Origin of the sequence: Halomonas sp. Mc5H-6, from assembly GCF_024124705.1 — a bacterium.
In the GTDB taxonomy this organism is placed as follows: domain Bacteria; phylum Pseudomonadota; class Gammaproteobacteria; order Pseudomonadales; family Halomonadaceae; genus Vreelandella; species Vreelandella subterranea.
On the sequence record NZ_JAMXSI010000008.1, the window covers coordinates 114,184 to 206,536 of the forward strand.

The window sequence follows — 92,353 nt, forward strand, 5'->3', positions numbered from 1 at the left end:
GGCACGGCCCTGGCCGCCCGACAATGGCCACTGCCCGAGGCAACAACGCCTGCTCAATGGATGCACCGCGCCACCCTGGCGTTGGATGCCTACCACGACAGCCACCGCGCCGATCACCTGGCCATCGCCCAGGCAGCGCTCACCAAGCTGGCGTCAGACCCGACGCTCACCGACCAGGCGCGCTTCGACGTCGAAACCATGCGGTGTGCGTTGGAAACCACTGACCAGCCCAACCTTGCCTACGGACAGGCGGCGTTGGCCTTTGCCCATCGCCTGGCGTATCAAACCGCGCTACGCTAGACGTTGACGGCTTTAACGGCACCTTCAGGACGGTATTGATGAACTTTCCCTTGCACCCGGGCGCAGAAGGATTGCGCACGAAGCTTTTCCACATCATTTTCGAGTCGAACACGCCAGGGGCCAAAGCCTTCGACATCGGCTTGATTTTGGCGATTTTGCTCAGCGTCGGCGTGATTTTGCTGAACAGCGTCGAAGCTTATGCTGCCCGTTACGGCACGCTTTTTTATGTCCTGGAGTGGATATTTACCCTGCTGTTCAGCATCGAGCTGCTGCTGCGCATATATTGTCTCGAGCGGCCCACCCTATACTTGAAAAGTTTTTACGGTATCGTCGACCTGATTGCCATTCTGCCGACCTGGCTGGTCCTGCTCATTCCCGGCGCCCATGGCCTGGTGATTGTCAGAATTCTGCGGGTGTTGCGGATCTTCCGTATTCTTCGGCTGATGGAGTTTGTCGGTGAAGCACGGCTGTTAATTGACGCCTTGAAGCGCAGCCTGCGCCAGATCCTGCTGTTCTTCTTCAGCATTTTCATGGTGGTCACGCTGTTTGCGGCGCTCATGTATGTGATTGAATCGCCAGAAGCCGGCTTCACCAGTATTCCCATGTCGATCTACTGGGCGATCGTCAGCATGACCACGGTGGGCTACGGCGATATTGTCCCGGCCACCCCGCTCGGCAAATCCATCACCGTGGTGTTGATGCTGCTCGGTTACTCGATCATCGCCGTGCCTACCGGGGTGTTCTCCGCCCAGGTCATCCGTTCTATCCGCGAGGATCGCTACTCCGAAGAAGCCTGCCCAGGCTGCGGCCACGAGCGCCACGAAAAACGCGCTTATTACTGCCTGCGCTGCGGCACCTGGCTGGATGAAGACACTGAAGACCCGCGCAAGAAAGAGGAAGAAAAGAAAGAGGAAAAGAAGAAAGATGACAAAGGCGACGATACAGACAAAAACGCGCCCCAGGATAGTGATACCTGAGGCGCGCCGTTAGACGCTGAGGGCGTTAAGCATTCAAGCGCTTAACACCAGCCACTTAAATGTTAAACGGCGCGGTATCCCCGCGTCCTTCACGGACGATCTTGGGCGGCAGTTCGCGCAGGTCGATGACGCTGGTGGGGTCCAGGTGACAGGCGCCGCCGTCGATGATCAGATCCAGGTGTGCACCAAAGCGCTCGCGGATGTCCTCGGCGTCGCTCATCGGCAGGTCCTCGCCGACGGGAATCAGGGTAACGCTCATCAGCGGTTCGCCCAGCGCCTCCAGAAGCGCGTGGGTGATGCGGTGGTCCGGCACGCGAACACCGATAGAACGGCGTTTGGGGTGCAGCAGCAGGCGCGGCACTTCAGTGCTGGCGTCTAGAATGAAGGTGTAGGGGCCAGGCGTGTGCGCCTTGAGTAGCCGGAACACGTCATTATCGACCTTGGCGTAGGTGCCGATCTGCGACAGGTCCGAACACACCAGGGTGAAGTTGTGCTTGTCGTCCAGCGAGCGCAGCCATTTGATTTTCTCGATGGCTTTTTTCTCGCCCAGGTGGCAACCCAGCGCATAGCCGGAATCGGTGGGGTACGCCACCACGCCGCCCTTGCGGATAATCTCGATGGCTTGGTCGATCAGGCGTTTTTGCGGATTCTCGGGATGAATCTGAAAGTATTGGCTCATGGCGTACTCCTGCCTGTGGGTATTAGTGATCCTACCGCCTACCTTAGCTTACGCAGCGGCCAGAGGCCCAGCCGGTGCGTCCAGCAGGTGGCGTAAACGCGGATGCTGCCAGATAGGGGGCGCCGCGGTGCGCGGTATCAAACTCATGCTGCCGGGGGCGGCGTGGCTGCCGGGAAAGTGGAAATCGCTGCCCATCGAGGCGTATAACTCGCGTTCCACCAGCTGGCGTGCCAGGTCGCGGGTGCTGTCTGGGTTTTGCTGGCCGCTGACCAATTCCACCGCCTGGCCGCCGGCGGCCTGAAAGGTATCCATCAACAGGCCACGCTTGCGCCTGGTCAGGCCGTGTCGCAGCGGATGGGCCAGTACCGCCACGCCACCCGACGCCACCACCCAGCCCACCGCCTCGCTGATTTCCGGCCAGTGGGCCTTTACATCGCCTTTCTTGCCACTGCCCAAAAAGCGTTTAAAGGCGTTGGCCCAATCGGCCACCATGCCATCTGCCACCAGCGCACGGGCAAAATCGGGGCGCCCCAGCGGCCGGTCGCTCCCCGCCTGCTTGCGGGCCTTGGCCAGGGCGTCGATCAGACCGGCTTTTTCAAGCCGCTCGGCAATCACGTCAGCGCGCTTGATACGGGCCTCGCGCTGGTGGATCAGCCCTTCGACTAGCGGGCCCTGGAGGCCGCCCGGCATCAGCGCCACCATGTGAATATTGATACCCTGCCAGCGAGTGGATAACTCACAGCCGGGCAGCAGGCAAATGCCCGCGGATTCAGCCGCCTGGCCCGCCTCCGCTACGCCATCCATGGTATCGTGATCGGTCAATGCCATGTGCGTCAGCCCGCGTTCGGCGCACAGCGTGACGAGTTGCGTCGGCGTCAGGGCACCGTCGGATGCCGTCGAATGCATATGCAAATCAACGGGGTAACGCTGGTCGGTCTCGAACGTAGCAGGAAGTCGGGGCATAGGCATGACGCCGTGTGGCGAGTTTGTCAGAATAAGGTTTAGGTTGAGGCGATATGGTGCTCGCTTATACCGGTCCGGTCAATTGAAGGCGTCCTTGGCCGCCTTTTTGTTCCTTTTTCATTCAAGGAGTTATGCACATGCTATATGCCATCATCAGTGAAGATACGGCTAACAGTCTGGAACGCCGCCTGGCCGCCCGGCCCGACCACCTCGCACGCCTGGAAGCCCTGCGCGACGAAGGGCGCCTGGTACTTGCTGGCCCCCACCCGGCCATTGATGCCAACGACCCTGGCGAAGCGGGCTTCAGTGGCAGCCTGGTCATTGCCGAGTTCGACAGCCTGGAAGACGCCAAAAGCTGGGCCGATGCCGACCCCTACGTCATTGCCGGTGTTTATTCCCAGGTGACCGTCAAACCGTTCAAGAAAGTTTTGCCTTGACCCTGGCGAGTGAATATGGAGGGTCCGTCAGCTTTTTCACAGAGGCTGTGGAAAACTCTGTGAAAACACGGCGGACGCATTTCCCTAAGCCAGGAATAACGCCCCTATTCACAAATTGGTCATTTTTTAACCATCTTTCTGCAACACGGATGACTGCGTGACCCAACGCCCTTACCCTTTGCCGCCTCTGGCGGCGCTGACGTCGCCGTCGCTCACCTGGGACGACGCGGCGCCCCACTCGGACGCCTTCGACGACGTTTATTTTTCCCGCGAGAACGGCCGCGCCGAGACCGAGCACGTGTTTATCAACGCCAATCACCTGCCCACCCGTTTTGCCGAGTGGCGGCAAAGGCGTGCCTTCGTGATCGGCGAGACAGGCTTCGGCACCGGGCTGAATATGCTGTGTGCCTGGGCCTGCTTTGACGCGCACGCACCGGCCCATGCTCGACTCCATCTGTTATCCACAGAGAAGTTTCCCCTGGATCGGGCCTCGCTTATCCGCGCGTTGAGTGCCTGGCCGTCGCTTGCCACTTATGCACAAGTGCTTTGCGACCAGTGGCCCGAGGCGGTCAGCGGCATCCACCGTTTGCACCTGAGCGAACGCGTGACGCTGGATCTGCATTTTGGCGACACCACCGAGCGCCTGTCGCAGTTGGATGGCCAGGTCGACGCCTGGTTTCTGGATGGCTTTGCGCCCTCCAAGAACCCAGAGATGTGGCAACCTGAGCTGTTTGAGGCCATGGCGGCGCGCTCGCGCCCCGGCGCGACATTCGCCACCTTCACCTGCGCCGGTATCGTCAAGCGCGGGCTGAAAGCCGCCGGGTTTGGGTGGCAAAAAGTGCCGGGCTTTGGACGCAAGCGGGAAATGCTGGCGGGCATGATTGACGTGCCCCCAAGCGACACGCGCCGCGGCGCCACGCCATGGTTTACGCCGCCTGCAAACCTTGATAACCGACATGTGGCGGTGATTGGCGCGGGCATCGCCGGGGCCAGCGTCGCCGCCGCCCTCGCCAGGCGCGGGATCAAGGTCAGCGTGGTAGAGCGTGAGGCACCCGGCGCGGGCGGCTCGGGCAATCGCCAGGGGGCGCTGTACGTCAAACTGGCCGCCGAGACAAACCATCAAAGCCGGTTCTATTTGGCCGGGTTGATGTATTCCCAGCGCTGGCTTGGCCAGTTAGCCACGGACACGCCCGTCTGGCAGCCAAGCGGCGTGGTACAGCTGGCGTTAAGCGATAAGGAAGCCCGCCGCCAGCAGCGCTTCATGGCGTACCATGCGCTGCCTGAAGCGGTGGTGTCGGCTCATACGGAAGGGTTAAGCGAGCTTGCCGGGGTACCGATCAGTGCCCGGCAGGCGCTGTTTTATCCCCAGGCAGGCTGGGTACACCCCAAGGCGCTGTGCGAGCAACTGCTCGCTCATCCGCTTATCTGCGTTATTCAGGGGGATGTGACACAGCTGCAGCGGGACGGGCAGCATTGGCAGCTCGACCTGGCCAACGGCGATACCGTGAGCGCCGACCAGGTCGTGATCGCCAACGCCCAACTGGCCAACCACTTTGCGCAAACCGCACAACTGCCGCTCCAGCAGGTGCGCGGCCAGGTCAGCGAAGTGACGCTGCCTGAAAACGTGCTAGCGCCTCAGCGCGTGGTTTGCGCTGGCGGCTATGTGTCGCCCCCTGTGGATGGCGTGCTGACCTTTGGCGCCAGCTTTGTGCCCAATAACGCCACCCGCCACGTCACCCTTGACGACCACCAGCGCAATATTGACGAACTGCGCGAGGCATTGCCCGACTGGGTGGCGGCCCTTGAAAACGCAGGGGTTGAGCTCAGCCCTGAATCACTCGAGGGCCGGGCCGCCGTACGCGCGGCAAGCCCGGACAAAAGCCCCTACGCAGGGCCGGTACCGGTGGCTGAAGCCTGGCAGGCGGCGTATCAAGCATTAGGCAAGGACGCCTCTAAAGTGCCTGATACACAGGGGGAGCATTACCCGGGGCTGTGGATATCCACCGCCCACGGTTCCCGCGGGCTTGCCAGCGCGCCGCTGTGCGCCGAGGTGATTGCCTCACGTATCAGCGACGACCCCCAGCCACTGGAGTTGCCGCTGGCCGACCACCTTCACCCAGGGCGGCGGCTTATCAGCGCGATTATTCGGGGAACGACGACCTAGGAGCCTGTCCGGCTTGACCGATCGTCGCGAGAAGCACGGATTTTGAGCTAAATTTATCGATCGATTGAGGCGAATAGCGCGCTATTTAACGAAATCGATCGAATAAAGTTGGCCAAAATACCGGGATTCGCAGTAGATCAGTGTTAAGTCGGACAGGCTCCTAAATGTCGCCTTCCTCCTCGTCGTCGGCTATATCGCGGCCAAAGGAACGCCACTGGGCCAGGGTCATCACCTCGGTCATCTCAAGCTCGAGGTCGTGGGCAATGATCAGCTCATTGCGCTCAAGCTGCTTTTTAAGCTGCGCGACCCAGCCATGCATGCCCTCGCCGGTGGTATCGGTCGTGTCGTAGCCCTGGCGGGTCACAAACGCCTCAAGCAGGGCATCCAGGGTCTCCTGCGGCAGCATTCTGGCGGGTACTTCAATAAATCGGCTCATTAGTGCTGCTCCCACTCTGCCAAACGGTCTATAAAGGTCGCTTCATCGATGACGTCGACACCCATCTGCTCGGCCTTGGTGAGCTTACTGCCCGCGGCTTCACCCGCCACCAGGCAGGCGGTTTTCTTGGAGATGCTGCCTGACACCTTGGCGCCCAGCGCCTGCAGGCGCGCCTTGCCTTCATCCCGGGTCATCGACTCAAGGGTACCGGTCAGCACCCAGGTCTGGCCATCAAGGGGCGTGGGGCCTTGGGTAACCTCTGCCTCTTGCCAGGTTATCCCGGCATCTATCAGCGCCTGCAGTGTTTCCAGGTTATGCGGCTGGCGGAAGAAGGTGTACAGGTGAGCCGCGACCACCGGCCCCACATCGTTCACCGCTTCCAGCCCTGCCTGGTCGGCGTCCTGCAATGCCTGGAGGGTGCCGAAGTGATTCGCCAGGTTGGACGCCGTGGCTTCCCCAACTTCGCGTATCCCCAATGCGTAGATGAACCGCGCCAGCGTTGTCGATTTGGCGCTATCCAGGGCGTTGACCAGATTGCGGGATGACTTTTCCCCCATGCGCGGCAGGCTTTGCAGCTGCTCTACGGTCAAATGAAACAAATCTGCCGGGGTTTTCACCCAGTCCAGGTCAACGAGCTGCTCGATCAGCTTTTCGCCCAGACCGTCGATATCCAGTGCCTTGCGGCTGGCGAAATGCTTCAGCGCTTCTTTGCGCTGGGCGGCGCAGTATAGCCCCCCGGAACAGCGGGCCACCGCTTCGTCGTCCAGGCGTTCGATCTGCGAGCCACACACGGGGCAATGATCGGGAAACGTAATGGGCCGGGCATCCGCGGGACGTTTGTCGGTATCCACCCGGACCACCTGGGGAATCACATCACCGGCGCGACGAATGGCGACGGTATCGCCAATCATGACGCCCAAACGGGTAATTTCATCGGCATTGTGCAGTGTGGCGTTCGCTACCGTCACGCCTGCTACCGTTACTGGTTCCAGCCTTGCCACCGGGGTAATGGCGCCGGTACGCCCCACCTGAAACTCCACCTCATTGAGCGTGGTGACTTCTTCCTGGGCGGGGAACTTGAAGGCCACGGCCCAGCGCGGCGCCCGGGCGACAAAGCCCAGCTCCCGCTGATGACGCAGATCGTTCACCTTGATGACCACGCCATCGATATCGTAGCCCAACTGGTCGCGCTTCTCGCCGAGCTGTTCACAGTAATCGGCAACGGCTTTGGGGCCCTTCATGGTGGTTAGCTCGGCGCTGGTACGAAAGCCGAGTGTTGTTAACCGTGCCATCAAGGCGCTGTGGGTCGTATCGCCCAGGTCGGGCTCAAGACGAGCCGCCTGGTAGGCGTGAAACTCCAGCGGCCGTTTAGCGGTGATGCGCGGGTCCAGTTGACGCAGGCTGCCCGCCGCTGCGTTACGCGGGTTGGCAAATACCTTGCTGCCTTCTTCCCGGGCACGTTCGTTGAGCGCTTCAAAGCCCGCATGGCGCATGATCACCTCACCGCGCACTTCCAGCAGCTCGGGGGCGTTTTCCCCCATCAGCTTCAAGGGCACCGAACCCAGCGTGCGCAGGTTGGAGGTAATACCTTCGCCGGTACGGCCATCGCCACGCGTCGCCCCGCTTACCAGCACACCCTGCTCGTAAACCAACGACACCGCGGCGCCGTCAAGCTTGGGCTCGCAGCTAAACTCGATGTCATCTGCCTCGTTCTCCAGGCGTTCGGCAACGCGCTCGGCAAACGCATGGATATCCTCACGGCTAAAGGCGTTATCCAACGACAGCATGGGGATGGCGTGGGCCACTTCGGGGAAGCCATCGGCAGGCGCTGCGCCCACCCGCTGGGTCGGGGAGTCCGGCGTGACGAGCGCTGGGTTTTCGTCCTCGAGGGTTTTTAAACGCTGAAATTTACGGTCGTAGTCCGCGTCGGATAGCGTGGGCTCATCCAGCACATAGTAGCGGTAGTTGGCATCGTCCAGCTCGGCGCGAAGCTGGCTGACTTCTTGCCGCACATCGGGGGCAGGCTGACTCATTGAAGCGGGTTCTCATCGACAGGCTAATAACGAAAGTACAAGTTAACGGTATTATAAATAAAAACACCCGCCCTCTGCAGGAGGACGGGTGCTGGATGACAAGCGCCTTGTCAGTGGGCCTGCATATGGCGGTGCAGGCGATGGCGGCGTTCAAACTCGTGCACGCGTTGGCGCGCAAACTCGATGGTTTGGGCCGTCATCACGCTATGGTTCTCGTCTTTCAGCTCGCCACCCATATGCCGCACAACCACCATGGCGGTTTCGACCATGGCCTCGAAGGCTGCCGAGCTGTCGTGGGCGCCGGGTAGCGGCATGAGCAGGGTAATGCCGGGCGTCACGAACTCGTCCATCTCTTCAATGGGGAAGGTGCCGGGCTTGACGACATTGACCATGGAGAATTGCAGTTCGCTGTCGACGCTTTCGGTTTCGAAGCGGTGGAAAACCCCCATGGCACTGCTATAACGCAGGCCGCAGGCCATCATCAGTTCCAGTAACTTGCCACCGTCAAAGCCTTCCGGATCGCGTGACAGCACGCTGATGACGATCATTTCTTCTGCATTGGTCAACGTTTCCTTGGCGTGTTCACCGCAGACATCGTGACGCAATGCTTTTTCCAGTGCAGGGTGAGTACGTACGACCCCTTCCTCAGGCTCGTGCCGGGTCGCTTGTGGCGCCACCGAGTCATAGGTTTCTTCATCGGCGGCATACTGGGCCATGTCAGACGCCTGGGCGAGACGTTCTTCCTCGGCGGCCTGGGCAGCCAGCTCGCGTTCTTTCGCCTGTTCCTGAGCAATGCGGGCTTTCTCTGCCTCGGCGGCCTCCTCGGCTGCCCGGCGCTGCTCGGCTTCAAGCGCCTTGCGTTCTTCTTTCTGTTTGGCCAATGCTTCAGCGCGACGTGCCTTCTCGGCCTTTTTCTTCGCCCGCGCTTTGCGATGGTCGATCATTTTCTGTTTCAGTGAACGACCGATTTCCTCGAAGTCGACCAGACGATAGGTATCTTCTTCGTCTTCATCGGGGTACTCACCGGCAATATCGTTGCGCAGATGACGACGTTTCGGCGACCCATCGGAGGCGGCATGTTTGGCGAACGCTGCATCTTCCGGCTCGGCCCTCAATACCGGCCTGTCGTCATGGGCAGCTTGCGGAGCCGCCTGACGTTCAGCCTCGTTTTCGTCAATGGCACTTAAACGAGGCTCGCGGCTGGCGGTAACGGCATCATCAGACGCAGGGCTGACGTCGTCCGAGGAGGACTGTGCCGACTCGCGACGGCTGGTTTCCGGCTCTGGCGTTGACTCCGGCATTTTCACCTCGGGGCGCTGGGCACGCGTCGTTGGTGCCTCGGCTGTGCGCGTGGTGACGGGCTGCTCATCCTGTCTCTTTGCAACCCTTGGGCTCTCTTCAACCCTTGGGCGCTCTTCAACCCTTGAAGAGGCGGGAGAACCTGCCTTGGAGGTACTGCGCTTAAACTGTGAAAGTATTTTCGAGGGACCCGGGTGTTCTTGGCGTTCCAACTTCGGCTTTTGATTGAGACCGCTATAATCAGCAGGCTTAACGACACGTGCTCCCCCGTTGGGGAGTTCCCAGTTGACTTCGGCTTCTTTAGCCTCATCGTCAAACTCGGTGGATCGACTTGACGGTGTTTCGCCGACAGACTGGTCAAGGCGAGGAACACGGCGCTGGCGCTGGAGTCGTCTCACCCCATCGATGACGATAAGGGAAACCAGCGCCAGCCCTAAAATGATTAGCCACTCTCTTAATTCCATGTTGAACATTCCATGGGTCATTTTGACGGTTGCTAAGGCGCGATGCCTGAAAATTAGATCACTACTGTTAAACCTATACTTACCCTAAGCATAGCGCGATTACTACGAAAAGGGCCACTTTTTGCTAATTTTCACGTTATCGCACAGTTTTTAACGTTATCTAAGGCAAAAATTCGACTATACCGTCGGCGATAAGTGCCCCAATGCCTGCCTATTAATTAACTACCTTACGCGATAGCAACATCCTTTTCGATTGAAACCGGTGTTTGCAATGCAAGCTCGGCCCCTTTAAACATCGCCCCGCCGAGTACCGGAAACCGGATGTGCTTACCGCATTTTTTAACACTACTGAAGGCCAAAAACACTCATCGCCATATAATATAGATAAGTTTAGCGCCTTGAGTCACCTTTTTTAACGCTGGGGTGTGGATCACTAACCGTTAGGGTAGTTAATAACGTTAACACTTGCGAGCATTAATCCACCATCGCTGTCGCTTCTTCAATACCTACCGAGACCATCCGCGAGACCCCCGGCTCCTGCATGGTGACCCCCATTAATCGCTCGGCGGCCTCCATGGCAATTTTGTTATGGGTGATGTAGATGAACTGAACGTTTTCCGACATCTCTTTTACCAACTTGGCATAGCGACCAACGTTAGCATCATCCAAGGGAGCATCGACTTCATCCAGCATACAAAAAGGCGCGGGGTTTAACTGGAATATAGCGAATACCAGCGAGAGTGCCGTCAGTGCTTTTTCCCCCCCGGATAAGAGATGAATCGTGCTGTTCTTTTTACCCGGTGGACGCGCCATGATCGCCACACCGGTTTCCAATAAGTCGTCACCGGTGAGCGTTAACCAGGCAGTGCCGCCGCCAAACACTCTTGGAAACAAGGTTTGCAATCCGGTATTGACCCGATCAAACGTATCTCTAAAACGAACGCGGGTTTCTTGATCAATACGTTTAATGGCGCGTTCCAGGGTTTCCAGCGCTTCGCTGAGTTCGGCGTGCTGGGCTTCCAGATAGTCACGCCGTTCGGCCTGTTGATCGTATTCTTCAATGGCCGCCAAGTTGATGGCCCCCAGGCGACGAATTTTGTCGGTGGTGCTTTCCAGACGTTCCTGCCAGGCGGTTTCAGTGGCGTCGTCGGCAAGCTGTTCTGTCAACGCATCGACATCGTGCCCCAGCTCAGTCAACTGCTCATCCTGGGTGGCGGCTTTCAGCGCCAGCGCCTGAACGTCCATTCGGCGCTGCTGCAACTGCTCGCGGCTTTGCTCCAGGTTACGCTCATGCTGCTGACGGGTCAGTTCGTCGTTACGCAACTGCTCCGCCAGCGTCTGGGTTTGCTGGCGGGTGTCGTTTAAACGCTGCTCCTGCTGTTCGCGCTGGTGGAGCAGCTCTTCAAGCTCCTCGGCGGCAAGTTCGTCAGGCTCCAGCAGGGTCTCCCGCGAAGCTTCCAGCTCTTCAATACGCAGCGTCAGGCGCTCTTCGCTTTCCCGGCTACGCGACTGCTGGGAACGCAGGCTATTAAGCTCGGTGTTGAGACGTTCCCGCTCAAGCGCCAGCGCCTGCTGGCGGGCTTTCAGTGGTGCATGTTGCTGATTCAGCCGTTCACGCTGTTCGCGCTGTTGATCCCGCTGCTCGGCGCTTTCGTCGCGGGCCTGGGCCGCCATTTCCAGTTGTTCCATGGCCTCATGCCAGCGGGCACGCTGCTCATCGAGAGTAAGCGCTAACTCGGCTTCATCTTCCTGCAGTTGACTCAGTTCTTCGTCAAGCTCAGTGGCGCGGCTTTCCAGGTGCTCCAGACGCTGAGAAAGACGCTGTTCGGTGACCGCCAACTGCTGGAGCGTGGCGGCGTGGGCACGCTCTTCCTCCGCCTGTTGGTCGCGGGTGTGTTCCAGCGTCTCGATGGTTTCACTGGCTGCCTCGCACTGGGCTTCAGCAAGCGCCAGCGCCTCTTCGTCCTGCTCCCGGCGGGCCGCCAGCTCATCATAGCGGCGGCGGGTGACCAATAGCGCGTCCACGCCGTCACCGTTGGCCTGCTGGTGAAGCCAGCCACGCCCGCGCCACACACCCTCGCGGGTGACCACGCTTTCACCCGGGGCAAGCGTGGCCAATAGCGCGTCCGCCTCGGCGCTGCTCTCGGCATAGTGAATACTTGCCAACCACTCACCCAGCGCGCCCGCCCCACTCACCAGGGCGTCCAGGCGTTGTCCGCCGTGCAAGGCAGGCGGCGCCCGGTCAATCAAGCACCAGTCGGTGGCCAGCGCGTCGGGCAGGGCCTGCAACTGATCAACGGCGACCAGGCGGGCATTGAGCCAGGGTGCCAGCAGCCAGGAGATCACCCGCTCCCAGCCGGGTTCGACGCTGATGGCCTCACCCAGCCGCGGCGCCTCGGCAAGGCCTTGGGCGGCTAACGCCTCGGTGAGGTGCGGGTCGTGGTCGGCAAGCGCCGCATCAATCAGCGCCTGCAGCGAGGCAAGTTCGCCCTGCCGTTGGCTCAACTCGGCGCGCTGTTGGTCGCGGGCCTGGGTCGCCTGCTGGTAAGCCGCCTTGGCTTCGCTGTAGCGCTGCTGCCATTGATCGCGCTCGGCCTGGAAGGCCTCTGCGCGCTGCTCGGCCTCTTCCTTGCGGGCCTGGCATTCAGCGTGCTCGCTGCGTAATTCGGTGACATCGGCAAGTTCGCCCCGCTGCTGACGGCGGCGCTGGCGTTCGGCCTGCAGGCGGGCAATTCGCTGTTCGAGGTCACGCAACTGATCCTGACGGCGCTCGGCCTCGCGGCTGGCATCCCGCCAGTGGCTTTCGGCATCCGCCCACTGCTGTTCGGCGGCCTCCAGAGAGGGGCTGGCATCGGCCAGGGCCTGTTCCAGCGTTTCCAGCTGTTCGTCGAGTGCTTCGTGCTCGGGCAGCAATTCGTCCAACCGTGCTTCAATAGCGGCCAGACGTTCCTGGTCGCCTTCGCTGACCTGGCGCTGCTCGTCGAGGTCTCGCCGCGCCGTCTCGATGTCGCTTGCCAGTTGCGCTTCCCGGCTGCGCCGGTGGGCCTGGTCCTGCTCCAGACGGGCGATGCGGGTGGTGGTCTCAAAGAATTGCTGCTGGTGGCGTTCGAGGACTTCGGCCAGCTCATCGTGTTGCTCACGGGCCTGCTCCAGGCGGGTTTCGCACTGGCGAACGCCGAATACGTCTTTCTCGACGGCGATTTCCAAGTCGCGCACGCGGCTTTCCTGCTGGGCCTGTTCCGCCCGCAGGGCACGCCCGCGCAGCACGGCAAGTTCGCCTTTTAGCTGGAATTCCTGCTGCTTCAATGCCTGGTAACGCTTGGCGGCCTCGGCCTGACGCTTGAGGCGTTCAAGCTGCTTATCCAGCTCTTCGCGGATGTCGTCCAGGCGCTCCAGGTTTTCCTGGGTACGCCGCATGCGGTTTTCGGTTTCCCGGCGGCGCTCTTTGTATTTGGAGATCCCCGCCGCCTCTTCCAGCGTGGCACGCAGATCGTCCGGGCGGGCTTCGATCAGCCGCGATATCATCCCCTGGCCAATAATGGCGTAGGAACGCGGGCCCAGCCCGGTCCCCATGAACAGGTCGGCGATATCCCGGCGGCGGCATTTCTGGCCATTGAAAAAGTAGTTCGACTGGCCGTCGCGGGTGACCAGCCGCTTCACGGCGATTTCGGCGTACTGGGCGTAGACCCCGCCCATGGCGCCATCCCGGTTATCGAACTTCAGTTCGATGGAGGCCTGGCCCACCGGTTTGCGGCCCGTCGAGCCGTTGAAGATGACGTCAGACATGGACTCACCGCGCAACGTCTTGGCGGAAGACTCGCCCATCACCCAGCGCACGGCGTCGATAATATTCGATTTACCGCAACCGTTGGGCCCGACGACAGCCGTCATATTACCGTCGAAAGGCACCGTGACCGGGTCGACAAAGGATTTGAAACCGACGAGACGTATTGACGTTAAACGCATGGAGACTTCACGTTGAGATTATTCAAAGACACGATCAATAGTTACCCTGGTAGCCTCTCGTGCGTTAATCGGGCCAACGTCGACCCGCTCGACAGAACCCCATAGATCCCCCGCCTGAGGGCTGGCCTGGCCACTTGGTGAAACACGTACCATCAGGCGAACCTCGCGCGCTTTCGATATCTGCGCATCGGCCGTCATGGCCGCGCGGTCATCCAGCACGACGGTCATTGGCAGTTCTGAGACCAGGCCCTGAACCACCGCCAGCGGTGGCTGTTCGCCATCCACATCGCGGGCAACGATAAAGACTTTATCATCACCGTCAACCTGACTTGCCAGATCGGGATCAAGCGACACCCTGACCCGCACCCCCGGGCCTTCTGCCTGCGTGACTTGACGGCCTTCTTGTTCACCAAGGCGCGATTGCGCCACCTGAATGCCCTCGCGCAGCGACGCGGCGATATCCGGATTCTCAACATTGGCCACGGCGCGCCGCCAGCGGTCGATCGCCTGCGCGTAGTCGCCAGTATCGAAGGCGTGGATGCCAAGTATACCCAAGGCAGTGGGCTGGCGGGGGTCTTCCGCCAGCACTTCGTCCACCAGCCCCTGTACCTCGTCGGTGAGCTCACGCCCGGCCATGAAAAAGCGCAGCTGCGCGAGCTGGGCCAACAGCGATGGCTGGCGCCCTTCGAGGGCGATCAAGCGCTCAAGCGCCGTCACGGCGTTATCCGCTTGGCCGGTTTCCCGGTAAAGCGGAAACAGCGTGCTCCACAGGTTGGGGTTGGACGGCTGCTGTGACGTCTGGGCCTCAAGCCGCTCGATATACATCGCCCGTGAGCCCTCCGGGTGTTCGCGAACCTCCTGGCCAATGGCCCACAGCACAAGATCGTCCGCCGCGCCCTGCTGCTGGTACCACGCCAGGCTGCCCGCTCCCAGCGCGAGCATCACCAGCGGCACGACCCAACGTCCCGATGCGTAAGGCTTGAGCGGCCGACGCTGCAGGGTGGCGGTATCGTCCAGCAGACTGCGCTCCAGTTCAAGACGTTCTTCAGCCAATTGCGCGGCGTCAACTTTGCCGTCGGCGTGGGCGTTCTCAAGCGCCGCCAGACGCCGCCGGAAGATGGCGACATTCTGCTCGGCGGCGGCGTCATGCTGCTCGAAGGCCAGCTGCTTATCGCGCCAGCGGCGGGCCGTGCGCAACGGCAGCACCAGCAGCCAGAGCGCAGGCAGCAATACGCAGGCAAGGGCGATCCAAAGCAGGGTCACGACGACTCCTTACGCTCAATCAGGGCATCCAGTCGCGCCTGCTCGTCAGGGGTCAGCGCCTTCGCCGAGGCGTGACGACGGGCCCTGACGATCAAGGCGACGACGACACCCACCAGCACCAAGAGCCCGACCGGCAAGCCCCAGAGCAGATAGGTACGCTGCTCCAGGCGCGGGTTATAGAGGATGTAGTCGCCAAACCGCTGCACCATGTGATGGATGATTTCCGTGTCCGACTTACCCTCGTCAAGCAACTGATACACGCGTTCCCGCATGTCCGCGGAAATGGGCGCATTGGAGTCATCGATCGCCTGGTTTTCACACAGCGGGCAGCGCATGGAGGCCGTCAGGTCGCGATAGCGCTGCTCCTTCACCGGGTCGTCAAAGTCGCGCAGTTCGATACCGGCCGACCACGCCGACAGTGCGCATAGCATCAGCACCACCAGGCCTAATCCGCGAATTAGCGCCATTTCTCCACCTCCGGCAGCAGACGGTTGCGAACATCCTCGGGGGATACATAGCCTTTATGGTGATAGCGAATGATGCCTTGCGCATCGACCACAAAGGTTTCCGGCGCGCCAATGACGCCAAGCTCAAAGCCCAGGTCACCTTCAGGATCAAAAATATTGGCCGCAAAGGGGTCGCCGAACTCATCCAGAAACGCCAGACCATTCTCACGGGTATCCCGGTAGTTGACCCCCACCAGACGGATGCCACGGTCCGCCAGGTCAAGCAGCTGGGGCATTTCCTGGCGACAGGCGGCGCACCACTCGCCCCACACATTGACCAGTGTCAGCTGGCCTTCGAGCAACGATTGGTCGACCCGCTGATGTTCGTCTGCAAGCGTCGTTGCCTCAAAGGCAGGAAAGTCGCGGGCCATCAGCGCCGAGTCACGATCGGCGGGGTCCTGGGACAGGCGCTCGAAGAAAAACAGCGCCAGCCCTAGAAACGCAACGGGTAACAGAAACAAGAGCCAACGTCGTTTCATGCCTGCCCCTCCTGGGCCAATCGTGCCGGGCGCGTCTTACGGTAGCGCTTGTCGAACACCGCCAGCACACCGCCCAGCGCCATCAGCAGACCGCCGAGCCACAGCCAGCGTACAAAGGGTTTGTACTGGATACGCATCGCCCAGCTGCCATCGTCCAGCTCTTCGCCCATGGCCACGTAAAGATCACGAAAGAGGCCCGGGCTAAGCGCCACCTGGGTCATGGGCATGCCCGTCGCCAGGTACAGCCGCTTTTCTGGCTGCATCTCGAAACGACGGCGGCTGTCACCCCGCTGTACCTCAATGACGGCGGTATCGGCCAGGAAGTTGGCACCGCGCCGGTCGAAAAGCTCGGTCATGGTAAAGTGATAGCCTGCCACCTGGACGCGGGTATCCGGCGACATGCGCACGTTGCGCTCCACCGCATATTGGCTGACCACCGTGGCGCCGACAATGGTCACCGCCACCCCCAGATGGCCCAGCACCATCCCCCAATAAGCCAGCGACAGGCTGCGCAGCCCTTTCCATATCGAGTGCCGATGCCGCACTTTGTCGAACAGGTCACGGCTCAATGACAGCCCTATCCACAGCGCCGTCGACAACCCCAAGATCACCCAGAGGTTCCATTCGCCGCGATACACCAGCGGCACCAGTGCCCCCAGCCCCAGCGCTGCCAAGCCCGCCAGCCACAGCTTGCGCGCCAGTTTGCCAGGCGACGTCGACTTCCACTGCGCCATCGGCCCCAGCCCCATGAACAGGCAGGCAATCACCGTCAGCGGTACGAACAGCGCATTGAAATAAGGCGGCCCCACGCTGATCTTGCCCAGCCCCAGTGAATCCAGAATCAACGGATACAGCGTGCCCAGCAGCACCGTCATCGTCGCGGTCACCAGCAGGCCATTATTGATCAGCAGCAGGGCATCCCGGGACAGCCAGTTAAACCCCACGGCATGGCTGACACGTGGCGCGCGCAGGGCAAACACGACCAGAGAAAGCGTGACGGTAATGGCCAGCAGCACCAGGATGAACAGCCCCCGCGAGGGGTCGTTGGCAAAGGCGTGCACCGAGGTCAGCACGCCGGAGCGGACCAGGAAGGTGCCCATCAGCGAAAGCGAAAAGGTGGCAATCGCCAGCAGTACCGTCCAACTCTTGAAGGAGCCGCGTTTTTCGGTGACCGCCAGCGAGTGAATCAGGGCCGTGCCGGTGAGCCATGGCAGCAGCGAGGCGTTTTCCACCGGGTCCCAGAACCACCAGCCGCCCCAGCCCAGCTCGTAGTAGGCCCACCAGCTGCCCAGCGCAATCCCGACCGTCAGAAACGCCCAGGCGGCGTTGGTCCAGGGTCTTGCCCAGCGGGTCCAGGCGGCATCCAGCCGCCCTCCCAGCAAGGCGGCGATGGCAAAGGCAAACACCACCGAAAACCCGACATAGCCCATATACAGCATGGGCGGATGAATGATCAGACCGATATCCTGCAACAGGGGGTTAAGGTCCGCGCCATCGGCGGGGATATCCGGCAGATGCCGCTCGAAGGGGTTCGAGGTCAATAGGATAAACAACAGAAAGCCGGCGCTGATCAGCCCCAGGATACCGAGCACACGGGCGAGCATGTCCCGGGGCAAACGCCGCGACCACCAGCCGGCAACGCATCCCCAGCCCGCCAGCATCAGGCTCCACAGCAACACCGAGCCTTCATGGTTGCCCCATACGGCGCTGAGCTTGTAATACCAGGGCAACAGCGAATTGGAGTTGTTGGCGACATTCACCACGCTGAAGTCGTCCATGGCGTAACTGGCCGTCAAGCAGGCGTAGGCCAGCAGCACAAACAGAAACTGGCCGGTGGCCATGGGCCGCCCGTAGGCCATCCACAGAGGGCGTCGCGTTGCGGCTCCGGCCAATGGCATCACTGATTGCACCACCGCCATCAGTAGCGCAATGATCAGGGCGAAATGACCTATTTCGGGCAATATCCGGGTCAGCATGGGGACTCCGGCTGAGCACGATAATCGACGGTGAGGTGGCGGCGCATCACGTATCGTCCTTGCGCTGCTGGCCTACCTCGGCGGCCTTGGCCTGAAAATCGGCGGGCGAGTAACCGGCCTCTTCCAGGGCTTGTGCCACCTCGGGGGGCATATAGTTCTCGTCGTGCCGGGCTAAAACCTCATCGGCACGAAAACGGCCATTGTCCTGCAGCTCGCCCACCACGACCACGCCCTGCCCTTCGCGAAACAGGTCGGGCAGGATGCCCTGGTAGTCAACCTGCAGATCGCCTACGTAGTCGGTAACGGTAAATTCAATATTCAAGCTATCGGCATCGCGGGATACCGAGCCGACTTTCACCATGCCCCCCGCGCGGATGGAACGCGACATGGGGGCTTCGCCCTGGGCGATCTGCACGGGGCTAAAAAACAGATTGATGTTGGCCCGCAGCGCATACAGCGTCAGGCCAACGGCCACGGCGGCCAGGCTGACCAGCGTGACGATCACATACAGCTTGCGCTTACGCTTTGGGGTCATCGCAATGCCCTCTTTGCTGCGGGGCTGCGGCCCGTCGGCGCGCCACCCGCTTGAGGTGTTTGAACAATAGTCGACGCTCAAGCCGGGCATGCAGTGTCAGGCCCAGCATAAATACGGCCGTGACTCCCCAGGCAGACCACACGTAGACACCATGCTCGCCCATGGACACCCATTCAGCCAACGAGGCCACCATCAGTTAACCTCCTCAAGCAACGCTTTTACCCACCGCGTGTTGGCCTCTCGACGGAGTATTTCGCTGCGCGTACGGGTCAGCGTAAGGGCGATAAAGAAGCCGTAAAAGCCTACCACCATAATCAGCAACGGCAGCCACATTTCCACCGGCATCGCGGGTCGGGAGGTCAGCGTAAATGAGGCGGGCTGGTGCAAGGTGTACCACCAGTCCACCGAGTACTTGATGATGGGAATGTTGATCACGCCGACCATGGCCAGCACCGATGCCGCCCGCGCACCGCTATCCCGGCGGCTAAAGGCGCCGCGCAGCGCTATCACGCCCAGATATAAGAACAGCAGAATGAGCATGGACGTCAACCGGGCGTCCCATATCCACCATGTGCCCCAGGTCGGCACGCCCCACACCGCGCCGGAAAACAGCGCGACAAAGGTCATGGCCGCGCCCAGCGGGGCCATGGCCGCGGCCGCCATATCGGCAAGCTTGATTTTCCAGACCATGAAAACAAGCCCGGAAACCGCCATGGCGACAAACACCGACTGGGCCAAAAAGGCGGCGGGCACATGCACATAAATGATACGGAAGCTGTTGCCCTGCTGGTAGTCGGCGGGGGCGAAGACAAGCCCCCATACGCTGCCGACCAGCAGCAAAACGGCAGCCACGCCCCAGCACCAGGACTGCAGCACTGCGCTCCGGTAATAAAACCACTTTGGCGACCCCAGCTTATGTATCAAGCCCCACATACAGTGCTCATCCCTACCCGTTAATACTGATACGCAGCGACGCGGCAATGGCCCAGGGAGCAAATATCAGCGCCGCGGCCAGCAATGCGCCAAGCATCGCCAGATGAGGCAGTACGGCATCGCCCTGGATAGCCGCCTGAACCGCCCCGGTACCAAAAATCAGCACCGGAATATACAGCGGCAAAACCAGTAGCGAGAGTAGCACGCCACCCCGGGGCAAACCGACGGTTAATGCCGCACCAATACCGCCGATGAGGCTCAAGCTGGCACTCCCCAGCGCTAACGATGCCATCAACACCCCAATACTGTGGACAGGCAGCGCCAGCATGATACCCAGCAGGGGTGACATGAGCGCCAGCGGCAAGCCGGTAACCAGCCAATGGGCGGCCACCTTGGCGATGCTCAATGCCGCAAGCGGCTGAGGGGAAAGCATCATCTGCTCCAGGCTGCCGTCATCGAAATCACTGCGAAAAAGGCCATCCAGCGACAACAGCGTGGCGAGCAGCGCCGTGACCCATAACAGCCCCGGCGCCATGACGGCCAGCAGCTCGGCCTCGGGTGAAATACCGATGGGAAATAAACTAACCGCCAGGGCATAGAAGACCAGCGGGTTCAGCACTTCACCGCGCCGACGGCGCACGCGATTAAGGTCACGTACCAGGGTTGCGCCAAAGGCGACGCCGAGGCGCCTGGAGGTCGGTTCGGCCAGTACCGCAACGCGCTGTGTGGTTTCTGAAGGCGGCAACTCTGGCTCCTTTAGCCCAACGCAACATGACGCAGCGGATGGTCAATAGCGAGTACATGGTGGGTCGTCATCACCACGGCCCCTCCGGCCCGGGCATGGGCAAGCAACTGCGCCTCCAGCGCCTCGACGCCCGCCTGATCGATGGCCGTAAAAGGCTCATCCAGTATCCAGAGAACACGCGGCGTGAGACTCAGCCTTGCCAGTGCCACGCGGCGTTGCTGACCCGCTGATAAATGCCCCACCGGGACATCTTCAAAGCCTGCAAGGCCCATGACCGCAAGGGCGGCTTCGCGCTGCGTCGCGTCGCTGCATTCATCGTGCAATGCCTGGTACCAGGCCAGGTTTTCCAGCGGCGTCAGGCCCGCACTCACGCCTGGGGAATGCCCCAGGTAGAGCATGTTGGCGGCCAAGTGTTCGCGACTCTGTCCCAGCGGCTTGCCCTGCCAGTGGAGTGCCCCGCAAAACTCGTTGAATTGCCCGGCCAGCACTTTTAGCAGCGTGGTTTTGCCACTGCCGTTGGGACCGGCCACGTGCCATATATCACCGCGATTGACGTCGATATCCAGCCCCTCGAAGAGCCAGCGGCCATCGCGCTCACACCCCAGTTGACGGCCTTGCAAACTCAGCGACACATGCCACCCCACGCAATGAAATACTGGCTTGAACTCTACACTCAAAGCCATTTCCCCGCTAGTCGCGCCAGCCTGCGACCCTCGCTCAGGTCGGGTTGCCAAACCACTGGATAATTATTCCTGGCACTGTATGCAAAAACAGGTTTATACTGGATAAACACTGTATGAAAGAACATGTAAAAACCTAAAAAACGTATCGTGTCTACCGATAGATCTTGCCTAGGGACCGGGCGCTGATTTGGAGAAAGCCGATGAACATGTCGATGAACGCCGCATTACCGACGACTCGCCCAACGCCACGCCCCTATGCAATCCCGTCGGCAGCAGCGCGAATGACTCGCCGTAACACCTATACGCTGAAAGTGCGCGGCAACCGGATGGCCGATTGCAACCTGTTCGATGGCGACGTCATCGTGATTCGGCGCTATCAGGACGATAGTCAGGGCGAAACGGTTATCGCCGAAATCAATCAGCAAACCCTGGCCCTCAAGCAGCTATCCATCAGCCGGGCGGGCGTACGCCTGTGGCTGGATGATGCCCGGCACCCCGAAGTGTTTTTGCATAATCGCGACATTCAGGTACTTGGCATGTTCATGGGAATTGAGCATCATCCCGTGACACACTAAATTGCCGGGACATTCATGCGTTATCGCGTACCCCAACTGCCCCCAGGCACTTGGCATATTGACGAGGTCGAGGTCGAGAAGAGCCGTTTCATTGCCTGGATAGCCCACACTCCGGAGGTTGACGCCGCGGAGGCACTGACAAAGGCCGCCAGGCAGGCACACCCCAATGCGAGCCACCACTGCCTGGCCTACATTGCCGGCGCCCCGGGCGAGCAGCTGCGCATTGGCTTTTCCGATGACGGCGAGCCCGGCGGCACTGCCGGCCGCCCCATGTTTCAGGCGCTTCAAGGTAGTCAGTTAGGCGAGGTCGGCTGCATGGTGATCCGCTACTTTGGCGGCACCAAACTGGGCACCGGCGGGCTGGCCCGGGCCTATGCCCAAGCGGTGAACAAGGCACTCGATACCCTGGAAACCCGGGAAGTTATCCAACGCGTTCACTACAGGGTATGCTTTTCCTTCGCCGACGAATCCATTGCCCGCGGATGGTGCGAGGAGCAGGCCATTCCCGTGGTCAACGCCGAGTATGACGGAAAGGGGGTCACGCTCACCATCGGCTGGCCGAGTGACTGGGCACTCGACTTGACACCGCTGGAAAGCCGCCTGAAGCAGTCCATTCCCGCGCAGGCCATTAACACCTAGGCAAAAAAAACGGCCGCCCGTTGAAGGTGCGACCGTTTTGCTGAGCGTCAGGTGTTTTTTTACCCTAAGCACTGATTAACCTAAGTACTGATTAACCTAAGTACTTGATCATTACCCCTGCGGCCACCGCCGAGCCGATCACCCCGGCCACGTTGGGCCCCATGGCGTGCATCAGCAGGAAGTTATGCGGGTTGGACTCCAGCCCCACCTTGTTGGCCACGCGTGCCGCCATGGGCACCGCCGAAACGCCTGCCGCGCCAATCAAGGGGTTGATCGGCATTTTGCTCACCAGGTTCATGAGTTTGGCCATCAGCACGCCTGCCGTGGTGCCGATCCCGAAGGCGATGATCCCCAGCGCCATGATGCCCAGCGTTTCCACGGCCAGGAAGCTGTCAGCCATGAGCTTTGAGCCCACCGCCAGCCCGAGCATGATTGTCACGATATTGATCAGGGAGTTTTGCGCCGTGTCGCTTAACCGCTCGACCACGCCGCATTCGCGCATCAGGTTGCCAAAACAGAACATACCCAACAGCGGCGACGCATCGGGTAGAAACAGCGCCACCAGGATCAACAGCAGCAACGGGAACACGATTTTCTCGAGCTTCGACACCGGGCGCAGCTGCGTCATGGTGATCTCGCGCTCTTTCTTTGAGGTCAGAAGGCGCATGATCGGCGGCTGGATCAACGGCACCAGCGCCATATAGGCGTAAGCGGCCACGGCAATGGCACCCAGTAGTTCAGGGGCCAGCATGCTCGAGACATAGATCGACGTCGGGCCATCCGCCCCGCCGATTATGCCGATGGCGGCCGCCTGATTGAGCGAGAAATCCATCCAGCCCATCGACGACAGCAGCACGGCACCGAAGAGCGTGGCGAAGATGCCGAACTGTGCGGCGGCGCCGAGAAACAGCGTTCTCGGATTGGCCAGCAGCGGCCCAAAGTCGGTCATGGCGCCAACGCCCATGAAGATAATCAGCGGTGCAATGCCCGAGGTAATCGCCACGGTGTAAAACATGTACAGCAAGCCATCGCCATAGCCCGCCCCCTTGGCCACGGCTTTTGCGGTAGCAAGCTGCTCGGCCGATGCGCCATTGGCCATCATCTGTTGAAGGCTCGTGCGCCAACTCTCGATATTCGCCTGACTGTCCAGGCTGCCACCCAGCGCCGAGGCGATCTGTTCCAGCAGCACGGGCCGCCCCACGTCAATCGCCTGATCCAGCGCGGACAGCGCCAAACCGGCTTCGGGGATATTGGCGAGAATGCCACCAAAGCCAATCGGCACCAGCAACAGTGGCTCAAACTTCTTGTAGATGGCGAGATAAAGCAGCAGTAGGCCCACCATCACCATCACGGCTTGGCCCAACTCCAGATTATAAAGCCCGGAGCCTTGCCATAGGGTCAGTAATTTATCCATGTGGAGGGTCCTTAAAGTTCGATCAGCGTATCGCCAACGACAACGCTGTCGCCTTCACTGACGCTAACAGCCGAAACGGTCCCGGCACTGCTGGCACGCACTTCGGTTTCCATTTTCATCGCTTCAAGAATAATCACCACGTCACCCGCTTCGACGGTATCGCCCGGGCGCACATTGACCTTGAAGATGTTGCCAGCGAGCGGCGCGGTGATGGCCTCGCCGCTGGGGGCCGGTGCTTCTTCCTTCGGAGCGGCACCGCCCGCGGGCTGCTCTTTCACATCGCTGATGTCGCCGCCTTCAGCGACTTCCACGACAAACGCCTTGCCGTTGAGTTTGACAGTGTAGGTTTCCGGACCGGCACTGACGGCAGGCGCTTGGCTTTCTGCCTTGGCAGGCTCGCTGGCCGTTTCCGCCTCGGCGGCCTGGGGCTCGGGCTCAAAGGCGTCGGGATTGTCGCGGTTCTTGAGGAATTTGAGACCAATCTGCGGAAACAGCGCGTAGGTCAGCACATCGTCGACCTGCTGCTCGCCCTCGGCCAGGCGAATGCCGTCGGCCTGGGCGTGATCTTTCAGTTCGCTTGCGAGCTTGTCCATTTCCGGCGAGAGATTGTCCGCCGGGCGGCAGGTGATGGGTTCGCCACCTTCCAGCACGCGCTGTTGCAGTTCACTGTTGAAGGGCGCAGGCGCGGCGCCGTATTCGCCCTTGAGCAGTGCCTGGACTTCCTTGGAAATGGACTGATAGCGCTCGCCCATCATGACGTTCATCACTGCCTGGGTGCCGACAATCTGCGAGGTCGGCGTGACCAGCGGAATAAAGCCCAGGTCTTCACGTACGCGGGGGATTTCGGTGAGCACATCGTCGAGCTTGTCGCCCGCGCCCTGCTCTTTGAGCTGGCCTTCCATGTTGGTCAGCATGCCGCCGGGCACCTGGGCGATCAGAATCCGCGAGTCGATGCCGCGCAGCGAGCCTTCAAAGGCAGCGTACTTCTTGCGCACGCCGCGGAAGTAGCTGGCGATATCTTCCAGCAGTTCAAGGTCGAGCCCGGTATCGCGGTCGGTATCCTTGAGCATCGCCACCACCGATTCAGTGGGACTGTGGCCGTAAGTCATCGACATCGACGAAATGGCGGTATCGACGTTATCAATACCTGCTTCGACCGCCTTGAGAATGGTCGAGGTGGAAAGCCCCGTGGTGGCGTGGCAGTGCAGGTGCACGGGGATCGACAGCTCTTTCTTGAGGCGCGAGACCAGCTCAAACGCGGTGTAAGGCGTGAGTAGACCCGCCATATCCTTGATAGCCAACGAATCCGCGCCCATGGCCGCGATGGTCTTGGCGAGGTCAACCCAGCTATCCAGGGTATGGACCGGACTAACCGTGTAAGAAATAGTCCCCTGCGCATGACCGCCCACCTGGCGAACCGCCTTGATGGCGCGTTCCAGATTGCGCGGGTCGTTCATCGCATCAAAGACGCGAAATACATCGACGCCGTTGGTTTTGGCACGCTCGACGAATTTATCCACCACATCGTCGGCGTAATGACGATAGCCCAGCAGGTTCTGGCCGCGCAGCAGCATGGCCTGGGGTGTGTTGGGCATGGCGTCCTTGAGGGCCCGAATGCGTTCCCAGGGATCCTCGCCCAGATAGCGAATGCAGGCGTCGAACGTCGCGCCGCCCCAGGTTTCCAGGGACCAGTAGCCGACTTTATCCAGCTTTTCGGCAATCGGCAGCATGTCAGCCAGACGCAGACGGGTAGCAAACAGCGACTGATGGGCGTCGCGCAGTACGACATCGGTAATGCCCAGTGGTTTTTTTGTTTCGTTCATGGCTTGGCTCGTAGTCAAGGAATGTTTATTTGTAGTAAAAATAACAAAAAATCATGCGGATTGCCTGGAGCGCCCCGACAAAAGATGAAAGTTAACGACGTCTTTTCGAGCGATAACGGTGCACTGCAGCACTAATCACGGCTAGCGTCTCATCGTCCTGTCCTTTCCCCCGGGAGGCAGGCTTGGCCCCACCACTGGGCGCAACCGGCGCGGGCGCAGGCTGAAAACGCCGAATAATGCCTGACATCAAGGTCAGCAAAAAAACTAAAACCGCAAGAAAAACAAACACAAACCCCATGCCTAACGCCATAAGCCCGAGGCCTTCCTGTAATAGTTCCGGGTCCTGCATAAGGCTTCTCCTTTCTGGTAACGGATAAGACCATCAACGCGACCGCCCATTGACGCTTGGCGCAATGCTGGGAATACACTAACCTGCCACACCCCCTGAAGAATGCAATGGCGCGATGGTGTAAGTCATGGTTGTTAATTTACTACATAAAGGCGAAATCGGACTAGCCCCTATGGAGGGGGTGATCGATGCGGTCACGCGCGAGCTGCTGACGGTCAGGCCTGGGTTTGACTGGACAGTGACGGAATTTGTGCGTGTCGTCGATGCCCGCCTACCGCCTCGGGTGTTTTATAAACACTGTCCTGAACTCGCCCGCGACCAGGTTGCCACGCCCAGCGGCATTCCTGTTCACCTGCAACTCCTGGGCGCCGATCCGGTGGCTCTCGCCGCCAATGCCCGCCAGGCCTTGTCACTCGGGGCGCGCAGCATTGACCTTAATTTCGGCTGCCCGGCCAAGCTCGTCAACCGTCACGACGGCGGCGCGTCCCTACTACGCCAGCCCGAGCGCGTTTACCAGGCCGTGAAAGCGGTTGCTTGTGCCCTGGACGGCGAAATTCCCGTAACGGCCAAAATCCGCCTGGGGTTCTCTGACCGCCGCCTGGCCATTGCCTGCGCCCAGGCCACTGAAGCCGGCGGCGCCGCCCGGCTCGTGGTTCACGGGCGCACCCGCGACGAAGGCTATCGGCCACCCGCCCACTGGGAATGGATCGCCAGGATTCGCCACCGCGTTTCACTGCCGGTGGTGGCCAATGGCGATATCTGGTCCCTGGAAGACTACTGGAAAGCGCGCACGCTATCCGGATGCCGCGATGTCATGCTGGGACGCAGCGCCCTGGCCGACCCCTGGCTGGCGCCCAGGATACGACACTGGCAACGCACCGGCGAACGCCTGCCCGACACCACCTGGTCAATGCGCGCCAGCGTTCTCAAGCAATACGCGCATCGTCAGCGTCAACAGCTGCCGAAGAAAGTGGTGGTATCGCTCGTCAAACAGTGGCTTGCGCAGATGCGGCAGGGCAATGCGGAGGCCAACCTTCACTTTCAGCGCGTCAAGCGGATTACCGACCTGGACACCCTGCTGGAAAGCCTGGTTGTGCCAGCCCGCATGGCCGAGACGGCATAAAAAAAGCGCCCCTACCGTTAAGTGGGGCGCTAAACGAGCACGAGACTCAAGCATGAGTCGCTTGAGCCTGACTAGAAAGCAGAAAACCCGCCCTTGAAAAGGACGGGTTTGGAATCTGGCGCGCCCGGGAGGATTCGAACCTCCGACCCTCTGATTCGTAGTCAGATACTCTATCCAGCTGAGCTACGGGCGCGTGGATGTTATTCCACGTTATCTATCTAAAAACACGGGTAAAACAACATCTGAAAAAGGTGGCGCGCCCGGGAGGATTCGAACCTCCGACCCTCTGATTCGTAGTCAGATACTCTATCCAGCTGAGCTACGGGCGCTTACCTTGATGTGCGGCTGGCGGAGAGAGAGGGATTCGAACCCTCGATAGGGCTATAAACCCTATACTCCCTTAGCAGGGGAGCGCCTTCAGCCACTCGGCCACCTCTCCTTAACGGCACGGCGCGAATATTACCGATTTGGCAGAAAGTTGTCCAGCCCTGCTCGGATTTTTTTCGCGCCGACCTTACCTTACGCGTATGACACGGCACTATCGCACCGCCAAACAGCGTTCACTCGGCTTCACTTTCACCGCTGCGTTCGCGCTGAATACGCTGGTATATCTCTTCACGATGAACCGCCACGTCTTTTGGCGCATTGACGCCGATACGAACCTGGTTACCCTTCACACCTAGTACGGTGACGGTGATTTCATCCCCGATCATCAGGGTTTCGCCGACACGGCGGGTTAGGATGAGCATGGCTGATCTCCTTCTCAGACGTTTAATACAACGGGATGTGTCCGCCGGCGGCGGTACCATGCCATTATGCGGCATGGTACCCCCTGCCACCAAAGGCACAGGCTCCATGACACCTTAACCTCCCGTTGAAAGAAAGCTCACCACCACACGGCAGCAAGTACCCTTCAGCGTAGAAGGTATAAGGCGTTAATGTTATTCAGATTCGATATCTGACTTATCCAGGCCGAATGCCTTGTGCAATGCATTCACGGCCAGCTCCATATGTTTCTCGTCAATCACCACCGAAATTTTAATCTCGGAGGTGGACACCATACGAATATTAACGTTTTCGTCAGCCAGCACGCGGAACATTTTCGATGCCACGCCCGCGTGAGAGCGCATACCGACACCTACCAGGGACACTTTGGCGATATTATCGTCGCCACGCAACTCACCGCCGCCCAGGCCTGGAATCACGGTTTCCTCAAGCAGCTTTTTGGTGGCCTTGTAATCACCTTTGGCCACGGTAAACGTGAAGTCGGTGTAATCGCCTGCCGGGGCCACGTTCTGAACGATCATGTCGACTTCGATATTGGCGTCGGCAATCGGCCCCAGAATACGCGAGGCAACACCCGGCACATCAGGCGTGTTGAGCAGGGTTAGCTTGGCTTCGTTTTTGGTAAAGGCAATACCGGAGATCAGCGGTTCTTCCATGGAGTCCTCGTCTTTGTCTGCTTCTGCAACAATCAGGGTACCGGGGCCGTCTTCAAAGCTCGACAGCACCCGCAGGGGAACGTTGTATTTACCGGCAAACTCGACCGCGCGAATTTGCAGTACTTTCGAGCCCAGACTTGCCAGCTCGAGCATTTCTTCAACGGTAATGTTTTCCAGCCGTTGCGCCTTGGAGCAGACACGGGGGTCGGTCGTGTAAACGCCATCAACGTCGGTATAGATCTGGCATTCATCGGCGCCCAGTGCGGCCGCCAGCGCCACGCCGGTGGTATCTGAACCGCCACGCCCCAGGGTGGTGATATTGCCTTCTTCATCGACACCCTGGAAACCCGCCACCACGACAACCTGACCGGCGTCCAGGTCGGCTTTCAGGTCTTCGGTTTCGATACGCTGGATGCGCGCCTTGGTGTAGGCACTGTCGGTGTGGATACCCACCTGGGCACCGGTATGCGACGTTGCCGCCACACCTGCCTGCTGGAGCGCCATCGCCAGCAGAGAGATCGTCACCTGCTCGCCGGTGGACAGCAGCATGTCCATCTCGCGCGGGGCGGGGTCGTCGTTTAACGCGTGCGCCATATCGGTCAGGCGATTGGTCTCGCCGCTCATCGCGGAGACCACCACGACCACCTGGTGGCCCTGGTCGCGAAAGCCTTTGACCTTTTCCGCCACGGCCTTGATACGGTCGACAGAGCCCACCGAGGTGCCGCCGAACTTCTGAACGTATAGTGCCATATGCCGTTTTCCTGTTATTTGGAAATGTATGAAGCAAAAAAGCCGGTAGCAAATAATGCCACCGGCTTCTCTGTTTAGCTAAGCGTGTTTTCCAACCATGCCGGTACGCTGTTCAACGCAGCGGGAAGCGCGTCGGGCTGACTCCCCCCTGCCTGGGCCATATCAGGGCGGCCACCTCCTTTGCCGCCTACCTGAGAGGCCACATGGTTGACCAGTTCACCCGCTTTGACACGGTCGGTGAGGTCTTTGGTGACGCCGGCAATCAGGCTGACCTTGCCAGCGTCAGTGTCGGTCACGCCAAGAATGATCACACCCGAACCCAGCTTGTTCTTGAGCTGGTCGAGAACACCGCGCAGCTCTTTACCCGATACGCCCTCGAGCTGGGTCGCCAGCAATTTGACGCCATTAACGTCCTGCGCCTGGCTGAGCATGTCACTTCCGGCGGCGCTGGCGAGCTTGGCCTTGAGCTGCTCAAGCTCTTTTTCCAGACTGCGATTGCGCTCGACCAACCCTTCGACACGTGCCTCAACCTGCTCGGGCTTGGTCTTCAACCGCTCGGCCAGCCGCTGGACGCGGGCTTCCTGTTCGCGGAAATACGCCAGGGCATTTTCGCCGGTAATCGCTTCGATGCGGCGCACCCCTGAGGCAATGCCTGCTTCGCTGACCAGGTGGCAACAACCGATGTCGCCGCTGCGCGCCACGTGGGTACCGCCGCACAGCTCAATCGAGAAGTCATCGGCGCCGATGGTCAGCACGCGGACGCTATCGGCGTACTTGGCTTCAAACAGCGCCGCTGCGCCCTTGGCCTTGGCCTGATCCAGGCTCATTTGCTCGATTTTGGTCGGCGCGTTGGCCAGGATCTGTTCGTTGACCAGCCGCTCCACCTCGGCCAGTTGCTCGGCGGTCATGGGCTCGAAGTGACTGAAGTCGAAACGCAGGCGCTCGGCATTGACCAGCGAGCCTTTCTGCTGAACGTGGTCACCCAACACCATGCGTAGCGCTTTATGCAGCAGGTGGGTCGCCGAGTGGTTGCGAACGGTGGCCGAGCGCAGGCTGGCATCCACCTCGCCGCGCACCTTGGCCCCGACATTCATCATGCCCTCGACCATGATCCCCTGGTGAAGGTGGTGGCCGCTTTGCTTCTGGGTGTCGGTGACCTGGAAACGCCCACCGTCCACATACAGGTAACCGGTATCGCCGACCTGACCGCCCGATTCACCGTAAAAGGGGGTCCGATCAAGTACGACAACGCCCTTCTGCCCCGCTTCCAGTGCCGCCAGTTCGTTGCCTTCGGTATCCACCAGGGCGGTCACGCTGGATTGGTCTTCCAGTCGGTCGTAGCCGGTAAAGGTGGTTTCGCCGTCCAGCTCGATGGAAGCGCTGTAATCGGCGCCAAACTGGCTGGCCGCTCGGGCACGCTCGCGCTGGGCTTCCAGTTCCCGCTGAAAGCCCTCTTCATCCAGCGTCACTTCGCGCTCGCGGCACACATCGGCGGTCAAGTCGTAGGGGAATCCGTAGGTGTCATAGAGCTTGAACACCGTCTCCCCCGGCAATACGTCGCCCTGCAGGTCATCGAGTGCCGCGCTTAACAGCCCCATGCCGTGATCCAGCGTACGGGCAAACTGCTCTTCTTCCTTGAGCAGGACACGGGTGATCTGGTCGCGAGCGTCCCGCAGCTCGGGGTAGGCATCGCCCATTTCCACATCGAGTGCGTCAACCAGCTTGTGGAAGAACGGCTCTGTGGCGCCCAGTTTGTGGCCATGGCGAATCGCTCGACGAATGATCCGGCGCAGTACATAACCACGCCCCTCATTGGACGGCAGCACGTCATCGGCAATCAAGAACGCACAGGAACGGATGTGGTCGGCAATCACCCGCAAGGAAGGCGCGGTGGTATCCGCGTAACCAGTAGCGCTGGCGGCAGCCTGCAGCAGGTTCTGGAACAGGTCGATTTCATAGTTGGAGTGCACGCTCTGCATGACGGCCGCGACACGCTCCAAGCCCATGCCGGTATCGATGGACGGCTTGGGCAGCGGGTTGAGCGTCCCTTCGGCGTCGCGATCGAACTGCATGAACACCAGGTTCCAGATTTCGATGTAGCGGTCGCCGTCTTCTTCCGGGCTTCCCGGCGGGCCACCCCAAACCTCGGGACCGTGGTCAAAGAAGATTTCGGAACTGGGGCCACAGGGGCCGGTATCGCCCATCTGCCAGAAGTTATCTTCGTCGAGTTTGGAAAACCGTTCAGGATCGATGCCGATCTCGTCTTTCCAGATACGCTCGGCTTCGTCGTCGCTGATGTGTACCGTTACCCACAGCTTGTCCTTGGGCAAGCCCAAGGTCTCGGTAAGAAAAGTCCAGGCGAAGCGAATGGCATCACGCTTGAAGTAGTCACCAAAGCTGAAGTTGCCCAGCATTTCAAAGAAGGTGTGGTGGCGCGCGGTATAGCCGACGTTATCCAGGTCGTTGTGCTTGCCACCCGCGCGAACACAGCGCTGTGCCGAGGTGGCGCGCACGTAGGGGCGCGGGTCGCGGCCCAGGAAAACATCCTTGAAAGGCACCATGCCCGCATTGGTAAACAATAGCGTCGGGTCATTGCCCGGTACTAGCGAACTCGTGGGCACGATGGTATGCCCGTGTTCTTCGAAAAAGGATAGAAAGGCCTGTCTGATCTCTGCGCTCTTCATAGGGTATCCGTAACAATAAAGCGTGATGCCCCAGGGCGCTGTCGCCGCTACCCGCTGGGGTCGCAAAGACGCCATTATAGCGCAGTTGTCAAACGACTAAAGCCGCAGTTAGTGGCAGAGCGGTCAGAAAGAAGGGTTAATCGCCCAAAAAAGCAGGCTATAGGCAATCCAGCGCGTAGCGAATCTGGTCAAAATCAAACCCCCGCATCGCCAGAAAGCGCTCGCGTTTAGCGCGTTCTTTAGGAGTATCACCGGGCGATGAAAAGCGCCGCGCCAGGGTATCACGGGCCAGCTCGAACCAGTCGACGGCCTCGCGTTCCTCGACAATCGCAAACGCTGCCGTGGCGACTTCCTGGTCGATACCGCGCTGGCGCAACTCGCCTTTGATGCGAATGACGCCCTGCCCTCGATTCACCCGTGACCGAATAAAACTTTCGGCAAACCGCTCATCCGACTGCAGGCCCTGCTCGACCAGGGCGTCCAGGCAGGTGTCGATATCCTCAGCAGCAAACGCCTTCTGTTCCAGCTTGCGCGCCAGCTCGGTGCGCGAGTATTCGCGCCTCGCGAGCAATTGGATAGCCACCTCGCGCGGGGTGGCTTCGTGGGAGGATGACAACATGCTGACGCTCGCGGCTTAAAGCAGGTCGTCTTCGGCGTTGGCGTCAGCCGCTTCTTCCTTCTTGGCAGCCTCTTCTTTCTTCGGCTCGGGCTGGGCAAGCAGCTGGGCGCGAATCTGGCTTTCGATCTCTTCCATGACGTCAGGATGCTCTTCCAGGTACTGGGCCGCATTGGCCTTGCCCTGACCGATCTTTTTACCCTTGTAGCTGTACCAGGCACCGGCCTTGTCCACCAGGTTCTGCTGCACACCCAGGTCGACCACTTCACCGGCGTGGTAGATGCCTTTGCCGTAGAGAATCTGGAATTCGGCCTGACGGAACGGCGGCGCCACCTTGTTCTTGACCACTTTCACGCGGGTTTCGTTACCGGTGACCTCGTCGCCGACTTTCACCGACCCCGTACGCCGGATGTCCAGCCGCACGCTTGAGTAAAACTTCAGCGCGTTACCGCCGGTGGTCGTTTCGGGGCTCCCGAACATCACGCCAATCTTCATGCGGATCTGGTTGATGAACACCACCAGGCAGTTGGCATTCTTGATATTGCCGCTGATCTTGCGCAACGCTTGCGACATCAAACGTGCCTGCAGGCCAACGTGGGCATCGCCCATTTCGCCTTCGATTTCAGCACGCGGGGTCAACGCCGCCACCGAATCGATGATAATCACATCGACACCGCCGGAACGCACCAGCATATCGGTGATCTCCAGCGCCTGTTCGCCGGTATCCGGCTGAGACACCAGCAGGTCGTCCAGATTGACCCCCAGTTTTTCTGCATAGCTGGGGTCCAGCGCATGCTCGGCATCCACGAACGCGCAGACTTTGCCCTGCTTCTGGGCTTGCGCGATCACCGACAGCGTGAGGGTCGTCTTACCCGAGGACTCCGGGCCGAAAATTTCAGCCACCCGGCCATACGGCAGGCCACCGATACCAAGGGCGATATCCAGACCCAGCGAGCCGGTGGACACCGACGGCATGACAACGCGGGGAGCGTCGCCCAGGCGCATGACCGTGCCTTTGCCAAACTGGCGATCAATCTGGCTGAGCGCAGCGTTGAGCGCCTTGGTGCGATTATCATCCTGAGCCATTCAGTCAATCCTCATCATAAGCTGTATAATTAGCCAGTAGTATGCCAAAGATTAGCCGCTAAACAAATCCTCAGCTAGTGTTTCGGGCGATTATTTCTCGCTGCCGTCGCCCACTTTTTCCGCCAGGCGCACTATCAGGCCTGCCAGCGCCTGGCGCACGGCCTGCTCACGAACGGCCTGACGGTCGCCAGGGAAAACAAACCGCTCGGCTTGCTGTTGGTTCGCATCGCCCCACGCCAGCCAGACGGTCCCCACAGGCTTGGTTTCGCTACCGCCGTCGGGGCCTGCAACACCGCTGACGGCCACCGCAAGTCCGGCACCGCTTTCCCGGCAGGCCCCTGCCACCATGGCCTTGACCACGGCATCGCTGACCGCACCATGGGCGTTCAGCGTGGCTTCCGGCACGCCCAGAAGCCGCGTCTTGGCCGTATTGGCGTAGGTGACGTAGCCGGTGGTGAAATACGCTGAACTACCCGCCACCGAGGTGATCGCACTGGCAATGCCGCCGCCGGTGCACGACTCGGCCGCGGTCACTTCCAGTTGCGCCTGCTGGCAAAGGCGCCCCAGGCGCTGGGCCAGCAGGGATAAGTCCAGATTCATCAAGCTTGAGACACTGGGTGACATCGTCGCTCCTTCATGTGCGTCGTCAATTCAGCGTAGAATACTGTGTTTCAGTTGCTCAAAGAACAGGCAGCAAGTTCCACGCGCTTGCGCCCCGCTTAATTAGGACGCCCATGTCACAGCCCAGCCCCGCGCACACGCCAATGATCGCGCAATACCTGAAGATCAAACGCGAACACCCCGAGGTACTGCTGTTTTACCGGATGGGGGACTTTTACGAGCTGTTTTTCGACGATGCCAAGCGCGCCGCTGCACTGCTGGATATCACCCTGACCCAGCGCGGCCAGTCGGGCGGCAAGCCCATCCCCATGGCGGGCGTTCCCTATCATAGCGCCGAGGGCTACCTGGCACGCCTGGTAGCCGCCGGTGAATCCGTCGCTATCTGCGAACAGATTGGCGACCCGGCAACAAGCAAAGGTCCCGTTGATCGCCAGGTCGTGCGTATTGTCACGCCCGGCACCCTGCACGACGAAGCCTTGCTGGATGCCCGGCGCGACAACGTTCTGGTGGCCGTTGCGCCCGGTAACGAGCAGTGGGGGCTGGCCTGGCTTGAGCTTTCCAGCGGCCGCTTTAGCGTGCTGGAAGTCGACAGTGAGGCCGAGATGCTGGCCGAGCTGACGCGGCTATCTCCGGCTGAGCTGCTGGTCCCCGAGAGCCTTACCCTGCCCGACGCATGGTCGCAGACCCGGGCCCTGCGCCGCCAGGGTGAATGGCTGTTTGATTTGCAGAGCGCAACCCGCAGCCTGTGCGACCAGTTCGAGGTACAGGACTTACGCGGCTTTGGCTGCGCCCACTTGACCACCGCGCTGGTCGCCGCCGGCGTGCTGATCGACTACGCGCGGGATACCCAGCGCTCACGCCTGCCCCACGTGACGGCCATCAGCGTCGAGAACCGCGACGACGCGGTGGTGATCGATGCCGCCAGCCGCCGTAATCTGGAAATCGATATCAACCTGGGGGGCGGGACTGACAACACCCTGGCCAGCGTTCTGGATACCTGCACCACGGCAATGGGCTCGCGCCTGCTGAAGCGCTGGCTGAATCGGCCGCTGCGCCAACGCGACGTCATTCAGGGTCGCCAGGCAGGCGTTGCGCTATTAAGCCTGGACGCTAATTACCTGGCCATCCGCGATACCCTGAACGACGTGGGTGACGTCGAACGCATTCTTGCCCGGGTGGCACTGTATAGCGCCCGTCCGCGCGACCTGGCACGCCTGCGTGATGCCCTGGCCACCCTGCCCACGCTGGAGCAGCAGTTGGGCGAGGTCGAAAACGGCAGCCTGCTGGATAGCCTGCGCCCGCATATTCGCCCCTACCCGGAGATCACCGACACGCTCCAGCGGGCGCTGGTCGACAATCCGCCGGTGGTGATCCGCGACGGCGGTGTCATCGCCCAGGGGTACGACGCGGAGCTTGACGAACACCGTGGCCTGGCCGAAAACGCCGGTGACTACCTGGTGCAGCTTGAAACCCGCGAGCGCGAACGCACCGGCCTTGCCAACCTGAAGGTCGGCTATAACCGCGTGCACGGTTACTTTATCGAACTGCCCCGAGCCCAGGCCCAGCAGGCCCCGGCCGACTATATTCGCCGCCAGACGCTGAAAAACGCCGAGCGGTTTATCATCCCCGAGCTTAAAGAGTTCGAAGACAAGGCCCTCTCGGCGAAATCCCGCGCGCTAAGCCGGGAAAAGTGGCTCTACGACCAGTTGCTCAACGCGCTCAACGAGGCGCTCAACGCGCTGCAGCGGACCTCCCAGGCGCTGGCCGAGCTTGACGTGCTGTGCGCCTTTGCCGAACGCGCCGAGGCACTCAACTGGGTACGCCCGACCCTGGTGGAGGCCACCGGTCTGACCATCCACGCCGGTCGCCACCCGGTGGTCGAGCAGGTGAGTGATCATCCCTTTGTCCCCAACGATGTCACCCTCACCCCCGAGCAGCACATGCTGATTATCACCGGCCCCAACATGGGCGGTAAATCCACCTACATGCGCCAGACGGCGCTGATTGCGCTGCTGGCCCACAGCGGCAGCTTTGTCCCGGCGGACGCCGCCGAAATAGGCCCTATCGATCGTATCTTTACCCGCATCGGCTCGTCGGATGACCTGGCGGGCGGACGCTCGACCTTCATGGTCGAAATGACCGAGACCGCCAATATCCTGCACAATGCCACCGAGCACAGCCTGGTACTGATGGACGAGATCGGCCGCGGCACCAGTACCTTTGACGGCCTGTCACTGGCGTGGGCAAGTGCAGAGCACCTGGCCAGTGCCCGCGCCTTGACCCTGTTCGCGACCCATTACTTTGAAATGACCGGGCTACCCGACCAGGCCGACGGCGTGGCCAATATTCACTTAACGGCTACCGAGCATGGCGACAACATCGTCTTCATGCACCGCATCGAGTCAGGCCCCGCCAGCCAGAGTTACGGCTTGCAGGTCGCCCAGCTGGCTGGGGTGCCCAGCCAGGTCATTCAACGGGCGCGTGAAAAGCTGGTGACCCTTGAGCAGCGCGACGTTGAGGAACAACGCCAAATGCCGCTGTCTCAAACAACTGCACCTCAGCAGAATGATTTGTTTGCCAGCGCACCTCATCCGGTGGTGGAGGCGCTGGAAAACGCGGATGTGGATGGCCTATCGCCACGTGAGGCACTGTCGCTGTTATATCAATGGCGCGAGCTGCTTTAAATTCGCGTAACAGAACAACGCCACGGCGCTTGCCGCCGCGTTTGGGCACCTCTAGAATGTCGCCCATACTTTTTAGCTTATAAAAAACGGCTGATTTATAACCATTCACGATTGACCACGACCAAGGGCGTCCCCTTGGTCCCGCAAGAGGGATAGCAAGATGACGTTTGTCGTTACCGAGAACTGCATCCAATGTAAATACACCGACTGTGTCGAAGTCTGCCCGGTCGACTGTTTTTACGAAGGCCCCAACTTTCTGGTGATCCACCCGGACGAATGTATCGATTGCGCGCTGTGCGAGCCGGAATGCCCCGCCGAGGCGATATTTTCGGAGGATGAACTGCCAGAGGGACAGGAGCAGTTTATTGAGATCAACGCGGAGCTGTCGGAAGTGTGGCCCAACATTGCCGAGAAGAAAGACCCGCTGCCCGATGCTGAAGAGTGGGATGGAAAAAGCGGCAAGCTGGAGAAGCTGGAACGCTGAAGCCATTCACGTCACCATTAACAGCGATCCTATTAAAACCAGCCAATACGCTGGTTTTTTTCTATCTACTGATTTTTAGGTCTATTGGCCTTTTGAATCATGTTGGCCTTTTATCTTAATCATGTGCCATGCATGCAAAAAAAGGCGGCCCGTAGGCCGCCCGCTCCAAGCACTTCCTCTTGACCACTCCCTGTGTCAACTTCCTTTGGTGCTGTCCTTGCCAGGGCTTACATCTCTGTTTCACCCGGCGCACCAACCTGCATCCCGTTGCATCCTGCGTGGGCGACATCCTTGCCCCCCTTGTCCTTGATGGGCATTGTGGCAGAACCACCTGACACCACAAGGTGGTCCTAAAAAGCAAAGGGCGAACCACGACGGCCCGCCCTTTTTTAAAAACCTTTTAAAAACAGAAACCTAAATTTTAATTAGTGCATAATTTCCGTTTTTCTTACGCCTTCCGAGCGATTTTCGACGGCATTTGTAAGAGATCTCTTACAAAATCTTGAGACATCTCTTACAAAGCCGCTGCCATTTCTAGCCTTATTGGCCTTTAATGGCCTTGATTCCGGGGTAGCTGACGTCGCCCAGTTCATCCTCGATGACCAGCAGGCGGTTGTACTTGGCAACACGGTCACTGCGGCAAAGCGAGCCGGTTTTAATCTGCCCGGCACAGGTGCCCACGGCCAAATCGGCGATGGTGGTATCTTCGGTCTCACCCGAGCGGTGGGAAATCACGGCGGTAAAGCCCGCGTCCTGGGCCATCTTGATGGCATCCAGCGTTTCCGACAGCGAACCGATCTGGTTGAACTTGATCAGGATGGAGTTGCCGATCTGCTCGTCGATACCGCGCTTGAGAATCTTGGTGTTGGTCACGAACAAATCATCGCCAACCAGCTGGACCTTATCGCCCAGTTTATCGGTCAACGCTTTCCAGCCGTCCCAGTCAGATTCATCCATGCCGTCTTCGATGGACACGATCGGATAGTCCTCGCACAGGCCTGCAAGGTAATCAGTGAAGCCCTGGGCGTCGTAGCTTTTGCCTTCACCGGCAAGGTTGTACTGACCGTCTTTGTAGAATTCGGAAGACGCACAGTCCAGCGCCAGCGTCACATCGCTGCCCAGCGAGTAGCCCGCATCGGCAACCGCCTGCTTGATAACCGCCAGCGCGTCAGCGTTGGACGCCAGGTTGGGGGCGAAACCGCCTTCGTCGCCTACCGAGGTGGAAAGCCCCTTGGCCGACAGTACCTTTTTCAGGGCGTGGAAAATTTCCGCGCCCATGCGCAGGCCTTCGCGGAAGTTGGCCGCGCCTACTGGCTGGACCATGAATTCCTGGATATCGACGTTGTTATCCGCATGCTCGCCACCGTTCAGGATGTTCATCATCGGCACGGGCATGCGGTACTGGCCAGGCTGGCCGTATAGCTCGGCGATGTGCGCGTAGAGTGGCACGCCTTTGGCATTGGCAGCGGCTTTAGCTGCCGCAAGCGATACGGCCAGAATCGCATTGGCGCCCAGGTTGGCCTTGTTATCCGTGCCGTCCAGGGCAAGCATGGCGTCGTCCAGGCCACGCTGATCGCGCGCGTCCATCCCCAGCAATGCCTCTCGGATTCTGCCATTGACCGCGTCCACTGCTTTGAGCACGCCTTTACCCAGGTAGCGCGCCTTGTCGCCATCACGTAGTTCGAGCGCTTCCCGCGAGCCGGTAGAGGCGCCGCTTGGGGCACAGGCGTCGCCTACCGCACCGCTTGCCAGGCGAACGGTTGCCTGAACGGTGGGGTTACCGCGTGAATCGAGTACTTCCAACGCACGGATATCAACGATTTTGGTCATGACAGTGTCCTTAGTTGTCGGTCTAATGGAGGTTTAACGTATCACGTTTGGCGGCGCCATCAGCGAATGGACAGCGGCGCAAAGCCTTTCACCAGCGCATCCAGCTGCATGAGCTGGGTCAGAAACGGCTCCAGCTGATCCAGCGGCAAAGCGCAGGGGCCATCGCACTTGGCATTATCGGGGTCCGGGTGCGCTTCCAGGAACAGCCCGGCCAAACCCACCGCGACGCCCGCGCGAGCCAATTCCGCCACCTGGGCACGGCGCCCATCGGCGCTATCGGCACGCCCACCCGGGCGCTGCAGTGCGTGGGTCACGTCGAAAAACACCGGCGACCCGGTTTGCTTCATGTCGCCCAGGCCCAGCATATCCACAATCAGGTTGTTATAGCCAAAACTGGTGCCCCGCTCGCAAAGCATCAGGCGGTCGTTACCGGCTTCCCGGAACTTGGTGAGGATATGACGCATTTCATGCGGCGCCAAAAACTGCGGTTTCTTGATATTGATCGCCGCCCCCGTCCTGGCCATGGCCACGACCAGATCGGTCTGGCGTGCAAGAAACGCTGGCAGTTGGATAATATCGGCCACTTCGGCTGCCGGTGCGGCCTGCCAGGGTTCGTGGACGTCGGTGATGACCGGCACTCCGTGGCGGGCTTTTATGTCCGCCAGGATCTGCAGGCCTTTTTCCAGTCCCGGTCCACGGTAGGAGTGGATCGAGCTGCGGTTGGCCTTATCAAAACTCGCCTTGTAGACGTAGGGCATGCCCAGCTTTTGCGTCACCTTGACGTAGGTCTCGGCCACTTCATCCGCCAGCTCAGCCGACTCCAGGACGTTCATGCCCCCCAGCAGCATCAGAGGCAAAGAATTGCCGGCGGTTAGGCCGGCAACGTTGATATGGTGCTCTTGGAATGTCTCTTGAGAAGCCATGCTTCCCCCTGTTATTCCTGACCTGTGGTTATTCCTGAGGTGCCGCGTGGGCACGTGCTCGCGCGGCTTTGTGTTCGACGGCGGCATTGATAAAGCCCGAGAACAGCGGATGACCATCGCGGGGTGTCGAGGTGAATTCCGGGTGGAATTGGCAGGCGACGTACCAGGGGTGGTCAGCGAGTTCGACCATTTCCACCAGCGACTGGTCGACGCTCTTGCCTGAAATCACCAGCCCCGCCTTTTCCAGGTCGTCGATAAACTGGTTATTGACTTCGAAGCGGTGGCGGTGGCGCTCGACGATTTCATCGGCACCATAGGCTTCACGTGCCTTGCTGCCCGACGCGAGGCGGCATATCTGCCCGCCCAGGCGCATGGTGCCCCCCAGGTCGGACGCTGCATCGCGCAGCTCAATCTTGCCTTCTGCATTCAGCCATTCGGTAATCAGGCCGACAACGGGGTGCTGTGTATCGTGGGTGAACTCGGTGGAGTTGGCATCTTCCCAGCCCGCCACATGCCGCGCAAACTCGATCACGGCCACCTGCATGCCTAAGCAGATCCCCAGATACGGCACCTTGTTTTCACGGGCAAACTGAGCGGTCATGATCTTGCCTTCAACGCCGCGCTCGCCAAAGCCGCCGGGCACCAGGATGGCGTCTTTACCGGCCAGCCGTTCGGTACCATGGCGCTCGATATCTTCAGAGTCGACGAAGTCGATATTGACCTTGATGCGCCCCTGGATACCGGCATGGGTCAAGGCTTCATTGAGCGATTTGTAGGCGTCGAGCAATTCCATGTACTTGCCGACCATGGCGATGCTGACCGACTTCAGCGGGTTGAGCTTGGCATCCAGCACCTTCACCCACTCGGAAAGATCCGCCGGACCGGCTTCCAGACGCAGTTTGTCACAGACGATATCGTCCAGCCCATGCTCATGAAGCATCAGCGGGATGCGGTAGATGGTATCGGCATCCTGCAGCGGCACGACCGCACGCTCTTCCACGTTGGTGAACAGGGCAATCTTGCGCCGCTCGCTCTCTTCCAGCTCGACTTCGCTGCGGCAGATCAGGATATCCGGCTGGATACCGATGGAGCGGAGCTCCTTGACGCTGTGCTGGGTGGGCTTGGTTTTGGTTTCACCCGCCGTCTTGATGTAAGGCACCAGCGTCAGGTGCATGAAGAGTGCGCGGTTGGCACCCTGTTCGCTGCGAATCTGGCGGATCGATTCCAGGAAGGGGAGCGACTCAATATCGCCGACCGTACCGCCGATTTCCACCAGCGCCACGTCGAAGCCTTCGCCCCCGGCGTAGACGCGCTGCTTGATCTCGTCGGTGATATGCGGAATCACCTGAACGGTACCGCCCAGGTAGTCACCACGGCGCTCTTTGCGCAGCACATGCTCATAGACACGGCCGGTGGTGAAGTTGTTGCCCTGGGTCATTTTGGTACGAATAAAGCGTTCGTAGTGACCAAGGTCAAGGTCGGTTTCGGCACCATCCTCGGTGACAAATACCTCGCCATGCTGGAAGGGACTCATGGTGCCCGGGTCGACGTTGATGTAGGGGTCGAGCTTGAGCATGGTGACCTTAAGGCCGCGTGCCTCGAGAATCGCCGCCAGCGAGGCCGACGCGATGCCCTTGCCAAGAGAGGACACAACGCCGCCGGTCACGAAGATATATCGTGTCATGAAAAACCTGTCGAAACGTGATCAAAAGGCACGGCAGAAAGCCACACCAGGATGGGACGACAGAATAGCAGAGTACGACCTAAGGCTCAATTACGGCGGGAAGAGGGATCGAGGCGCCTAGGGTGATAGCCAGTAGACGGCCTGATCGCCCGACAAGTCGGGCTCCTACAGGGCTGGGTGCATGCACCGGGGTTCGTAGGAGCTCAATTTATTGAGCGATCAGCAATTATCAAGCCGCCGCAAGTTATCGCTTGTAGATGGCCCGATCGCCCGACAAGTCGGGCGCCTACAAGCTGGGTGCATGCACCGGGGTTCGTAGGAGCGCAATTTATTGAGCGATCAGCAATTATCAACCCACCACAAGTTATCGCTTGTAGATGGCCCGATCGCCCGACAAGTCGGGCGCCTACAGGGCTGGGTGCGTGCACCGGGGTTCGTACGAGCTCAATTTATTGCGCGATCAGCAATTATCAAGCCACCACAAGTTATCGCTTGTAGATGGCCCGATCGCCCGACAAGTCGGTCGCCTACAAGACCGGTGCTGGAACCCGGATTAAACGCCCAGATAATCCAGCATGCCTTCCGCTGCCTGACGGCCTTCATAGATGGCGGTAACCACCAGGTCAGAGCCGCGCACCATATCGCCACCGGCAAAGATCTTCTCGTTGCTGGTCTGGTAGGCGTACTGGCCATGCTCCGGCGCTTTCACCCGGTCACGCTCGTCCACCTGGATATTGGCGGGGTCAAACCACGGGGCAGGGCTTGCCTGGAAGCCGAAGGCGATGACCACGGCATCGGCGGCAACAATCTCTTCCGAGCCTGGAACCACTTCAGGGCGCTGGCGACCGTTTTCATCCGGCTCGCCCAGACGGGTGCGCACCACCTTCACGCCTTCGACCTTGTCGTCACCGACAACGGCAACCGGCTGACGGTTGAACAGGAACTCGACGCCCTCTTCCCGGGCATTGGCGACTTCCTTGCGCGACCCTGGCATGTTTTCTTCGTCGCGGCGGTAGGCGCAGGTGACGCTGGTGGCCCCCTGACGGATCGAGGTACGGTTGCAGTCCATGGCGGTATCACCACCGCCCAGGACCACCACGCGCTTGCCTTCCATGGAAATGTAATCGTTGGGGTCTTTTTCAAAGCCCAGGCAGCGGTTGACGTTGGCAATCAGGAAGTCGAGCGCCTTGTAGACGCCCGGCAGGTCTTCGCCCGGGAAGCCGCCTTCCATGTACTTGTAGGTACCCATGCCCAGGAAAACGGCGTCGTAGTCCTGGAGCAGGGTATCGAACTCAACGTCGGTACCGATTTCGGTATTCAGCCGGAACTCGACGCCCATTTCCTCAAAGACCGCACGACGACGCTCCATGACGTTCTTTTCCAGCTTGAACTCGGGAATACCGAACGTCAGCAGGCCGCCGATTTCAGGGTACTTATCGAACACCACCGGCTTGACACCATTGCGCGCCAGAATATCGGCGCAGCCGAGGCCCGCAGGACCGGCACCCACAATGGCCACTTTTTTGTCCGTCCAGGTGACCTGGGACATATCCGGACGCCAGCCCATGGCAAAGGCGGTATCGGTAATGTACTTCTCGATCGAACCAATGGTCACCGCCCCAAAGCCGTCGTTGAGCGTGCAGTCACCCTCGCACAGACGGTCCTGGGGGCACACACGGCCACATACCTCGGGCAGCGAGTTGGTTTTATGCGACAGCTCGGCGGCTTCGATAATGTTGCCTTCCACCACCAGCTGCAGCCAGTTGGGAATATAGTTGTGCACCGGGCACTTCCACTCGCAGTACGGGTTGCCACAGTGCAGGCAGCGGTGTGCCTGGCTGGCCGCATCGGTGGGCTTGTACGGCTCGTAGATTTCAGTAAATTCTTTGGCACGCTTACGCGCATCTTTTTTCTGCGGGTCCTGACGACCCACATCCACAAACTGGAAATCGTTATTCAAACGGTTGGCCATGATTTCTCTCCTGTCAGCGATAGGGGCACAAAACGGTTATTCCGGCTGACGCCGAGACTGATCCAGCAGGCTACCCAGGCTTGCAGCCTTGGGTTTTACCAGCCAGAAGTGACGCGCGTAGTCGCTGAAGTCTTCCAAAATAGCCGCCCCACGTGCTGATCCTGTCGCTGCGACGTAGGCCTCAATCATTTCGCGCAGGTGGCGACGATACGCCTCCATTGCTTCGGTGTTAACACGGTGAATCTCAACCAGTTCATGGTTGTACTTGTCGACGAAGGTGCGCTCTTCATCCAGCACGTAGGCAAACCCGCCCGTCATGCCGGCGCCGAAGTTCACCCCGGTTTCACCGAGGACACAGACCAGGCCGCCGGTCATGTATTCGCAACAGTGGTCGCCTGCGCCTTCGATAACGGCCGTCGCCCCGGAGTTGCGCACCCCGAAACGTTCACCCGCCGTACCCGCCGCAAACAGCGTACCGCCGGTCGCGCCATACAGACAGGTGTTGCCGATGATCGCCGTTTTATGGCTTTCAAATTCACTGACTTTCGGTGGCACAATCACGATGCTGCCGCCGTTCATGCCTTTACCCACATAGTCGTTGGCATCGCCTTCGAGATACAGATTCAGGCCGCGGGCGTTCCACACCCCGAAGCTCTGCCCGGCAACGCCGGTAAAGCGGGCGGTGATCGGCGCGTTTTCCAGGCCTTCTTCACCGTAGCGCTTGGCAATCGCGCCGGATGTCAGCGCGGCGACACTACGGTCACAGTTGGTAATGGTGAAATCGAACTCGCCACCCGACTGGTTTTCGATGGCATCTTTCAATGCCGCCAACACTTCCTGGTTTTTGGCGCCCGGATCGTGGGGCACGTTACGGCTCACCTTGCAGAACTGGGGCGCATCCGCGGGCACGAAGTCGTTGGTCAGCAGCGGCGTCAAATCCAGCTTGCGCTGGGAGGCGGTATTGCCTTCCAGTACTTCGAGCAGGTCGGTACGGCCGATCAGATCGGTGAGTTTGGTCACACCGAGCATGGCCATCAGCTCGCGCACTTCTTCGGCGATAAAGCGGAAGTAGTTCTTGACCATGTCCACGGTACCGCGGAAGTGCTCGCCGCGCAGGAAGTCGTCCTGGGTGGCGACACCCGTGGCACAGTTGTTCAGGTGACAGATGCGCAGGTACTTGCAGCCCAGCGCGACCATCGGCGCGGTCCCGAAGCCGAAGCTTTCCGCCCCCAGGATCGCCGCCTTGACCACGTCCAAACCGGTCTTCAGACCGCCGTCGGTCTGCAGGCGGATCTTGTCACGCAAGCTGTTGATACGCAGCGCCTGGTGGACTTCCGGCAGTCCAAGCTCCCAGGGTGACCCGGCGTGCTTGATCGAGGTCAGCGGACTTGCGGCGGTGCCTCCATCATAGCCGGACACGGTAATCAGGTCGGCATAGGCCTTGGCCACCCCGGTGGCGATGGTGCCAATACCCGGCTCGGACACCAGCTTGACCGATACCTGGGCGTCCGGGTTGACCTGTTTGAGGTCAAAGATCAGCTGCGCCAGGTCTTCGATCGAATAGATGTCATGGTGCGGCGGCGGTGAAATCAGCGTCACGCCGGGCACCGAGTAGCGCAGCCGCGCAATCAGCTGATTGACCTTGCCGCCCGGTAGCTGACCGCCCTCGCCGGGCTTGGCGCCCTGGGCGACCTTGATCTGCAGGACTTCCGCATTGACCAGGTAGTGAGGCGTCACGCCAAAGCGGCCAGAGGCAATCTGCTTGATCTTGGAGCTGCGGATGGTGCCGTAGCGCGCCGGGTCTTCACCGCCCTCGCCGGAGTTGGAGCGGCCACCTTCCTCGTTCATCGCCTGGGCCAGGGCTTCGTGGGCCTCCGGCGACAGCGCGCCCAGCGACATGCCCGCGCTGTCAAAGCGCGGCAGCAGGTCTTCGACCGGCTCGACGTCATCCAGCGAAACCGGCGTTTCGGCAGGCTTGAGGGCCAGCAGATCGCGGATTGTCGCCACCGGCCGCTCGTTGACCAGTTGGGCGAACTTCTTCCACTTGGCGTAGCTGCCTTCCTGCACGGCGGCCTGAAGCGTCATCACCACATCAGGGTTATAGGCGTGATACTCGTGGTTATGAACGTACTTGAACAAGCCGCCCTGGGTGATGCCCTTGCGCGGAATCCAGGCGTCTTTGGCCAGCAATGCCTGCTGCATCTGCAGCTCGGCAAAGCCGGTGCCCTGGATGCGCGACGCCATGCCCGGGAAGCACATCTGCATGATGTCGTCGTCGAGGCCGACGGCTTCGAACAGCATCGAACCGCGGTAAGACGCCAGTGTCGAGATGCCCATCTTGGAGAGGATCTTGAACAGCCCCTTCTGCAGGCCTTTGCGGTAGTTTTCACGCGCGTCTGCCGGGTTGCCGGTCAGCTCACCGGTGCGGTGCATATCCGCCATCACCTGGTAGGCAAGCCATGGGTAGACCGCCGTCGCGCCCACGCCAAACAGTACGGCCATCTGGTGGGCGTCCCGGGCGTAGCCGGTCTCGACCACAATATTGGCGTTGGGGCGCAGGGCGAGTCGGCCCAAGTGGCTATGAACCGCGCCCACCGCCAGCGCGGCCTGAATCGGCAATAGCCCCTGGGTTAAATCGGCATCGGTCAACACCAGCAGGACCTTACCGGCCCGCACCTGGGTTTCGGCTTCCTTACACAGCGCGGTCAGCGCCTGTTTGAGCGACTGCTGCTCGGGGTCATAGCCAAGCGACAGGGTGTGACTGGCAAACGCCGGATCATCCTGACTGACCAGGGCGGTAAATTTGCGCGGCGACAGCACCGGCGTGGTCAAGATCAGCCGGTGGGCATGCTCCGGGGTCGCCTTGAAAACATTCAGCTCGGCGCCGCAACAGGTTTCCAGCGACATGACGATGGCTTCACGCAGCGGATCGATGGCCGGGTTGGTCACCTGAGCGAACTTCTGGCGGAAGTAATCCGTCAGCAGCCGCGGACGACTGGAAAGCACCGCCATGGGCGTGTCATCACCCATTGAACCCACCGCTTCCTGGCCGCTTTCAGCCAACGGGCGCAGCACCTGATCGCGTTCCTCAAAGCTGACCTGGAACATCTTCTGCTGCACGTTCAGGGCATTGCCATCCATGTTCTGGAAACGCGCCAACTCGGTGAGCGCCGATTCCAGGTAGTTGGCTTCCTGCTTGAGCCAGCGCTTGTACGGATACGCCGACTTCAGCCGATTGTCGATGTCCTCGGTGTGCAGTACCTCACCGGTATGGGTATCCACCGCCAGCATCTGGCCGGGGCCCACGCGGCCTTTGGCCACCACGTCTTCCGGCTGGTAGCCGTAAGTGCCGATTTCCGAGGCCAGGGTGATATAGCCATTCTTGGTAATCACCCAGCGCGCGGGGCGCAGGCCGTTGCGGTCGAGCATGCAGACAGCCTGGCGACCGTCGGTCATCACGACGCCCGCCGGGCCATCCCAGGGTTCCATATGCATGGAGTTGTATTCGTAGAAGCCGCGCAGCTCGGCGTCCATGGTTTCGACGTTCTGCCAGGCAGGCGGCACCATCATGCGCACTGCGCGGTGTAGCTCCATGCCACCGGTGAGCAGCACTTCCAGCATGTTATCCATGCTGGAGGAGTCTGAACCGGTGGTATTGACGATTTCATCCAGTTCGGCGATGTCCGGCAGGCGTTCGTTAACGAAGTTCGCTTTACGCGAGTTCGCCCAGCCGCGGTTGGCTTGAATGGTATTGATCTCGCCGTTGTGCGCCAGCAGACGGAACGGCTGGGCAAGCGGCCAGCGCGGTGCGGTGTTGGTCGAGAAACGCTGATGGAAGACGCAGATAGCCGTTTCCAGACGCGGGTCGTTGAGGTCTGTATAGAAGGCCGGCAGGTCTTCGGGCATCACCAGCCCTTTGTAAGACACCACTTCAGACGATAGCGAGGCGACATAAAAGTCTTCGTCATCGCGCATTGCCTGTTCGGCATAACGGCGCGCCATGAACAGGTCAACGTCAAAGTGCTCACCGCTGCCCGGCTGCACGAAGACCTGTTTGATACGCGGCAGGCAATCAAGCGACATCGGCCCGCATACGCTGGAATCCGTGGGTACGTCGCGCCAGCCGATCACGTTCAGGCCGCGCGCCTTGAGCGTGTCTTCAAGAGTGTCGCGTCCGCGGGCGGCCCGCTTGTCATCATCGGGTAGGAACACGACCCCAACGGCAAAGCGCTCGCCCAGTTCCACGCCCAAGGCATCCTTGGCCACCGCCTGCATGAAGTGAGTGGGCATTTTAAGCAACAGCCCGCAGCCATCGCCGGTTTTACCGTCCGCAGCGATACCCCCCCGGTGCGTCATGCAGGTGAGGGACTCGATCGCGGTTTTCAACAGATCGTGGCTGGCCTGCCCTTCCATATGGGCAATCAGGCCAAAGCCGCAGTTGTCGCGAAACTCGCCGGGCTGGTGAAGACCTCTATTCATGGGCGTGCCTCTAGTCTAGTCAGCGTGTTTTTTTGGTAGCGCGGTTGTGATAAAAAGGCGGGTTGTTGATTTTTTAAGTGGTGATCACCGGCCTGCTGGAGGGCGGCTTTTGCCTTCGCTACCATTGGAAAATGGCCGGTCAGCATAGCGATTTGCAGCCGCTTTGCGCAATCTTTCCTCGCCTCCCGGACCCTCAAAACCCTTTCCAAATCCTGTAGTTGCACAACCGATCAATTAAAAAATCGATATCCTTCAACCACTTGCAATGCAGCTAAACGCTATTTTAACGAAAAACCAAAATCACTAGACTTTAGTCTAATAAGGCGCTTTTTAGCCATGCCGATGCTGCATAAGGCATACGGATTAGCTAAAGCATAAACTTTTAGTGCGCACCACCGAAAAACACCCCGCTTGGTCAAAGCGAGGTGTCGGCAAGGTGCAATACAAGGGAAAATCAGCGGCTAGCGCCGCGGGTAGCGATCGAGCAGGCTTGTTAGCTGCTCAGGCGGCACCGCATCGCTGACGCAGGCGCTGCCCAACGCCTCGAGCAGCACCAGCCGCAAGCGGGTATCGATATTCTTCTTGTCCAGCCGCATGCGGGCCAGAAAATCGTCACTCGACATGCCTGCCGGTGCATGGACAGGCAAGTCGGCGCTCTCGATCAGCGCCAGGCTGCGCTCGCGGTCTTCGGTCGAGATCCGGCCAAGCGCTTGTGAAAGCGTGGCGGCCATTGCCATCCCCGCGCCTACGGCCTCGCCATGCAACCAGTTGCCATAGCCCTGGTGCGCTTCAATGGCGTGGCCAAAGGTGTGCCCCAGGTTGAGCAGCGCGCGAACGCCCTGCTCGGTTTCATCCTCAGCGACAATATCCGCTTTTATCAGGCAGCTTCGGGCAATGGCTTCGGCAATCACCTCGGGCTCCACCCGGCGTAATGCCGCCATGTTGGCTTCCAGCCAGGTCAGGAAGGTCTCATCGCGGATGAAACCGTATTTGATCACCTCCGCGAGCCCCGCTGACAGCTCCCTCGCGGGCAGTGAGGTCAGCGTGTCGATATCCACCAGCACGGCCTTGGGCTGCCAGAAGGCACCGATCATGTTCTTACCCAGCGGGTGATTGACGCCGGTCTTGCCGCCCACCGAGGAGTCCACCTGGGACAGCAGCGTGGTCGGCACCTGGATAAAGGCCACGCCACGCTGGTAGGCGGCGGCCGCATAGCCGACCATGTCACCAATGACGCCGCCGCCCAGGGCGATCAGGGTGCAGCGACGATTAAACCCCGCTTCCAACAGCGCATTCCAGATACGTTCTACCTGCTCGATGGTTTTGTACTGTTCGCCATCGGGCAGCACGACCGTTCGCACCTCCAGATCATCCGGCAGGCCATCGCAGAGGCGGGCCAGATACAGCGGGGCAATGGTTTCATTGGTGACCACCATGACCTGCTGACCGGCCAGATACGGCGTCAGCATGTCGGGCCTGCCCACAAGCCCCGTACCAATAAGGATCGGATAGCTGCGCTCGCCGAGCGCTACCTCAAGCGTACGCTGTACGCCCTCAACTGCGGTCATGGGGATACCTTGTTTGACGAGTTTATGGATTCAAGAGGGTCGACCAGGCGCCGGACGCGTCGCACAATTTCGTTGACCACCGCCCGCGGACTGCGCCGGTCGGTGCGCACGGTAATATCCGACGTGGCGCGATATAGCGGGTCTCGGGCGGCGAACATATCGTTCAGCACCTTCTCGCGGTCGGCACACTGCAACAGCGGGCGGTTACGGTCTTTGGCCGTGCGCCGGAGCTGCTGATCGACAGTGGTCAACAGGTACACCACCGTGCCCCGCTCGCGGAGTGCGCGGCGATTTTCCTCGCGCAGTACCGCGCCACCGCCGGTCGCCACGACCACGGGATGACGTTGGGTCAGCTCGTCGATCATGTGAATCTCACGCTGGCGAAAGCCCTGTTCGCCTTCCACATCAAAAATCCACGGGATATCTGCCCCGCAGCGCGCTTGAATGGCGTGGTCGCTATCAAAAAAGTCGCGCGATAGTTCGGCTGCCAGCAGTCGACCAATCGTGCTTTTGCCAGCCCCCATGGGGCCAATCAGAAAAAGGTTGGGTAAATCCTGCATCAGCGAACCGTTAAGCCATCATCAAGAAGTCGTGGTGTAATAAAGACTAACAACTCTACCTTTTCATTGCTCTCTTCGGTATAGCGAAACAGTCGACCCAGCAAGGGAATATCGCCCAGCAGCGGTGTTTTGGCGACTTGACGCAGTTCCTCGGTGGTTAAAATACCGCCCAGCACCACGGTTTGCCCATTGTCGACCAGCACCTGGGTCTCGATTTCATTGGTGTCTATCGGCGGCTCACCCCCAAACTCGGATTCCCGGAAGCTGTCGTTGCGAATCAGCAGGTCCATGATGATGCGGTTGTCCGGCGTAATCTGCGGGGTGACCTCAAGCGATAGCTCGGCCTCCTTGAACTCGGTATCCGGGTTATCGTTACCGTCGACGCTCTGGAAGGCACGCTCCTCGCCCTGGCTGATGGTGGCGGTGCGCTGGTTGGCGGTAATGATCTTGGGCTGTGAAATGGTCTGGCTCTTGCCTTCGCTTTCCAGGGCGCGCAGTTCAAGGTCGAGCAATACGTCGCCTGCCAGATAGCCAAAGCTGAACCCGGCACCGGCGTCGGAGGTGTCGCCAAAATCAACCGCCAGCCCGCCGCGAGCGCGGTTCAAGCCCTGGGGATTAATATCCCGGCCGGTAAATTGGCCGTTGTCACTTTCCTGAAACCCGCGAGTGCTGGAAGCCCCCCAGTTAATACCCAGCTCGCGGGAAGCCGTATCACGGGCGATCACGATACGGGCTTCAATCTGCACCTGGCGGACGGCCACATCCAGGCGGTCCAGGGTGCGCACGATTTCGCGCACTTGATCCGGTGTGTCCTGAACCAGCAGCGTATTGGTGCGTTGATCAACGCTGACACGACCACGCTCGGTGAGCAGGCCGAAGCCATCACCGCCACGCAGCAGTTGCGACAGGTCTTCAGCGCGGGCGTATTTCACTTCAATAAACTCTGTTACAAGCGGTGCCAGCGTTTCCTGCTGATTGCGGGCTTCCAGTTCCTGGCGCTCTAGTTCAGCAAGTTCGCTCGCCGGCGCCACCACAATCACATTGCCCTTTTCACGGCTGGAAAGCCCCTGGCTCTGGAGAATCAGGTCCAGCGCCTGGTCCCAGGGCACATCGTTAAGATTGAGGGTTACCCGCCCGCTGACGCTGTCGCTGGCCACCAGGTTCAAGCCGGTAAAATCGGCGAGCGTGGCAAGCACGGCGCGCACTTCAATATCCTGAAAGTTAAGACTCAACCGCTCGCCAGTATATTCCTCGCCTTGATCCACCCGGGCTTGCTGTGGGGCTTCGCTGACAGGCTGAACTTCCACCGTCAACTGATCGCCTGACTGCGATGACACCATGGCATAGGGGCCGTCGGTGGCCAGCACCAGCTCGCTGCCGCGTTGCCCGCGGCGCGGGGTGATTCGTGTGATCGGCGTGGCAAAATCCGTCACGTCATAGACCTGATTGAGGGCGTCGGGCACATTCACCTCACCCAGATCGACAATCACCTCATTACGTCCGCCCTCGCGCACCTCGGGCATGACGTTGTCGCGGTCAAAGGTCACCAGCAGGCGTCCTGCCCCGTCCTCACCGCGCTGAAAGTCGATATCCTGCACCTGCGGCCCCTGCGCGGTTTCAAGGCGTTCGACTGGCGCCTCATTCGGTGCACGGGCGGCCGGCAGGGTCACTGTCAGCCGGTCACCGGACACCGATGAACGAAACTGGCGAGGCGTCTCCAGGTCGAGCACAAGGCGCGTGCGACCACTGCCCTCCAGCGCGGTAATGCTGTCAATGCCGCCCAGGTCAACGCGTGTACGACGCTCGGCCAGGCCGTTTCGGGTATCCGCCAGGTCCAGCGCCAAACGCGGTGGGTCCGTTAACGGGTAGCCGTTGAGTTCAGGCACATCGCCGCTGAAGCGCAACTCCAACGCCACATCGCCGCCCTGCGTCTCTCGCACATCCAGGTCGGTGAGCACCGACGCCATCGCCCAGCCGGGAAGTAGCATCATTGCTGCCAGCATGCTTTGCCGAAAACGGCTTACCAAGGTGTTTACCATGGGTCTCCATCCACTTGCTTTGGGTCGCTGCGTGATGCGCATGCCCGTCATCATTTAGCGCTCATCGTCGATGGTGAGCGAAGCAGGCCGTGTCTGCCAGCCATTTTGCTGGGTGTAAACGCGTTCACGAATCTCAATTTCCCGGGCGGAAATGGCCACAATGCGGCCATCGTTGGCGCCCATATAATTACCTTCCCTGACGTTAACCACCTCGCCCTCGGGTGTCGCAATCATGGCCACCTGCCGCCCATCCATGCGTAGCGTGCCAACCAGTTGCAGCTCTTGCAGTGAAAAGCGCTCCAGCGGTTCGGCAGGTCGTTGCGGGTCCGGCCCATTTTCACCCGCCGCGCCGTAGGCGTTGTCCTGTATCGATTGCGGCGGCAAAAAGGGGCTGCGCGTGTCACTGTGCTGATAGCGTTGTGCGGGGTAAAGCGGTATGTAGGGAATCACCATGACCGGCTCACTGCTGGCCTTTTGTCGAATATCGTCAAGGCTTGCCTCCAGTTGCGGGAGTGCCGGATCCGCACAGCCCGTCAACAGGAGCAAAGCCGCCAGCCATCCGGCCACCAGACCTCGGCGCACCAACGACGTCATGGATTTTCCTCCCGGTCCCGGTAGGTACGCGCCAGCAAGGAAAGCCGCAGGTTGCCCCCGCTGTTATCGACGGGCGCCAATGTGAAGTCGTGCTGGGTCACTAGCCGGGATAGCGAGGCAATATCGGCGGCAAAACGGGCAATCTGGTGAAAGTCGCCGCGTACCTGTATATCCAGCGGCTGCTCCACATAGTGCCGTTGGGTAACGGTGGGGCGCAAACGAATGGTTTCGATCGTCAGCCGGTTATCCACCGCGGCATCGCTGATGCTATCGAGCAACGATGGAATCTCCGCGTCGGTGGGCAGGATGGCGCGCACCCGCGCCATCTGATCTTCCAGCGTGGCAAGCTGCTCGCGCATCTTGGGCAGTTGGGCCGCTTCACCCGACTGCCGACGGTAGTCGCCAAGCAAGCGCGATTCTTGCTGCTGCGCACTGGCCAACTCAGCGCGACGCTCGCCGATGATCAACCATTCCATGATCAACACAGCCACCAGCAAGGCCAGCCCACCGCACAGCGCTTTAAGCAGCAATGGCCAGCCACCGGCTTCTTTCACATCCAGGTCTCGCCAGTCGACATCGCGCAGCTGTTGCCATTCCTGCGCCCACCGCGCCCGCTTCCAGATCATGGCTGCTCCTCGACGGATGTTGACAGAGACGGTTGCTCAACGTCGAAACGGAACTGTCGGCCGCCCCCCTCGGCGTCGCTCTCGACTTCGGATAGCGATGGCACGCCCAACGCCCCACTGTCAGCGACGCGGCGTAACTGCTCGGACACCTGCCGCTCGCTGGCCGCCACCCCTTCGATGCTTATCTGGGCACCGTTGCGCGATACCTGCCGGTAGACCACACCGCTGGCAACGCTGCTTGCGAGTGCATTGAACAGCTCGACGGTGCTGGCCCGCTGCGTTTGCAGCGTTTGAAACAGCACCAGTTGCTCCCCAAGCCGCAGGGCGTCCGCCTTATACTGCTCCAGGTTGCCAATATCCTCTGTCAACTCCCGGGCCTGGGTCTCGATAAACGCATTGCGCTGTTGCTGGGCAGCCAGTTGCATTGAATAAAACTTGGCAATGCCCCAGCCGAGTGAGACGCCTAACAACAACATCAGCACCATGACGTAGTAAAAACGCCGCGTGCGCCGTTCGCGCTGTTCCTCGCGCCAGGGTAACAGGTTGATGGTGATGCTCATTGCCCAACCCTCATGGCCAGGCCGCCTGCTGTCAGCATCGCCGGGGCATCGTTGGTGAGCGCCTCGACATCCAGACGCTTGTTGACCGCCATGGCCTGGAAGGGGTTGGCGATGGTCACCGTCATGCCGCTATCTTCGGCGATTCGCTCCGCCAGGCCCGGAATCACGCTTGACCCGCCCGCCAGCACAATGTGCTTGACCTCATGCTGACGCCCCGCGGTGTAGTAAAGCTGGAGCGAGCGCCCCACCTGCTGCACGACCGTTTCCAAAAACGGGTTAAGCACGCGGTCATGATAGTCATCCGGCAGGCCGCCGCGTTTTTTGGCAAAGCCGGCTTCTTCCATGCTCAACTGGTAACGGTCGCGGATGGCATCGGTCAGTTGGCGGCCACCAAAGACCGTGTCACGGCTGTAGACGATGTGCCCGCCGCGCACGACGTGAAAGGCGTTCATGTTGGCCCCGATGTCCACCAGGCCGACGCAGGCGTCGGGGTCGTCCTCAACATGAAGCTGGCGGCGCAACACTTCGAACGATCGCTCCATGGCAAAGGTTTCAACTTCAACGGCGGCGGGCTCAAGCCCGGCGCGCTCGAGGGTCTCGGTTAACTGGCTTACATCCTGCTGGCGGCAGGCCACCAACACTACCTGCTGCTGATCATCGTCGAATGGCGATGGCCCCAGGCACTCAAAGTCAAACGCCACCTCATTGAACGGAAACGGAATATGCCGGTCAGACTCGTCGATGATGCGGGCTTCGATGTCGTCTTCGCTGAGCGAGCGCGGAAAGCTAAGCGTCTTAGTGATCGCGGCGCTTGCCGGTACGGCCACCGCCGCTTTACGCGTTGACGGACTGGCATGTTCTACCGCACGACTGAGAACCTGGGCGACATCGTCGATATCGCGGATACGCCGCTCCACTACCGCCCCTTCACGGAGCGGACGCACCGCGTAGCTTTGCACCTGAAAGTTCTGATGCGCGTTCTTGAGTTCGAGCAGCTTGACAGTCGCCGACGTAATATCGACGCCGATCAACCCGTTACGGGGTTTGAGTAAGCGCATTATGGGTCCGGAGTCGCTTGCCTATCGCGTTGCCTGAGGTTACATGATTTTAAGCCGAGTCACACTCACGCCGCATCATGGCACATCAACACTGGTGGCGGCCGCCTTGGCTTCCTATAATGGCAGCCAGTTGCGTGATACGGTCGTTTAGATACCGTCTCTTTTTTTATTCATCCCACGGGTACTTTCCATTCATGACGTTTCTCCGCACCCTTATTGTGTCGCTGTTAGGCATTCTGGTCTCGCTTACCGGTGCCGTCGTTCTTGCCCTGGTCGGCGCCGCTATCTATTTCTCTCCGGGGCTTCCCGACGTTCGTCAGCTGCAAAACTTTGAATTGCACACTCCCTTGCGCATCCTGACCCGTGACGGCCGCCTGATCGGGGAGTTTGGCGAAGAGCGGCGCATTGAAATTGATTTCGAGGCGATCCCCGACGAGATGATCAACGCGCTGACTGCCGCCGAAGACGCCAGTTTCTTCGACCATCAGGGCGTGGACCCGCGCGGTTTGGCGCGCGCCTCGCTGGAACTGATGCGCAGCGGCGGGACCATTCAGTCCGGCGGCTCCACCATCACCATGCAGGTGGCGCGCAATTATCTGCTGACGCTGGACCAAACCTTCACGCGTAAAATTCGCGAAATACTGCTCGCCCTGCAGATGGAACAGGTGTTAAACAAACAAGAAATTTTTGAACTTTATGTAAACAAAATCTTCCTGGGTAACCGGGCGTACGGTATTGCCGCGGCGGCCGACACCTACTACGACAGACCCCTGGATGAGCTGACGCTGGCCGAAACCGCCATGATCGCCGGCCTGCCCAAAGCCCCGTCGGCGTTCAACCCCCTGGCCAACTCCGAACGTTCGCTGATTCGCCGCAACTGGATTCTGTTCCGCATGCGCGAGCTGGGGCACATCGACGAAGAGACCTATCGTGAGGCCGTTCAAGCGCCGGTGACCGCAGAGCGGCATTCCACCGTGCCGGAGGTGGATGCGTCCTACGTGGCCGAAATGGCCCGCCAATACGCCGTCGACCGCTTTGGGGACGACGCCTATACCGGCGGCTATCGCATCTACACGACCATCGACAGCGAGCTGCAGCCCACCGCCCGCCGCGCTCTGGCCAACGGCTTGATTGCCTATGACCGACGCCACGGCTGGCGGGGGCCAGAGGAGCGTGACATTGCCGCAAGCCTGGTTGAAGCCCAGGAAGAGACCGAAACCCGGGGCCTGGAAGAAGAGCTTGCCGAGTCGCCGGAAATTCGCCAAACCGCCCGCCAGGCGGCCGAACGCAGCCAAACTGAAATCGAGGGTATCGACGGTGATGTCAGCAACTGGCTTCAGGTCCTGGACCGCACGCCCCGCTATGGCATGCTGGAACCCGCGATTGTCGTCGAGAGCAGCGGCCAGCAAATGGACGTGCTGGTTGACGGCGAACTGCGCCAGATACCCTGGGAAGGCTTGAGCTGGGCACGTCCTTATCTCAGCCCGCGCAGCCGCGGTGCCGAGCCCAGCTCGGCCCAGGAGATCGCGGTACGCGGCGACCTGGTTCGCGTCGTTGAAGGCGAGGAAGGGCAGCTGCGCTTGTCACAGCGCCCCGATGCAGAAGGCTCGCTGGTAGCCCAGGACCCGCGCACCGGGGCGATCCGGGCGCTTCAGGGCGGCTTCGACTTCAACGCCAGCAAGTTTAACCGTGCGGTTCAGGCCCAGCGCCAGGCCGGTTCCATCTTCAAGCCGTTTATCTACCTCGCCGCCCTTGAAGATGGCGAAATGAACGCGGCCAGCGTCGTCAATGATGCCCCTGTGGTGATGGATGACGGAAGCAACGAGCTATGGCGCCCGGTGAATTCGAGCCGCGACTTCCAGGGCCCCATGCGCCTTCGCCCGGCGTTGGCCCGCTCACGGAATCTGGTGACCATCCGCGTTCTGCAAAGCATGGGCATCAACTACACGCTTGACTACCTGAAAGGCTTTGGCTTTGCCGAAGGCCGTCTGCCTAACGGCCTTTCGCTGGCACTGGGCAGCGCGTCGCTGACACCGATGGAAATGACCAACGCCTATTCGGTACTGGCCAACGGCGGCTTCCAGGTTTCGCCCTGGTTTATCGAAAAGGTCGCTCGCCAAGGTGACGAAGAAGAAGAAATCCTCGACGAAGCAAACCCTCAAGTGGCCTGCCGTGGGTGCGAAGACGACCGGGAGACGGTGGAGATAAACGGCCACGACTACCCTGTGGCGAAGCGCGTGGCCGACCCTGCTGCAGTGTATATTCTCCGCGACATGATGCGTGACGTCATTGAGAGAGGCACCGGCCGCGCCGCGCTAAGCCTTGAGCGCGACGATATCGTCGGCAAAACCGGCACCACCAACAGCCAGCGTGACGCCTGGTTTGCCGGTTTTAACGACGATCTGGTCACCACCGTCTGGGTCGGCAAGGACAGCAACGAGACCATCTCCGAGTATGGCTCCCAGGCAGCCTTGCCTATCTGGATCGACTTTATGGGGCAAGCCCTGGAAGGCACACCCTCGGCGTTGCCCGAGCGCCCGGATACGGTTATTACCGCCCGCATTGATCCCGATAGTGGTCGTCGCCTGCGTGACGGGCAATCCGGCGGTATCGTTGAGCTGTTTCACGAGGATCACCTGCCTGACTACCAGAACAGCCAGATCAGCCGTGAACTGGAAGAGGCCAGCGGCTCACAGGGATCCGGCACGGCGGAATCGATTTTCTAGCCAACCCATCCACCTCGACGCAAAAGGCCTGGCGATATGCCAGGCCTTTTTTTGTGCGGCGGTTGTGCCATGCATCAATACACCAGCCTGCCCGTTAACAGGCTAGGCGGCGACAGCCGACTCCCGGCGACTGGCCAGCCAGTTGGCGACAATCGCCCCGCTCATGACCACCACACCGGCGACTTCCGCCATCAGGTTGGGGTAGAACACGCCGACGATGGCGCAAGCGATCGCCACACGTGACAGCCATCCCATGCGGGTGAACAGGTAACCTTCCAGCGAGGCGGCAAAGGCGCATAACGCCAGCAAGGCAATCACCGCGTTCCAGATCACCAGCGGCACCGGCCCGCCCACGATGATCTCCGGGTTGAACACCATGAACAGCGGAATCAGGTACAGCCCCTTGGCGAACTTCCACGACTGGAAGCTGGTTTCCATGGGCTTGCTGCCCGCAATGGCGGCCCCGGCGAAGCCCGCAAGGGCAATGGGCGGCGTCACATTCGAGTCCTGGGAGTACCAGAACACCACCAGGTGGGCAACCAGCAGCGGAATCCCGAATTCTGTGGTCAGCGCCGGGCCAACCAGCACGATCAAGACGATATAGCTGGCAGTGACCGGCAGCCCCATCCCCAGAACCAGGCTTGCCAGCAAGACCATGATCAGCGCGAGCACAATGTTGCCGCCTGAAAACGCCATCATCATCGACGAGAACTTAAGCCCCAGGCCGGTAAGCCCGACAATGCCCACGATGATCCCCGCAACGGCACATGCCATGGAGACGGCGACGGCATTGCGCGCCCCCAACTCCAGGCCTTCCACCAGTTTCTTGAAACCCGCAGCGGCCATTTCCTTTATGCCGTGGGCCGTCACCGTCTCACCCTGGCGAGGGGCCACAAAGAAGAACCACAATACGTAACGCAATACGGCCACCGCCACCATGGTGACGACCGCATAAAAACCGACGCGACTGGGTGACATGCTCATCGCCAGCAGCCAGACCAGAACGGCCAGTGGTAGCAGGAAGTGCCAGCCATCCTTCATCACCTGCCGCATCCGTGGCAGTTCGCTTCTGGCCATGCCCTGCATGCCTTGCTTAAGCGCGATGATATGCACGAACAGGTAAACCGTTGCAAAGTACATGATCGCAGGCAAGATACTGATCTTGACGATTTCCAGATACGGCGTATTGGTATATTCAGCAATCAGAAACGCCCCCGCCCCCATCAGCGGTGGCATGATCTGCCCACCTGTGGAAGCCGCGGCCTCGATCCCACCGGCCTGCTTGGGCTTGTAGCCCAGGCGCTTCATGAGCGGAATGGTAAAGGCACCGGTGGTCACCACATTGGCGATTGCACTGCCTGAAATGGAGCCCATGCCTGCGGAGGCCAAGACCGCCGCCTTGGCAGGTCCGCCCCGCTGGCGACCGGTCGCCGCGTAAGCCATGTCGATAAAAAACTTGCCGGCACCGGTACTTTCCAGAAAAGCGCCAAACAGCACGAAAATAAAGATATAGGTCGCGGCAACGCCCAGCGGCAGGCCGAAGATGCCTTCCTGGCCGAGGTAGAGCTGCCCCGCAATACGGTCAAAGCTATAGCCCCGATGCCCCAAGATGCCGGGCAACCACTCCCCCAGCCAGGCCAGATCACCGCGGGGCCCTGCCATCGCGTAAAGAATCGCGATCAGCCCGATCAGGGTCATGCTAAGGCCGACAGCCCGGCGGCTCGCCTCCAGCACGGTGACCGTGGCGATACAGGCCACCACGATGTCGGTCTGGGACCAGAAACCGGCCCGATTGATGATCTCATCGAGATACAGCACCAGATAGCCGCCCGTGATCAAGGCACCGGTAAAAAACACCGCATCAAGCCCCCAGCCCACAATGCCTCTGGGACGATCACCGCCAAATACCGGGAACATTAAAAAGGCCAGCATCATGATCAGCGCCAGGTGAATGCTGCGCTGATAAAACAGCCCCAGCGGCTGGATGCCCGCTGAGTAAAGTTGAAACAGTGAAAGCCCTACCGCCACGATGGTAATGCACCACAACACAGCGCGTGGCTGAACCACGTTGCCGCCAGGCATTACCACCGAAGGTTGTTTTGATTCACTCATGGAGTCCTCGTCAGACGATATATCTGGCTGATTAGTTTTTCGTGTTGGCGTCAGCCGACTCGGTCAGGCGCAGCGTTACCCGCTCCCCGGCGACGCGTTGACTCAGGCTGAAGCTGTGTGCCTGACCATTACGCTGCCACACCAGGCGGTGGTTAACGGCAGGCGCGCCGACACGCAATACATACTGATTCCCCGGAACGGGCTCGTCGATATGTTCGATCCAATATCCGCCCTGACCATCGGAAACCTGCTCGCCACGACCATAAATATGCCCCAGGCCAGCGGCAAAGTCGGGTTGGTGGCTGCGTTCAAGCTCCATCACACCCGCATGATTTCGATAACAGTCCAGGACCGTAAACTTCTCAACCGAATGCTGCCATTTCAGGCACCAGCGCGTGCCCTCGGGCATCGGCGTGTGGAAGAGTTGCTCGCCCTGCTCGTTGGTCACCACCAGGAACTCAGACGCATTAGCCGGAGCAGAGGTAGACTCCGCTCCGGCTAATGGTGAAACGGTTAGCCCCAGCACGAAGGCCGGGACTAACCTTACGGTCAGTGTCCAAGGCAGGCGTCGTAATGGTTGCATAGTGATCGCCTGCGCACGGATCAGGGACGTAGACGATCCGGAATCTCGGCGTCAACTTCTTCAAAGTAGCGAATGGCGCCCGGATGCAGCGGCACCGGTGTGGACTCCATGGTGAACTCAATGGTGGTGTCGTTGGCCGCGGGGTGTACCGCGATCAGTTCGTCGGTATTTTCAAACAGCAACTGGGTCAACTGATACGCCAGGTCCTCATCCATATCCGAGTTGACCACCAGTACGTTGGGAATGCCGATGGTCTGGACCGCTTCGTCCATGCCTTCGTAGAGGCCTTCCTGGAGCTGGTAGGGCGCGAAGACTTCCACTTCTGCCCGCGCATTGGCGACTTCCTCATCGGAAAGGCCGATGATGCGGATGTCACGCGTAGTGGCCAGGTTCATGATGGAACTGGTGGGTGGCCCGACACTCCAGAAACCCGCATCGATGTCGCCATCGCGAATGGCGTCAGCGGTTTCATTGAAGTTCAACCGCTGGGGGGTGAAGTCTTCATAGCTCAGGCCGTTGGCTTCCAGTACGGCGCGCGCATTCAGCTCGGTACCGCTACCCGGTGCCCCCACGGAAACCCGCTTGCCTTCCAGGTCCGCCAGTGACTCAATGTCCGAGTCGGCCAGGGTGACCAGCTGCACGGCATTCGGATACACCGATGCCAGCGCGCGGGTATTCTCGATCTGGCGGCCTTCAAAGTCGCCGGTACCGGTATAGGCTTGATAGACCGTGTCAGCCAGGGCCAGGGCCATATCGGCGTCACCGCGCATGATCAGGCCCATGTTTTCAACCGACGCACCGGTTACCTCGGCGGTGGCCTGAGCGCCTTCGATATGCTCATTGATCATCTCGGCGAAACCGCCGCCGATGGGGTAGTAAACACCACCGGTACCGCCCGTGGCGATAGACAGTTGCTGGGCGCTGGCAGGCAGCGCAACGGCCAAGAGTGAAGCAGCAGCAGCTTTAGAAAGCGTTCGCATAAGCGTTTCCTCCGTCCTGTTTGGACTTATAGGTATGGTTGACGAATAGGGAGGTAATAGATCCAGCTTCCGATCAAATGGAAGCGGTCCCAATGAAATTAGCATGCAATCGCCGTTTGATGCCAATAACTTGGCATCAAGGCAAACCTTGCTTCAACGTTTCGCCAGAGCGAAAAGTCGTCTGCGTGCTTTTAGCTGGCGATGCTTATATGATTAAAGGCTTATCGACATTTCTGGAAAGGAGGCCCCCATGCTCGATCGACACTCCCCCCCAGGCAAGCGCCGCGCATGATGCTCTGGGAAGCCGCCGCACTGGTGGGCATTGGCATTATTGCCGGATTCATCAACGTCCTCTCGGCGGGCGGTTCGATGCTGGCACTGCCGCTATTGATGTTTCTTGGCTTGCCCACCCAGGTGGCCAACGGTACTAACCGCGTCGCCATCGTGTTGCAGAGCGTGTCTGCCATCAGCAATTTCAGACGCGCAGGCGCCTCGCATATCGGCCTGAGCTTGCGTCTTTCGGTGCCGGCCGTGGTCGGCTCGCTGGTGGGGGCCTGGCTCGCCCTGCAGGTTAGCGATGCGCTGTTTGAGGCGATCTTGATTGCCGTCATGGCCGCCTCGGCCCTGGTAATGCTGCTGCCGCAGCCCAAGCTGGATACCCGCCCGCTCACCAAGGAACGACTGACCCCGCTGATTTATCTGGCCATGTTCGTGATCGGCATTTACGGCGGCTTTATCCAGGTCGGCGTGGGCGTGCTGTTCATCATCGTGCTGTACCGCATGCTGAAAATCGACCTGGCTCAGGTGAATGTTTTCAAGGTACTGATCATTCTCGTCTACAGCCTCCCCGCCCTGGCGATGTTCATGTGGTTTGACCAGGTGCGCTGGAGCTACGGACTACTGCTGGCGGTGGGCAGCATGACCGGCGCCTGGCTGGCGGTAAAGGTCAACATGAGCCCGCGGGGGGCGATGTGGATCAAATACCTGACCCTTGCGATGATCGCCGCGATCCTGCTGCGTCTGCTGTCTGGTTAAGCGCCGGGGTCAATCGATCAGCAGCGCCGCGACCTGCTTCACGATATGCGCGCCAATGGGCAATGCCGAGGTCGCCGCCGGTGACGGCGCGTTACCCACGTTGAGCGTCCGCCGGGTATTGACGAATAGAAAGTCGTCCACCAGCTTGCCGTCTTTGGAGACCGCCTGGGCCCGAACCCCCGCCGGGTAAGGCAGCAGGTCATCAGCCGTCAGGCTGGGGCAGTACTTGCGCACCAGCTCAAGGTAGCCGCGTTTGTAAAACGAGTTTTTCATTTCCGCAAGCCCCGGCCGAAAGTGCCTGCCCAGCACCTTTAGAATACCGGGATGGGTCAACATCTGGCCCATATCGGCAAGCGATACATCGCGCTTACGGTAGCCTTCACGCTTTAAAGCCAGAACTGCATTGGGCCCGACGGTCACGCTACCGTCGATCATGCGGGTCAGGTGCACGCCCAGAAACGGCATCGTCGGGTCAGGAATGGGATAAATCAGGTGGTTCACGATGTGATTATGCTGCTCGGGCAGTTGGTAGTACTCGCCGCGAAATGGGCAGATCGTGAAGTCGGGCTTCTGCCCCAGCATGCGGATCACCTTGTCGGCCATCAGCCCCGAACACGACACCAGGTAACGGCTGGTGTACGACGCCTCCGCTGTGCTAACCACCACCTCCTGGCGACGCTCTTCCAACCCCGTCACTTCCGCCTCATAGCGGATTTCACCGCCCAGGCGCTGAAAGTCAGCGGCCATGGCCCGAGTCACTTCGGCGTAATCGACAATCCCGCTGGAAGGCACATGGATACCCGCCACGCCGGTAATGTTCGGCTCGCGCTCGCGCAGGGCATCGGCTTCCAGCCATTCACGCTCGAGGCCATTGGCCGCGGTGCGCTCCCAAAGCGCCTCCATGCGCTGCTTTTCGACCGCGTTCGTCGCGACCAGCAACTTGCCGCAGATGTTGTAGGCAATGTCATGCTGGTCACAGAATTCGCGGGTAGCACGATTACCCTCAAGGCAGAACCTGGCCTTCAAGCTGCCCGGCGTGTAATACACGCCGGCATGAATCACGCCGCTGTTATGGCCGCTCTGGTGCTGTGCGGGGCCACTTTCTTTTTCGAGCACCAGCAGCCGTTTATCGGGGTAGGTTTGCTGGAGCTGCATCGCCGTGGACATGCCCAGGATACCGCCACCGATAATGATGAAATCCCACATCAATCTCTTCCTCCAGGCCACATTGTTAACATTTTCTGATAATAGCCGTTATTCTGCTGGTGCCGATATCATCCAGCCTTTACCAGGGAGCCCACACACCATGGAGCCAGACGCGCCGCGTCAGAACCTCGCCATTCGCGCCTACCGAATGCTCAAGCACGATATTATCCGCGGCCGCTTCGCGCCTGAACAGAAGCTGCTGATGAGCCGCCTCAAAGACGACTACGGCGTCAGCACCGGCCCGCTGCGCGAGGCGCTATCGCAGCTGGTGGCCGACCATCTGGTCGTGGCCATCAGCCAGCGGGGCTATCGCGTTGCCCCCATGTCGCTTGCCGAGCTCAACGATATCTACGACGCCCGCGCGCAGCTTGAGGGGCTCATTCTGCGCCTGGCCATCGAACGCGGCGACGATGACTGGGAAGCCGACGTGCTGGCAGCGGCGCACCGACTGGCCAAGGTCACCGCCATCAGCTCGCCGGATGAGCTGCTCGACGGCTGGGACCTGCGTCACAAAGCCTTTCATACGGCCATTGCCAACGGCTGCAACTCACCGCATTTGCTGCAAATGCGCGATACCCTGTTCAATCAGGTGGAGCGCTACCGCCATCTCTGGCTGCAGGAAACCGTCATGTCGCCAACGGCCCTGGAACAGAAGCGCCAGGAGCATGCGGCACTGGTCGACGTTATCCTAGCCCGGGATGCAGATCGAGCGTCTATCCTGATGCGCGACCATTTGATGACGCCAGTGCCCATCATCACCCGTGTGCTCAAGGCACGCGGCATCGAATAAATTCTGCGTTTTAAAAAAATGTAGATATTTTAAAATAACGGCGATACATTGGCCGCAGCAACATATCGACCGCCACGTGATTGCCGTGGTCGCTTGCGGGCGTCTGCGGGACTGCACCAAGGAGTTCACATGACACACTTCAACTGGGACGACCCGCTGCTGCTTGAGCACCAGCTGAGCGACGAAGAGCGCCAAATCCGCGACGCCGCCCACGACTACTGCCAGGAAAACCTTCAGCCCCGAGTGCTCAGCGCCTTCCGTGAAGAACGCTTCGACCGCGAGATCATGACCGAAATGGGCGAGCTTGGCCTGCTGGGAGCGACCGTTTCCCCTGACTACGGCGGCGCAGGCGTCAATCACGTCGCCTACGGCCTGATCGCCCGGGAAGTCGAGCGCGTGGACTCCGGCTACCGCTCCGCCATGAGCGTGCAGTCATCGCTGGTGATGTACCCCATCGAGACCTACGGCTCCGAAGAACAGAAGCTGAAATTCCTGCCCAAGCTTGCCAGCGGCGAGATGGTCGGCTGCTTCGGCCTGACCGAGCCAGACCACGGCTCCGACCCCGGCAACATGATTACCCGGGCTGAGAAAGTTGACGGCGGCTACCGCCTGACCGGCGCCAAGATGTGGATCACCAACAGCCCGATTGCCGATATCGCCGTGGTCTGGGCCAAGTCGGCCGCCCATGACAACCAGATCAAGGGCTTTATCGTCGAGCGCGGCGTGGAAGGCTTCACCACGCCGAAGATCGAAGGCAAGGTCTCGCTGCGCGCGTCGATTACCGGCGAGATCGTGCTTGAAAATGCCTTTGTGCCCGAGGAGAACCTGCTGCCCAACGTCAGCGGCCTGAAGGGGCCCTTTGGCTGCCTGAACAAGGCCCGCTACGGCATTGCCTGGGGCGTGATGGGCACGTCTGAATTCTGCTGGCATGCTGCCCGCCAGTACACTCTGGACCGCAAACAGTTTGGTCGCCCCCTGGCCGCCAACCAGCTGATTCAGAAAAAGCTCGCCGACATGCAGACGGAAATCACGCTTGGCCTGCAGTCAGCGCTGCAGGTGGGCCGCCTGATGGATAGCGGCAACTGGGCGCCGGAAATGGTCTCGCTGATCAAGCGTAACAACTGCGGCAAGGCGCTGGATATCGCCCGTCAGTCCCGCGACATGCACGGTGGTAACGGCGTTTCTGACGAGTATGGCGTCATTCGTCACATGGTGAACCTGGAATCGGTCAACACCTACGAAGGCACTCACGACGTGCACGCCTTGATTCTGGGGCGCGCCCAGACCGGCATTCAGGCGTTCTTTTGATTACTGCCTTTTATCACTGTCTGCCAAGCACCAGGTTTTGAGCACCTATCATCCATTACAGGAGCCTCTATGGGCGCGCTGACCAAACCCTTGGCCGGGATCAAGGTACTCGATATTTCCCGAGTGCTGGCCGGTCCATGGTGCGGGCAAATGCTGGCCGACATGGGGGCCGACGTGATCAAGGTGGAACGCCCCGGCAGCGGCGATGACACCCGTCACTGGGGGCCGCCCTGGCTCGCGGGCAGCGAAGAGTCGGCCTACTATCTGTGCGCCAACCGCGGCAAGCGCTCGGTCACGGTGGACATGGCGAAGCCCGAGGGTCAGGCGCTCATCAAGCAGATGGCAGCTGACAGCGACGTGGTGATCGAGAACTTCAAAGTCGGCGGCCTCAAGAAGTACGGCCTGGATTACGCAAGCCTCAAGGCGCTCAACCCAGGCCTTGTCTATTGCTCGATCACCGGCTTCGGCCAGGAAAGCCCCTACGCCCACCGCGCTGGCTACGACTTCATGATTCAGGCCATGGGCGGGATCATGAGCCTGACGGGCAAGCCTGATGAAGAACCCGGCGGCGGCCCGGTCAAAAGCGGCGTGGCGTTTACCGACATTTTCACCGGTCTTTACGCCGCCAACGCGGTGCTCGCCGCGCTATACCAGCGCCGCGATACGGGTGTCGGCTGCCATATCGATATGGCGCTGATGGACGTTCAGGTAGGCGTGCTCGCCAATCAGGCCCTGAACTATCTAACCTCGGGCAACGTTCCCCAGCGGCTGGGTAACGCCCACCCCAATATCGTGCCCTACCAGGCCTTTGCCACCCAGGACGGCCATATGATTGTCGCCGTGGGTAACGATGAGCAGTTCAAACGCTTTTGCTCGGTGCTTTCACTGCCCGCCCTGGCTGACGACCCCCGCTTTGCCACCAACGGCATGCGCGTTCAGTATCGCGATCAGTTGGTACCGGTACTCGAGGCGACGCTTGCCCAGCGCCCCACCGACGACTGGCTGGTAAGGTTTGAAGCCGTGGGCGTGCCCAGCGGCCCGATCAATACCCTGGATCGGGTCTTCGACGATGCCCACGTCAAGGCGCGTGGGCTCAAGCAAACGCTGCCCCACTCTCAGGCGGGCCAGGTTGATCTGGTCGCCAATCCGATTCGCATGGACGGTCAATCCATCAGCGCCAGCACGGCGCCGCCCTATCTCGGCGAGCACACCGACGACGTGCTGACCGATATTGGCATTACCCCTGAACAGCGACAGGCACTGCGCGATGCGGGTATTATCTGAGTCTGGCCGATTTCATTTAAACGTCTATCCAACCGTACACTATCCAACGACCTATTAGGCTACTGTGATAAGCAGCCTATCCCGACGCTTTTTTGACTGATGTTCGTTGTCATCAAATGCTGTACAATACATATACAAAAAGCTTACGAGAAGTTGACCAACTTTCAACAGTGACCTGTTATTGTTGGGTTAAGTAAGCAATGCAGCGCTTGTTTTGTTATTGGCGAGCGCCAGATACCTGGAGACACGATGAGTCAGTGCGCGCGCGTGAACGGAACCTGCAAACGCTGTGAAGGCGAGCTGCCCTTCGATTTCACAATGGCCTTCCAGCCTATTGTGGATGTATCGTTTGCCAAGATTGACGCCTATGAAGCCCTGGTACGCGGACCGCAAGGTGAGTCCGCCTGGAGCGTTATTTCCCAGGTGACCGACACCCTGCTCTATCACTTTGACCAGGCGTGCCGGGTAAAAGCCATCGAAATGGCCAGCGCCCTCAATATGCCGACGGCGCTGTCGATCAACTTTTTACCCAACGCGGTGTATGAACCCAGGGCCTGCATCCAGGCGACCCTGGATGTTTCTCAGCGCGTCGGCTGGCCGACCGACCGGCTGATCTTCGAAATTACCGAAACCGAGCGCGTGCGCGACCGCCAGCATCTATGCAACATTATCGATGCCTATCGCTCGATGGGGTTCAGGACGGCTCTGGATGATTTCGGTAACGGCTACGCCAACCTGGATCTGCTGACCGACCTCATCCCCGATAAAATCAAGATAGACCGCGAACTGGTGATGAACTGTGACCATGATAATAGACGCCAGTCGCTGCTTCGTTCGATCATTCAACTGGCCGATGAGCTAGCCATCAAACTGATTGCCGAAGGCGTGGAAACCCACGCAGAGGCATTGTGGCTGGCCCGTGAAGGCATTCCCTGCCAGCAGGGGTTCTACTATGCGCGACCGGCCGTCAATGCCCTGGCTGACGACAAAGCCTTGACGCAGCGCCTGATAGCGCTGCGCGAAGAATCACAACAGGCCAGCTTGCAGGTACCCAATGACTAGTTCCACCTCGCCAGACATTCATCAGCTTCTGGACCAATCGAAACGCAATACGGAAAACGTCATCAAGGCGGCGCCGCTGGGTATCTGCATCACCGACCCCCAGGGTTATTTTGAAATGGTCAACCCGGCTTACTGTGACTTTTACGGTTATGCCGAAGAGGAGTTGCTGGGCCAGCACTTCACCATGCTAGTTCCCGATGCCAACCGCGAGACGCTACATGACCTACATGACTCGTTTATAGAGGGCGAGGAGAGACATGAGCTACGTCAGGAGTGGGAAGTTATAGGTAAAGGCGGCAAGACGCATACCATTATCGCCGAAGCCGCACGCATCATCGGCTTCGACGGGCAACCGCGAAAAGTCACCTTCATTGTCGATATCACCCAGCGCAAGCGGCTGGAACAGCGCCTTCAGAAAGCCAACGAGCGCCTGCACTACCTTGCCCACCATGACGAACTCACCGGCCTGCTCAACCGGCGGGCTGGCTTGCAGCGCCTGGAGCAGGAGCTAAGTCGAAGCTCGCGTTATGGAAGTCCACTCAGCGTTTCAATGTTTGATCTGGATAATTTCAAGGCGATCAACGATACCTACGGCCACGGCGTCGGAGATAATATTCTTCAAGAAGTCACGGCAAAAGTGAACGAGACACTGCGCGAGACCGATATCCAGATTCGCCTGGGCGGTGAGGAATTTCTGGTCATCATGCCCGAAGTGGATGCCGAAAATGCGCGGCAGGCCATGGAACGCGTGCGCAGTGCCGTTGCCGAGGCAACGTTTACCCAGCGGGCCTTGACGGTTACGCTCTCCGCAGGCGTGGCAGGTTATGTCGAGGCCTCCACCACCCGGATACTTGATCATGCCGATAAAGCCATGTATCAAGCTAAACAGTCGGGTCGCAATCGCGTTGTGGTCGCTTCATCCATGTAATCCTGCCTATTGCGCACTATGCTGAAGCCTATCCCCATCCACTCAGGAGTTGAACTATGAGTAATGCCGAGTTAAACGAGTTAAAAAACAAGTATGTTGCTGCTGGTGCCGCAAGCCCCGCCACTGCCTTTGCCGCCCGCGCGGAAAACGCTGAAGTATGGGACGCCGACGGCAACCGCTTTATCGATTTTGCCGGCGGCATTGGCGTACTGAACGTGGGCCATCGCCATCCCAAGGTCGTTGCTGCCGTCAAAGCCCAGCTCGACAAGGTGATGCATACCTGCCAGACGGTAATGCCCTATGAAGGCTATGTAAAAGTCGCCGAGAAACTCAGCCAGATCGTGCCGGTGCGCGGCCACGCCAAGGTCATGCTGGCCAACTCCGGCGCCGAAGCGCTGGAAAACGCCATCAAGGTTGCCCGCGCCGCCACAGGACGCTCCAACGTAGTCTGCTTCGACGGCGGCTACCACGGCCGTACCTTCTACACCATGGCCATGAACGGCAAGGTCGCGCCCTACCAGACCGACTTTGGCCCGATGCCGGGCACCGTTTTTCGCGCCCCTTACCCCGTGCCCTACCACGGCGTAAGCGAAGACGAAGCCATCCGTGGCTTGAAAATGGCGCTGAAAACCGATGCCAACCCCAAAGATACCGCCGCTATCGTGCTGGAACCGGTACTCGGTGAAGGCGGGTTCTACCCAGCTTCTACCAGCTTCCTGACCAAGATCCGCGAAATCTGCGATGAGCACGGCATCTTGATGATCATCGACGAAGTACAGTCGGGCTTTGGCCGTACCGGCAAGATGTTTGCTATCGAGCACAGCGGTGTTGAGCCCGACATCATGACCATGGCCAAGAGCATGGCCGACGGCATGCCGATCTCCGCGATCGTGGGTACCGACAAGATCATGGACGCTTCCGGCCCCAACTCGCTGGGCGGCACCTACACCGGCAGCCCGACCGCCTGTGCGGCTGCTCTTGCGGTAATGGAAGTGTTTGAAGAAGAAAACATTCTCGAGAAGAGCCAGGCGCTGGGCGAAAAGCTGGCGCAGCGCTTCAGCAGCTGGGAAAGCAAGTTCGCCTGCGTTGATAACGGCCGCAACATGGGTGCCATGGCCGCGTTTGAGCTGGTATCCGACAAGACCGACCGTACCCCCAACCCAGAACTGGCCGCGGCGCTGTGCAAAAAAGCACGTGAAGAAGGGCTGATCCTGCTTTCCTGCGGCATGTACGGCAACACCATCCGCTTCTTGATGCCCGTCACCATTGAAGACAACGTCCTCAATGAAGGGCTGGATATTATCGAATCCTGCCTGGATTCGCTGGTGTAAGCGTCATCTTTATACCAGACCAAAACGCCGCCCAATCGGGCGGCGTTTTTGATGCTGGCGTTAACGAGGGCGCCGGTCGCCTTCTAGAAAGTTGGCGGTGAATACCGCTTTTCCATGGGTCTCGAACGACCATTTCATGACATCGCTCAGTGCTGCCATCACCTCGTCGAATTCACCAAACACCTGGGTGCTCATCCGGTTAGGGTGTACTTCGAGACCTGTCGCTTCCAGGCGTTTTACCACGTCTTTCACCACCGGCTTGAAATCCTCGGCCAGCGGATAATAGCTAAGCTGTACGGAAAGATACATAACGTCTCCTTACGCTGTGTGGGAAGACTGACTCGTCTTGGCCAGACGGTGCCAGACATCCAGGATAGCGTCGCGGGTTTCCTCAGGGTGCTCCATGGGGAACATGTGCGTACCGGGAACACGGCTGACCGCCACCCCGAAACGCTGCAAACGCTTGATACGTGACGCCGTCAGCAGGTCCGAGTTCTCCCCCGCCACGACTTCGACCGGCACGCTCAACCGACGCGGCAAACGGGTCAGGTGGTCCGGCAAATGACGGAAAATCTCTACCTCGATGCGCGGGTCGAACGTCAGCTCGGCACTCCCGTCGGCCAATACTCGGGTTCCTGCTTCAATGTAGTCGTTGAGCGCGTCCGGGGTAAAGCGTCGAAACAACCCGCGGCGGCGCAGCGAGTTGGCCATGGCCTCGCGACTCGGCCACACCGTGCGTCGGCCCAGGGTTTTCCCCGCAGGCGTCACCCGGTCGACAAACCCGAAGCGTTTGGCGGCCTTCATCGCCCAGGCATCCCGCCCCAGCATCAACGGCGGGTCGAGCATGATCACGCCACAGAAGCGCTCGGGCTGCTTATCTGCTGCCATTGCCATCAAGGTTCCGCCCAGCGAATGCCCAACGCCGAGCAGCGGCGTGTCGCTATCGGGAAGATAGCTCAGGAGCTCATCCACCAGGTTGCCCCAGTTATGATTGACCGGGTAATCCGGATGATGCCCCAGGCGATCCAGCGGATGCAGATCAAAGGACTCGGCCAGCGGATCAAGCAGGCTGCGATAGCTCAGACCGGGAAAGCCATTGGCATGGGCAAATACTAAGCGAGGGCGTGACGAGGTATCAGCAGGCATGGCAAGGCTCGTGGTGAAGTCGATAAGTCAGGGGTGAGAAGCTATCTATCATACATCTGTTTTAATTCACTCTGTGCGCAGCGTCAATCCGACCAGGCGTTAACAGGCTAATTAAAACAGCGCCAGCTGTTGCACCTGCGTATTCTCCGCCAGCCGATAGCCTACACCCAGCAGTCGCACGGGTCGCTCGCCCCTGTGCCAGCCAACGTTCAGCAGCGTTTCGAACTGGGCCAGGTTGGGGGCGGGGTCGGCGTGTTCCACGGTGGTCTGGGTGAAGTCGTTGAACTTCACTTTGACGATCAACCCGCGCACCCCGAGCGGCGGGTCCAGCCTCGCGTAGCGGCGCTCCAAATCCTCGATCAGCCCCGGTAGTTCATGGCGACAGGCCTCAAGAGTGGGCAAGTCCTGGGAATAGGTTTGCTCGGTGCTGATCGATTTGCGCTCGCGGTGGGTTTTCACCGGTCGGTCGTCTCGCCCCCAGCTCAGTTCATGCAGCCGCCGCCCGAAACGGCCGAAGTGCTCGACCAGATCCGTCAGCGTACGGGCGCGCAAATCGGCACAGGTATGGATATCAAGCCCGGCTAGTTTTTCTGCCGTGCGCGGGCCAACGCCGTGGATTTTTTTCACTGACAGCTGCTGTACAAAGCCGTCCACCTCATCCGGCGTGATCACGCACAAGCCGTCGGGCTTGTTCCAGTCGCTGGCAATCTTGGCCAGAAACTTGTTCGGTGCCACACCGGCCGAGACGGTAATGCCTACCTCGCGGCTGACCCGCTCACGGATCGCTTCGGCCATTAGCGTCGCGCTGCCGTGATGCTGGGTAACCTCGGAGACATCCAGAAAGGCTTCATCCAATGAAAGTGGCTCGATAAGCTCGGTGACATCGCGATAGATGGCAAACACCTGCCGCGCGACGGCTTTATACTTGGCCATATCGCCGCGAATGACCGTCAAATGCGGGCAGCGCTTGAGCGCCTGGGCCATGGGCATCGCCGAGTGAATGCCGTATTCCCGGGCGGGGTAGTTGCAGGTGGCGACCACCCCGCGCTGCTCGACGCTGCCGCCAATGGCAATCGGTATATCACGCAGCGCCGGGTTGTCGCGCATCTCCACCGCCGCGTAAAAACAGTCACAGTCGCAATGAATGATTTTGCGCACTGACTAGCCTTCTACCTGTAAAAAACCACAGTTTATCACAAGCCCTAGCCCTTCATGTGCCACAAAACGTCCGCAGCACCTGTTCACTATCGGTCGCCGGCGCTGCCAAACGGCGTGCTTCCGCCGAGTCATCAAACGGCTGGGTGACCACACCCAGCAGCGTGTAGAACGGCGCAAAATCGCCGTCGTAGGCGGCATCGATGGCCTCCTGAACGCGATGATTGCGGGGAATGATGACTGGATTGCTGCGGCGCATGGCCGCAAAGCGCGCCTCGTCTTGCCCGGCTACCTGCGCCGCCTGCCACTCCTCCAGCCACGCGGTTAGCGACTGAGGCTGGGTTGTCAGCGCCAGCAGCGCATCGCGGTGTTCATCGCTTGGCGAGGCGGCGTAGTGGGTGAGCGCATCGAAGGTGGCGGTCATGTCCATTCGCCCCTGATGCATCTGGCTTTCCAGCCCTTCCATCAACGCCTCGGCCTGGTCACTTTCCGCTTCCAGGCCGAGCTTATCGGCATGCAAGCGGCGCTGTTCGGCGTTAAACAACGTATCGAAATGGCGGATGGCATTGGTGGCTTTTTCGACCAACGAATCGCCCTCGCCCTCTATCAGCGGCAGCAATGTCTCGGCGAAGCGGGCCAGGTTCCACTGGGCAATTGCCGGTTGGTTGGCAAACGCATAGCGGCGGCCTTCATCGATGGAGCTATACACCTTCTGAGGATTGAACTGCTCCATAAAAGCACAGGGGCCATAATCGATGGTCTCCCCCGCCAGGCTGCAGTTATCGGTGTTCATCACCCCATGAATAAAGCCGATGCTCAGCCAACGGGCAACCAATTCCGCCTGGCGGGCAACCACCGCCTCAAGCAGCGCCATGTAGGGGTCGTCTGCTTTGGCAGCCTCCGGGTAGTGGCGTTCAATGGCATGGTCCGCCAGGGCCTTTAGCGCCGCTTCATCCTGGCGGGCAGCGATAAATTGAAACGTCCCGACGCGAATATGGCTGCTGGCCACGCGGGTAAATACCGCACCCGGCTCGGGCAGTTGGCGCACCACGCGCTCACCGGTGGTAACGGCCGCCAGCGCGCGGGTGGTAGGAATCCCCACGGCGGCCATAAACTCGCTGACCAGATATTCCCGCAGCACCGGCCCCAATGGCGAGCGGCCATCGCCGCCGCGGGAAAACGGCGTACGGCCGCTGCCCTTGAGCTGCACATCACGGCGCTTGCCATGCTGATCGACGACTTCACCCAGCAGTAACGCACGGCCATCGCCTAACTGCGGCACAAAATTGCCGAACTGGTGGCCCGCGTAGCCCAGGGCACCAGGCTTGGCCCCGGGCGGTAACTGGTTACCGCTGAACCACTCGGCAAGCGTGGTGGCGTCCGGGATGTCCTGCGCGCCCAGCTCACGGGCGAGCGGCGTGTTAAACGCAATCAGCTCGGGGTGGGCAACCGGCGTTGCCTGGCTGGCAATCCAGAGCGGTTCCGGTAAGGTGGCATAACGATGTTCAAATGACAGCATGAAACGATCCACGTGCTAGCGAATAAGGTATGTCCCAATACCCTAGCATTTTACTCAAGTAAACGCCGAGACAAAGCTTCCCAACCATGCCGACTAGCCATAAATCTACGCTAACGCCCCTGCCCCAGGATTTTTATAACCGCGATACCCTGACGGTCGCCCGAGACATGCTCGGCTGCTGGCTGGTGCGTGAAGACAACGGGGAGCAACTGGCCGCTAGGATTGTGGAAACAGAGGCGTATTGCGGTGCTGAGGATTCCGCCTGCCACGCCCACCGCCGCCGCTCGCCCCGCACGGAAGCCATGTTCGGGCCAGCGGGCCACGCCTACGTTTATCTGGTATATGGCATGCACTGGCTGCTCAACGTGGTCACCGAGCCGGAAGATTCACCCTGCGCGGTGTTAATTCGCGCCGTGGAGCCTACAGTCAACGAGGCGGCGATGCGGGCCACCCGCCAGGCACCGGGCAAGCAGTTGAGCAATGGCCCGGGCAAGCTCACCCGTGCGCTTAGTATTGATAAGGCCTTATACGGCCACGATATGACCCAGACTGGAAAGCTGTGGATTAGCCGAGCCACGCATAGTGCCGCGATTGCGACCGGGCCTCGCGTGGGGATCGATTACGCCAGCCCCGAGCACCGCGACGCCCCCTGGCGGCTATGGTTGGAGGGTAATCCTTGGGTGTCCAAGGCGCGTTAATTCTCGCGCAGACAACGAACCGCCTCCTCCAGCACTGGCGTTAACGGTGCGCGCCACTGATGGGTGAGCATGGCATCGGCGCGGGTCACGCCCAGGGATAGCGAGGCAACGGGCAGGCCCATTCCATGCGCTTCGCGGCAGAAGCGGTAGCCGGAATAGACCATCAATGACGTCCCCACGGCCAGTACCGCCTCCGCATTGTGCAACCCCGCCTGGGCGGCGACCCGCCGAGCAGGCGGGACCACATCGCCATAATACACCACGTCCGGTTTGAGAATCCCGCTGCAGCGCGGGCAGTCGAAGACTTTAAAGGCGGAAAAATCGGTTTCCAGGTCCGCGTCGCCATCCGGTGCATGACCGGCATCCAGGGCGGCAAAACGCGGGTTGAGGTGGGCCATCTCACTGTGCATGGCGTGACGCATCATATGGTAGCCGCAGGTCATGCAACTGACGGTATCGGCCCGGCCGTGCAGGTCGATGACCTTTTTGGACCCCGCCCGCTGATGCAGGCGGTCCACGTTCTGGGTCACCAGCATCTCCACATAGCCCATGGCTTCCAGCGCGGCCAGTGCCTTGTGCGCACCGCTCACCTGGGCCCCGCTCAGCGCCTTGAAGCCGACCAGCGCCCGCGCCCAGTAGCGCTGGCGCACCGCATGAGAGGCCATGAAATCGCCGTGCTGAACCGGCGGTGAACGCTTCCATTGGCCATCGGCATCGCGATAGTCAGGAATCCCGCTGTCGGTGCTCACGCCCGCGCCGGTAAGAATCCAGAGTTTTGGGTAGCGCGCGATAAAGCCAGCCAGTTCTTTACCTGCCTGGGTCACGCTATTGGTCATGTCCACTGCCTGCGTCAAATGTTCACCCCTAGGCAATTTTGCTCTCGCTAGACGATACTGTATGACAACGGCAACGCCTACTCTGTGCCAAGCTTTTTATCCGAGGAGCCACTTATGCAAGGGTCTGATCAACGGACGATGCGGGATCATGATGTCATTATTGTTGGCGGCGGCATGGTCGGCGCCGCACTGGCGGCCCGGCTGGGCAATGCGGGCCAATCGGTAGGGCTGATCGAACAAGGCGATGCCCCCGCAGCGCCCGAGGGCGACTACGACCTGCGTATCTCATCGCTGAATGCGCGCTCGCTTAAGTTTATCAATGCCAGCGGTGCCCACCTGCCCGAGGAACGCTGCTGCCCCTTCCGGCACATCGACGTGGCCAATCAGGATGGCACCGGCCACTCGCTTTTCTCTGCGGCCGACAGCGGTATGGAAGACTTCGGCATCTTTGTCGAAAACCGCACGCTCCAGTACGCCCTTTGGCAGCGATTGGCCGACCTCCCCGGCGTGACCTGCTATACCCAGTGCGCCCCGGTAAGCACCCTGACCACGGGCGATGCGCGCCTGCTCGAGCTGGATAACGGCAAGACGCTAACCGCCGCGCTGATCGTCGGTGCCGACGGTGCGCGTTCCACCCTGCGCGAATTAGCCAGCATTGGCGTCACCCATTACGACTACCACCAGCGGGCGATGATCATTAACGTGGAAACCGAGCTGCCCCAGCAGGATGTCAGCTGGCAGGTCTTCACCCCCACCGGCCCCCTGGCCATGCTCCCACTGCCCGGCCAGCGCGCATCACTTGTGTGGTACGACAGCGACGAGGCCACCAAGACACGGGAAAAGCTGGACGATGACGCGCTCAAGACAGCCATCGAAGACTCCTTCCCCGAGCGGCTGGGCAAGCTCACCCGCATCGTGGCGCGCGCCAGCTTCCCCATCAAACGCCAGCACGCCAAACGCTACATCGGCAAACGCCTGGCGCTGATCGGCGACGCCGCCCACGTGGTTCACCCACTGGCAGGCCAGGGACTGAACATCGGCCTGCACGACGCCGACACGCTCGCCGAGATTATCATTCAAGGCCGCGACCCAGGCGACTACCTCAACCTACTGCGCTTCGAGTGCCAGCGCCGGGCGGCTAACCAGGCGATGATTGCCGCCACCGACAGCTTCCACCATCTGTTTACCGGCGCCAAGCCGCTGCGCCAACTGGGTGATCTCAGCCTGCATATCGCCGAGCGCATCCCCTTCGCCAAACGCATGATGATGCAGCAGGCCAACGGGCTGAATCCGTTCAAACGGCGCTAGGCGCTGATAAGCACAACGACATTTCACAAAGAAGGCCAAGCGGTTGAGCTTGGCCTCGTAGATGATGCCCAGCTTGGAACAGAGGCTAACCTGTTGCTTCCCTCTATCCCTTCACGCTATCCCTTCAGGTGGTTATCCAGAAACTCACGAATCACCGGAATAATGACATCGCCGTGGGTCTCCAGGGCAAAGTGCCCCGTGTCGTAAAAGCGAATGTCCGCCTGATGGATATCGCGCTTCCAGGCTTCAGCCCCCGGCGGCAGGAAGAATGGATCATGCTTCCCCCAGACGGCGAGCAACGGCGGCTGATACGCCCGAAAATAGGCCTGAAACTCGGGGTACTTCGCTACGTTGGAAGCGTAGTCCAACAATAAGTCGAGCTGGATATCCGCCATCCCAGGTTGAGAAATATGCGCCCCTTCCAACGTATAGGCATCCGGTGCTACGACACTTGTATCACTTACCCCCTCCACGTACTGCCATTTGATGGACGCCGGGGTCGGAAAGTCGCTGAGCGCATCGCGATTCGCTTGTGAAGGGTCGTTCCAATACTTGCGGATGGGCGCCCACCCTTGTGAAAGCCCCTCCTCATACGCATTGCCGTTTTGCGAAATGATCGCGGTGATCTTTGACGGGTGGGCCACCGCCAAACGCCAGCCAACCGGCGCGCCATAGTCATGAACGGCAATGGCGTAGCGCTCAAGGTTCAATTGCTCGGTAAATTGATTGATCGTCTTCGTCAGGTTGGCAAAGGTGTACTCGTATTCACCGCGCGCCGGTGACTGGGTAAAACCAAAGGCTGGCAAATCCGGTGCGACAACGTGATAGCCATCGGCAAGCGCCTCAATCACATCGCGCCACATGTACGAGGAAGCAGCGAACCCGTGCAGCAAAAGCACCGTCGCCGCCGCCGGATCCCCCGCTTCACGATAGAAAACATCGACATCGCCCACTTTCTCGAAACGATAGTGAACCTGCCGCGTGGTTGAGTTTGTAGCTTCATATGTCATCGACGACCTCCTTAGTAACCATTAATAAACATTTTTGAAGGTTACAAATAACTATAGTAACCTTTTAAGAATATATTTAGAGGTTACTCAAAATGTCATCAAATATTGCGCCACCGTTCATCGCCAGCAATCTCGCTCTCGACTTCATCAACACACAATTTGGCGTGGGGGAAGAACGCCAGGAATGCCTGGATGACGACAGCAGTGTCATTGCCTGGCTTCAACAGGCGGGTGTTTTGACGGACCTTTGTGAAACGCCACCGGCGGGGATAACCAAGCTGGCTCGGGAATTGCGCGACAACATGCGCGACCTTCTCATCTCGGCCCAACAGGGATGCGCCGCAGATCCCGCCGTGGTGAATCACGTTCTGGAAAAGGGTTGCCCAGTAGAGAAAATTGAATGGGAGCCAACAGAGGCGGTGTTTCAGAAAAAAATCGATAAGCGCAACATGGATAGCGAAAGCCTGTTGCAGCCTGTCGCGGCGTCATTGGTTCAGTTGCTTACCGAGGAAGACCTGCAGCTCGTCAAACAGTGTGAAGCCTCGGACTGCGTTCTACTCTTCCACGACCAAACAAAGTCCCACCGCCGCCGCTGGTGCAGCATGGCTACTTGCGGTAACCGGATGAAAGCAGCTGCGCACCGGGCTAGAAAGAAAACCGGATAGCGTGCTTTGCGATCATGCCCGGTACGGGGAGACTCGGCGACTTCAGCTCGACAAGCGGATGATGATGCAGCAAGCTAATGCATTGAATCAGTTTAAAATTATTTAGGATTAATTCATGCATTTAGAGTCGACTGATTTGGCAGCATTGGAGCGTTTTTTTGAAAAACTGGCACTTCTGCCCAAACCAGAACCAGCCACACCCAATTTGTTTTCCGTTGCAGGACCTGGCCAGCATGAGAATCGCTTATCTGACTTGATGGCCTTCTTTATGGGTGGTTACCCAGGGGCTCCTCGCTGGATGGCCAAGGCCGTGTTGCATGCACTCTTTCGTAAAGAGCGATTCGATCATGAGCCCCTACAGCGCATCGACTGGGAAGCAGTCACTACCGAGCGGGAAGCAGGGAGCTGGAATGTCGAAAGCGCTTCGACCAAGCGCCTAGACCTGGTGGTTTCGGGAAACGACTTTGTATTGGGTATCGAGCATAAAGTATGGGCTTCAGCGGAGAATAACCCGTTTTATGCCTATGACGACTTGCTGAACAGCTATGAGGTTAAAGTCTACAAGTGCGTTTTATGCCCGAATGACGTTAAGAAAAGCGTTTGGGCACCCGCCAATAACGCTGGCTGGCCGACGCTATCTTACTCGGAAGTATTGGCCTCAGCCTATGAGCTGTACGGGCAAGACGTAGCCCCATCTAATCAGACCAAATGGCAAATTTTCTACCAAGAGTTGTTGCAGCACCTCACCTCTCTCGCCCATCCAACGGAAGAAAAGACAATGACAAAAGACGAACTGGATTTTTCGTTGAAGCATTTCAATGATTTATACGAAGCATCCCAACGTCTGAAACAACTCGACAATGAATTGATGACGGAAGGTAAAAGCCATATTGCTACTGCATTGCAGATAGACACGACCGAGATTAGCACCAATAAAAAGCCGGAGGATTGGGGAGATCAGACAAGAGTTTGGCGCTTCTTCCCTCACACTTGGGGTGAAAATAATGGGAAAGGCTCTCAGGTGTGCTTGATATATTACCCGTCGGCAGAATCAGAAGGCGATGAAAGCATCGGCTTTGAGGTACGGGCATATTTGGAAAGTCAGGAAAGCAATGACCCCTGGTTGGAAAGAATCGAGCAAGCATTTCTGAAGGTAACTCCTATCACCAAACACCCAGACCTTGCTTGGTACAGAGACGGCCATGGCAATGACACTTGGCCTGAAGTTGCGGGGCGATGGCAGACTTTGAGTGCTTGGCCCCGAGATTACACTAAGACAGGAGCTATGAAGGCGCTGGGTGATTTAGCGAAATGGGTAGATGAGCACGCATTCCAGCCAGAAACGCATATCACCGACTAAGCCTAACAGTAAGCACCCACCAACCACCGCTGTAACGTCTCCAATGACGCCTCGCCCGGCAATGCATTACAATAACCGCTGCACCAGCTGGGCGATATCAAGCCTAACGGTTCCCTTTCGCCAAGCGCATGATGATCAACCAAACGGGCTGAACTGGATTAAGAGGCGCTGGCGCGGGCTATGCCAAGTACCTGGATTGGAGTCTACTTTTTACGGCTTGCTACCCGCCATCCGATGAGGCGTCACCTGAACGCTCTGCTCCATTCTGCGCTTGAGGGCTAATTGCCTCTTTTACCCACCCATACCACCCCGCCTCAGATGCTATGACTCCAAGGCCGAAAGCAGCAAAAGTCAGACTGAGCAGCCAAGCCACGATGCTCAACGGCATTTTTCCGACAAGACCAAGTGTCAATTCCTTCGGCCAGCCAGGTGAGGTTACAGCCGCGACCTCTGTCTCATCGAGATAGTAGACGACTCGATTATTCCCTTCCGCAAGCAGTGACTCCCGGATCCGTCGAGCAAGTTCATGAAGCTCCTCGGCTTGCGGCATAGTAAGGTCCGGACTGGACTTACTCGCTTCTTTAAGCATTGAGTGCATTTTACTGAGCTTGCCGAAGGCTCCGGCATCAAGTGTTCCCGAAAGTTTGAGCTCTTTCGTTAGATCTAGAACAATGCGTATGTTGTCGATCACATGATCGTTCCAGAGAGGTTCAGGCGTGCCGCTCGCCCCCATCTTATATTTAACATCATTAAGATATCGGATGGCCGTTCCGAGTTTTATAAATTTTTTAGCTTTATAATTGTTCATGTCCTCTCCCCGGTGCAACGCCACATGCCCTAAATTTATGTCCAAGGCCAAGCAGTTACCCACATAACGCCTGGGATTTGCGTCCCTGAAACTCGAAAGTCATGCGCCAATTTCCGTTAACACTAATCGACTACCGCTCTTTACCTTTACCCCTTATCAGATGATGCCGACAAACAGGGATGCTCATGTCTTCCACTGACATAGCAGTGTTCAACCCTGCGAGCGGCTTACGCCGCTTCCTCGCGTAATAAAACTGTATGTCATCTGTGCTGCAAGCCGAATAGAACCAATTCAGTAGTTTGTGGCGGAATAATTTAATCATCCGGTACCTCACACTTAGCCTTCACATCATCAAGCGCCCCCTGCCCACTAAACCCAACAGAAAGCCTAAGGGTTAACCCCTTCAAAATGCGTTAAAAATGGCTAGGCTGTGAGGAAGGCCATTGCAAATGGTCAACAACAATCACAATGATCCCTTATCGCAGGAGAACTTATGGCGCTTATTCAACGGCATCCTCTGCTAACGTCAGCGTTTATCAGCATCGGCCTAATTGCCTCTTCATCACTAATGGCTTGGGACGGCCTAGTTGAAAAGCAGACCTTCGAGCTAGAAAACTTCACCACCCAAGGGGGAGAAATAATCCCCGAAGTAAGCGTGGGTTGGGAGGCCTACGGCGAATTAAACGAGGCCCGCGATAACGCCATTCTGATTACCCATTTCTTCTCCGGCACCAGCCACGCCGCCGGCCGCTATGAGACCGAGGGCGAACCAACCGGCTACTGGGACGCCATCATCGGCCCCGGCAAACCGCTGGATACCGATGAGTACTACATCATTGCCTCGGATACGCTGGTCAACCTCAACGCCCACGACCCGAATGTCACCACCACCGGGCCTGCCTCGATCAACCCGGATACCGGCGAACCCTGGGGCATGGACTTCCCGGTGGTGACCATTCGTGACTTTGTCGAGGTACAGCGCGAGCTGTTGGAAAGTCAGGGCATTGAATCGCTGCATGCGGTAATGGGTGCCTCGATGGGTGCGCTACAGGCCTTTGAGTGGGCCAGCGCCTACCCTGACCGGGTCGAGCGCCTGATTCCCGTGATCGGCGGCGGGGTGGCCGACCCCTGGTTGCTGGCAACCCTGAGCGCCTGGGGCGCACCGATTCGCCTGGATGCCAACTGGAACAAAGGCGACTACTACGACGGCGAGCCGCCCATCGAAGGGCTTAAAGAAGCGCTCAAGCTGGTCACGCTCAATGCCAACCACTGGGAGTGGGCCAACGACACCTTTAACCGCGACTGGGCTGACGAAGACCGCGACCCGGCTCGAGATATCAATGCCCGCTATGCGATAGAGCAAACGCTGGATGAAATCGCCGCCGCACGCGCCGAAACCTCCGATGCCAACCATCTGCTGTATCTGGTGCAGGCCAACCAGGCCTTTATGACCGGCCACGGCGACTCGTTAGAGGAAGGGCTTGCCGCCATCGATGCGCCCACGTTGATGCTTTACAGCGAGAGTGACCTCGTCTTCGCCCCAGAAGGCGTGCGCCACACCGCCGAGCTGATTGAAGCAGACGGCACAGAAGTGACGCTTGAAACCCTGGAAGGCAACCGCGGCCACCTGAACGGTGTACTCTTCATCGACCAGGCCAGCGATACGCTGCGGGCGTTTTTGGAGTAATTGATTGAGCGCTGGCTTTGCGTCTTGAAGCCTGCGCTTAAGACGTTGCGATATGAACCAGCCTGATTGAGCGCAACTCAGGCCGGAGCCACCGAAACATTAGCGGCTAGCGTTTTCCTCGGCCACCTGACGAAGCGCATCGACAAGCACGTCGGCGGGCTGGGCACCCGAAATCAGGTAGCGCCCTTCGAGAATGAATCCTGGGACCGCACTCACGCCTGCTTCCATGAATCGCTGTTCTGCCGCACGAACTTCGTCCGCGTACTGATCGGAACGGGCGATGGCCTCGGCTACGTCCCCGTCAAGCCCAACCTCGATAGCCTTCTCCCGCAGAACAGTGGGATCTGAAGGGTTTTTCGCCTCACCGAAGTAGGCATCGAACAGCGCCAACTGCAGGGGCGTCTCCAGGTTCTGCGTTGCGGCCCACGCAAGCACACGGTGGGCATCAAACGTATTGTTCGCCCGACGCTCCTGGGCGCCACGAAAATTCAGCCCAAGCTCTTCGGCCACTGCCATAATCTCGCGCTGGGATTGCGCCATGCTGGCAGCATCCTTGCCGTACTTGCGGCATAAGTGTTCCAGAATCGGCTCGCCCTCGGGCGGCATGTCCGGGTTGAGCTCGAAGGGCTGCCAGTGGAGTTCAACGTCGATCTCGCCATCTAGTATTTCCAACGCTTGCTCCAAGCGCCGGTAGCCGATCGCGCACCAAGGGCAGGCGACATCAGAGACCAGGTCGATTCTCACCTTTTGCATAAGGGCTCTCCTTGCTGGGTTCGATCATCAGGGCGCAAACAACGCCAAGCCCTGGCTTGTACCATGAAACGCATAAACGCAACCAGCGCAGAACGCTACTCGCCCTCTATATCAGCAAAGTGACCCGCTTTATCCAGGGTGTATTCACTAAAATCCCTAGCCAAGTAAAGCGAACCAGAATAGACGCTTTGAGCTTCTTTGCGGATGTCCTCAATGGACGGCGACGCATGGGGGTTGAGCTGGTAGCGGGGGCTGAAATGCGTCAGCACCAGGTTGGGGAGCTGTATCGACTCGGCAAACGTGGCGACCTGCTTGGCATAGCTATGCCCAAAGTCACCGGCCTTTTCGGCCATGGCTTCAGTGTAAGTCGCTTCATGCACCAGTACCTGCGCCTCGGCGCATGCTTCCGACAACAAGTCGGGCTGGTCATTGTCCCCGGCGATCACCACCTTTCTTGGTTTGTGTTTGGAGATCAGGAAGTCACGGCCTTTTAATCGCTCGCCCGCAAATTCAATATCCATCCCTTGCTTCAACTGCCCCCACAAAGGCCCTCTGGGAATCCCCTTTTGCTCTAGCTTATCGACGTCCAGTGCAGCGTCCACCTTTCGCTCCGTCAACTCATAGGCATAGGACGGCGCCCGATGTGAAAGCCTGTGGGTAGCAACCGCGATGTTCTCAAACTCAACGCTTGGCAGATCATCAGAATAGACAAATTCCAAGGCGAAGGGTAACGATAGCTGGGTGGCCTCAAAGGTGGCGTCCAGCCATGCCTTGATGCCTGCGGGCGCCACAATGGTCAGCGGCTCCGTCCGGCCGTTCATGGCCGCACTCGCCAGTAGGCCCGGCAGCCCATAGCAGTGGTCGCCGTGCACGTGGGTAATCAGGATGGTTTTCAATGCATTCAGCGAGAGCTTCGTGTGCAACACCTGATGCTGGATGCCCTCACCACAATCGACCAGATACCAGCCCTTCCCCTTGCTCTCGCGCAACGCGACCCCGGCGACGTTTCTGTTTTTGGTGGGCACACCGGCGGAGGTGCCGAGGAAGAGTAAGTTCATGGTTTGTTGGTGATCTCTCTAGAACTCAGGAGTAGCTTTCGTTAAGCGGCTTCAAAATCCAAAGGGTGAAGATCGTCCAAATTAAGCGTGCCACGAGCCATCCATAGGTCATACATATCCTGCATTGCAAGCCAGCTTTCTGGGGTGCGCCCGAGAACCTTCGACAGACGTAAAGACATTTCAGGGCTGATACCGCTATTCCCTTTGAGCAATCGTGACAGCGTAGAGGGCGAGACGCCTAAACTGGAAGCCAACTGACGAGAACTGATACCAAAAGGTTCCAGGTATACCTCCCGAATGAATTCACCAGGATGCGGCGGGTTATGCATCGTCATTAGTGATAATCCTCATAATCAAGAATGTAAGCGTTGCCGTCCCGAAACTCGAACGTCATGCGCCAATTTCCGTTAACCCGAATCGACCACCGTCCTTTGTCTTTACCTTTCAAGGGATGAAGCCGAAAACCGGGAATGTCCATGTCTTCCACCGACGAGGCGGTATCCAGAGCAGCTAGCTGCATACGCAGCTTATCGGCATGGTCAGGCTGTATGCCCGCCGTGCTACCGGTGGAGTAGAACCGCTTCAGTCCTTTGTGGCGGAATGATTTGATCATGAGGATCATTATAGCGCGTTGCGCATCACGCACCAACAAAGTTGATTATTTTATAACCATGGTAGAGGGGCAGGGTCATTGATCCCGGGCCTTACTAATAAAATTCTCTAGCAGAGCGTTTGCACGCTCAACATCCCGTTCGTAAATGAATAGGTGATCAAACACTGCACCGCATTAGGGCCTGCCTTGATCCCTTCATTATTTAGCAATTCTAAAACAGGACGAAGGAATCCGATGACGTCGAATGGAAGGTCTCCATCCGTTGAAACGACACGGAACGGACCGAAGTAACCCCTGACAGGGACTTCGGATTTTAAGCGTTCAAATGCTATTTCCTCGACAATCGCCGACACACCCGCTTGGTCGCGAATCAAACAGCTATAGCGGCCATCACATTCGACAAACACGCTAGCAGCATCAGAGGCGGATACATCTCCTAGCTCTAACATCCAGTACCGTTCAGGCCAGATTTTCAACTTCATATTCGCCCATACTGCAATCGGATCAATAGACATCCAATTCTCCTATTAGACGACCACCCAATGCCTGCAGCATGCGCGCCCATGAAATGGAGCCGAGGGCGTAATGTAAAGGGCGTCGCCGGAAACCCTGCTTGATCGGATCAAAATCGAAGCTAACAAGCGGGTGCCCTACCAATCGCTGATCAAGGCTTGGCTTGCGGATGATGTGAACGCCAACCGTCGCACCTGAGGCGCTAACGCAGAGCGCACCGGTGGCCTTGGGGCAGCGAAGCGGAGACAAGGGCGTCCAAGTGCCGCGTTGGGTTAAATTGCTATCGCTCACCCTCAAGGCCATGCCATACCCGGAGAATAATGATGGCACTGGTATGAAGCGAATATCGAACGACGTATTTTCCGAAAACCATATCTCGAATAGAGTCAGGCACCGGTGCCATTTCAACAGGCGTGCCCATGTTGGGGAAGTCTGGAAGTAATTCGATTTTACCAACCAGGTCTGAAGCTATCCTGGCTGCCTCCGTCGGGTTATGCACCGCAATAAACTCCCGGAGACGTATCAAATCATCAATGGCTTCGTCCGTGTAAACCAGTTTCACTTACCTGACCCCGGCGCGTCCTGTTCGTTTTCGGTCCCCCAGCTCTTGAGCCAGCTGTGAACCTCGCTGGCATCAACAACCTTGCCCTGGGCAGCAGACTCCATTGCCTCTAATGTTTGATTCCAACGCTCTTGCTCAAGCTGCTGCTTTTCTATGTATTCCGCAAGCGCCTGGTTAATCACCCAGCCTTTGCTCCTGTGCAACCTGCTGGCGATGGCCTCCAGATGCTGCTCAACGTCAGCTTGAAGGCGAACTGTGGTGACACTCATGGCTATATCCTCGAATTTGACGACTACAACGTATTACATCATAGCCTACGAGGGAGCGGCAAAAAGTTTAACGTTGAGCACAGCGGCGGCCCGTCAGGGACGTCCAGCGGCCATCGGCCGCGCACTGCTGCAACTTGTTAGATGCCCAGCCACCGTGTTTTATGCCTTAGTGAGCTGCGCAACCATTAGCCTGCCAGGGAGCAGCGGCTTCATCTTGCTCATGGTGATGATTTGGCTCATGTGGAGTTTGTCCGTTGTTTTTACCTCTACCCACAACATCTTGCCATCCTTGGTGAGCGTCAAATCTGGCCAGCCGGCACGATATTGATATGGATCTTCCGCTATTGCCTCTGTGATCGCACGAAGGGCGCTGCTACCCAAGGTAGAGAAAATTGCTGATATCGCGTTCTCAGTTAGCCCAGGATAGGCTTCCTTGACCATCAACGAGCGATAGATTTCCCGAAAGCCTCGAACTACAGAACTCAGGTCAGCCTTCTCCACCGCGGAAGCAATCGCGGGAATATAGTTTTCATGAATCTTAAGCTGGGCTTCTGTGAATCTATTGCAAGCGTCTTCCCGGGAGCCGAACGGATTGAGCTCCGCGAGTACGTCTAATGCTGCCGCGCGAATAATGAGGAGAATGGGTCCTCCTTCACAATACGCCCCTTCGTATCCCTGCTGAATATAATGCTTCCAAGCAATTCGTTCCGGCTCTTTGCCGAATTGAATCCCGTCGATCTGCTCAAATGGAAGCCCGAGATGGGCACACTGCTCGGGAAGTCTCAGGCTCTCAACCGCACTCCTCCAGCCCTCAGTAGTGAGCTTGCCATTCTTCTCTATTAGGCCACGTAGCACGAGGGTGTTTAACGTACCTTTCTTTACGCCTCTGGAGTCGCCACACAGTGTTTCCCTGAGCGCGGCCTTCATTTCGGCACTTATCCTTCTCATGGGCATCTAACGCCGTTGTTCAGCGGCAGCCTTGGCAGAGCGAAGCGGCGACAAGGCTGTCCGGTATAGGGCCGTCCGGCCCGGAACGAACTGGAACACTTGGTTAGGCATCTATGCCACCGAGTACTGCTGCGACCCTGCGGACCGAGCTGGCATACGCAGAGGCCATTTCGTTGGAAATTACTTCCGATTCAGCATGCGCAACACGGTTTCTTAGTGCCGCGAGATCTAAAATGACCCGGATAGTTTCTTCATTGGCTTTGCCGGAATCGGCAAGCTTCTTCACCAACGACCCTACACTAATTTTCTCGTAGGAATTATGGCCGACCAGATTTCGGATGACGGCCTCCAGTTCGCCCCAAGTTCGTAAAACGAGATCTGTAGGTTCCGGCGCAACGCGCTTGAATCTAATTTCGGGGCCCGGCTCTGCTACAACATCCGGCGTACGTTCCGGTTCCGGCAGATCACGCTCTACTTCCGCGAGGATCTTGCTCGCTTCTCGCTCGAATTCTAATTCCAGGTCTTTGAACTTCAGCCTTTTAAGTGTCGGCACCAGTTTTGACAAGGGCGCACGCATCAGAGCTACCACGAAAATAATCGTGACCGGCCAAATCACCACTTCAAGAATTTGCACCCATGTGTCCATACTTTTTACTGCCTAACGTTGCGTACAGAGGCGCGAGCTTGCGAGTGTCCTGCCGCCGCTTGCGGCGGCGAACTGGTACGCCTTGTTATAACTAGCTGAGATCTTTCTTAGCATACCCGATTACTGCCTTTAGCCTCGGTTTCACTAGTTTCTCGACATTCTCTGCATGCTCAGCAATGGCTTCTGACTCTTCAAAAGTATTTGGGTAATAGAAGCGCTCCTCGTCCGCTCTAAAATTTTCATTCCAAAGATCACCTTCTAAAGCCACTAATTCCTCAATTACCTTCTCCGGCAAAAGTAAACTACCGATACAGGTTGTTTTAGCTATGACCCTACGAGCTTCCGAAAAACTCGGCCAGTTTCCTCCTTCTATAGCCTGGGTCCCCTTCGTTGGAATCATCTTTTGTCTGCAGTAGGTTTCATTTGCCCACAGAACCATAGCTTCCAGAGCGGATAGGATGTCCTGGTAGGCCTGATACTTCTCTTGCCACACCTTTTCCTTTTTAAACTTCCAAATCGCGAGCATAGACCCTAGAAAGGCAGCTAAAAGGGCTGTACAAAAAGAGATAAACCAAGCAGGTATTTCTAGCACGAGAGCTCCATTCGGTTATAACGCCAGCAGCATGGGCGCGACGTCAGGAGCGTCCCTTGCCTGCATTTGTTAGATTCAATCATTCGTGACCTTCCTCGCGAATTTACGGATAAGGTGCTTATCATTCACATCAGCAAATAACCTTTTTATTGCCGCATCATCAGGCTTGGAAAATTTCATGAATTTCTTTCCGTAAACGCCATACTGACAATCCTTTTGTTTATTCTCAAGATCTCGTAGTATCAAGCGCACTTTATCACACGCATCAATATATCTGAGTGCAATGCTAGGTAAGTCGCGGGTCTTTATGTTAGATATGATATATCTTTGTATCACGCGATTCCTTAACTTATACAATGAATTCAACTCTTTGTGGTCATTGTATTTAATGACATTATATTTAAGAGCATCATCATATATTTTTCGCTCCATCAAGCCTCGTTCAGCTTCTGCCTGGAAAAGATATTTTATTGGGACCTCGTCCGTCTGGTTCTTCAGTTGGATGGTGATAACTATACTCAACCTTAGAAAGGCATCAATCTGATTTGCAGAAACGGCAACCACTTCCACAAATGAACCTGATTCTATCGCGTTATCCAGAAGGTCGTACGATGCAGCCAAAGCCCCTTGGAATCGATCAAACTTTTCCATATCAGAGGCGAGCTTTCGATCTTCAGAAGGGACAATAACCACAGATTTTAAAATTTTATCAACTAAGCGGAGTTCTTCATTTATTTTTTCATCGCTATCAAGGCTTGCATCATGGATATATTTACCGATTAAAGCCTGATCTGCTGAAATCCCATAGAACATGTGAACACAGAAATCTGAATCATCCATCCTGGAAGGTCGCCATATAAGCTCTGGCACACCATTCGGATACTCATCTGCAAGTCTAGGTGCTATTTCCCCTAGTGGATAACGGCTAATCTGAAAACACCCGTTGGCGTTTTCATAGGGCTGAAAGTTGTATGGGGACTTTTCTTCTTCGCCTTCCACAACAGGGTTGAGGTATTGCCACTCTGTTGGAATTTGAATCAGGAATATCCCATTGGGCTCAGTCCAATGCTTCATTCAACATTCCTGCGGAAATCTAACGCGGAGCGAAGCGGCAACCCGTCAGGGACGTCCGCCTTACGCGAATTGTTATGTCGGCATGTCGGTATTCTGGGCTTCTAGGTGCGAGATATAAGTGAACTCTTTGAACTCTACTTTGAACGTAGAAGGGCTTATTTCCCCTTGCCAAAACCTCACGCTTGGGTTTTGCCCCTTCAGCACCAAGCATATAACCTCCAAAACATCTCTACTTATATTCGGGCCGAAATAAATACCGGTTAGAATTTCCGCAGGATATGTGTATGCAGTGCCAGCCTCACTATGCAAAACCCGCCATTCACGCTCATATTTCCAAGCAGTAGATTTTGTGCAAAAAAGATCAAGGACTTCACCTCGTTTTCCATCCGTGAAAACACTCAACGCGTTCAGCTTGGGCATCTCGTCTACGTATTGCACTTTTTTTGCTTTTTTAAAAAGCTCAGTGCTTGTGTCAAACTCTAAATAGACCCCCTGGTATTTGTCCGAATAATGGGCCCACATGAGCAGTTCGTCGTTTACCTCAGAAAAACAGGAAACACCCCTGCTCTCAATGAATCTTTCGATGACATCTTCACAAGCCGCTCTAGCCACCCTCATAAGCATAGGCCTCAGCTCATCTGGAGCCTTTGACTCTAATGCTTCCTTCACATGATCAGGCCAATACTTGGCTAGATAGATCGACCTAAACTTCTCGATCTCGTCTGGCCTTATCTCCTCGACATCAGCCCTCAGAGCGCAATCATATGGGTCGTTAAAGCCAGAGGGTGGCGCAAAATATACGACCTGGTTCTTGAGGTTGAGAAGGGACTGTACGGTGAAAGCCTCGTATTTATAGAGCTTTTCTGGGAGATTCAAACTCTGCTCTCCTAATAGACATAACGTTATGCATTTCGACTTTCAAGCGCCTTCTTGAGAAAGCTTTCCAAATGCCTTTCTACCGTCTCAGGCCTAATTGAAGGTAGCCCGAATGACTTCCTTTCAACTCCACTATCGCCGCCTCTTCGCTGATCATAGTACGCGTTGTGCTCTACCTTTTCAGCTGACGCATCACCCTTTAAGACGAATACTGCATAGTCGGAAGGGTTCGGTTTCGCAACCGTCTCCGGCAAGAAGCGAACTTCCAGGTACGGATTGCCCCGTCCGTCGACTCCTTCTTTCATCTCTGCACTGTAACCCGCTTCCTGCACGTCCTTAACGAACCTTCCAAAGATCGGCTTTGCAACCCCCTCTACTGCTTCATCAAAGTCCGAGAGAAACTTCGCATCCGCCTCTTTACACGCAGCAACCTTGCGTTCCTGCTCATCTCGCTCAATCTCCTTATCTCTTTCATGATTATCAATGATCTTCTTGAATGACATGATCGCGCCCCCCCCCCTATTCTACATAACGCCCGGCTCACGCGCCGGCTTGGAGCCACAGAGCGGCGGAAAATTGGTCGCCGTGCAGCCGATTGTTAAGCCAGCTCCTCAACGGCCACCCAGTGTATGCAGTTCTCTGGTAGAACCGATCCCTCCACACCAATCAGGTAATCGAGCAAAGCTTTTACTTTTGCGCGAACATTGTCATCCTCTCTAATCCGCACTAGCGCATTATATGGCTTCTCGTTTTTTACTTCTTCCCCGAAAAGAGCCGTTTCGAAACAGGTCTTGCAAGCAACGAGATTTACACTTCCGTCCTCTTCCTGTAAGTCTGCGATAGTATTATTCATGCCCCAGGCGGGATTTTTCTTCCCATTAGCCGTAAGCTCCTCATCGGTATCGTGAAGAATGCAAAACGACTTAGAGAATTGTTTAAGCACTTTGGCTACTGACGGAATAATTCCTTTCCCCCTTGCCCTGATGATCTGAACATCACCATATTCCTCTGGGTAGAACTCTTTTAACATCGAGAAAGCTGTATATTCAGTGTCCCCTTCAACAATGACTTGTCTTCCGCCAAAGAAAAACTCATGGACATAAGGATCGCAGACATTCATCAACTTCAAATTTCTTTTATCATCTTCGTCCAGCTTGGCTCTTTCAGGACGATATAATGTTGTACTCTTAACCTCACTGTCTTCGTCTCGAAACACTCTGATTATGGTCGTATTATCTTTCGACAAATCTATAAATATTGGAGAGTGCGATGTGATCATAACCTGCCAATTACCGCTCTCTGGTAGATCATAAAGGACCGACCTAGCCTCCCGAATGGCGGAAGGGTGCAGGCATATTTCAGGCTCATCCAGCAATAGCACATGTGGTCGAGAACCCTTTTTATCCTGAGATTCAGATAAGTATTTTAATGTTGCCCATAACAAAGTTCTCCTTGCACCACTCCCTTGGTGCTCAATAGTACTAAAATAACCGTCTTCTGGCCCCATAAGAAGATCCGCATTACCTTTGAAGGGCTGATATGCTCCTTCAAGATCAGCTTCTGGCTTTGCATCGAATTTTATTTGGTGTTTAGGAAATAACTTGCTCAAATACTCGGATACTTCACTTTCGATCACTTTGACTTCGTCCTCGGTCGCCTGGACGACTTTTGTCTGAAGCTGCCGAATTCTATCTAGTATCAATTCATAATCGGATTTTTCTTGCTCAGGGTCTGATCTAATTTCTAATATTTTTTCCTTTAGCATGCTAGGGAAGGTCTGAATAACTGCCGATTATCGCCAATCGCGGTTTGAGTCGACAAAAAATCAAAGATTCAGACACGCTTCTCCCGTTATGTGTGTGTTTTTTGCCCGTTTCCCGCCTTTTAGGCG

General features: G+C 58.7%; 84 protein-coding genes and 3 tRNA genes (1 of these 87 cut by a window edge). 22 read left to right on the top strand and 65 right to left on the bottom strand.

Annotated elements, in window-relative coordinates; all coding sequences use genetic code 11:
* Positions 1 to 300: the final stretch of a CYTH domain-containing protein gene (locus tag NH395_RS12650; RefSeq protein ID WP_253025304.1), read on the top strand. It extends 582 nt beyond the left edge of the window; the window shows 300 of its 882 coding nt (coding positions 583–882); its start codon lies off the left edge, out of view; its stop codon occupies positions 298 to 300.
* A 38-nt stretch (positions 301 to 338) separates the two neighbouring features.
* Entirely contained in the window at positions 339 to 1,277 is a 939-nt protein-coding gene (locus NH395_RS12655; RefSeq protein WP_253025306.1) for an ion transporter, read from the top strand.
* A gap of 55 nt (positions 1,278 to 1,332) precedes the next feature.
* Here NH395_RS12655 and NH395_RS12660 read toward each other — a convergent pair whose 3' ends face one another.
* Together NH395_RS12660 and NH395_RS12665 are read right to left on the bottom strand one after the other, a co-directional pair.
* Entirely contained in the window at positions 1,333 to 1,956 is a 624-nt protein-coding gene (locus NH395_RS12660; protein WP_092829717.1) for an L-threonylcarbamoyladenylate synthase, read from the bottom strand.
* Between the two features lie 48 nt (positions 1,957 to 2,004).
* Positions 2,005 to 2,925, bottom strand: coding sequence for a PHP domain-containing protein (locus NH395_RS12665; RefSeq protein ID WP_253025308.1), 921 nt, complete (start codon positions 2,923 to 2,925; stop codon positions 2,005 to 2,007).
* A gap of 131 nt (positions 2,926 to 3,056) precedes the next feature.
* Between NH395_RS12665 and NH395_RS12670 the strand changes: the two genes are divergently transcribed.
* On the top strand, positions 3,057 to 3,356 hold the full coding sequence (locus tag NH395_RS12670) for a YciI family protein (RefSeq protein WP_092829713.1): 300 nt from the start codon (positions 3,057 to 3,059) through the stop codon (positions 3,354 to 3,356).
* A gap of 157 nt (positions 3,357 to 3,513) precedes the next feature.
* On the top strand, positions 3,514 to 5,520 hold the full coding sequence (gene mnmC, locus NH395_RS12675; RefSeq protein WP_253025310.1) for a bifunctional tRNA (5-methylaminomethyl-2-thiouridine)(34)-methyltransferase MnmD/FAD-dependent 5-carboxymethylaminomethyl-2-thiouridine(34) oxidoreductase MnmC: 2,007 nt from the start codon (positions 3,514 to 3,516) through the stop codon (positions 5,518 to 5,520).
* Positions 5,521 to 5,680: 160 nt separating this feature from the next.
* Here the strand turns inward: mnmC and NH395_RS12680 are convergent, their stop codons facing one another.
* From NH395_RS12680 to ccmA, 13 genes are all read right to left on the bottom strand, one after another.
* Positions 5,681 to 5,956 (bottom strand): YheU family protein, encoded by a 276-nt coding sequence (locus NH395_RS12680; protein WP_066321347.1) that lies wholly within the window; start codon positions 5,954 to 5,956, stop codon positions 5,681 to 5,683.
* Positions 5,956 to 7,989, bottom strand: a complete 2,034-nt coding sequence (gene ligA, locus NH395_RS12685; protein ID WP_253025312.1) for an NAD-dependent DNA ligase LigA — start codon at positions 7,987 to 7,989, stop codon at positions 5,956 to 5,958. The genes NH395_RS12680 and ligA overlap by 1 nt, the downstream gene beginning before the upstream one ends.
* 110 nt (positions 7,990 to 8,099) lie before the next feature.
* Positions 8,100 to 9,752, bottom strand: a complete 1,653-nt coding sequence (zipA, locus tag NH395_RS12690; RefSeq protein WP_253025314.1) for a cell division protein ZipA — start codon at positions 9,750 to 9,752, stop codon at positions 8,100 to 8,102.
* 474 nt (positions 9,753 to 10,226) lie between these two features.
* Positions 10,227 to 13,718: a chromosome segregation protein SMC gene (gene smc / locus NH395_RS12695; RefSeq protein WP_253025316.1), complete on the bottom strand. Its 3,492-nt coding sequence runs from the start codon at positions 13,716 to 13,718 to the stop codon at positions 10,227 to 10,229.
* Positions 13,719 to 13,736: 18 nt separating this feature from the next.
* Complete coding sequence (ccmI, locus tag NH395_RS12700; protein WP_253025329.1) at positions 13,737 to 14,981, bottom strand: c-type cytochrome biogenesis protein CcmI; 1,245 nt, start codon at positions 14,979 to 14,981, stop codon at positions 13,737 to 13,739.
* Positions 14,978 to 15,448 carry a cytochrome c-type biogenesis protein gene (locus NH395_RS12705; protein ID WP_253025331.1) on the bottom strand — a complete coding sequence of 157 codons (471 nt, stop codon included), beginning with the start codon at positions 15,446 to 15,448 and terminating at the stop codon, positions 14,978 to 14,980. The genes ccmI and NH395_RS12705 overlap by 4 nt, the downstream gene beginning before the upstream one ends.
* On the bottom strand, positions 15,439 to 15,966 hold the full coding sequence (locus NH395_RS12710) for a DsbE family thiol:disulfide interchange protein (RefSeq protein ID WP_253025333.1): 528 nt from the start codon (positions 15,964 to 15,966) through the stop codon (positions 15,439 to 15,441). Before NH395_RS12710 ends, NH395_RS12705 begins: the two co-directional genes overlap by 10 nt.
* The gene (locus tag NH395_RS12715; RefSeq protein ID WP_253025335.1) at positions 15,963 to 17,942 is read right to left on the bottom strand and encodes a heme lyase CcmF/NrfE family subunit; all 1,980 of its coding nucleotides are present in this window, start codon (positions 17,940 to 17,942) and stop codon (positions 15,963 to 15,965) included. The genes NH395_RS12710 and NH395_RS12715 overlap by 4 nt, the downstream gene beginning before the upstream one ends.
* Positions 17,943 to 17,988: 46 nt before the next feature.
* The gene (ccmE, locus tag NH395_RS12720) at positions 17,989 to 18,477 is read right to left on the bottom strand and encodes a cytochrome c maturation protein CcmE (RefSeq protein WP_253025337.1); all 489 of its coding nucleotides are present in this window, start codon (positions 18,475 to 18,477) and stop codon (positions 17,989 to 17,991) included.
* Positions 18,461 to 18,670 (bottom strand): heme exporter protein CcmD, encoded by a 210-nt coding sequence (ccmD, locus tag NH395_RS12725; RefSeq protein WP_253025339.1) that lies wholly within the window; start codon positions 18,668 to 18,670, stop codon positions 18,461 to 18,463. Before ccmD ends, ccmE begins: the two co-directional genes overlap by 17 nt.
* Positions 18,670 to 19,410, bottom strand: coding sequence for a heme ABC transporter permease (locus tag NH395_RS12730; protein WP_253025341.1), 741 nt, complete (start codon positions 19,408 to 19,410; stop codon positions 18,670 to 18,672). Before NH395_RS12730 ends, ccmD begins: the two co-directional genes overlap by 1 nt.
* 13 nt (positions 19,411 to 19,423) lie before the next feature.
* A complete protein-coding gene (gene ccmB / locus NH395_RS12735; protein ID WP_253025343.1) occupies positions 19,424 to 20,155 on the bottom strand; it encodes a heme exporter protein CcmB in 732 nt (243 codons plus the stop codon).
* A gap of 11 nt (positions 20,156 to 20,166) precedes the next feature.
* Entirely contained in the window at positions 20,167 to 20,787 is a 621-nt protein-coding gene (gene ccmA / locus NH395_RS12740; protein ID WP_253025455.1) for a cytochrome c biogenesis heme-transporting ATPase CcmA, read from the bottom strand.
* Between the two features lie 332 nt (positions 20,788 to 21,119).
* On the opposite strand from ccmA, the gene NH395_RS12745 reads away from it, so the two are divergent.
* Positions 21,120 to 21,413 carry a S24 family peptidase gene (locus NH395_RS12745; RefSeq protein ID WP_253025345.1) on the top strand — a complete coding sequence of 98 codons (294 nt, stop codon included), beginning with the start codon at positions 21,120 to 21,122 and terminating at the stop codon, positions 21,411 to 21,413.
* Positions 21,414 to 21,428: 15 nt separating this feature from the next.
* The gene (locus NH395_RS12750; protein ID WP_253025347.1) at positions 21,429 to 22,052 is read left to right on the top strand and encodes a YigZ family protein; all 624 of its coding nucleotides are present in this window, start codon (positions 21,429 to 21,431) and stop codon (positions 22,050 to 22,052) included.
* A gap of 91 nt (positions 22,053 to 22,143) precedes the next feature.
* On the opposite strand, the gene NH395_RS12755 is transcribed toward NH395_RS12750, so the two are convergent.
* The 3 genes from NH395_RS12755 to NH395_RS12765 form a co-directional block, all read right to left on the bottom strand.
* A complete protein-coding gene (locus NH395_RS12755) occupies positions 22,144 to 23,466 on the bottom strand; it encodes a sodium ion-translocating decarboxylase subunit beta (protein WP_253025349.1) in 1,323 nt (440 codons plus the stop codon).
* Positions 23,467 to 23,477: 11 nt separating this feature from the next.
* Positions 23,478 to 25,289, bottom strand: coding sequence for a sodium-extruding oxaloacetate decarboxylase subunit alpha (gene oadA / locus NH395_RS12760; protein ID WP_253025351.1), 1,812 nt, complete (start codon positions 25,287 to 25,289; stop codon positions 23,478 to 23,480).
* A gap of 91 nt (positions 25,290 to 25,380) precedes the next feature.
* Entirely contained in the window at positions 25,381 to 25,638 is a 258-nt protein-coding gene (locus NH395_RS12765) for an OadG family protein (protein WP_253025353.1), read from the bottom strand.
* A 172-nt stretch (positions 25,639 to 25,810) separates the two neighbouring features.
* On the opposite strand from NH395_RS12765, the gene NH395_RS12770 reads away from it, so the two are divergent.
* The gene (locus NH395_RS12770; RefSeq protein WP_253025457.1) at positions 25,811 to 26,761 is read left to right on the top strand and encodes a tRNA-dihydrouridine synthase family protein; all 951 of its coding nucleotides are present in this window, start codon (positions 25,811 to 25,813) and stop codon (positions 26,759 to 26,761) included.
* 116 nt (positions 26,762 to 26,877) lie between these two features.
* On the opposite strand, the gene NH395_RS12775 is transcribed toward NH395_RS12770, so the two are convergent.
* The 9 genes from NH395_RS12775 to NH395_RS12815 form a co-directional block, all read right to left on the bottom strand.
* Positions 26,878 to 26,954: transfer RNA gene (locus tag NH395_RS12775), tRNA-Arg, on the bottom strand.
* A gap of 59 nt (positions 26,955 to 27,013) precedes the next feature.
* Positions 27,014 to 27,090: transfer RNA gene (locus tag NH395_RS12780), tRNA-Arg, on the bottom strand.
* A gap of 17 nt (positions 27,091 to 27,107) precedes the next feature.
* Positions 27,108 to 27,200, bottom strand: a tRNA-Ser gene (locus NH395_RS12785).
* A 121-nt stretch (positions 27,201 to 27,321) separates the two neighbouring features.
* Entirely contained in the window at positions 27,322 to 27,510 is a 189-nt protein-coding gene (gene csrA / locus NH395_RS12790) for a carbon storage regulator CsrA (RefSeq protein WP_066321318.1), read from the bottom strand.
* A gap of 192 nt (positions 27,511 to 27,702) precedes the next feature.
* A complete protein-coding gene (locus tag NH395_RS12795; protein ID WP_066321316.1) occupies positions 27,703 to 28,953 on the bottom strand; it encodes an aspartate kinase in 1,251 nt (416 codons plus the stop codon).
* A 74-nt stretch (positions 28,954 to 29,027) separates the two neighbouring features.
* Positions 29,028 to 31,637 (bottom strand): alanine--tRNA ligase, encoded by a 2,610-nt coding sequence (gene alaS, locus NH395_RS12800; protein ID WP_253025355.1) that lies wholly within the window; start codon positions 31,635 to 31,637, stop codon positions 29,028 to 29,030.
* Between the two features lie 157 nt (positions 31,638 to 31,794).
* Positions 31,795 to 32,256: a regulatory protein RecX gene (locus NH395_RS12805; RefSeq protein WP_253025357.1), complete on the bottom strand. Its 462-nt coding sequence runs from the start codon at positions 32,254 to 32,256 to the stop codon at positions 31,795 to 31,797.
* A gap of 15 nt (positions 32,257 to 32,271) precedes the next feature.
* Positions 32,272 to 33,339: a recombinase RecA gene (gene recA, locus NH395_RS12810; RefSeq protein WP_066321310.1), complete on the bottom strand. Its 1,068-nt coding sequence runs from the start codon at positions 33,337 to 33,339 to the stop codon at positions 32,272 to 32,274.
* 90 nt (positions 33,340 to 33,429) lie between these two features.
* Positions 33,430 to 33,963: a CinA family protein gene (locus NH395_RS12815; RefSeq protein ID WP_253025359.1), complete on the bottom strand. Its 534-nt coding sequence runs from the start codon at positions 33,961 to 33,963 to the stop codon at positions 33,430 to 33,432.
* A 110-nt stretch (positions 33,964 to 34,073) separates the two neighbouring features.
* Here NH395_RS12815 and mutS point away from each other — a divergent pair, with 110 nt between their 5' ends.
* Together mutS and fdxA are read left to right on the top strand one after the other, a co-directional pair.
* Entirely contained in the window at positions 34,074 to 36,644 is a 2,571-nt protein-coding gene (gene mutS, locus NH395_RS12820; RefSeq protein WP_253025361.1) for a DNA mismatch repair protein MutS, read from the top strand.
* Between the two features lie 160 nt (positions 36,645 to 36,804).
* Entirely contained in the window at positions 36,805 to 37,128 is a 324-nt protein-coding gene (fdxA, locus tag NH395_RS12825; RefSeq protein ID WP_092829671.1) for a ferredoxin FdxA, read from the top strand.
* A 540-nt stretch (positions 37,129 to 37,668) separates the two neighbouring features.
* On the opposite strand, the gene eno is transcribed toward fdxA, so the two are convergent.
* The 12 genes from eno to pilM all read right to left on the bottom strand — a co-directional run bounded on the left by eno (position 37,669) and on the right by pilM (position 55,021).
* A complete protein-coding gene (gene eno, locus NH395_RS12830) occupies positions 37,669 to 38,958 on the bottom strand; it encodes a phosphopyruvate hydratase (protein WP_253025363.1) in 1,290 nt (429 codons plus the stop codon).
* A 59-nt stretch (positions 38,959 to 39,017) separates the two neighbouring features.
* Positions 39,018 to 39,881, bottom strand: a complete 864-nt coding sequence (gene kdsA, locus NH395_RS12835) for a 3-deoxy-8-phosphooctulonate synthase (RefSeq protein ID WP_253025365.1) — start codon at positions 39,879 to 39,881, stop codon at positions 39,018 to 39,020.
* 28 nt (positions 39,882 to 39,909) lie between these two features.
* The gene (locus NH395_RS12840) at positions 39,910 to 41,565 is read right to left on the bottom strand and encodes a CTP synthase (protein WP_092829665.1); all 1,656 of its coding nucleotides are present in this window, start codon (positions 41,563 to 41,565) and stop codon (positions 39,910 to 39,912) included.
* Between the two features lie 553 nt (positions 41,566 to 42,118).
* A complete protein-coding gene (locus NH395_RS12845) occupies positions 42,119 to 43,537 on the bottom strand; it encodes an FAD-dependent oxidoreductase (protein WP_092829663.1) in 1,419 nt (472 codons plus the stop codon).
* A gap of 36 nt (positions 43,538 to 43,573) precedes the next feature.
* Entirely contained in the window at positions 43,574 to 48,016 is a 4,443-nt protein-coding gene (gene gltB, locus NH395_RS12850; protein WP_253025367.1) for a glutamate synthase large subunit, read from the bottom strand.
* 461 nt (positions 48,017 to 48,477) lie between these two features.
* A complete protein-coding gene (gene aroB / locus NH395_RS12855) occupies positions 48,478 to 49,584 on the bottom strand; it encodes a 3-dehydroquinate synthase (RefSeq protein WP_253025369.1) in 1,107 nt (368 codons plus the stop codon).
* Complete coding sequence (gene aroK, locus NH395_RS12860) at positions 49,581 to 50,144, bottom strand: shikimate kinase AroK (RefSeq protein ID WP_066321297.1); 564 nt, start codon at positions 50,142 to 50,144, stop codon at positions 49,581 to 49,583. Before aroK ends, aroB begins: the two co-directional genes overlap by 4 nt.
* Positions 50,144 to 52,183, bottom strand: coding sequence for a type IV pilus secretin PilQ (pilQ, locus tag NH395_RS12865; RefSeq protein WP_253025371.1), 2,040 nt, complete (start codon positions 52,181 to 52,183; stop codon positions 50,144 to 50,146). The genes aroK and pilQ overlap by 1 nt, the downstream gene beginning before the upstream one ends.
* 54 nt (positions 52,184 to 52,237) lie before the next feature.
* Positions 52,238 to 52,777 carry a pilus assembly protein PilP gene (locus NH395_RS12870; protein WP_253025373.1) on the bottom strand — a complete coding sequence of 180 codons (540 nt, stop codon included), beginning with the start codon at positions 52,775 to 52,777 and terminating at the stop codon, positions 52,238 to 52,240.
* Positions 52,774 to 53,403 (bottom strand): type 4a pilus biogenesis protein PilO, encoded by a 630-nt coding sequence (locus NH395_RS12875; protein WP_253025375.1) that lies wholly within the window; start codon positions 53,401 to 53,403, stop codon positions 52,774 to 52,776. Before NH395_RS12875 ends, NH395_RS12870 begins: the two co-directional genes overlap by 4 nt.
* On the bottom strand, positions 53,400 to 53,963 hold the full coding sequence (locus tag NH395_RS12880) for a PilN domain-containing protein (protein WP_253025377.1): 564 nt from the start codon (positions 53,961 to 53,963) through the stop codon (positions 53,400 to 53,402). Before NH395_RS12880 ends, NH395_RS12875 begins: the two co-directional genes overlap by 4 nt.
* Positions 53,960 to 55,021, bottom strand: coding sequence for a type IV pilus assembly protein PilM (pilM, locus tag NH395_RS12885; protein WP_253025379.1), 1,062 nt, complete (start codon positions 55,019 to 55,021; stop codon positions 53,960 to 53,962). The genes NH395_RS12880 and pilM overlap by 4 nt, the downstream gene beginning before the upstream one ends.
* A 194-nt stretch (positions 55,022 to 55,215) precedes the next feature.
* On the opposite strand from pilM, the gene NH395_RS12890 reads away from it, so the two are divergent.
* On the top strand, positions 55,216 to 57,747 hold the full coding sequence (locus NH395_RS12890) for a PBP1A family penicillin-binding protein (protein ID WP_253025381.1): 2,532 nt from the start codon (positions 55,216 to 55,218) through the stop codon (positions 57,745 to 57,747).
* Between the two features lie 102 nt (positions 57,748 to 57,849).
* On the opposite strand, the gene NH395_RS12895 is transcribed toward NH395_RS12890, so the two are convergent.
* From NH395_RS12895 to NH395_RS12905, 3 genes are read right to left on the bottom strand one after another with little or no spacing between them, the layout of a single operon-like run.
* Positions 57,850 to 59,859, bottom strand: a complete 2,010-nt coding sequence (locus tag NH395_RS12895) for a TRAP transporter permease (RefSeq protein ID WP_253025383.1) — start codon at positions 59,857 to 59,859, stop codon at positions 57,850 to 57,852.
* 31 nt (positions 59,860 to 59,890) lie between these two features.
* Positions 59,891 to 60,442, bottom strand: coding sequence for a DUF1850 domain-containing protein (locus NH395_RS12900; RefSeq protein ID WP_253025385.1), 552 nt, complete (start codon positions 60,440 to 60,442; stop codon positions 59,891 to 59,893).
* Positions 60,443 to 60,462: 20 nt separating this feature from the next.
* Complete coding sequence (locus tag NH395_RS12905) at positions 60,463 to 61,422, bottom strand: TAXI family TRAP transporter solute-binding subunit (RefSeq protein ID WP_253025387.1); 960 nt, start codon at positions 61,420 to 61,422, stop codon at positions 60,463 to 60,465.
* A 288-nt stretch (positions 61,423 to 61,710) separates the two neighbouring features.
* Between NH395_RS12905 and NH395_RS12910 the strand changes: the two genes are divergently transcribed.
* Positions 61,711 to 62,457, top strand: coding sequence for a sulfite exporter TauE/SafE family protein (locus NH395_RS12910; RefSeq protein ID WP_253025389.1), 747 nt, complete (start codon positions 61,711 to 61,713; stop codon positions 62,455 to 62,457).
* A 9-nt stretch (positions 62,458 to 62,466) separates the two neighbouring features.
* Here the strand turns inward: NH395_RS12910 and lhgO are convergent, their stop codons facing one another.
* Entirely contained in the window at positions 62,467 to 63,663 is a 1,197-nt protein-coding gene (gene lhgO / locus NH395_RS12915; RefSeq protein WP_253025391.1) for an L-2-hydroxyglutarate oxidase, read from the bottom strand.
* Positions 63,664 to 63,763: 100 nt separating this feature from the next.
* On the opposite strand from lhgO, the gene csiR reads away from it, so the two are divergent.
* The 6 genes from csiR to gabT all read left to right on the top strand — a co-directional run bounded on the left by csiR (position 63,764) and on the right by gabT (position 70,366).
* The gene (csiR, locus tag NH395_RS12920; RefSeq protein ID WP_253025393.1) at positions 63,764 to 64,453 is read left to right on the top strand and encodes a DNA-binding transcriptional regulator CsiR; all 690 of its coding nucleotides are present in this window, start codon (positions 63,764 to 63,766) and stop codon (positions 64,451 to 64,453) included.
* Between the two features lie 129 nt (positions 64,454 to 64,582).
* Entirely contained in the window at positions 64,583 to 65,761 is a 1,179-nt protein-coding gene (locus NH395_RS12925; protein WP_253025394.1) for an acyl-CoA dehydrogenase, read from the top strand.
* Positions 65,762 to 65,830: 69 nt separating this feature from the next.
* On the top strand, positions 65,831 to 67,045 hold the full coding sequence (locus NH395_RS12930) for a CaiB/BaiF CoA-transferase family protein (RefSeq protein WP_253025395.1): 1,215 nt from the start codon (positions 65,831 to 65,833) through the stop codon (positions 67,043 to 67,045).
* Positions 67,046 to 67,294: 249 nt separating this feature from the next.
* A complete protein-coding gene (locus tag NH395_RS12935) occupies positions 67,295 to 68,107 on the top strand; it encodes an EAL domain-containing protein (protein ID WP_253025396.1) in 813 nt (270 codons plus the stop codon).
* On the top strand, positions 68,100 to 69,035 hold the full coding sequence (locus NH395_RS12940) for a sensor domain-containing diguanylate cyclase (RefSeq protein ID WP_253025397.1): 936 nt from the start codon (positions 68,100 to 68,102) through the stop codon (positions 69,033 to 69,035). The genes NH395_RS12935 and NH395_RS12940 overlap by 8 nt, the downstream gene beginning before the upstream one ends.
* A 56-nt stretch (positions 69,036 to 69,091) precedes the next feature.
* Positions 69,092 to 70,366 (top strand): 4-aminobutyrate--2-oxoglutarate transaminase, encoded by a 1,275-nt coding sequence (gene gabT / locus NH395_RS12945; protein ID WP_253025398.1) that lies wholly within the window; start codon positions 69,092 to 69,094, stop codon positions 70,364 to 70,366.
* Between the two features lie 60 nt (positions 70,367 to 70,426).
* Here the strand turns inward: gabT and NH395_RS12950 are convergent, their stop codons facing one another.
* From NH395_RS12950 to NH395_RS12965, 4 genes are all read right to left on the bottom strand, one after another.
* A complete protein-coding gene (locus tag NH395_RS12950; RefSeq protein WP_066321271.1) occupies positions 70,427 to 70,675 on the bottom strand; it encodes a YkoF family thiamine/hydroxymethylpyrimidine-binding protein in 249 nt (82 codons plus the stop codon).
* Positions 70,676 to 70,684: 9 nt separating this feature from the next.
* A complete protein-coding gene (locus NH395_RS12955) occupies positions 70,685 to 71,512 on the bottom strand; it encodes an alpha/beta hydrolase (protein ID WP_253025399.1) in 828 nt (275 codons plus the stop codon).
* A 111-nt stretch (positions 71,513 to 71,623) separates the two neighbouring features.
* Positions 71,624 to 72,670, bottom strand: a complete 1,047-nt coding sequence (dinB, locus tag NH395_RS12960; protein ID WP_253025400.1) for a DNA polymerase IV — start codon at positions 72,668 to 72,670, stop codon at positions 71,624 to 71,626.
* 52 nt (positions 72,671 to 72,722) lie between these two features.
* Complete coding sequence (locus tag NH395_RS12965) at positions 72,723 to 74,186, bottom strand: protein adenylyltransferase SelO (protein WP_253025401.1); 1,464 nt, start codon at positions 74,184 to 74,186, stop codon at positions 72,723 to 72,725.
* Between the two features lie 86 nt (positions 74,187 to 74,272).
* Here NH395_RS12965 and NH395_RS12970 point away from each other — a divergent pair, with 86 nt between their 5' ends.
* A complete protein-coding gene (locus NH395_RS12970; RefSeq protein WP_253025402.1) occupies positions 74,273 to 74,884 on the top strand; it encodes a DNA-3-methyladenine glycosylase in 612 nt (203 codons plus the stop codon).
* On the opposite strand, the gene NH395_RS12975 is transcribed toward NH395_RS12970, so the two are convergent.
* Positions 74,881 to 75,720 carry an NAD-dependent protein deacetylase gene (locus NH395_RS12975; RefSeq protein ID WP_253025403.1) on the bottom strand — a complete coding sequence of 280 codons (840 nt, stop codon included), beginning with the start codon at positions 75,718 to 75,720 and terminating at the stop codon, positions 74,881 to 74,883. The two genes, NH395_RS12970 and NH395_RS12975, sit on opposite strands and share 4 nt — an antisense overlap.
* A gap of 114 nt (positions 75,721 to 75,834) precedes the next feature.
* Here NH395_RS12975 and NH395_RS12980 point away from each other — a divergent pair, with 114 nt between their 5' ends.
* Positions 75,835 to 77,028: a UbiH/UbiF/VisC/COQ6 family ubiquinone biosynthesis hydroxylase gene (locus NH395_RS12980; protein WP_253025404.1), complete on the top strand. Its 1,194-nt coding sequence runs from the start codon at positions 75,835 to 75,837 to the stop codon at positions 77,026 to 77,028.
* 116 nt (positions 77,029 to 77,144) lie between these two features.
* Here the strand turns inward: NH395_RS12980 and NH395_RS12985 are convergent, their stop codons facing one another.
* Entirely contained in the window at positions 77,145 to 78,038 is an 894-nt protein-coding gene (locus NH395_RS12985) for an alpha/beta hydrolase (RefSeq protein WP_253025405.1), read from the bottom strand.
* Between the two features lie 92 nt (positions 78,039 to 78,130).
* Between NH395_RS12985 and NH395_RS12990 the strand changes: the two genes are divergently transcribed.
* Positions 78,131 to 78,703, top strand: a complete 573-nt coding sequence (locus NH395_RS12990) for an ABATE domain-containing protein (protein WP_253025406.1) — start codon at positions 78,131 to 78,133, stop codon at positions 78,701 to 78,703.
* A gap of 115 nt (positions 78,704 to 78,818) precedes the next feature.
* Complete coding sequence (locus NH395_RS12995; protein ID WP_253025407.1) at positions 78,819 to 80,063, top strand: PD-(D/E)XK nuclease family protein; 1,245 nt, start codon at positions 78,819 to 78,821, stop codon at positions 80,061 to 80,063.
* 220 nt (positions 80,064 to 80,283) lie between these two features.
* Here NH395_RS12995 and NH395_RS13000 read toward each other — a convergent pair whose 3' ends face one another.
* Positions 80,284 to 80,871 carry a hypothetical protein gene (locus NH395_RS13000; RefSeq protein ID WP_253025409.1) on the bottom strand — a complete coding sequence of 196 codons (588 nt, stop codon included), beginning with the start codon at positions 80,869 to 80,871 and terminating at the stop codon, positions 80,284 to 80,286.
* 493 nt (positions 80,872 to 81,364) lie between these two features.
* Between NH395_RS13000 and NH395_RS13005 the strand changes: the two genes are divergently transcribed.
* Entirely contained in the window at positions 81,365 to 82,558 is a 1,194-nt protein-coding gene (locus tag NH395_RS13005; protein ID WP_253025411.1) for a homoserine O-acetyltransferase, read from the top strand.
* A gap of 99 nt (positions 82,559 to 82,657) precedes the next feature.
* Here the strand turns inward: NH395_RS13005 and NH395_RS13010 are convergent, their stop codons facing one another.
* The 15 genes from NH395_RS13010 to NH395_RS13080 all read right to left on the bottom strand — a co-directional run bounded on the left by NH395_RS13010 (position 82,658) and on the right by NH395_RS13080 (position 92,227).
* Entirely contained in the window at positions 82,658 to 83,311 is a 654-nt protein-coding gene (locus NH395_RS13010) for a DsbA family oxidoreductase (protein ID WP_253025413.1), read from the bottom strand.
* 95 nt (positions 83,312 to 83,406) lie between these two features.
* A complete protein-coding gene (locus NH395_RS13015; protein ID WP_253025415.1) occupies positions 83,407 to 84,369 on the bottom strand; it encodes a ribonuclease Z in 963 nt (320 codons plus the stop codon).
* Between the two features lie 41 nt (positions 84,370 to 84,410).
* Positions 84,411 to 84,704 carry a HigA family addiction module antitoxin gene (locus NH395_RS13020; RefSeq protein ID WP_066321251.1) on the bottom strand — a complete coding sequence of 98 codons (294 nt, stop codon included), beginning with the start codon at positions 84,702 to 84,704 and terminating at the stop codon, positions 84,411 to 84,413.
* Positions 84,704 to 84,982 (bottom strand): type II toxin-antitoxin system RelE/ParE family toxin, encoded by a 279-nt coding sequence (locus NH395_RS13025; protein ID WP_253025417.1) that lies wholly within the window; start codon positions 84,980 to 84,982, stop codon positions 84,704 to 84,706. The genes NH395_RS13020 and NH395_RS13025 overlap by 1 nt, the downstream gene beginning before the upstream one ends.
* Positions 84,983 to 85,089: 107 nt before the next feature.
* The gene (locus NH395_RS13030; protein ID WP_253025419.1) at positions 85,090 to 85,497 is read right to left on the bottom strand and encodes a hypothetical protein; all 408 of its coding nucleotides are present in this window, start codon (positions 85,495 to 85,497) and stop codon (positions 85,090 to 85,092) included.
* Positions 85,487 to 85,786, bottom strand: a complete 300-nt coding sequence (locus NH395_RS13035) for a hypothetical protein (protein WP_253025421.1) — start codon at positions 85,784 to 85,786, stop codon at positions 85,487 to 85,489. Before NH395_RS13035 ends, NH395_RS13030 begins: the two co-directional genes overlap by 11 nt.
* Positions 85,776 to 86,057 carry a type II toxin-antitoxin system RelE/ParE family toxin gene (locus NH395_RS13040; RefSeq protein ID WP_253025423.1) on the bottom strand — a complete coding sequence of 94 codons (282 nt, stop codon included), beginning with the start codon at positions 86,055 to 86,057 and terminating at the stop codon, positions 85,776 to 85,778. Before NH395_RS13040 ends, NH395_RS13035 begins: the two co-directional genes overlap by 11 nt.
* Positions 86,054 to 86,326 (bottom strand): ribbon-helix-helix protein, CopG family, encoded by a 273-nt coding sequence (locus NH395_RS13045; protein WP_253025425.1) that lies wholly within the window; start codon positions 86,324 to 86,326, stop codon positions 86,054 to 86,056. Before NH395_RS13045 ends, NH395_RS13040 begins: the two co-directional genes overlap by 4 nt.
* Positions 86,327 to 86,485: 159 nt before the next feature.
* Positions 86,486 to 87,253, bottom strand: a complete 768-nt coding sequence (locus NH395_RS13050; RefSeq protein WP_253025427.1) for a VRR-NUC domain-containing protein — start codon at positions 87,251 to 87,253, stop codon at positions 86,486 to 86,488.
* A 124-nt stretch (positions 87,254 to 87,377) separates the two neighbouring features.
* On the bottom strand, positions 87,378 to 87,908 hold the full coding sequence (locus NH395_RS13055; RefSeq protein ID WP_253025429.1) for a hypothetical protein: 531 nt from the start codon (positions 87,906 to 87,908) through the stop codon (positions 87,378 to 87,380).
* 103 nt (positions 87,909 to 88,011) lie between these two features.
* The gene (locus NH395_RS13060) at positions 88,012 to 88,512 is read right to left on the bottom strand and encodes a hypothetical protein (protein WP_253025431.1); all 501 of its coding nucleotides are present in this window, start codon (positions 88,510 to 88,512) and stop codon (positions 88,012 to 88,014) included.
* A gap of 75 nt (positions 88,513 to 88,587) precedes the next feature.
* Positions 88,588 to 89,586, bottom strand: a complete 999-nt coding sequence (locus NH395_RS13065; protein ID WP_253025433.1) for a hypothetical protein — start codon at positions 89,584 to 89,586, stop codon at positions 88,588 to 88,590.
* Between the two features lie 72 nt (positions 89,587 to 89,658).
* Positions 89,659 to 90,462: a DUF2971 domain-containing protein gene (locus NH395_RS13070; protein ID WP_253025435.1), complete on the bottom strand. Its 804-nt coding sequence runs from the start codon at positions 90,460 to 90,462 to the stop codon at positions 89,659 to 89,661.
* A 26-nt stretch (positions 90,463 to 90,488) separates the two neighbouring features.
* Positions 90,489 to 90,965 (bottom strand): hypothetical protein, encoded by a 477-nt coding sequence (locus NH395_RS13075; protein WP_253025447.1) that lies wholly within the window; start codon positions 90,963 to 90,965, stop codon positions 90,489 to 90,491.
* Positions 90,966 to 91,060: 95 nt separating this feature from the next.
* Positions 91,061 to 92,227 carry an AAA family ATPase gene (locus NH395_RS13080; RefSeq protein WP_253025449.1) on the bottom strand — a complete coding sequence of 389 codons (1,167 nt, stop codon included), beginning with the start codon at positions 92,225 to 92,227 and terminating at the stop codon, positions 91,061 to 91,063.
* Positions 92,228 to 92,353 lie beyond the last annotated feature (126 nt).

Bases quoted from the DNA above. Each gene is read 5' to 3' on its own strand.
- NH395_RS13065 (WP_253025433.1), bottom strand. From the start codon at position 89,586: ATGAAGCATTGGACTGAGCCCAATGGGATATTCCTGATTCAAATTCCA.
- pilM (WP_253025379.1), bottom strand. From the start codon at position 55,021: ATGCGCTTACTCAAACCCCGTAACGGGTTGATCGGCGTCGATATTACG.
- NH395_RS12730 (WP_253025341.1), bottom strand. From the start codon at position 19,410: ATGTGGGGCTTGATACATAAGCTGGGGTCGCCAAAGTGGTTTTATTAC.
- kdsA (WP_253025365.1), bottom strand. From the start codon at position 39,881: ATGGCTTCTCAAGAGACATTCCAAGAGCACCATATCAACGTTGCCGGC.
- NH395_RS12880 (WP_253025377.1), bottom strand. From the start codon at position 53,963: ATGAGCATCACCATCAACCTGTTACCCTGGCGCGAGGAACAGCGCGAA.
- oadA (WP_253025351.1), bottom strand. From the start codon at position 25,289: ATGAACGAAACAAAAAAACCACTGGGCATTACCGATGTCGTACTGCGC.
- NH395_RS12710 (WP_253025333.1), bottom strand. From the start codon at position 15,966: ATGAAACGACGTTGGCTCTTGTTTCTGTTACCCGTTGCGTTTCTAGGG.
- NH395_RS12845 (WP_092829663.1), bottom strand. From the start codon at position 43,537: ATGGCCAACCGTTTGAATAACGATTTCCAGTTTGTGGATGTGGGTCGT.
- NH395_RS12765 (WP_253025353.1), bottom strand. From the start codon at position 25,638: ATGCAGGACCCGGAACTATTACAGGAAGGCCTCGGGCTTATGGCGTTA.
- NH395_RS13025 (WP_253025417.1), bottom strand. From the start codon at position 84,982: ATGATCAAATCATTCCGCCACAAAGGACTGAAGCGGTTCTACTCCACC.
- csiR (WP_253025393.1), top strand. From the start codon at position 63,764: ATGGAGCCAGACGCGCCGCGTCAGAACCTCGCCATTCGCGCCTACCGA.
- alaS (WP_253025355.1), bottom strand. From the start codon at position 31,637: ATGAAGAGCGCAGAGATCAGACAGGCCTTTCTATCCTTTTTCGAAGAA.
- NH395_RS13075 (WP_253025447.1), bottom strand. From the start codon at position 90,965: ATGTCATTCAAGAAGATCATTGATAATCATGAAAGAGATAAGGAGATT.
- aroK (WP_066321297.1), bottom strand. From the start codon at position 50,144: ATGCAGGATTTACCCAACCTTTTTCTGATTGGCCCCATGGGGGCTGGC.
- csrA (WP_066321318.1), bottom strand. From the start codon at position 27,510: ATGCTCATCCTAACCCGCCGTGTCGGCGAAACCCTGATGATCGGGGAT.
- NH395_RS12815 (WP_253025359.1), bottom strand. From the start codon at position 33,963: ATGTCACCCAGTGTCTCAAGCTTGATGAATCTGGACTTATCCCTGCTG.
- ccmD (WP_253025339.1), bottom strand. From the start codon at position 18,670: ATGGTGGCCTCGTTGGCTGAATGGGTGTCCATGGGCGAGCATGGTGTC.
- NH395_RS13000 (WP_253025409.1), bottom strand. From the start codon at position 80,871: ATGAACAATTATAAAGCTAAAAAATTTATAAAACTCGGAACGGCCATC.
- NH395_RS12805 (WP_253025357.1), bottom strand. From the start codon at position 32,256: ATGTTGTCATCCTCCCACGAAGCCACCCCGCGCGAGGTGGCTATCCAA.
- NH395_RS13010 (WP_253025413.1), bottom strand. From the start codon at position 83,311: ATGCAAAAGGTGAGAATCGACCTGGTCTCTGATGTCGCCTGCCCTTGG.
- NH395_RS12895 (WP_253025383.1), bottom strand. From the start codon at position 59,859: ATGAGTGAATCAAAACAACCTTCGGTGGTAATGCCTGGCGGCAACGTG.
- NH395_RS12930 (WP_253025395.1), top strand. From the start codon at position 65,831: ATGGGCGCGCTGACCAAACCCTTGGCCGGGATCAAGGTACTCGATATT.
- NH395_RS12975 (WP_253025403.1), bottom strand. From the start codon at position 75,720: ATGACCAATAGCGTGACCCAGGCAGGTAAAGAACTGGCTGGCTTTATC.
- aroB (WP_253025369.1), bottom strand. From the start codon at position 49,584: ATGACCGCAGTTGAGGGCGTACAGCGTACGCTTGAGGTAGCGCTCGGC.
- NH395_RS13005 (WP_253025411.1), top strand. From the start codon at position 81,365: ATGGCGCTTATTCAACGGCATCCTCTGCTAACGTCAGCGTTTATCAGC.
- NH395_RS12970 (WP_253025402.1), top strand. From the start codon at position 74,273: ATGCCGACTAGCCATAAATCTACGCTAACGCCCCTGCCCCAGGATTTT.
- NH395_RS12980 (WP_253025404.1), top strand. From the start codon at position 75,835: ATGCAAGGGTCTGATCAACGGACGATGCGGGATCATGATGTCATTATT.
- NH395_RS12705 (WP_253025331.1), bottom strand. From the start codon at position 15,448: ATGGCGCTAATTCGCGGATTAGGCCTGGTGGTGCTGATGCTATGCGCA.
- NH395_RS12995 (WP_253025407.1), top strand. From the start codon at position 78,819: ATGCATTTAGAGTCGACTGATTTGGCAGCATTGGAGCGTTTTTTTGAA.
- pilQ (WP_253025371.1), bottom strand. From the start codon at position 52,183: ATGGTAAACACCTTGGTAAGCCGTTTTCGGCAAAGCATGCTGGCAGCA.
- NH395_RS12870 (WP_253025373.1), bottom strand. From the start codon at position 52,777: ATGACGTCGTTGGTGCGCCGAGGTCTGGTGGCCGGATGGCTGGCGGCT.
- NH395_RS12660 (WP_092829717.1), bottom strand. From the start codon at position 1,956: ATGAGCCAATACTTTCAGATTCATCCCGAGAATCCGCAAAAACGCCTG.
- zipA (WP_253025314.1), bottom strand. From the start codon at position 9,752: ATGGAATTAAGAGAGTGGCTAATCATTTTAGGGCTGGCGCTGGTTTCC.
- recA (WP_066321310.1), bottom strand. From the start codon at position 33,339: ATGGCTCAGGATGATAATCGCACCAAGGCGCTCAACGCTGCGCTCAGC.
- mutS (WP_253025361.1), top strand. From the start codon at position 34,074: ATGTCACAGCCCAGCCCCGCGCACACGCCAATGATCGCGCAATACCTG.
- ccmE (WP_253025337.1), bottom strand. From the start codon at position 18,477: ATGACCCCAAAGCGTAAGCGCAAGCTGTATGTGATCGTCACGCTGGTC.
- NH395_RS12950 (WP_066321271.1), bottom strand. From the start codon at position 70,675: ATGTATCTTTCCGTACAGCTTAGCTATTATCCGCTGGCCGAGGATTTC.
- NH395_RS13045 (WP_253025425.1), bottom strand. From the start codon at position 86,326: ATGAGTGTCACCACAGTTCGCCTTCAAGCTGACGTTGAGCAGCATCTG.
- gabT (WP_253025398.1), top strand. From the start codon at position 69,092: ATGAGTAATGCCGAGTTAAACGAGTTAAAAAACAAGTATGTTGCTGCT.
- NH395_RS12755 (WP_253025349.1), bottom strand. From the start codon at position 23,466: ATGGATAAATTACTGACCCTATGGCAAGGCTCCGGGCTTTATAATCTG.
- NH395_RS12795 (WP_066321316.1), bottom strand. From the start codon at position 28,953: ATGGCACTATACGTTCAGAAGTTCGGCGGCACCTCGGTGGGCTCTGTC.
- NH395_RS12990 (WP_253025406.1), top strand. From the start codon at position 78,131: ATGTCATCAAATATTGCGCCACCGTTCATCGCCAGCAATCTCGCTCTC.
- NH395_RS12940 (WP_253025397.1), top strand. From the start codon at position 68,100: ATGACTAGTTCCACCTCGCCAGACATTCATCAGCTTCTGGACCAATCG.
- NH395_RS12770 (WP_253025457.1), top strand. From the start codon at position 25,811: ATGGAGGGGGTGATCGATGCGGTCACGCGCGAGCTGCTGACGGTCAGG.
- lhgO (WP_253025391.1), bottom strand. From the start codon at position 63,663: ATGTGGGATTTCATCATTATCGGTGGCGGTATCCTGGGCATGTCCACG.
- NH395_RS12670 (WP_092829713.1), top strand. From the start codon at position 3,057: ATGCTATATGCCATCATCAGTGAAGATACGGCTAACAGTCTGGAACGC.
- NH395_RS12840 (WP_092829665.1), bottom strand. From the start codon at position 41,565: ATGACACGATATATCTTCGTGACCGGCGGCGTTGTGTCCTCTCTTGGC.
- smc (WP_253025316.1), bottom strand. From the start codon at position 13,718: ATGCGTTTAACGTCAATACGTCTCGTCGGTTTCAAATCCTTTGTCGAC.
- NH395_RS13050 (WP_253025427.1), bottom strand. From the start codon at position 87,253: ATGAAGGCCGCGCTCAGGGAAACACTGTGTGGCGACTCCAGAGGCGTA.
- NH395_RS12985 (WP_253025405.1), bottom strand. From the start codon at position 78,038: ATGACATATGAAGCTACAAACTCAACCACGCGGCAGGTTCACTATCGT.
- NH395_RS12875 (WP_253025375.1), bottom strand. From the start codon at position 53,403: ATGATCTGGAAGCGGGCGCGGTGGGCGCAGGAATGGCAACAGCTGCGC.
- NH395_RS12955 (WP_253025399.1), bottom strand. From the start codon at position 71,512: ATGCCTGCTGATACCTCGTCACGCCCTCGCTTAGTATTTGCCCATGCC.
- NH395_RS12890 (WP_253025381.1), top strand. From the start codon at position 55,216: ATGACGTTTCTCCGCACCCTTATTGTGTCGCTGTTAGGCATTCTGGTC.
- NH395_RS12905 (WP_253025387.1), bottom strand. From the start codon at position 61,422: ATGCGAACGCTTTCTAAAGCTGCTGCTGCTTCACTCTTGGCCGTTGCG.
- NH395_RS13080 (WP_253025449.1), bottom strand. From the start codon at position 92,227: ATGCTAAAGGAAAAAATATTAGAAATTAGATCAGACCCTGAGCAAGAA.
- ligA (WP_253025312.1), bottom strand. From the start codon at position 7,989: ATGAGTCAGCCTGCCCCCGATGTGCGGCAAGAAGTCAGCCAGCTTCGC.
- eno (WP_253025363.1), bottom strand. From the start codon at position 38,958: ATGACCAAAATCGTTGATATCCGTGCGTTGGAAGTACTCGATTCACGC.
- NH395_RS12665 (WP_253025308.1), bottom strand. From the start codon at position 2,925: ATGCCTATGCCCCGACTTCCTGCTACGTTCGAGACCGACCAGCGTTAC.
- NH395_RS12750 (WP_253025347.1), top strand. From the start codon at position 21,429: ATGCGTTATCGCGTACCCCAACTGCCCCCAGGCACTTGGCATATTGAC.
- gltB (WP_253025367.1), bottom strand. From the start codon at position 48,016: ATGAATAGAGGTCTTCACCAGCCCGGCGAGTTTCGCGACAACTGCGGC.
- fdxA (WP_092829671.1), top strand. From the start codon at position 36,805: ATGACGTTTGTCGTTACCGAGAACTGCATCCAATGTAAATACACCGAC.
- NH395_RS12935 (WP_253025396.1), top strand. From the start codon at position 67,295: ATGAGTCAGTGCGCGCGCGTGAACGGAACCTGCAAACGCTGTGAAGGC.
- NH395_RS12925 (WP_253025394.1), top strand. From the start codon at position 64,583: ATGACACACTTCAACTGGGACGACCCGCTGCTGCTTGAGCACCAGCTG.
- NH395_RS12900 (WP_253025385.1), bottom strand. From the start codon at position 60,442: ATGCAACCATTACGACGCCTGCCTTGGACACTGACCGTAAGGTTAGTC.
- NH395_RS13015 (WP_253025415.1), bottom strand. From the start codon at position 84,369: ATGAACTTACTCTTCCTCGGCACCTCCGCCGGTGTGCCCACCAAAAAC.
- NH395_RS12655 (WP_253025306.1), top strand. From the start codon at position 339: ATGAACTTTCCCTTGCACCCGGGCGCAGAAGGATTGCGCACGAAGCTT.
- NH395_RS12910 (WP_253025389.1), top strand. From the start codon at position 61,711: ATGATGCTCTGGGAAGCCGCCGCACTGGTGGGCATTGGCATTATTGCC.
- NH395_RS12965 (WP_253025401.1), bottom strand. From the start codon at position 74,186: ATGCTGTCATTTGAACATCGTTATGCCACCTTACCGGAACCGCTCTGG.
- NH395_RS13030 (WP_253025419.1), bottom strand. From the start codon at position 85,497: ATGTCTATTGATCCGATTGCAGTATGGGCGAATATGAAGTTGAAAATC.
- NH395_RS12715 (WP_253025335.1), bottom strand. From the start codon at position 17,942: ATGCTGACCCGGATATTGCCCGAAATAGGTCATTTCGCCCTGATCATT.
- NH395_RS12745 (WP_253025345.1), top strand. From the start codon at position 21,120: ATGACTCGCCGTAACACCTATACGCTGAAAGTGCGCGGCAACCGGATG.
- NH395_RS12680 (WP_066321347.1), bottom strand. From the start codon at position 5,956: ATGAGCCGATTTATTGAAGTACCCGCCAGAATGCTGCCGCAGGAGACC.
- NH395_RS13020 (WP_066321251.1), bottom strand. From the start codon at position 84,704: ATGACGATGCATAACCCGCCGCATCCTGGTGAATTCATTCGGGAGGTA.